At 35.9% G+C, this 115,343-nt stretch carries 117 protein-coding genes, 7 tRNA genes, 2 rRNA genes and 2 riboswitches (2 of these 128 running past the window's edge); of the genes, 116 read left to right on the forward strand and 10 right to left on the reverse strand.

The features are described 5' to 3' along the window. Positions 1-122: the 3' portion of a phage holin family protein gene (locus QBE53_06175; GenBank protein WZL82697.1), read on the forward strand. 304 nt of this gene lie to the left of the window's left edge; the window shows 122 of its 426 coding nt (coding positions 305-426); the start codon falls outside the window, past its left edge; it ends in the stop codon at positions 120-122. A gap of 4 nt (positions 123-126) precedes the next feature. Then, positions 127-861, forward strand: coding sequence for a hypothetical protein (locus QBE53_06180; protein WZL82698.1), 735 nt, complete (start codon positions 127-129; stop codon positions 859-861). 29 nt (positions 862-890) lie between these two features. Here QBE53_06180 and QBE53_06185 read toward each other — a convergent pair whose 3' ends face one another. Further along, the gene (locus tag QBE53_06185) at positions 891-1,067 is read right to left on the reverse strand and encodes a helix-turn-helix transcriptional regulator (protein WZL82699.1); all 177 of its coding nucleotides are present in this window, start codon (positions 1,065-1,067) and stop codon (positions 891-893) included. Positions 1,068-1,586: 519 nt separating this feature from the next. Between QBE53_06185 and QBE53_06190 the strand changes: the two genes are divergently transcribed. The 5 genes from QBE53_06190 to QBE53_06210 all read left to right on the forward strand — a co-directional run bounded on the left by QBE53_06190 (position 1,587) and on the right by QBE53_06210 (position 4,762). Continuing rightward, positions 1,587-1,829, forward strand: a complete 243-nt coding sequence (locus QBE53_06190; GenBank protein WZL82700.1) for a hypothetical protein — start codon at positions 1,587-1,589, stop codon at positions 1,827-1,829. A 91-nt stretch (positions 1,830-1,920) separates the two neighbouring features. Continuing rightward, a complete protein-coding gene (locus tag QBE53_06195; protein WZL82701.1) occupies positions 1,921-2,442 on the forward strand; it encodes a hypothetical protein in 522 nt (173 codons plus the stop codon). A 211-nt stretch (positions 2,443-2,653) separates the two neighbouring features. Then, positions 2,654-3,811 carry a hypothetical protein gene (locus QBE53_06200; GenBank protein WZL82702.1) on the forward strand — a complete coding sequence of 386 codons (1,158 nt, stop codon included), beginning with the start codon at positions 2,654-2,656 and terminating at the stop codon, positions 3,809-3,811. After that, positions 3,741-4,133: a hypothetical protein gene (locus QBE53_06205; GenBank protein WZL82703.1), complete on the forward strand. Its 393-nt coding sequence runs from the start codon at positions 3,741-3,743 to the stop codon at positions 4,131-4,133. Before QBE53_06200 ends, QBE53_06205 begins: the two co-directional genes overlap by 71 nt. Before the next feature lie 71 nt (positions 4,134-4,204). Further along, a complete protein-coding gene (locus tag QBE53_06210) occupies positions 4,205-4,762 on the forward strand; it encodes a restriction endonuclease (GenBank protein WZL83270.1) in 558 nt (185 codons plus the stop codon). Between the two features lie 230 nt (positions 4,763-4,992). Here QBE53_06210 and QBE53_06215 read toward each other — a convergent pair. Beyond that, positions 4,993-5,076 (reverse strand) — tRNA-Leu (locus tag QBE53_06215). A 208-nt stretch (positions 5,077-5,284) separates the two neighbouring features. On the opposite strand from QBE53_06215, the gene QBE53_06220 reads away from it, so the two are divergent. From QBE53_06220 to QBE53_06275, 12 genes are all read left to right on the forward strand, one after another. After that, entirely contained in the window at positions 5,285-5,893 is a 609-nt protein-coding gene (locus QBE53_06220) for a sigma factor (protein WZL82704.1), read from the forward strand. An 11-nt stretch (positions 5,894-5,904) separates the two neighbouring features. Beyond that, complete coding sequence (locus QBE53_06225; protein WZL82705.1) at positions 5,905-7,329, forward strand: hypothetical protein; 1,425 nt, start codon at positions 5,905-5,907, stop codon at positions 7,327-7,329. Positions 7,330-7,434: 105 nt separating this feature from the next. Then, positions 7,435-9,114, forward strand: a complete 1,680-nt coding sequence (locus tag QBE53_06230; GenBank protein WZL82706.1) for a GspE/PulE family protein — start codon at positions 7,435-7,437, stop codon at positions 9,112-9,114. A gap of 26 nt (positions 9,115-9,140) precedes the next feature. Next, entirely contained in the window at positions 9,141-10,187 is a 1,047-nt protein-coding gene (locus tag QBE53_06235) for a type IV pilus twitching motility protein PilT (protein ID WZL83271.1), read from the forward strand. 12 nt (positions 10,188-10,199) lie between these two features. Further along, positions 10,200-11,405: a type II secretion system F family protein gene (locus QBE53_06240; protein ID WZL82707.1), complete on the forward strand. Its 1,206-nt coding sequence runs from the start codon at positions 10,200-10,202 to the stop codon at positions 11,403-11,405. Between the two features lie 43 nt (positions 11,406-11,448). Beyond that, positions 11,449-11,883, forward strand: a complete 435-nt coding sequence (locus QBE53_06245) for a prepilin-type N-terminal cleavage/methylation domain-containing protein (GenBank protein WZL82708.1) — start codon at positions 11,449-11,451, stop codon at positions 11,881-11,883. Positions 11,884-11,972: 89 nt separating this feature from the next. Beyond that, positions 11,973-13,058: a pilus assembly protein PilM gene (pilM, locus tag QBE53_06250; GenBank protein ID WZL82709.1), complete on the forward strand. Its 1,086-nt coding sequence runs from the start codon at positions 11,973-11,975 to the stop codon at positions 13,056-13,058. Between the two features lie 8 nt (positions 13,059-13,066). After that, positions 13,067-13,624 (forward strand): PilN domain-containing protein, encoded by a 558-nt coding sequence (locus QBE53_06255; protein ID WZL82710.1) that lies wholly within the window; start codon positions 13,067-13,069, stop codon positions 13,622-13,624. Then, complete coding sequence (locus QBE53_06260) at positions 13,621-14,808, forward strand: S-layer homology domain-containing protein (GenBank protein WZL82711.1); 1,188 nt, start codon at positions 13,621-13,623, stop codon at positions 14,806-14,808. Before QBE53_06255 ends, QBE53_06260 begins: the two co-directional genes overlap by 4 nt. A 31-nt stretch (positions 14,809-14,839) precedes the next feature. Then, on the forward strand, positions 14,840-16,198 hold the full coding sequence (locus QBE53_06265; GenBank protein WZL82712.1) for a hypothetical protein: 1,359 nt from the start codon (positions 14,840-14,842) through the stop codon (positions 16,196-16,198). Positions 16,199-16,215: 17 nt separating this feature from the next. Next, positions 16,216-16,632, forward strand: a complete 417-nt coding sequence (locus QBE53_06270; protein ID WZL82713.1) for a prepilin-type N-terminal cleavage/methylation domain-containing protein — start codon at positions 16,216-16,218, stop codon at positions 16,630-16,632. Positions 16,633-16,651: 19 nt separating this feature from the next. Beyond that, positions 16,652-17,119: a hypothetical protein gene (locus QBE53_06275; protein ID WZL82714.1), complete on the forward strand. Its 468-nt coding sequence runs from the start codon at positions 16,652-16,654 to the stop codon at positions 17,117-17,119. On the opposite strand, the gene QBE53_06280 is transcribed toward QBE53_06275, so the two are convergent. After that, the gene (locus tag QBE53_06280) at positions 17,094-18,116 is read right to left on the reverse strand and encodes a glycoside hydrolase family 3 N-terminal domain-containing protein (GenBank protein WZL82715.1); all 1,023 of its coding nucleotides are present in this window, start codon (positions 18,114-18,116) and stop codon (positions 17,094-17,096) included. The genes QBE53_06275 and QBE53_06280 overlap by 26 nt on opposite strands. A 386-nt stretch (positions 18,117-18,502) precedes the next feature. Here QBE53_06280 and QBE53_06285 point away from each other — a divergent pair. Beyond that, positions 18,503-18,574 (forward strand) — tRNA-Gly (locus QBE53_06285). Between the two features lie 166 nt (positions 18,575-18,740). Here QBE53_06285 and QBE53_06290 read toward each other — a convergent pair. Beyond that, positions 18,741-19,262 (reverse strand): CDP-alcohol phosphatidyltransferase family protein, encoded by a 522-nt coding sequence (locus QBE53_06290; protein WZL82716.1) that lies wholly within the window; start codon positions 19,260-19,262, stop codon positions 18,741-18,743. Between the two features lie 114 nt (positions 19,263-19,376). Between QBE53_06290 and QBE53_06295 the strand changes: the two genes are divergently transcribed. The 51 genes from QBE53_06295 to QBE53_06545 all read left to right on the forward strand — a co-directional run bounded on the left by QBE53_06295 (position 19,377) and on the right by QBE53_06545 (position 59,798). Continuing rightward, positions 19,377-20,036 (forward strand): CDGSH iron-sulfur domain-containing protein, encoded by a 660-nt coding sequence (locus QBE53_06295; protein WZL82717.1) that lies wholly within the window; start codon positions 19,377-19,379, stop codon positions 20,034-20,036. A gap of 24 nt (positions 20,037-20,060) precedes the next feature. Next, positions 20,061-20,471 carry a DUF3788 domain-containing protein gene (locus QBE53_06300; protein ID WZL82718.1) on the forward strand — a complete coding sequence of 137 codons (411 nt, stop codon included), beginning with the start codon at positions 20,061-20,063 and terminating at the stop codon, positions 20,469-20,471. Between the two features lie 88 nt (positions 20,472-20,559). After that, a complete protein-coding gene (locus QBE53_06305) occupies positions 20,560-21,018 on the forward strand; it encodes a hypothetical protein (GenBank protein WZL82719.1) in 459 nt (152 codons plus the stop codon). Positions 21,019-21,092: 74 nt separating this feature from the next. After that, the gene (locus QBE53_06310) at positions 21,093-21,968 is read left to right on the forward strand and encodes a tyrosine-type recombinase/integrase (protein WZL82720.1); all 876 of its coding nucleotides are present in this window, start codon (positions 21,093-21,095) and stop codon (positions 21,966-21,968) included. Between the two features lie 112 nt (positions 21,969-22,080). After that, positions 22,081-23,124, forward strand: a complete 1,044-nt coding sequence (locus tag QBE53_06315; GenBank protein WZL82721.1) for a hypothetical protein — start codon at positions 22,081-22,083, stop codon at positions 23,122-23,124. 217 nt (positions 23,125-23,341) lie between these two features. Continuing rightward, positions 23,342-24,130 carry a hypothetical protein gene (locus QBE53_06320; GenBank protein WZL82722.1) on the forward strand — a complete coding sequence of 263 codons (789 nt, stop codon included), beginning with the start codon at positions 23,342-23,344 and terminating at the stop codon, positions 24,128-24,130. 400 nt (positions 24,131-24,530) lie between these two features. After that, on the forward strand, positions 24,531-25,037 hold the full coding sequence (locus QBE53_06325; protein WZL82723.1) for a hypothetical protein: 507 nt from the start codon (positions 24,531-24,533) through the stop codon (positions 25,035-25,037). Between the two features lie 229 nt (positions 25,038-25,266). Further along, positions 25,267-26,040 carry a nucleotidyltransferase domain-containing protein gene (locus tag QBE53_06330; protein WZL82724.1) on the forward strand — a complete coding sequence of 258 codons (774 nt, stop codon included), beginning with the start codon at positions 25,267-25,269 and terminating at the stop codon, positions 26,038-26,040. 654 nt (positions 26,041-26,694) lie between these two features. After that, the gene (locus tag QBE53_06335; protein ID WZL82725.1) at positions 26,695-27,342 is read left to right on the forward strand and encodes a hypothetical protein; all 648 of its coding nucleotides are present in this window, start codon (positions 26,695-26,697) and stop codon (positions 27,340-27,342) included. A gap of 186 nt (positions 27,343-27,528) precedes the next feature. Continuing rightward, positions 27,529-28,047: a DUF4365 domain-containing protein gene (locus tag QBE53_06340; protein ID WZL82726.1), complete on the forward strand. Its 519-nt coding sequence runs from the start codon at positions 27,529-27,531 to the stop codon at positions 28,045-28,047. Continuing rightward, on the forward strand, positions 28,040-29,155 hold the full coding sequence (locus QBE53_06345) for a hypothetical protein (protein ID WZL82727.1): 1,116 nt from the start codon (positions 28,040-28,042) through the stop codon (positions 29,153-29,155). Before QBE53_06340 ends, QBE53_06345 begins: the two co-directional genes overlap by 8 nt. Before the next feature lie 202 nt (positions 29,156-29,357). Then, positions 29,358-29,849, forward strand: a complete 492-nt coding sequence (locus QBE53_06350) for a hypothetical protein (protein ID WZL82728.1) — start codon at positions 29,358-29,360, stop codon at positions 29,847-29,849. A 169-nt stretch (positions 29,850-30,018) separates the two neighbouring features. After that, positions 30,019-30,489, forward strand: a complete 471-nt coding sequence (locus tag QBE53_06355) for a hypothetical protein (GenBank protein WZL82729.1) — start codon at positions 30,019-30,021, stop codon at positions 30,487-30,489. A 269-nt stretch (positions 30,490-30,758) separates the two neighbouring features. Continuing rightward, complete coding sequence (locus QBE53_06360) at positions 30,759-31,487, forward strand: hypothetical protein (protein ID WZL82730.1); 729 nt, start codon at positions 30,759-30,761, stop codon at positions 31,485-31,487. Positions 31,488-32,277: 790 nt separating this feature from the next. Further along, the gene (locus tag QBE53_06365; protein ID WZL82731.1) at positions 32,278-32,862 is read left to right on the forward strand and encodes a GNAT family N-acetyltransferase; all 585 of its coding nucleotides are present in this window, start codon (positions 32,278-32,280) and stop codon (positions 32,860-32,862) included. Positions 32,863-33,048: 186 nt separating this feature from the next. Continuing rightward, positions 33,049-33,489: a hypothetical protein gene (locus QBE53_06370; protein ID WZL82732.1), complete on the forward strand. Its 441-nt coding sequence runs from the start codon at positions 33,049-33,051 to the stop codon at positions 33,487-33,489. A 130-nt stretch (positions 33,490-33,619) separates the two neighbouring features. After that, complete coding sequence (locus QBE53_06375; protein ID WZL82733.1) at positions 33,620-34,309, forward strand: hypothetical protein; 690 nt, start codon at positions 33,620-33,622, stop codon at positions 34,307-34,309. Between the two features lie 60 nt (positions 34,310-34,369). Then, a protein-coding gene (locus QBE53_06380) for an IS3 family transposase (protein ID WZL82734.1) occupies positions 34,370-35,511 on the forward strand; the annotation gives its coding sequence in 2 pieces (ribosomal slippage) (positions 34,370-34,625 and positions 34,625-35,511; 1,143 coding nt in all). 183 nt (positions 35,512-35,694) lie between these two features. Then, positions 35,695-35,961: a hypothetical protein gene (locus QBE53_06385; GenBank protein ID WZL82735.1), complete on the forward strand. Its 267-nt coding sequence runs from the start codon at positions 35,695-35,697 to the stop codon at positions 35,959-35,961. A 20-nt stretch (positions 35,962-35,981) separates the two neighbouring features. Next, the gene (locus QBE53_06390) at positions 35,982-36,173 is read left to right on the forward strand and encodes a hypothetical protein (protein WZL82736.1); all 192 of its coding nucleotides are present in this window, start codon (positions 35,982-35,984) and stop codon (positions 36,171-36,173) included. A gap of 17 nt (positions 36,174-36,190) precedes the next feature. After that, positions 36,191-36,532: a hypothetical protein gene (locus QBE53_06395; protein ID WZL82737.1), complete on the forward strand. Its 342-nt coding sequence runs from the start codon at positions 36,191-36,193 to the stop codon at positions 36,530-36,532. A gap of 64 nt (positions 36,533-36,596) precedes the next feature. Beyond that, a complete protein-coding gene (locus tag QBE53_06400) occupies positions 36,597-37,316 on the forward strand; it encodes a hypothetical protein (protein WZL82738.1) in 720 nt (239 codons plus the stop codon). A gap of 112 nt (positions 37,317-37,428) precedes the next feature. Continuing rightward, entirely contained in the window at positions 37,429-38,508 is a 1,080-nt protein-coding gene (locus QBE53_06405) for a saccharopine dehydrogenase NADP-binding domain-containing protein (protein WZL82739.1), read from the forward strand. 51 nt (positions 38,509-38,559) lie between these two features. Next, positions 38,560-39,084, forward strand: coding sequence for a GNAT family protein (locus tag QBE53_06410; GenBank protein WZL82740.1), 525 nt, complete (start codon positions 38,560-38,562; stop codon positions 39,082-39,084). A 164-nt stretch (positions 39,085-39,248) separates the two neighbouring features. Further along, positions 39,249-39,410 (forward strand): hypothetical protein, encoded by a 162-nt coding sequence (locus QBE53_06415; protein ID WZL82741.1) that lies wholly within the window; start codon positions 39,249-39,251, stop codon positions 39,408-39,410. Positions 39,411-39,431: 21 nt separating this feature from the next. Beyond that, the gene (locus QBE53_06420) at positions 39,432-40,493 is read left to right on the forward strand and encodes a hypothetical protein (protein ID WZL82742.1); all 1,062 of its coding nucleotides are present in this window, start codon (positions 39,432-39,434) and stop codon (positions 40,491-40,493) included. A gap of 192 nt (positions 40,494-40,685) precedes the next feature. Then, entirely contained in the window at positions 40,686-41,450 is a 765-nt protein-coding gene (locus QBE53_06425; protein WZL82743.1) for a hypothetical protein, read from the forward strand. 183 nt (positions 41,451-41,633) lie between these two features. Further along, positions 41,634-42,224, forward strand: a complete 591-nt coding sequence (locus QBE53_06430) for a hypothetical protein (GenBank protein WZL82744.1) — start codon at positions 41,634-41,636, stop codon at positions 42,222-42,224. Between the two features lie 248 nt (positions 42,225-42,472). Beyond that, positions 42,473-43,225, forward strand: a complete 753-nt coding sequence (locus QBE53_06435; GenBank protein ID WZL82745.1) for a hypothetical protein — start codon at positions 42,473-42,475, stop codon at positions 43,223-43,225. Positions 43,226-43,287: 62 nt separating this feature from the next. Continuing rightward, on the forward strand, positions 43,288-44,130 hold the full coding sequence (locus tag QBE53_06440) for a hypothetical protein (GenBank protein ID WZL82746.1): 843 nt from the start codon (positions 43,288-43,290) through the stop codon (positions 44,128-44,130). 56 nt (positions 44,131-44,186) lie between these two features. Beyond that, positions 44,187-45,053 carry an NAD-dependent epimerase/dehydratase family protein gene (locus QBE53_06445; GenBank protein WZL82747.1) on the forward strand — a complete coding sequence of 289 codons (867 nt, stop codon included), beginning with the start codon at positions 44,187-44,189 and terminating at the stop codon, positions 45,051-45,053. A gap of 519 nt (positions 45,054-45,572) precedes the next feature. Further along, positions 45,573-46,247 carry a methyltransferase domain-containing protein gene (locus QBE53_06450; GenBank protein WZL82748.1) on the forward strand — a complete coding sequence of 225 codons (675 nt, stop codon included), beginning with the start codon at positions 45,573-45,575 and terminating at the stop codon, positions 46,245-46,247. 47 nt (positions 46,248-46,294) lie between these two features. After that, positions 46,295-47,167, forward strand: coding sequence for an alpha/beta hydrolase (locus tag QBE53_06455; GenBank protein ID WZL82749.1), 873 nt, complete (start codon positions 46,295-46,297; stop codon positions 47,165-47,167). A 139-nt stretch (positions 47,168-47,306) separates the two neighbouring features. Further along, positions 47,307-47,744: an N-acetyltransferase gene (locus tag QBE53_06460; GenBank protein ID WZL82750.1), complete on the forward strand. Its 438-nt coding sequence runs from the start codon at positions 47,307-47,309 to the stop codon at positions 47,742-47,744. A 194-nt stretch (positions 47,745-47,938) separates the two neighbouring features. Then, positions 47,939-48,415, forward strand: a complete 477-nt coding sequence (locus QBE53_06465) for a VanZ family protein (GenBank protein ID WZL82751.1) — start codon at positions 47,939-47,941, stop codon at positions 48,413-48,415. Further along, on the forward strand, positions 48,408-48,932 hold the full coding sequence (locus QBE53_06470; protein ID WZL82752.1) for a dihydrofolate reductase family protein: 525 nt from the start codon (positions 48,408-48,410) through the stop codon (positions 48,930-48,932). The genes QBE53_06465 and QBE53_06470 overlap by 8 nt, the downstream gene beginning before the upstream one ends. A 143-nt stretch (positions 48,933-49,075) precedes the next feature. Next, the gene (locus QBE53_06475; GenBank protein ID WZL82753.1) at positions 49,076-49,732 is read left to right on the forward strand and encodes an HAD family hydrolase; all 657 of its coding nucleotides are present in this window, start codon (positions 49,076-49,078) and stop codon (positions 49,730-49,732) included. A 95-nt stretch (positions 49,733-49,827) separates the two neighbouring features. Next, on the forward strand, positions 49,828-50,424 hold the full coding sequence (locus tag QBE53_06480) for a DUF6273 domain-containing protein (protein ID WZL82754.1): 597 nt from the start codon (positions 49,828-49,830) through the stop codon (positions 50,422-50,424). A 40-nt stretch (positions 50,425-50,464) separates the two neighbouring features. Beyond that, entirely contained in the window at positions 50,465-52,156 is a 1,692-nt protein-coding gene (locus tag QBE53_06485; protein WZL82755.1) for a tetratricopeptide repeat protein, read from the forward strand. Between the two features lie 11 nt (positions 52,157-52,167). Then, positions 52,168-53,082 (forward strand): phosphotransferase, encoded by a 915-nt coding sequence (locus QBE53_06490; GenBank protein WZL82756.1) that lies wholly within the window; start codon positions 52,168-52,170, stop codon positions 53,080-53,082. Between the two features lie 28 nt (positions 53,083-53,110). After that, a complete protein-coding gene (locus QBE53_06495) occupies positions 53,111-53,458 on the forward strand; it encodes a TIGR04076 family protein (protein WZL82757.1) in 348 nt (115 codons plus the stop codon). An 11-nt stretch (positions 53,459-53,469) separates the two neighbouring features. After that, a complete protein-coding gene (locus QBE53_06500) occupies positions 53,470-53,886 on the forward strand; it encodes a VOC family protein (GenBank protein ID WZL82758.1) in 417 nt (138 codons plus the stop codon). A gap of 30 nt (positions 53,887-53,916) precedes the next feature. Then, on the forward strand, positions 53,917-54,486 hold the full coding sequence (locus tag QBE53_06505; GenBank protein ID WZL82759.1) for a GNAT family N-acetyltransferase: 570 nt from the start codon (positions 53,917-53,919) through the stop codon (positions 54,484-54,486). Between the two features lie 17 nt (positions 54,487-54,503). Continuing rightward, a complete protein-coding gene (locus tag QBE53_06510; GenBank protein ID WZL82760.1) occupies positions 54,504-54,947 on the forward strand; it encodes a hypothetical protein in 444 nt (147 codons plus the stop codon). 20 nt (positions 54,948-54,967) lie between these two features. Continuing rightward, positions 54,968-55,357: a VOC family protein gene (locus QBE53_06515; GenBank protein WZL82761.1), complete on the forward strand. Its 390-nt coding sequence runs from the start codon at positions 54,968-54,970 to the stop codon at positions 55,355-55,357. A gap of 32 nt (positions 55,358-55,389) precedes the next feature. Further along, positions 55,390-55,782 (forward strand): hypothetical protein, encoded by a 393-nt coding sequence (locus QBE53_06520; GenBank protein ID WZL82762.1) that lies wholly within the window; start codon positions 55,390-55,392, stop codon positions 55,780-55,782. Between the two features lie 96 nt (positions 55,783-55,878). Next, positions 55,879-56,610, forward strand: coding sequence for an SDR family oxidoreductase (locus tag QBE53_06525; GenBank protein WZL82763.1), 732 nt, complete (start codon positions 55,879-55,881; stop codon positions 56,608-56,610). Between the two features lie 19 nt (positions 56,611-56,629). Beyond that, positions 56,630-57,406: a GNAT family N-acetyltransferase gene (locus QBE53_06530; GenBank protein ID WZL82764.1), complete on the forward strand. Its 777-nt coding sequence runs from the start codon at positions 56,630-56,632 to the stop codon at positions 57,404-57,406. A 25-nt stretch (positions 57,407-57,431) separates the two neighbouring features. Beyond that, complete coding sequence (locus QBE53_06535; GenBank protein ID WZL82765.1) at positions 57,432-58,079, forward strand: hypothetical protein; 648 nt, start codon at positions 57,432-57,434, stop codon at positions 58,077-58,079. A 35-nt stretch (positions 58,080-58,114) separates the two neighbouring features. After that, on the forward strand, positions 58,115-58,933 hold the full coding sequence (locus QBE53_06540; GenBank protein WZL82766.1) for an AAC(3) family N-acetyltransferase: 819 nt from the start codon (positions 58,115-58,117) through the stop codon (positions 58,931-58,933). Positions 58,934-58,946: 13 nt separating this feature from the next. After that, the gene (locus tag QBE53_06545) at positions 58,947-59,798 is read left to right on the forward strand and encodes a VanW family protein (GenBank protein WZL82767.1); all 852 of its coding nucleotides are present in this window, start codon (positions 58,947-58,949) and stop codon (positions 59,796-59,798) included. A gap of 69 nt (positions 59,799-59,867) precedes the next feature. On the opposite strand, the gene QBE53_06550 is transcribed toward QBE53_06545, so the two are convergent. Further along, a complete protein-coding gene (locus tag QBE53_06550) occupies positions 59,868-60,740 on the reverse strand; it encodes an ADP-ribosylglycohydrolase family protein (GenBank protein WZL82768.1) in 873 nt (290 codons plus the stop codon). 150 nt (positions 60,741-60,890) lie between these two features. Here QBE53_06550 and QBE53_06555 point away from each other — a divergent pair, with 150 nt between their 5' ends. Together QBE53_06555 and QBE53_06560 are read left to right on the forward strand one after the other, a co-directional pair. Next, on the forward strand, positions 60,891-61,832 hold the full coding sequence (locus QBE53_06555) for a hypothetical protein (protein ID WZL82769.1): 942 nt from the start codon (positions 60,891-60,893) through the stop codon (positions 61,830-61,832). Between the two features lie 20 nt (positions 61,833-61,852). After that, positions 61,853-62,233, forward strand: a complete 381-nt coding sequence (locus tag QBE53_06560) for a hypothetical protein (GenBank protein ID WZL82770.1) — start codon at positions 61,853-61,855, stop codon at positions 62,231-62,233. A gap of 42 nt (positions 62,234-62,275) precedes the next feature. Here QBE53_06560 and lysA read toward each other — a convergent pair whose 3' ends face one another. Both lysA and QBE53_06570 read right to left on the reverse strand, forming a co-directional pair. Beyond that, a complete protein-coding gene (gene lysA, locus QBE53_06565; GenBank protein ID WZL82771.1) occupies positions 62,276-63,532 on the reverse strand; it encodes a diaminopimelate decarboxylase in 1,257 nt (418 codons plus the stop codon). A gap of 1 nt (position 63,533) precedes the next feature. After that, positions 63,534-64,208 carry a helix-turn-helix domain-containing protein gene (locus QBE53_06570; GenBank protein WZL82772.1) on the reverse strand — a complete coding sequence of 225 codons (675 nt, stop codon included), beginning with the start codon at positions 64,206-64,208 and terminating at the stop codon, positions 63,534-63,536. Positions 64,209-64,398: 190 nt separating this feature from the next. Here QBE53_06570 and QBE53_06575 point away from each other — a divergent pair, with 190 nt between their 5' ends. Further along, positions 64,399-65,733 carry a replication-associated recombination protein A gene (locus tag QBE53_06575; GenBank protein WZL82773.1) on the forward strand — a complete coding sequence of 445 codons (1,335 nt, stop codon included), beginning with the start codon at positions 64,399-64,401 and terminating at the stop codon, positions 65,731-65,733. On the opposite strand, the gene QBE53_06580 is transcribed toward QBE53_06575, so the two are convergent. Further along, complete coding sequence (locus tag QBE53_06580) at positions 65,730-65,945, reverse strand: hypothetical protein (protein WZL82774.1); 216 nt, start codon at positions 65,943-65,945, stop codon at positions 65,730-65,732. The genes QBE53_06575 and QBE53_06580 overlap by 4 nt on opposite strands. 91 nt (positions 65,946-66,036) lie before the next feature. Between QBE53_06580 and QBE53_06585 the strand changes: the two genes are divergently transcribed. The 21 genes from QBE53_06585 (at position 66,037) to galU (ending at position 86,981) form a co-directional block, all read left to right on the forward strand. Next, on the forward strand, positions 66,037-67,215 hold the full coding sequence (locus QBE53_06585) for a tetratricopeptide repeat protein (GenBank protein ID WZL82775.1): 1,179 nt from the start codon (positions 66,037-66,039) through the stop codon (positions 67,213-67,215). Between the two features lie 9 nt (positions 67,216-67,224). Next, positions 67,225-68,484 carry a GTPase HflX gene (hflX, locus tag QBE53_06590; protein WZL82776.1) on the forward strand — a complete coding sequence of 420 codons (1,260 nt, stop codon included), beginning with the start codon at positions 67,225-67,227 and terminating at the stop codon, positions 68,482-68,484. Beyond that, a complete protein-coding gene (locus QBE53_06595) occupies positions 68,474-68,926 on the forward strand; it encodes a DUF2752 domain-containing protein (protein ID WZL82777.1) in 453 nt (150 codons plus the stop codon). Before hflX ends, QBE53_06595 begins: the two co-directional genes overlap by 11 nt. Positions 68,927-69,044: 118 nt before the next feature. Then, the gene (locus tag QBE53_06600; GenBank protein WZL82778.1) at positions 69,045-71,378 is read left to right on the forward strand and encodes a ribonucleoside triphosphate reductase; all 2,334 of its coding nucleotides are present in this window, start codon (positions 69,045-69,047) and stop codon (positions 71,376-71,378) included. A 25-nt stretch (positions 71,379-71,403) separates the two neighbouring features. Further along, complete coding sequence (gene thyA, locus QBE53_06605) at positions 71,404-72,234, forward strand: thymidylate synthase (protein ID WZL82779.1); 831 nt, start codon at positions 71,404-71,406, stop codon at positions 72,232-72,234. A 10-nt stretch (positions 72,235-72,244) separates the two neighbouring features. Beyond that, positions 72,245-72,754, forward strand: coding sequence for a dihydrofolate reductase (locus QBE53_06610; protein WZL82780.1), 510 nt, complete (start codon positions 72,245-72,247; stop codon positions 72,752-72,754). Between the two features lie 156 nt (positions 72,755-72,910). Beyond that, on the forward strand, positions 72,911-75,934 hold the full coding sequence (locus QBE53_06615) for a DUF5702 domain-containing protein (protein ID WZL82781.1): 3,024 nt from the start codon (positions 72,911-72,913) through the stop codon (positions 75,932-75,934). Then, positions 75,912-76,997, forward strand: coding sequence for a pilus assembly protein (locus QBE53_06620; GenBank protein WZL82782.1), 1,086 nt, complete (start codon positions 75,912-75,914; stop codon positions 76,995-76,997). The genes QBE53_06615 and QBE53_06620 overlap by 23 nt, the downstream gene beginning before the upstream one ends. Positions 76,998-77,011: 14 nt before the next feature. Beyond that, positions 77,012-77,365, forward strand: a complete 354-nt coding sequence (locus QBE53_06625) for a hypothetical protein (GenBank protein ID WZL82783.1) — start codon at positions 77,012-77,014, stop codon at positions 77,363-77,365. Between the two features lie 99 nt (positions 77,366-77,464). Continuing rightward, entirely contained in the window at positions 77,465-77,800 is a 336-nt protein-coding gene (locus tag QBE53_06630; protein ID WZL82784.1) for a DUF5668 domain-containing protein, read from the forward strand. Positions 77,801-77,832: 32 nt separating this feature from the next. Beyond that, positions 77,833-78,471 carry a VTT domain-containing protein gene (locus QBE53_06635; protein WZL82785.1) on the forward strand — a complete coding sequence of 213 codons (639 nt, stop codon included), beginning with the start codon at positions 77,833-77,835 and terminating at the stop codon, positions 78,469-78,471. Positions 78,472-78,796: 325 nt separating this feature from the next. Further along, positions 78,797-80,323 (forward strand): 16S ribosomal RNA (locus tag QBE53_06640). A 293-nt stretch (positions 80,324-80,616) separates the two neighbouring features. Further along, positions 80,617-83,514 (forward strand): 23S ribosomal RNA (locus tag QBE53_06645). The 16S and 23S rRNA genes sit together here with 5 tRNA genes alongside, the layout of an rRNA operon. A 66-nt stretch (positions 83,515-83,580) precedes the next feature. Continuing rightward, positions 83,581-83,653: transfer RNA gene (locus QBE53_06650), tRNA-Trp, on the forward strand. Positions 83,654-83,658: 5 nt separating this feature from the next. After that, positions 83,659-83,732 (forward strand) — tRNA-Asp (locus tag QBE53_06655). 18 nt (positions 83,733-83,750) lie between these two features. Beyond that, positions 83,751-83,824, forward strand: a tRNA-Pro gene (locus tag QBE53_06660). A 71-nt stretch (positions 83,825-83,895) separates the two neighbouring features. Further along, positions 83,896-83,968: transfer RNA gene (locus QBE53_06665), tRNA-Val, on the forward strand. Positions 83,969-83,999: 31 nt separating this feature from the next. After that, positions 84,000-84,073 (forward strand) — tRNA-Met (locus tag QBE53_06670). Between the two features lie 130 nt (positions 84,074-84,203). Further along, positions 84,204-85,136, forward strand: coding sequence for a phosphatidylglycerol lysyltransferase domain-containing protein (locus tag QBE53_06675; GenBank protein WZL82786.1), 933 nt, complete (start codon positions 84,204-84,206; stop codon positions 85,134-85,136). A 10-nt stretch (positions 85,137-85,146) separates the two neighbouring features. Continuing rightward, a complete protein-coding gene (locus QBE53_06680; GenBank protein ID WZL82787.1) occupies positions 85,147-86,079 on the forward strand; it encodes a GNAT family N-acetyltransferase in 933 nt (310 codons plus the stop codon). 11 nt (positions 86,080-86,090) lie between these two features. After that, complete coding sequence (galU, locus tag QBE53_06685) at positions 86,091-86,981, forward strand: UTP--glucose-1-phosphate uridylyltransferase GalU (GenBank protein ID WZL82788.1); 891 nt, start codon at positions 86,091-86,093, stop codon at positions 86,979-86,981. A 42-nt stretch (positions 86,982-87,023) separates the two neighbouring features. On the opposite strand, the gene QBE53_06690 is transcribed toward galU, so the two are convergent. Next, positions 87,024-87,689 (reverse strand): cysteine hydrolase, encoded by a 666-nt coding sequence (locus tag QBE53_06690; protein ID WZL82789.1) that lies wholly within the window; start codon positions 87,687-87,689, stop codon positions 87,024-87,026. A 161-nt stretch (positions 87,690-87,850) separates the two neighbouring features. Here QBE53_06690 and QBE53_06695 point away from each other — a divergent pair, with 161 nt between their 5' ends. Continuing rightward, complete coding sequence (locus QBE53_06695) at positions 87,851-88,894, forward strand: sugar phosphate nucleotidyltransferase (GenBank protein WZL82790.1); 1,044 nt, start codon at positions 87,851-87,853, stop codon at positions 88,892-88,894. 7 nt (positions 88,895-88,901) lie between these two features. On the opposite strand, the gene QBE53_06700 is transcribed toward QBE53_06695, so the two are convergent. Continuing rightward, positions 88,902-91,751 carry a clostripain-related cysteine peptidase gene (locus tag QBE53_06700; protein WZL82791.1) on the reverse strand — a complete coding sequence of 950 codons (2,850 nt, stop codon included), beginning with the start codon at positions 91,749-91,751 and terminating at the stop codon, positions 88,902-88,904. Positions 91,752-91,898: 147 nt separating this feature from the next. On the opposite strand from QBE53_06700, the gene rfbC reads away from it, so the two are divergent. The 20 genes from rfbC to pelA (QBE53_06800) all read left to right on the forward strand — a co-directional run. Beyond that, a complete protein-coding gene (gene rfbC / locus QBE53_06705; protein WZL82792.1) occupies positions 91,899-92,438 on the forward strand; it encodes a dTDP-4-dehydrorhamnose 3,5-epimerase in 540 nt (179 codons plus the stop codon). Between the two features lie 111 nt (positions 92,439-92,549). Continuing rightward, the gene (locus QBE53_06710) at positions 92,550-93,308 is read left to right on the forward strand and encodes a hypothetical protein (GenBank protein ID WZL82793.1); all 759 of its coding nucleotides are present in this window, start codon (positions 92,550-92,552) and stop codon (positions 93,306-93,308) included. 33 nt (positions 93,309-93,341) lie between these two features. Continuing rightward, positions 93,342-94,625, forward strand: coding sequence for a hypothetical protein (locus QBE53_06715; protein WZL82794.1), 1,284 nt, complete (start codon positions 93,342-93,344; stop codon positions 94,623-94,625). Between the two features lie 39 nt (positions 94,626-94,664). Further along, positions 94,665-95,684, forward strand: coding sequence for a dTDP-glucose 4,6-dehydratase (rfbB, locus tag QBE53_06720; protein WZL82795.1), 1,020 nt, complete (start codon positions 94,665-94,667; stop codon positions 95,682-95,684). Positions 95,685-95,700: 16 nt separating this feature from the next. Next, positions 95,701-96,570 (forward strand): glucose-1-phosphate thymidylyltransferase RfbA, encoded by an 870-nt coding sequence (gene rfbA / locus QBE53_06725; GenBank protein ID WZL82796.1) that lies wholly within the window; start codon positions 95,701-95,703, stop codon positions 96,568-96,570. A gap of 19 nt (positions 96,571-96,589) precedes the next feature. Continuing rightward, positions 96,590-97,273, forward strand: a complete 684-nt coding sequence (locus QBE53_06730) for a Wzz/FepE/Etk N-terminal domain-containing protein (GenBank protein WZL82797.1) — start codon at positions 96,590-96,592, stop codon at positions 97,271-97,273. 5 nt (positions 97,274-97,278) lie between these two features. Then, a complete protein-coding gene (locus QBE53_06735) occupies positions 97,279-97,944 on the forward strand; it encodes a CpsD/CapB family tyrosine-protein kinase (GenBank protein WZL82798.1) in 666 nt (221 codons plus the stop codon). An 11-nt stretch (positions 97,945-97,955) separates the two neighbouring features. Continuing rightward, a complete protein-coding gene (locus QBE53_06740) occupies positions 97,956-99,224 on the forward strand; it encodes a polysaccharide biosynthesis C-terminal domain-containing protein (protein WZL82799.1) in 1,269 nt (422 codons plus the stop codon). Next, a complete protein-coding gene (locus tag QBE53_06745) occupies positions 99,221-100,333 on the forward strand; it encodes a polysaccharide pyruvyl transferase family protein (GenBank protein WZL82800.1) in 1,113 nt (370 codons plus the stop codon). Before QBE53_06740 ends, QBE53_06745 begins: the two co-directional genes overlap by 4 nt. Beyond that, positions 100,333-101,778, forward strand: a complete 1,446-nt coding sequence (locus QBE53_06750; protein WZL82801.1) for an O-antigen ligase family protein — start codon at positions 100,333-100,335, stop codon at positions 101,776-101,778. Before QBE53_06745 ends, QBE53_06750 begins: the two co-directional genes overlap by 1 nt. After that, entirely contained in the window at positions 101,762-102,889 is a 1,128-nt protein-coding gene (locus QBE53_06755) for a glycosyltransferase family 4 protein (protein ID WZL82802.1), read from the forward strand. Before QBE53_06750 ends, QBE53_06755 begins: the two co-directional genes overlap by 17 nt. After that, on the forward strand, positions 102,886-104,037 hold the full coding sequence (locus QBE53_06760) for a glycosyltransferase (protein WZL82803.1): 1,152 nt from the start codon (positions 102,886-102,888) through the stop codon (positions 104,035-104,037). Before QBE53_06755 ends, QBE53_06760 begins: the two co-directional genes overlap by 4 nt. Before the next feature lies 1 nt (position 104,038). Further along, positions 104,039-105,916 carry an alginate lyase family protein gene (locus QBE53_06765; protein WZL82804.1) on the forward strand — a complete coding sequence of 626 codons (1,878 nt, stop codon included), beginning with the start codon at positions 104,039-104,041 and terminating at the stop codon, positions 105,914-105,916. A 21-nt stretch (positions 105,917-105,937) separates the two neighbouring features. Then, positions 105,938-107,263 carry a UDP-glucose/GDP-mannose dehydrogenase family protein gene (locus tag QBE53_06770; GenBank protein ID WZL82805.1) on the forward strand — a complete coding sequence of 442 codons (1,326 nt, stop codon included), beginning with the start codon at positions 105,938-105,940 and terminating at the stop codon, positions 107,261-107,263. Continuing rightward, positions 107,253-108,257, forward strand: coding sequence for a glycosyltransferase (locus QBE53_06775; GenBank protein ID WZL82806.1), 1,005 nt, complete (start codon positions 107,253-107,255; stop codon positions 108,255-108,257). Before QBE53_06770 ends, QBE53_06775 begins: the two co-directional genes overlap by 11 nt. A 21-nt stretch (positions 108,258-108,278) precedes the next feature. After that, positions 108,279-109,472 (forward strand): glycosyltransferase family 4 protein, encoded by a 1,194-nt coding sequence (locus QBE53_06780; protein WZL82807.1) that lies wholly within the window; start codon positions 108,279-108,281, stop codon positions 109,470-109,472. Between the two features lie 4 nt (positions 109,473-109,476). Next, a complete protein-coding gene (locus QBE53_06785; protein ID WZL82808.1) occupies positions 109,477-110,502 on the forward strand; it encodes a glycosyltransferase family 4 protein in 1,026 nt (341 codons plus the stop codon). Between the two features lie 31 nt (positions 110,503-110,533). Beyond that, positions 110,534-111,622: a pectate lyase gene (pelA, locus tag QBE53_06790; GenBank protein ID WZL82809.1), complete on the forward strand. Its 1,089-nt coding sequence runs from the start codon at positions 110,534-110,536 to the stop codon at positions 111,620-111,622. 5 nt (positions 111,623-111,627) lie between these two features. Next, the gene (pelA, locus tag QBE53_06795; protein ID WZL82810.1) at positions 111,628-112,788 is read left to right on the forward strand and encodes a pectate lyase; all 1,161 of its coding nucleotides are present in this window, start codon (positions 111,628-111,630) and stop codon (positions 112,786-112,788) included. Positions 112,789-112,932: 144 nt separating this feature from the next. After that, positions 112,933-113,012: riboswitch (cyclic di-GMP riboswitch) on the forward strand. A 90-nt stretch (positions 113,013-113,102) separates the two neighbouring features. Further along, positions 113,103-113,182: riboswitch (cyclic di-GMP riboswitch) on the forward strand. A gap of 47 nt (positions 113,183-113,229) precedes the next feature. Beyond that, on the forward strand, positions 113,230-115,343 hold the 5' portion of the coding sequence (gene pelA / locus QBE53_06800; protein WZL82811.1) for a pectate lyase. 739 nt of this gene lie beyond the right edge of the window; 2,114 of the gene's 2,853 nt are visible here — the first part of the coding sequence; the start codon lies at positions 113,230-113,232; its stop codon lies off the right edge, out of view.

The following is a 115,343-nucleotide window of genomic DNA, read 5'->3' on the forward strand; positions in this document are numbered from 1 at the left end:
GGGTAATTATAGCCTATATCGTCAACGAAGCTATATCCATTACAGAAAATGCAGGTGTAATGGGGGTTCCAATACCGGACGTAATCAAAAAAGGAATAGAAGCCCTACAACAGAAGGAGTGATATTATGTCAATTCGAATAGTAATAAAGGAAGGTAAAGGAAGTTACAAAGGTATTGCGCAGGACAAGTCTTTTCACCCGAAAGGACGCATGGGGGCAAAGGTAGAAGCCTACCTAAATGACCAACTAGTATACGTGACAAAGAATGCATCCACATTGCCGGATAGCATATCAATTGAGTACGCAAGAAAATATAATGGTGGCTCACCGGTTCCGATCATATGCGAAGGAACGTACGATATATATTCCCACATGCATAAGGGGAAGGAAAATGCTATTGAGATTGGCAAAGGATTAGAAGCTACACCGGTTATTCGTGGAAATAGCCTCAGTGAATCATCATACATCAACATTCATTCAAGGAGTTTAAATGATGTCTCCAACTTTGCATGGTCCACAGGATGTATTACAATTCTAAAAGAAGATATTCAAGAAATGTTTCAAGTGCTCGAAATTAAAACTTTTAATGGCCAGCACTTAGGAAAAGTAGTTATTGATCGGACGGAAATCGACAATGAGTTAATGCAGCATTACAATTCCATACTAGGCGAGATGACTAGATATTTTAATAAAGATTGGTACTGGAGAAACATTTTATTAAAAGCAGCAGATTCAAACGTAAGATGGGAAAAAGGAATTGATGCAGTAATTAATCTTGCAAAACAACAATCATATATGGGAGATTTGGAGATCATGGAATTTCTTCCAGAGCTTCTAATCAAAATAAAAGACCTACCTTAAACGGTAGGCCTTTTTTATTACAATAAAATTCAACGAAAATCATCTAGTTTAACTTGAAGTGCATCGGCTAGCATACATGCAATTGAAAACTTACAGTCTTCTCTTTTTTCAATGTCTTGAATAGTGCGTCTTGGAACGTTTGATAATTCGACTAACTGAGGAACGGAAAGTCCTTTTTCAAGTCTTATTTTTTGAAGGTTTTTCATTTAATCTTCCTCCAATCAATGTAAGTAATAATGAAACGAATGATTAGCAGTAAGAAATAAATAGCAAACATCACATAAATAATTACATCTAAAGTACTTGATGAATCACGCATAAGCGTAAGAATAAATAATATTATTACAGGAATATCACGTAAATAATTTTTTGATTTCATATGATAATGGTGATATAATAAGAAGAGAAAGGGGAATTGCACTTCCCCTTTAGGTATTTACTTTTTTCGTTTATGTAGCCATTTTGATATTTCAATCATATTGACTATATATGTTGTTAGCAGAACGAAAATGGTAAGTACCTTTTCAATTTTACCATTCACCGACTCACTCCTTTCCTTTAATATAAATACATTATAGCACGTAACAACGTGCTAGTCAATAATTTTACTCAAGAAAATATATAAAAAATACTATATATTGTATATAAATAAAATCACACCTACATATAGTGATTGACAAAGATGATATAATTTATGTATAGTTATGGTATGAGGAGGAGACAAAATGAATGGATTATTAATGGAATTAATTAAAGCTGTGCCTTATGGTGTATTAGCATATTTATTTACAAAAACAGCATATAAGGATATCGATAAAACAAGAAATTCATTACTTGAGTTGCATAAGACAACAGTTAGTGATTTAAAGGATCTTGCTACTAATTCGCACGTTGATATTGGTGGAGAAATATCGAAGCAGCTATCTCATAGAGAAATAGTTAAATGTCCTATAGCGATAAGGGAGTGATTGTGTGAGTTATTTAATTAGTTTGCTAATATATACCATAGTAATGTTTCTGATGTTCTCACTTTTTAAGATGATAAATAGGTATAAGTCAGTGAAAACAAAACGTAAAATAAAATTAGATTCAGATCAGATAAGTATCTTGTTGAGATATGAAAAGGCTAATGCCGATGGCGAGTTCGCAGAGCTTCAGAATATAAAAAAATATTTAAACATGAGTCCTTTTATACGTAAAGGAAAATATATTGATATACAAATGATGAGCATAAGAGTTTTGGATAAACAAAACAATAAACTTAATGAATTAATAAAAGCTTTACCAGTTGAATATGAAAAAGCATCTCAGAATGTAAAAAGCATAATGGATGATTATGGATTTTACATAAGTAATTTATTAATATATAAACATTTTTGGGCGTATACATATATTCGTATTTTTAGAAATTTTCGATTTATGATTGCTTTTTTATATGAAGTAATTTGTATAATCGAATCTGGTTTAAATATAGTTAATAAAAGATTAGCGGATACGGTTAAAGAAGTAAATGAAATACAAGATAAACCACAGAGAAAATTTAGTTTTGATGATGATATAGAATATTTAGTTCGTGGATAGGTCTAGGCGAATAAGAATTAGTTGGACAGTGAAAACATAAGATCACACGAAGAAAGATAATAAAATCGTTTGTTTATAAATAATACATTTTATGTGTGTTTGATATTTTTTTATATGAAAAGACCTACCTTAATCGGTAGGCCTTTTTTGTTGCAGAAGAATATGTATATGTGGTACAATCAAATCATATTATTTTAACGAGGTGGGTATAATGGAAAGCATTAAAAATTTCAAACAACGTAGCTTGCAGTTGCTATTAAATCAACATGGAAAAGCAATAACTGGAACAAAACAAGAGCTATCAGAGAAAATACTTGAGTTGGTTGAAGCTGGGGCTATAAAGAGTGACACTTTTAATGAGTGGATTGAAAATCAAAACATTCAAGGAAATAAGCACTTATATATTTATAGTATAAACAAAGAAATTGTTGATACAATTGAAGAAAAAAAATTATCTTTAAAAGTTAAAGAAATGAGAGAAAGCGATAGGATGTTTGATCCGACATCAGTTGAGGTGACTGAAACACATGCTTTAATAACAGTAAAAGAATCTAGATATAGGCGTAGAGAAACAGAGACAGAAGAAAAATACGAAGAAATTGATTTTTTTGTTTTGATTGATATTGATAAGCGCTTATCGGTAGCCAATATTTCGTTTGATCCACCAACTGAAATATACACTAGTAATAAAGACGGACATAACATCACAACAGCTAATTTAAGGGATAGATATAAAAAAATTGTTGAAACCTTATTTGAGTGCGATTTATCAAATGAATATTTGCTAAATAGTAAAGTGCTTAAATATATGTGGAATTTAGTTAATGACAGTATAAATACTAATTTGACGCCATACACGGATAAAATCAGTGATCAAATAGATTTATTTGCCAATATGATGAATACAGTCTTAGATCTGGAGTTAGATTCGACAATAATAGAAAATATTTGTAGAGATTTAAAATTTTACACTCAAGGAGTCATTATAACTTATTCAAATGACGAATTTACATTTGAAAATCAATATGGTAAAATAATAACTGAATCTTTTAGTGGGAAATCGGGACAAAGCGTGGTTTTTGGAAATGAAACAGGTGTAGAAAATACACCGGTTCATTATTCATTAAAAGGTCCCGTATCGGACGACAGTAATTATCAGTGTAAACATCTAAAATTCGCTTGGGATACATCCCATATTTCTGGTATGAAAAGAAGTGAAGTAATAACAATTATTGACAGTAGCCGGAATTATTTTAGGGTTAAATTTGTTACATATGCGACAAGGGAGGAGATGGGGTATGTACTTTCAAAAATTGCAGAAATTAAAGGAAGAATACAGGATTCCGAACGACACTATTCAGAATCTTGATACATGGCTTGCCTCATTAAGAAGGTTTGAAAGAAAAAGATTTTACAGTGATTTCTTCGCATATGAATATGACATTAATCCAGAGTTTGCACTGGAGGTATTTATCAAAGCATCTGAGGTTGGAATATTGAAAATTAATTATGAATTGCATTGTCCGGAATGTGATGAATTCATAGAAAAAATTGAACCTGATTCAATTTTTGAGGAATCTAAAGCATTTTGTGAGAATGGCCATTCATTTAATAGAGTTGAAGGAATTGTTATGTCTTTCGAGTTGATTGAAACACCAAAAAAAAAAGAACAAATAGTATTATTGAATTAAAGACTAGTAAACTAGGATTTACTTCTTTATTAGATGGTTCAAAGAAAAATGTATACATAGCACATTACTTAATAAATCACAATTTATTTTTTCCGAATTATGATAGTTTAAATAGAGAATTAGAAAATCTTGAAGAGTTAACAAAATCTAAAGATAAAAAAAATAACAGGAAAAAGGGAAAGGCCTTAGAAAAATTTGCTTCTTTAATTTTTTCTTTTTGTGTTAATTATGAAGGATATGAAGATGTTAATACTAAGACTAATCAAATTGATATAAAGATTAATCTTAAACCAATCCCTTTCCCAGAACCATTCATAACGCACTTGGGATATACTATTATTGTTGAATGTAAAAATGAAAATCATTCTGTATCAAGTAGAGAAGTGGATAATTTATCGACATTATTAACTGATTATGATTCTAAACTTGGGATCTTTCTATCAAGAAAAGATATCTCTGGTAATTCAAATGAAGACGGAAAGAGAAGAGCAATTAATCAATATTATGCGCATAAGCATACAATTATTTGTATTACTTTTGATGAAATTAAAAAAAGAGTAATAGAAAATAAGGAAAGTTTTATTTGTTTGATAGAAGAAAAATATAATGAATTTCATGACAGTAAATAATATACTTGAAAAAATTAAAGCATATTGATAAAATATAGTAGATGGTTGTCATATCATATCTATTCCAGATGCAGCCATTACCCTTATTAATTATTTATACTCCCCTCATCAAAGCCCTGGTCTTTACTGGGGTTTTATTTTTGAAACCAATGGCCCATTCATGTCCCAAAGCAATAAAAAGAGAACATCCTATATTCTAAAGATGTTCTCAAAGTATTGTTTTTACTGTATGCAGTTGGGGGGACTCGAACCCCCACGGGCCTAAGCCCACAAGATCCTTAGTCTTGCGCGTATACCAATTCCGCCACAACTGCATAATAAATTGCGTATATCACGTGACGCAAGAACAATAATAGCATACCTATATAGAGAATGTCAATAAAAAAAATGAAAAAGGTACCTAAAAAACCGTGGTTATACGAATTCTATAGTGAAAAAGTCAAAGTGTATTGCTTTTGGAAGGATTATGGTATAATAGAATTAATACGATAATCATAGTAGTCTGCCGAAAGTGGTGAACATATGACTGAGAGAGAGCGTAATCAAACAATACAGGAGAACTTTCCATTTATTGTTAAAACCGTGTCAACAATTACTAAAAAATATGTAGAAGTTGGTAATAGTGATGAGCTCAATATTGCCTTGGAAGCATTTAATGATTGTCTTGATCATTATGATGCGGATAAGGGCAAGTTTTATAGTTATGCAAAAACGGTGATTCATAATAAGATAGTAGACTACTATCGCCATATATCCAATCATCAAGAAACGCAAATCACAGAAACAGATATCGTCTCAGATAATATTGAAGAATTAATTATTATGCGTGATGAACTTTTAGTATATAAAGAACATCTCCATGTATTTGGGCTAAACTATGAAGTGCTTATCAGTGAGCATCCAAAACATGATGAGACACGTAGACATATTATCGAATTGGCTAAAAAGCTACAGTCGAATTCGGATATTATGCATGCCTTAATCGAGAAAAAAAGACTTCCTGTAACCTTAATTAGCCGCGAATATGATCAATCCCTTAAATTTGTAAAAAGCCATAAAAAAACGATTTCAGCAATTTTAATAGCGTATCATTATGAAATACAATGTGTCATTGATTTTTTAGGTCAATGAGAGGTGATTATATGAAAAAAGCAGTTGTACTTGAGGTAAAAAGAAAATATGCGTTAGCAATGACAGAGGATAAAAAAATTGTCCGGTTAATAAGAAAGTCCAATATGGTGGAAAATCAGATAATTTATTATTTTACTGAGGACTTTTACGTTGGCGGGAGGCAAAAGTCACGGGAGAAAAAATATTTTTTTCGATTAGCAATCGCTTCTTTTGTGGTGCTATTTTTTTTGATGGTTTCCATGGAGAGGTTAAGTGGACCGATGTATCAGCCCTATGCTATACTTACCTTTGATGTGAATCCAAGTCTTGAACTCTACATAAATAATAAACAACAAATAGATTATATCGAACCGTTGAATGAAGAAGGGCAAAAGATTGTAGAAGGATATAATGAAAAGAGCCGGTCGTTAAGTGAAGTGCTTGAATACTTGACTACATCTTCAGTAAAACTTGGGTATCTCGTTGATCAAGGTACGGTTCTTGTCTCCTATGGTTTATTGGGTGAGGCTGAAGATACCTATTCTGATAAGATAGATACAACAATCGATAGTTATAGAAAACGTTATGAAGAAAAGTATACATTTGCATATGTAGATGCATCCAGAGAAGAGATTAATCAAGCCAAAGAGCAAAAAATATCCGTAGGTAAATATGTATTGATGAAGCAGGCGCAACAGGCGACAGATTATGAGCAAGAGCATGTTCAAGACATGGAAATCTCGGATTTAGTTGATACACTACAAAAAGAGCAGAATAACAATCAACCAAAAGAGCATCCGATTCGTATATATCCGGCAGCAGAAATAGAAAGTGTAGAAGAATCTTTAAATCAGCCGGAGCAACCGAACAAACCGGACCAGTCCGAGCACCCGGATAAACCGGAGCAGCAGGATAACCCGAACCAGCCGGAACAGCCCGAGCAACCGAACAAACCGGATCAGCCTGAGCACCCGGACAAACCGGACCAGTCCGAGCACCCGGATAAACCGGAGCACCCGGACCAGCCGGATAAGCCCGAGCAACCGGACAAACCGGATCAGTCCGAGCAACCGGACAAACCGGATCAGTCCGAGCAACCGGACAAACCGGAGCAACCAGACAAACCGGATAAACCGGAACAACCGGATAAACCGGAACAACCGGATAAACCGGAACAACCGGATAAACCGGATAAACCGGATAAACCGGATAAACCGGAGCAACCGGACAAACCGGATCAGTCCGAGCACCCGGACAAACCGGAGCAACCAGACAAACCCGACCAGCCGGATAAGCCTGAACATCCTGACAAACCAGATAAACCCGAGCAATCGAATAATGTGGAGCAATCAAACAAACCGGATTCAACGGATGTAGCGCCCAATGCAATAGATGAAAAGAAAAAAGAAAAATCAGAGGCTTCTAGTCAGCTGGAAAAAGATAAGAAAAAAGAATAAAATCAAGAAAACAGAAAAAAGTTTATACTTTTTTCTGTTTTTTTTATAAAAAGGTACCCAAAATAATCTATACCCTCGAATTATATAGTAAAAGAAGGTGATAAGATGGTTGAACGCGTAAAACGTCTAGGAGAGATTCTGGTTGATAGTGAAATAATAACAGATGAACAATTATTAGAGGCATTACGTTTGCAGGGGGAACGCAAAGAGGTATTAGGTAAGATACTCATTGATGAAAGGTATGTAACCGAAAAGCAGATTATCGAAGTGCTGGAAGTTCAATATCAAATTCCTCGTGTTCAATTAAATACCTATGATGTGAATGAACGAGCGACAGCACTCATTAGTTCCAAGATGGCGCGAAGATATATGCTCATACCTATAAATGTAGATAATAAAAATTTGGAAGTAGCAATGGCAGATCCACTGAATTTATTTGCGATTGATGATTTGAAACTTGCTACCGGATTAAATATAAAGCCATATTTGGCAACAGAAAAAGAGATTCTCTTAGCCATAGAGCAATATTATAAAAAACGCTCGGCTGAGGCAGCTGTAAGTGAATTTAGTCATAAATTCACAGGGAATATGGATGAAGAGCAATTGGATTTAGAATCTATATCGGATGTAAATAATGCTCCGGTTGTTAAACTCATTGATTCTATTATTTTACAAGCAGCTGAAAGCAATGTCAGTGATATCCATATTGAACCGGATGATCAAGCGGTACGTATTCGTTTTCGTGTAGACGGTGACTTGTATGAACATATGCAGCTTAATAAAAAATCCCATTCATCATTGATTACACGTATTAAAATCATGGGATATATGGATATAGCAGAAAACAGAGTGCCACAAGATGGTCGCGTGGAAGTGGAATATAACGGACGTTCGATTGATTTACGAATCTCCGTGATGCCAACAATTTATGGAGAAAAAGCTGTCATACGTCTACTTGATCGCAGTGCCAAGCTCTTAACAATTAAAGAGCTGGGCATGACAGAGTTTAAATCCAATCGATATGAACATATGATTCATGTTCCTAACGGTATCATCCTAGTAACTGGACCGACGGGTAGTGGAAAATCGACAACCCTCTATGCAACCTTGATGGAGATAAATAATATCAAGCAAAACATCATAACAGTAGAAGATCCGGTAGAGTATAGGATTAAAGGTATCAATCAGACACAAGTCAATGTCAAGGCAGGATTAACATTTGCAAATAGTCTACGCGCCATATTACGCCAAGATCCAGATGTTATTATGATCGGTGAAATCCGTGATGGGGAAACAGCAGAGATTGCTGTTCGAGCAGCAATCACCGGACACCTTGTCTTATCGACTTTGCATACCAATGACACAGCATCTTCAATCCCACGACTGGTCAACATGGGAGTAGAACCCTATCTATTATCCAGTTCCATTAAAGGGATTGTGGCGCAGCGTTTGGTTAAGCGCATATGTACTAACTGTAAGCAACCTTATGAAGCTAGTGCACATGAGCTAAAAGTTATAAAAAATCAAACAAACACCCTATACCGTGGTGAAGGATGTAATTTGTGTAACCATACAGGATATAAAGGGCGTATTGCCGTCTATGAAATTATGCCAATAACCTATGGAATTCGTACCCTCATTGATGAGAATAAGAGTGCGGATATCTTGAAGAAAAAAGCGATGGAAGAAGGAATGACAACCCTTTACAGTAGTTGCTTAGACTTAGTTCTACAGGGAATAACCACAGTCGAAGAGTTGGTCAAGTTATCTAGCGGAACAGAATAAGGAGAGGAGGAGATCTCTTGGATATAATGGAGATACTACAAAAAGGTAAAGAAACGAAAGCATCAGATATTCATCTAAAAGCCGGAACAAAACCTATTTTGCGTATTGATGGGATTCTACATTCAATAGGGGATGAGCCTATATCCAATGAAGAAATCTATCAACTGTTAAAGACCATGTTATCTGTAGAACAGCTGGAAATGTTAGAAAAACAAGGTGAGTTTGACTTTTCCTATTCGGTTCCAGGAACGGGAAGATACCGTGTCAATGGTTATAGACAACGCAACACTTATTGTTTAGCGATGCGGATGGTGAACTTTGAGATTCCAACATTAGCTCAATTAAATATTCCGGACAGTTTGTTACGGCTAACAAGTTTAAAAAATGGTTTGGTTTTGGTGACCGGACCGACAGGAAGCGGAAAATCAACGACACTGGCATCTTTAATTGAAGAAATCAACAAAACGCGACAGTGTCATATTATTACGTTAGAAGATCCGATTGAATACCTATTTTCTGACAAAAAAAGTGTCGTAGGTCAACGGGAGATAGGGACAGATTCCCAATCCTTTAACAAAGCGTTACGTGCAGCCTTACGACAAGACCCAGACGTTATTCTTGTCGGAGAGATGCGAGACTTAGAAACTATCGAGATTGCACTTACTGCAGCAGAGACGGGGCATCTTGTTTTTAGTACATTACATACGATTGGAAGTGCAAAAACCATTGACCGTATTATTGATGCCTTTCCAGAACATAGCAAATCGCAAATACGTATGCAGGTAGCATCTGTACTCCAAGGGGTTATTTCTCAACAGTTGCTTCCAACAAAAGAATTAAAAGGACGCGTTCCTGCTGTGGAGATACTGCTTCCGACGATGGCGGTGCGAAACTTAATACGTGAACAAAAAACCCATCAAATCCTTAATGAAATCCAGACCGGAAAAAACAGCGGGATGATTACAATGGATCAATACTTGGAGTCGCTATATAAAAAAGGAAAAATTACAAGTGAGGTAGCCGTTGAATATGCATTTGACCGAGAAGAGTTGTTAAAAGAAATCTCTTACTAGAGAAGGTGAATTATGGAATATCAATATAAAGCAATGAAGGCTAATGGAGAAATCGTTGAAGGTATTTTTGTAGCAGATCAACGCCGTGATGTTATCGAAATGCTCAAAAACAATAACAACTATCCTATCGATATTCAAGAAAAGCAACAGGTAGGAACTAAAGAGGTGGCTTTTTGGGCAGGAGTCAAAGCCAAAGATTTATCCTTTTTTTGCCGCCAGCTTCATGCCATGTTAAAGGCAGGAAGTACGATTTCCAAAAGTTTGGATATTATGAAGCGACAAATAAAAAAACGTAGGTTTCAAGAGGTGGTCAGTGACCTGCATCGCGACGTACAAAAAGGCACGGTGCTTTCGCTAAGCATGAAGAACCATCCGAAAGTTTTTCCGGAGCTCATGATATATATGGTTGAGTCGGGAGAGATGAGTGGAAATTTGGACACAATTTTCCTACGCTTAGCAGATTATTTTGAAAAAGAGAACAAGCTAAAAAGTAAAATCAAATCGGCAATGGTCTATCCAATCATTCTCATGATTATGTCAATACTTGTCGTTGCATTTTTGGTAACTTTTATACTTCCTACATTTGTATCCATGTTTGAAAAAAGCGATGTAGAATTACCTATGATGACACAGATGCTTCTAGGATTTAGCACCTTCGTTCGCACGCATAGTGTACTTATACTTATTGGCATTCTTACCGTGGTGATTGTTGTGCATCAATACATTCATTCAAAAATCGGTCGTCACCATATAGACTGGTTAAAGATTAAGATACCTGTTGTTAAAGATGTGAATACAAAAATCATCACTGCACGATTCACAAGAAATCTATCCACCATGCTTTCAAGTGGCGTACCTATGTTGACCGCATTAAAAAATCTGGCAGATGTGATTAGTAACCAAATATTTGCAGAAGCAATTCTATCCTTCCGTGAGGATATTCAAAAGGGGAATGACTTGCACGAAGTGGTTCGTGAGAGCCATTTGTTCCCGCCGATGGTTGACGGAATGATGGAAATCGGAAAGGAGTCGGGAACACTAGACGAGATCTTGGATAAGACAGCAGATTTTTTTGATGAAGAAGTTGAGACGGCATTAGCAAGATTGGTCACCATGTTTGAGCCAATGATGATTTTAGTGATGGCATTTATTGTTGGATTTATTGTTATTGCTATGGCACTACCCATGTTTGATATGTTTCAAACAATATCAAAGTAACTGGATAATATTTTTAGAAAAGAACATTGAGGAGGAATGAAGAATGAAAAAACTAACAAAACACATGAAAAAAAATGAAGGATTTACACTCATGGAGATTATTATCGTTATTGTTATCTTAGGTATATTGGCACTTATTGCTGTACCGCGTCTCATTGGATTTACCACCCAAGCTGAGATTGCAGCAGATAAAGAATATGCAGCTGTTGTAGCCAGAGCCGCAGAACTTTACTGGGCTGCAAATGAACAACCAGCAGCTGTGAATATAACAGATATTGATACATCTAATGGAGCAGGATTAGTTGAGGATCCTGGGGCGGTGCTTCAAGATTATACGGCAGCAACAGTGACTATGGGAACAGGCACTTATGAAGGCGTTGCGTCAGTACAGCTTAGTGGTAGCGAAAGTGATGCAGATCCTATTTTTTATAATAGCATTGATGGCTATACTGCAGCCGCATTTGGGCAAGAAGAATAGTTTTGCTTTAATATTTATACACCCATGCGCTGCCGGCCAGCGCATGATCCCTTTTTAAAGTGGCAAATGGCATGAAGGAGTTGAGCGGAATGCAAGCACAAAAAGATAAATTGAAAAAAATCAATAAAAATATTATCGCTTTAGAGATGGGTGGGCATTCCATGAAGATTGTCTATGGCGATGTTCATAAAAATCAACTCGTCATCAAAGATGTTATTACCCAATCCATACCGAGTGGTCTCTATAGTGATGGAGAAATAAAAGACATTGAATGGTTAAGTAAAAATCTAAAAAACACATTACGTCAGCATCATATTCACAGCCATCGATGCTTTTGCACAACAGATAGCGGGCAGATGATTATGCGTGATGTAAAAGTGCCAAGTATTAATAAAGAAAATTTACAAGAGATTGCAAAATTTGAAGTAGAACAGTTTTTGCCGGTAGATATGGAAAATTATAGTGTTCAATCTATTCTTATTGAAGAAATGCAGACGGGTAATAGTCCTTTTGCTGAGATGTTAGTTACAGCGGTGCCTAAGCGCATGATTAAGCAATATAAGACCTTTATTGATAAAGCCGGGTTAACTCCTATGGTTTTAGATACACAGGCTAATGCATTGGGAAAACTTATTGAAAACCAAGAACGTATTAATCGAAGCTCAGACTTTAAGCACATGACAGTGGCTTTTATTGACCTGGGATACGAAAAAGTACGTGTGAATATTTTTAAACATGGAAAGTTTCGCTTTCAACGGTTGCTAAACTTTGGAGCTAAAGATATCGATCAGGCCATTGTGGAATTTACAGAACTTTCTTTGGATGAAGCCAAAGTACGTAAGCAAGAGATACATGACATCAGCCAATATAGCATTGATGAATCTGTGGAAAGCGGTGTCGCACGAGCGATACAATTTGTCTTAGATCAATGGATGGATGAGATTACAAAAGTGTTTAGATATTATGTATCGCGCAGCAACAATGAAGAACAAATTGAGCATATCTATCTATATGGTGGCATATCCAAAATCAATGGGATTGAAGCATATATTGAAAATAGATATAATCTACCCGTTGAAAGAGTGCGAGAAATCAGTTCTGTGACCTTAAGCCAGAATGGACAATATGAACTTTCAGAAGTACTTAACGCACTTGGCGTTATGTATCGAAGGTAGGTGGAGAGATGTTTGATTATAATTTCTTTCAAGAAAATGAAGCGAAAAAACCGAAAAAACCGAGTATGATTATTGCGTCAATCATATGTGTAACACTGATACTTGGAATGGTTGGAATTGTTGCATGGACATATACGCAAAAGTCAGCACTCCAGATGAACCTAAACATAACCAAAGATCGTATTCGAGAGATTCAGTCCAACGATGATATTACTCGTATTATGGAAAAAGAAGAGCTTCTTGTCCAATTGGAAAATATTCAGCAAAATATTGATGCGGCCAATCGAGTGATTCTATCGGAAAATCAAGTATCAGAAAATATATTGGCACTACTTAGTGACAATATACCGATGGATGCTAATTTGGAAAAGCTTGAAATCATTGAAGGGCAAATGTTTATCGTCGGCCGAGCTGACAATCGACCTGCCATTGCTGAATTTGCACATAATTTACGCTTGACGGATACCATTGGAGACGTGTTTATTTCGAGTATTGAACAAGATGAAACCGAAATCCATGATTATCAATTCTCCATGCAAGCAGTGATTGGAGGTGACACTCAATGAGGATATCAACGCGTGAACATATTTTGCTAATTAGTTTAATTACCTTTATCATCCTGTGGGTAGCATTTGTATATATTTTAGAGCCGCAATGGATTGAAATGGAAGCTATGCGCCAAGAACTTCGGGTTGAGACGGTAGAACTTGAACGTTTGGAAACGATGATAAAAAATGAAGAGATGCTCGATCAAAAGATAGAGACAAACTATGTTGCCATTGAACAAAAAGCGGCACAATATTTTAATACAACGCCTCAAGAAGAGTTAATACTTTTATTTAATGACTTTTTGAATATCCCATTCCTTGAAGGAACTTTGTTAAGTTTTAGAACACCTGAACAGGTGGAGATTGAAGGGATAACTTTTCAAAAAGACGTTATTGAAATCACAAGCGAAGGTCAATATGGCTCTGTTGTGAATGTATTTAAAAACATGTGGCAGTTTCAAAAACATGTCAATATGACATATGCCAATCTTAGCAAAAAATCGATTGATGAAGTTGTAGGTCAGATGGAGTTAGCCGTATATACACTTGTAGCCGATGTAAACATAAAAGATCAACTTTATGAATGGTATATTGATGATCTGTTTTATAAGGAAGATCCGTTTGCCCCTTATCAACCAAATCCAGAAGCTGTACGCTATATTTATACACAAGAAGATCAAGGACTATTTAATTATGATTTGAATTACGCATTTACAGATATTGAAGGACATTATATGGAAGCTGAGATTAACGAGTTTTTACAAGCGGGATATTTGTTTTTAGACCCTTATATGACATTTAAACCGGATACACCTATAACCCGTGGTGAATTTATCGTTATGATGGATAAAGTCTACGGATGGGAAAGTGTCAATGAAGAAGATACCATGGACTTAACATCCTTTGATGATTACGATGAGCTAGGAAGTCTTGAAAATGCCTTTGCAAAAGCTATATATCGCGGATATATCAGTGGAATCATTGAAGGATATACAGATAATACATTGCGCCCGAGAAATCCTATCACTTATGGTGAGATTGAATATATTATGAATAACATCAAAGGAACTCAAGATTATTCTTTTGCCAATATTGGTAATGCTTTAGTTGCAGATAAAGGTGTACCTGCCAAAAATTGGTCAAACCTTAATGGGCAATTGACAAAAGCAGAAGCTGTCTACTTATTATACTATCATAAATAAGCTTGTGATTCGTGAAGAGTAGGTGAAGAAAATGAATGTGAAAATACGTGGGGAAAAAGGATCAACATTTGCATATATTCTCGTCGTGATGGTTGTCTCCTTTTTGTTAGTAGCAGGTCTTATTCAAATAACAACCAGTGAAAACAATCAGGTGCGCTATCAGACGAACGAGATGAAAGCGTATTATATCGCTCGTGCAGGTGCGGAATCTGTTGCAATGGAATTAGAACGAATGGATAATGCATATTATCAATACTTTTATAGCGGACAACAGATTACCCAGGCAAATAATATGCTAGATGGTGTAGGAGATGCCGTTGTTAGTGTTGAGCGTGTTGACGAAGATGGATTCTACCGTATCATCTCCACAGGAACATATCAAGAGGCGCAAGCGACGGTTAAAATCATGATGGAATACCGTGAACGCTCGAATCTGGATTTTGGAGTCTATGCAAAAGAAACAATGGATGATGTGAGTATCAAGGACTTTGATGGCGACTTGGGCTCAGGTGGAGATATAGAATTTAAGCCCGCAGGAGATGAAGATGGAGTTACTGGGACAGTGACACGAAATACTGCAAATAATATTACTATTGCAGTACCTGAGATTTCAGATATCTATGATGCCTTGGATCAGTCAGGGACATTTATTGATCCAAGTCAGGCAGGTATAAAACTTGTTAAACAAACAGGTGGTGGACTTACGCCGGCAGAGATGATGATGTTTGGCGAATATGATATAGATGTGGATATTCGAGAATCAATGATTATCAGCCGATGGGATGATGATTATACTGGAAGCATAGCTGTTAATACGGATTTTGCAAAGTATTATATGCAGCCCTATGAAGATCATGAAGATACGTTTGAGTTGTCAACATCCAATCCCGGCGGCGCAGAAAAATGGCTTATCCTTTATCTTGAAGGTGAGGCGAATTTTGGAAAAGATGCGACGTTGGACATATATGGGAACCATAACGTAATGGTTATCGTAGAAGATGGGATTGAAATTTCAGGAACTATTAATGTGCATAACGATAATCGGATATGGTTTTATATAATGGATATACCAGAAGATAATCAAGTAGATTTGACCATTGTCAAAAATACGCTTATCGGTGTTGCTGGACATCCGGAATTATTGACCTTTTATTTAAACCCGCTTACTTCGCGTCCGATTGTGGCAGAGATAGATAGTAATCCGGATTTTTACGGATTTATCATTGGTCCAGAGGCAATTGTAAACTTAAAGAACGGGGCGACAACAGTTTATGGAGGAATCTATGCCAAAGAAGTTAATATTGAGGCTTCATCATCCTTTCATCAGTTGAATCCGTCCGATCCAAATGTGATTTTATATAAAGAAATGGGAATTGCATATTGGGAATGAGAAGAGGTGGAAATGCTATGTCAATAAAAAGAAAAATCATGCATCAAGCTGGATTTACGCTACTTGAATTGATTTTATCCATTGCATTATTATCGATTATTATGATTGCAGCTTTTAGTGGATTGCACTTTGCATATAACACGCTATTTGCTTCAAAAGAGTTGTCAAAGCAGGCGTATACTATACAAAAAGAATATGAAGGGGAACTGGCTAAAGTGCGACAATTGCCCACGGATACAACCGGGGCGACATATTTGGCTTTAGATGCATCGCGCGTAATTGATGATCAGCCGATTGTATTTGATTGGAGCAGTGGTACATTGGTTGACTTTAACGCTCAAGGCTTAACGATTATAAAAGAAGGTAAAGGTGGCGATTATCTTGAAGAGAGTATATATATGTTTATTCCGTTATATACAGAAGAAAGTCCATGACGAGGTTGGATTTACATTAATGGAAATTGTGACAGTCATTGCTATTATGGGTATTGTTATAACCATGATTTTTGGTTTTTTGGTCTTTAATGTAGATGGAATCAACTATGGTTCCGGACAAACCCAAGAACAGGCAAATCTAAGGATGGCAGCACTTCGTATTACGCAAGAGGTACGTAATAGTGTGGACATCGAGTTATCGGATACGTCTATGCTACCTGGCATGGACTATGAAATCTATGTAGACAATAATGTCGTTATGCTCGACGATGGAAGTTCGACGATTTCTTTATCGGCAGATGGAATGCAAAGCGTTGCGTTTGAACTGAAAGAGGATAATTCCAGGTACCTTCTGATTATTACCTTAGACACAAAAGGGAGTACATTAGAAACAGAAGTACTGTTAAATAATATATCAACTATTGATGCAGCAGCCACAACACTTGGTGAACGTGTAGGATTTACCCTTCCTCCGGTTGCACCATAAGAGTATTTTTTAAAGTCAATATTCGCCTTAGTGAAAGGTCGATCCTCTCCTCTCTCATTCGACCGGAAGCTAGGGCGTTTATTATGCCTTCATAAGCCTCATAAAAATCATCAGGTAAGAGGATGAGATCACTGCCGGATTCAATGACAAGGACACCAACCTCAGAAGCGGGATAAGTATCGCTTATAGCTTTCATACGAAGGGAATCGGTGACAACGACACCATCAAATCCCAGTTCGTTGCGTAGATAATCCGTGGTCATAACTTTCGAAAGAGAAGCCGGAAGGTTATCATCACTTACGTTGGGTGTATGGATATGCCCAGTCATTAGTACGGGAATACCATCGTTAATTGCTTGTTGAAATGGAAGCCATTCGACACTGCGTAGACGGTCAAGAGAATGATCAATAGAGGTCACTTCAAGATGGGTATCTGTCTGTGTATCACCATGTCCCGGAAAATGCTTGCCGACAGGAAGCACATAGGATTCCATAAGCCCTTCCATAAACGCAGTTCCATAGTCTCCTACAATGCTAGGGTCTGAACTAAAAGCACGTGTACCAATGACGGGATTGTCTGGATTGGTATTCACATCAAGAACTGGAGCAAAGTTCATATTAATGCCAATAGAAGCCAATTGCTGCCCTAACGTTTTAGCTAAGGCATGGACTTCGCCAATGCTATAGTTTGATGCTAGCTTAGCAGCGGTGGGAAGGTGAGTCACGCCGATATCTTTGGAGCCCATACGTGATACAAGTCCACCTTCTTCATCAACACTCATGAACAAAGGAATATCCGCAGTTGATTGCAAGTCAGTAATTAATTGTTGGGTTTGTGTAGCGGTACTAATATTTTCTCCAAAGAGAATAATACCTCCGACCGGATAAGCGGATAAAAAATCTTCAATCTCAGTAGAAGTCGATAAAAGTCCGGGCGTATTATTCACTGTATACAGATCAATCATAAAAAGTTGCGCAACTTTGTCCTCAATTGTCATGGTAGCTAACTTCTTATCTATCCAAGACATGGTGTTAGAAGGTAAGTCGAGAGAAGTCGCTGTGGATTCATGGCTTAGATTTGTGGATAGACGCCAAGGAAATCTCGGTGAAGGCGCAAAACTTTTTGATGGACAAAACCAAAAGATAAATAAAGCAAAGGCTCCTACCAGTAAAAATAAAATAATTATAAGGGATATATTTTTTTTAGTCTTTAACATAATGAATCTCCTAAGATATAGTGTTCCACAATTATAACAAGTTTTTTGCAAAAGGTCTATTGACAATATTTTTTTCCTATGCTATAATTCATCAAGTCGGTAGCGATAGAGCACAAGCCAATAGCTTGAATTATCTATCAAGTCTACATAAACATGATTTACTATATGCGTGAGTGGCTCAGTGGTAGAGCATCGCCTTGCCAAGGCGAGGGTCGCGGGTTCGAATCCCGTCTCGCGCTCTCAGAAGTTCTAAGATTCTAGATAACTAGGGTTTTGGGGCTTTTTTTGTGCGTAAAAAAAGACATGCATCAACATTGAAAAAAATCATATCTTCTGCTACCATAAACATAGGTATACATCAGAAGATACAAGATCTATTAAGTGTTGAGCATGGCTTGTTTTTATCTAGGCTTTTGCTTTATAGACTTTGACATAGGTCAAGAGAGCAATTAGCTTTAAAGCAAATGCGACAATAAGCCCACCGACAAGTATAGAATTGTGTGGATAGATAATCAATAAGATGACCATTAACATAGAGAGTGCTGTGGCAGCTTTTCCCGGAAGGCTAGAAGCAATGACCATCCTTTCCTTACGGTACCACAAGATAGCTCCTGCCAAAATCATAAAAATCTCTTTGGCTAAGAAGAGGTAAAAGATTACAAAAGGAATGGCATAATCAATAGCTAAAGATCCTAATGCAGTTAAAAGCATCAGCTTGTCAGCTAAAGGATCTAATACAGTACCTATTTTACTGATGCTTTGGTATTTTCTTGCTAGATACCCATCTAGAAAATCAGTGAAGCTGGCAACGAGAAAGATTATTAGTGCAATCAAGTGCCCGCGGGAAGCACTGGAAAAATATACAATGGCAAACAATGGGACGAGTAACAGGCGGATGACGGTTAAAATGTTTGGAACGTATTTCATAAGCAACCCTCGCATTCGTCAGTTGATTTTAATTAATGTATGTTTCTATTATAGCGGAATTGTTATATAAGGACAAACAATAATCGCTACAAATACTAAAAAGGATGTGAAAGGATGTCAGAAAACCCCCAAGAAAGAGTTATTCAAATTCAAAAAAATGGTCCGATTAAGGTAATAAACCCTCCACGCCTTAAGATAAAAAAAGGTGTGGAAAAATTTAGCGACCCGTCAAAGATGATTCCCAAGGAAATCAACCTTTGCCGTTGTGGATACTCAAAAGACAAGCCTTTTTGTGATGGAAGCCACTTTGTTGAAGAGTTTGATGAGGATAAAGGCAGTCAGTGGGAACCTGGAAAACGAAAGGATTATATAGGGGAGCGGACTCAGATTACCATAACAGATAATCGACGTATTTGCGCTCATGTGGGATATTGTCTTAGCGATTTACCATTGGTTTTTGATAAATATCGCCACCCATGGATTATAACAGATAATGGGTCAGTAGAAGATATCATTCGTGCTATAAGGCGTTGTCCTTCAGGCGCATTGGCGTATCGACTAAACGGGATAGAGTATCAAGCATACCATGCAGAACCAGAGATTATCGTGATAAAAAACGGTCCTTATATTGTGCAAGGTGGCATTCGCTTGGAAGGTGAAAAAAAACCGGAAACGCAAGATCACTATACCCTATGTCGATGCGGACATTCAAAGAATAAGCCGTTTTGCGATGGTGAACATATTGATCAAAGTTTTAACGATGAAGGGGAATAGCTATTATATAAGGGAGGGCTACCTATGCTAAAAAATCCAGATAAAGAAATGATGATTACTTTACTTGGAAAGGAACTATATGATGTATGGGATGAAGTATGTACATCTATTGAAAACCTTTATGCAATGGATTGTCTGTGGAATAATGGTGGGAAAACCTGGACATATGAATATAAATATCGAAGAGGTGGCAAGACACTCTGTGCATTATATGCTAGAGATAGCCAAATTGGATTTATGATTATCTTTGGGAAAAATGAACGGACCAAGTTCGAACAAGAACGAGATAAGTATTCAATAAAAGTACAGTTTATCTATGATGAAGCCAAAACATATCATGATGGAAAGTGGATGATGTTTGACCTTAAAAATAAAGAAGACATACCTGAGTTGATAAAATTATTGGCAATTAAGCGAAAACCGAATAAAAAATAACACAAGTCTAATTTGCTGTTTAATATTATTAAAAATATGGTATAATTTTAATAATATTATATCTTCGGTCAACAGAAGGGAGTATATCGTGAAATCAAAAAATGAAAAGTGGATACAACATTTTCTTATTATCGCATTAATTCTTATGGTAGTCTTTTTAGGTCAATCAGCGTTAGGTAAACTAACTGAAGCATACAAACGTGCATATGATACCAGTATTATGCAGATGTCGCTATTGTCGTTCCTGATTTTTGGAGGAATCGGTGTACTATTAGGTGTGGAACATCTTATTAGTGAATATAATAAAGTTGGAAAGTGGACGATAAGCCATTCTAAGCTTGTCTTTATGGGGATACCTTCGCTGTATTTTTCTTTGGCAATACCCTTAAGTTTTTTACCTATATTACATGATACCTTTTTGTTATACCCAATCAGCATTTTGATGCGTTATGACGGGGAAGGTTTTTTAACGATTTTTAAAGTCATCTTTGGATACACAATCATCACAAGTTTTTATAAAAGAGAATTTAGAGTATTAAATAGATAACGTAGTGCATAGAGGTGAAAAAGTGTGCTATAATTGAACAGATGAGAACTTAACATATTTATTAGGGAGGATAAATGATGTTATTGGTAAGGGAACAAGTGGCTCGCTACAAGGGAAATACGTCAAAAATCAACTCAATACAGCAAATGAAAAATTACATGATAAAAAAAGGTTATAGTCCAAAGACTATCAAGTCGTATGTTAATCACATCAAGCATCTTGACCATGCTTTAAATGGTAAGATGTCACCTGAGAGTATAGAAGATTATCTGTTGACCCTACTTAATGAGCGACAGCTAAGTCATGCATATGTCAATCAGATGATTAACGCAGTAAAAATATATTCACAGTTTCGCTTTAAGTTAAATAGTGAACGATTACATGGATATATACGCCCAAAATCTGTTCATAAGCTACCCAAGGTTATGAGTAAAGATGATGTCAAAAGATTGTTTGAAGTTACTGAAAATTTAAAGCATAAGACAGAACTGATGTTAGCCTACTCATGTGGTCTACGCGTCAGTGAAGTGGCAAATCTAAAAGTAACAGATATAGATAGCAAACGTATGGTGGTTGTCATTCATCAAGGAAAAGGACGAAAAGATCGAATTACGGGCCTTTCAATAAAAATGCTTGAACAACTTCGAGAATACTATAAGCAATATAAGCCTGGTGAGTGGCTCTTTGAGAACGCCACTAAATCAGGTCCTATTAGTGTGCGCTCATTACAGAATGTCTTTCATCAAAACCGGGAAAAAGCAGGCATCAAGAAAATCTACTCTTTCCATGCCTTGCGTCATTCCTACGCAACACACTTACTCGAAAGTGGCGTCAGCCTGCGACACATACAGCAACTACTGGGACATAAAAGTTCACGGACAACAGAACGCTACACCCACGTATCCACACAAGAGATCCAGAAGATTATCAACCCCCTGGACCTAATGTGATTTATTGTCGCAATGCGTAAAGCCTACACATATATGTTGTATTGCCGCAATGCTACAATATAAAAGTTAGAGGAAATACTATACTGTTTAAGTAATTCAGAGGAGGAAAATTGTGAATAGAGTATTATATTATCCTGGATTTGAAGTAGAGGATGAAAATTGGCTTAAATTTGCATTATTATATATTGGAGAACTCAGACCTATTATACCTTTATCTGGTGATTCGACTCTATCAGATTTAACCTTGAAAGTTCGAGAAGAGACAGATTTATTTAATTTTTATAGACCAAGTTACGCTGATGCAGAGTGGGCATCCCATATAGCGCTCGATGTTATCCAACGTATTTTAAAGAATCCAGAAATATATAGACATATATTTCATAAAACAGATGTGATGAGGCATTTAAGTGATCCTAACACACATAAGTTTCTTGTTTACGATGAAAAGACAATTTATGAATTTAGGGAATTTTGTATAAGAAATGGATTTGCAACAAATTCAAATGTAGGTACTTTGTTTAACCCGGAAATTGGGAATACGTATATGACTATTTTGTCTAATGTAATTGCTGAAAGACATAACTTGCAATGTATCACAGACAAGCCACTAATGAGTAGATACAATCTTTTGTCAAGGGATTCAATGAGGATAAATGCGGATAATAATAAAAATAAAGAACAGATTGTGAAAAGATACCGAGTAGCTAAATCTATAATTGAGTTATACCTACCAAAGGGGATTTCTAAAATAGATCTTAATACGATTATAGAATTTAGAGCTGAGAATGATTACAGAGAAGCCTTAAATGCTTTTCAGAGACAAATCGATAGTTATTTATTGAAATTAGAAACAGGTGAAGCTATGGGAGATTTTGAAGAGGAGCTTAATTATACTGTTAGAGAACTTAGAAGACAATTTTTACTATTAGCTCCGTTAACTGCATCAACGGCTTTTCAGGTTTGGAGCATTATTAATGGCAATACATCATTAGAGACAATAACTTCAGCAGCAGTAGGTGCGACTTCTGCAATTCATACAATCAAGAGGACTTTAGATATATACACTGCAGGTGAAGAATCAAGATTTACTAGAAAGTACTTATCAATGCTTCAGACGATTGATAGAAGGCGAATGAAATGGGGAACGTCCGTATAGTACTTCCTCTAACACACTGTTCCCAACATGCACAGGAAATCGGAGGATGCACACGTCGGGAACAGCCGGAACGTTAGATGAAACCCTACAATGATGTTTCCGCACTACGTCCATGTAGTGCTGGTATTTGGTGATAGAAATTGAATGGAACGGTCAAGTGACAAATTTTGATTTAGTGGGATGAATTATGTTAATTACATAGGTGAGGATAAATGCAATGGATAAATTATTAATAGCAGTTATATGTTTAGCCCTTTTAACAGGATGCTCAAATAATAAAGCAATTATAAAAGAATATGAAGATAAGATAACAAATCTTGAAGATGAATTAGAGATTTCGAATAATATGTATTTAGATGAGAGAGTTATTAATGATTCTCTTCAGTTATCGTTTGAACAGTTATCAGAAGAAAACATCAAACTTTCAAGCTTAATTGATGAAAGGGTAGATACTAATGTGCAGTCTGATGAAGAAGCGAAAGAGATAGCTAGTGTTGTAAGTGATTTAAATTATGATACAAACAGATTTAGCAATTCAGGTTATTTATATGATTATGAGAAATTTGCTCAATATAAGATAACTAATTTTGACGATGTTGATTTGTATGAAATGGCTTCTTTATTGCAACCCAAAGGGTTACAATTATTAACAGTCGAAATGAACGAAAGCAATTTGAAGATAACATATGAGTTAGACCTAAGATATGAGAATCAACGTTACTACTTTTATTATAATAGGGAAATACAAGATTCAATAATAATTCTTGCAATATTTGATGAGATAAAAAGTGTGGAGTTTGATTACGTAATCCCTGATAAGTATTCTGTTTCTGCCTTACCATATACAAGAAATATAATAAATGCAGAAACGAGTATAGATTTGCAGTCATATGACGTTACTGAAGAATTCATAAGTAATGAGTTACCGAATATTTTAAATGGATTTTACTATAATCCAGAAATAATGAGATTTGCTACATATGAACATGCAATGGGATTAGATTAATCATCATAAAAGAGGAATATCTGTGTATCATGGTTAGCAATATGTGTATCACGAATTGAAATTTGAGATATAAGTGTAATTGATTAACATTAATAAGATTAAGTAATTGTAATTAGTCGTCACTACGCCGTCCGTGGCTTCGTTCCTCGGATAGGTAGGGCACCATCTAACACGCCAATTCCCGACATGCGCAGGAAATCGGAGGATGCACACGTCGGGAACTGTGGGAACGTTAGGTGAAACTCTAATTATTTGCTTCCGCACTACTTCCATGTAGTGCTAAATCTGCTAAGAGAAATAGTTCGTAGCAGTAAGGGGGAATTCTGATTTATATAAATTAAAATTATTAAATGAGAATATACTATGGATATTTAATGAAAGGTAAGTATAGAAAAGAATAATGAAAAAAATAATATTAATTATCTTGGCATGTTGTCTTATTTCATCTGCTTGTGTAAAATCGGATGATCGAAATGAAAAAATTATATATAAGTTAGCTGAAGAAAAAACCAATTTATTAGATATTGAAGTAAACTGGAAAACAGAAATTGAAGTTATTAAGAGTGATAATAATGTAATAAGCATAGAATCCAGAGATACATATTTTTTTGACGAATTGAATAAAGATAAAATTGTTCAGTATGTAAAAGAAATGGAAGAAATCATCTCTCCACCATTTAATGATGAACCAACTTTCACGATGGGGGTAACACAGACTGAAGATGCAATCATTCTTTATATGAGAGTAAATTATAAAGAAATTAATCCAGATGCTATATCTCAAAGTTATTATGAATATTGCTTTCCGAATGAATTTATTGATAGTGATGGTGAATTTAGATGGGATGAATATTTGGAGTATCTAGAGTCGTTACAAGATGATTATCTTGATATGGGGAAACAGTAATCAAAATTAAGAACTAGTGGGAATTTGCGGACAAATAAATATCGCCATCAAGAGTCGTCACTACGCCGTCCGTGGCTTCGTTTCTCATAATTATAGAGCATCACCTAACAGCGTATGGCCAACATGGACAGGGAATCGGAGGATGTCCACGTCGTCCATACGCGGAACGTTATCGGGCATTCATAACTGGTTTTGAATCAAGATTTTATACTGATTGAGAGGGATAGCAATGAAAGAAGCAATATTGAACGAATTAAATAGAATTGAAAACGAACATAGCGTTAAGATTTTATATGCGGTTGAATCTGGAAGCCGAGGCTGGGGATTTGAATCGACTGATAGCGATTACGATGTGAGATTTATTTATATAAGCAAATTGAACTGGTATTTGTCGATGAAAGAGAAAAGGGACGTAATCGAAGTGCCTATTGATGAGGTATTAGATGTCAATGGTTGGGATATTCAAAAGGCATTGATGTTATATAAGAGATCAAATCCTACATTATTAGAATGGTTAAGTTCGCCGATTGTTTATATGCAGGACACATCTTTTGCGGACAATTTGAGAGAATTAATGAATGACTATTTTATCAGCAAATCATGCATTTATCATTATCTTAGTATGGCGAAAGGAAATTACCGCGAGTATCTGAAGAAAGATTATGTGAAGATTAAGAAATATTTTTATGTAATTCGACCGTTAATGGCATGTATGTGGATAGAAGAACATGGAAGTCAGCCACCGATGCTATTTGAAGAATTGATGACTTCACTAGAGATACCGAGTGATGTGATAGATGAAATCAAGAATCTGCTTGAAAGAAAGAAAATCAGTTCAGAATTGAAAGAAGAGGCAAGAATACCTTTATTGAATCAGTTTATCGAAGAGAAGATAGAGTATTTTGAAGAATTAGCCAAGTCGCTGGAATATATTAAGAATAACGATGTTAGCCAGTTAGATGATTTGTTTTTAAATACTTTAGACGAAGCTTGGAATAATTGAAAGCTTCCGTTATGAACGCCCGATAACACACCGATTGCCGCAACGCGCAAGAACAAGGTGGATGCACGCTGCGGCAATCGTGGGAACGTTATACGCAACTGATCCCATGGATTCTTGCGGAGGATGAACCGAATATATATTTTAGTATATCGACGTAAGAAGTGCTTGAAGAAGTAAGCTTTATCCGCAAGAATCAACGTACGCCTTATGAGGATTGCTGGAACTGACAGTTTGTCGGAACATAAAGAAGTCGTTGATGAACAAGATAAAGCTTGTCGCGATGACGTACATCAAAGTTATAGCACCGTTCTTAACGAAGCACTGTAGTTTTAAGACTTATAATATAGCCGTTAAGAACTCAACGAAACGAAGGTGACGACTTATTCATCAACTCGATTCCGTGAGCGTCCAAACCGATGATAGTTATTGGATGTTGACGCAATCGAGCTGAAGGATGAGATATGGACCGCCTGAAGAGAATAGGATAAGCGGCGTATAACACCCAGTTTACGCCAAGCAGATTGCAAACCGAGTCGGAATCGCATAGGGCGTTCGCAAGCTCACAGCCATAAGCTCATCCTGTAAGCGCCCTGTCGTCGCAAACTGGCGGTCCGTTAGACAAAACATGAGACTTGGTTTCGAAAGGAGAGCACAATGAAGTACAAAATGAAGCGGTATGTCGAACGCATTAGGGAACTGATTGATGAAGCGGATGATGTTCTAGATTCAACAGTTCAGGATACATATGGTGATTATATAGGTGAGAAAGTGACCCTAAATGCATGGCTTACCAAAGTTAAGAATATAGTGCAAGTCGTTTTTGGAACTCATAGTATTCATAAGCGTGAGTTGAACAAGTTAACTGGGCAAGTTTCCAAAACTTCGCACGTCAAGGCTATAAAAGGCTTACTAATTGGAGCGCTTGATGATGTTGAGAACGGTTTTATAGAAGGTCAGGAGTTTGTAATAGCCGGCGAGATATTTGATAGTGTGCTTGAAGAAGCAAAGCACTTGTTGAAAGCACAACATAAAGATCCTGCTGCTGTTTTGGGACGTGTTGTAGTTGAAGATACTTTGAAACGAATTGCAAGGCGTGAAGATATAACTGAAAATCTTAAAGCCGCGCGTCTTAATGATGAGTTGAAGAAACAAGGAGTATATTCTACTCCACAGTGGAGATTGATACAATCATGGCTTGATGTAGGTAACTCAGCAGCACATGGAAAGTTTGATGATTATGATTTTAATGATGTTGTGAATATGCTTAATGGAATTGAGCAGTTTATGGCAAATACATTTTAAACTTGGCGTCTCATAATTCGTCTAACACCCGTTTTACGCTATAGGGCTCGCTAACCGAGTCGGAATCGCATAAGGCGTTCGCAGGCTCACAGCCATAAGCTCATCCTGTAAGCTCCCGTACAGCGTAAACCGGCGGTCCGTTAGCCAAAATCAGATGATTCGATATATGTAGAAGGGAGTAGTTATATGATTACAGAAGAGCATATGAAAGAAGGGTTAAGTAGAGCGTATGCTCTAGCAGTTGGTCATAATGCAGGGATGAATTGTAGCTTGGGATTTGAATTCGATTATAAGCTTGATGGTTGTTTTCGTGAAGTTGAAACTTTACCAGATGGAAGTAGATCAGATTCAGGTTTCCAAATTGACTTTCAATTAAAGGCATCAAAAAACGTCGAAGTAAGAGAAACAGAAATAGTATATGATCTGGATGTAAGGAATTATAATCACTTGGCAAAGACTAAGGTTGGTATACCAAGAATACTAATCCTATTAAAGTTACCAGCTAATTCTAATGAATGGCTCCATGTTTGTGAAGAGGAGACTGTATTAAGAAATTGTGCATGGTGGTGTGATTTAAAAGGAATGGATTCTTCTAGTAACAGTGAAACTAGAAGAATTCATATTCCAAGGCATCAGATATTAACTCCTGACACGTTGATTCAGCTAATGAACAAAGTTACGGAAGGAGATGATTTGGGTGCTTGATTTTGTTGAAAGAATTTTACCGGAAAATCTAGAAATATATTTGAAAGTAAATGGTTGGTCCAAGTTATTACATAAGAATCCTAATTTATATGTCTATGAGAAGCTATTTGAAGAGTATTCAAAGTCATATAAGATAGTTTTTCCTTCAAGCATCGAATTTGATGACTATACAGATAAGGTTAGAAATGTTGTTAGAACTCTAAGTGTCTTGCAAAATGATACTCAACCGTCAATTATAAGGAATATTTTAAATACAAGTAAGGATGTATTGAGTTTAAGGCTTATTTCTTCAAGTGCTAGCAACGGAAGTATACCTTTGGAACTTGCTTCAAGGCTTGTTTCAGGAATAAAAGAACTCATTATATATTCAGTGTGTAATGAAACAAGACCTATCCCTGTAGTGCCTAGAATGACAAAAGACAGCATGAAATATGCAAATGAGTTTAGATTTGCGCAGACTCAAAAAGGTAGCTTTATTGTCAATATTGAAACACACGATATCTTTGAGGATGGGATTCAATTAGGTGTAGATGGTATGCACGATTACCCTATGACAAGGAAAGCTATAGAAAGAATTCAAAAAGGATTTGAGCTAATTTCTACTGTTAATGATGAGGAAGATTTACAAGATATTTCTTATCGTATTGGATTAAACGCGAATATGTGCGATGCAATTTTAGATATTACAAGTTATCAAGGTGATATTGAGATTGAGTCAAGAGTAAGTTGGGCTAATTATATGCCACAATCTAAAGAGATTCCTGTTAGAGTACCTTTGCGAACAGATGATTTTGCAGTTATGAAAAGACTTTCCGATTTTTATCGTAATGAAGAGAATTATATTGAGGTCGATATAGTTGGATACGTGAGCACTTTACATAAGAAGTGGGTAGATTATAAAGAGAATAGAGCTAAAGATAGAGTAATAACTATTGTTTGGAATGTAGAAGGAAGCACCCACTATGTAAAGACTCAGTTGAATGAAGAAGAATATACACTTGCCTGTGATGCACACAGAGATTCAAGACCTGTTGAAATTTCAGGCACGCTAGACAAGAGTAGAAATAGGTGGTTTTTAGAAAATCCGCATGGATTCAATGTACAATAGGTTGTCATCATCTGACTTCGGCTAACAGACTGTTCCCAACATGCGCAGGAAATCGGAGGATGCACACGTCGGGAACAGCCGGAACGTTAGGTGAAAGAATCAATTAGTACATTTAATTGATAAGATCGATGGTGACCAAAAAATATTAAGTGCATATATGAATAATGACTATATAACGTTATACGAAAGGGAAGGTGAGGGTATGAAAAAATATTTACTGATTTTTGCTGTGGGAATATTTACGTATTTTATTGTTAACGCATATACTGGTTTTTTTTCGCAGAATAACATATCAGAGGTTCAGAATTTGGAAGGTTATATCTATATCGAAGATAATGAACTTTATGTTGATTCTGTTGAAATACTAACCTTAAATGATATAGATAGAATTAAAGAATTAAATTTGACAGCAACCAATGATTATCCAAATGGATATTATATTTATAATCCGGAAAAAGATGTCACAACCTATGAATTAACTGATAAGACTAAGTATATTTTCACGGACTCCAAGTTATTGTTTGTTGAAGAAGCTGATAGTGACAGGATTTATGAAACAAGTGAACAACAAGAATTTTTAGAAGGATCATCTTATCAAAATATTTCCCTTGATAAACAAAGAATACCTTATTTTATTGTTATACAAGATAATCAGGTCATTAGTATTCGAGAAGAATTAATTTATACTCAATGATTAAAAGTTGAATAGAAAGGTACCGGTTGCTTCCATTGATTCCATCGCCTAACACACTGTTCCCAACATGCGCAGGAATAAAGAGGATGCACACGTCGGGAACAGTGGGAACGTTAGTCAACATTATTAACCTCGTCTTGTATCAGGTAAACAAAAGTGGAGTGGCATAATGAATAGAGATGAAAGAATGATAGATTATATATTAAGGTCTACTGAAGATGAATCGGATTTATCGATTAAATTAATTGAAGTTGAGGCGAGACGTTATCCTAGTGCAAGGTTATCAATAATCATAAAAGATAGTAGGTACGGAATACAAGAAGTCGATATTTGGATTGATGTAGATGAATTGAAACATATTTCGAATTCATTAGAATGTATACTGGATTCAACTAAATCTACTTTACAGACAACATCAATGAGTCCGAGAGAATTTCAATTGAGAATAACGAAGATAAATAACAGAGGTTATTTTGAGATAAGATATGAAATTAATAGACATAGATATGTTGAAAATCATCTTGTTGAAGATGGGTTTTATTCGGGATTTATTACCGAATACCAACAGATAGTAAGATTGAAGAATAAAGTAGAGAAGCTTATAGATTATATAATTAAGTCGGATAATAACGTCGACTAACACGCCAATTCCCGACATGTACAGGCTGGGAGTTATGTACACGTCGGGAATTGCGGGAACGTTATACGAAATCAATACCTATTTTGAATTAAAGGAGAAATATGAGAACATCATTTATGATTTTTTTGACTGGTTTTATAATGATTTTTATTGTCACAATAATTACTTCTTATACCTTATTAAGTAATACATCAAATATTGTATTGTATGAAGAAATTAATTACAGATTATTGGAATGTTTGATAAATGATTATAAGGAGGATCATGACTTGGAAGATTCAACGTATTATAATCAAAATAAAATAGCTAACATAAATTTATTGAAAAAAAAAGGGATAGAATATCGAACAATTTCTTCAGAATTAATTGATGAATTTAATAGTCTTTATCAAAATGAAGAATTTGATGTGTTAATATTCAATGATGGAAAAATGACAGATTTATATAAAAGTAGTGAAGATAACCTACAAGGAATCTCATATATTTTAGTGTCAATAATAGAAGAGCAGAATAGTATGCATAATGACATTAAAATCATGAGTATGGAAAGTATAATGAAAGACTTTAGTAGTGAAGTAAGAAATTTTGTTGTCATAAATATTATTAGTATATATTTACTCATTTTCCTTTATTATTGCCAGCGATTAATATTTTGTCATAAGAAAATAAGTACCAATTTTTTTGATGTTTTTATGTATGTACTTTTATCAACTTTTATAATAGTTTCTTCACTCAGATTCTTTAGTAATAGTTTTGATATTATTAATATAGAGAAATTTTATACCAGTATATTTTCTGTTGATATAATTAGTAAAGATGGAATTAGTGCAATTATTGAAGTAGGAAAGTTTATGTATTTATTTCTGAGTGATTATATTTATGAATATGCAACTTGTACAATATTGGGTATTACGTTAGGGGAATTTATTCTTGGAAAGGCTGAATATAGAGATAAAGAGACACAAGCGGCTTGCTATTTTTTAGAGATGATTTCTTAGAACTATCAATATCCGGTATTGACTTCGTATAACACACTGTTCCCAACATGCGCAGGAAATCGGAAGATGCACACGTCGGGAACAGCGGGAACGTTATACGCAACTGATCCCATGGATTCTTGCGGAGGATGAAGGAAATATATGTTTTAGTCTAACGAAGTAAGAAGTGCTTGAAGAAGTAAGCTTTATCCGCAAGAATCAACGTACGCCTTATGAGGATTGCTGGAACTGACAGTTTTTCGGAACATAAAGAAGTCGTTGATGAATAAGATAAAGCTTGTCGCGATGACGTACATCAAAGTTATACCACCGTTCTTAACGAAGCACTGTAGTTTTAAGACTTACAATATAGCCGTTAAGAACTCAACGAAACTAAGGTGACGACTTATTCATCAACTCGATTCCGTGAGCGTCCAAACCGATGATAGTTATTGGAAGTTAACGCAATCGAGCTGAAGGATGAGATATGGACCGCCTGAAGAGAATAGGATAAGCGGCGTATAACACCCAGTTTACGCCAAGCAGATTGCAAACCGAGTCGGAATCGCATAGGGCGTTCGCAAGCTCACAGCCATAAGCTCATCCTGTAAGCGCCCTGTCGTCGTAAACTGGCGGTCCGTTAGATGCAATATCCACATTCGGTAATATAGATAGCATATTTTTGCTATTACAATGCTTATACATTTTAATATAGATGATTTTGAAGGAGGTGGTTACACATGATTGTTGACATTAGCGACATTTATGACATAACGATACTAACAGACAATTTTGAATGGAGGATTTACCTATGTGTAATCACGATGTTAGAACTGAGATGTACCAAGAGAAGTATGAGTTGAAAGATGGCAAGCAGCTAGTTATTAGGATGCCAGAATTAAGAGATGCACAGGCTCTTATCGATTATATGAAGGAAGTTGATTGTGAGACAAAATTCTTAGCACGAGAACCAGGAGAGTTTGGGTTTACGCTGGAGCAAGAAGAGAATTTTATCAGTGGACTTACAACAGATGACAGCAAACAGTTTCTGATAGCAGAAGTTGAGGGTCAGATTGTAGCAAATTGTTCCGTAGGCTTTTTATCGAGTAATCGACGATATTTACATCGTGCCGGGTTGGGAATATCGGTGAAGCAAGATAAATGGGGGCTAGGCATTGGACGAATAATGATGAAGGAATCTATATCATGGTGTAAGGAGAAGGGTGTTGAGCAACTTGAGTTAGAAGTTGTCACAAATAATGAACGTGCCGTTGGCCTATATAAGAGTTTGGGATTTGACACATATGGTACTAAGAAACATGCTTTAAGATATAGTGATGGTACATATGCTGATGAATATTTTATGATTTTATTTCTTGGAACAATGAAGGAATAATCTAAAAGTAGTTCGATTTGAAGCTAAAGTATTTCGTAAGGGGTCATGTGAATACTGCATCTAACACGCCAATTCCCGATATACACAGGCTGGGAGTGATGTGCACATCGGGAATTGCGGGAACGTTATGTGTCATAAGGACTATTGTATAGTCTATCTTCAGTGTTTTGAAAGTTAGAGGATATTATGAAGAAAAAGAAGATTAATTCACATTGCATAGCGAAACTAACTATGAGTGAAGAAGAAATTATGGAAAGAAAAAAGGAACACTTGAGGATCGTTGAATCAGCAAAATTGATTGCTAAGAATAATGGTAAGTCTATAGTTAAATTGGAAGAGATTATCAAATCAAAATTTGGTGGTAGATTAGTTATTGCGGAGGAATTTGAGCTAAGAAATATTAAGATGAATATTGCATTAAATAGTGATTTAAATATTCCTAAGATGAATGAAATCTCAGAAATGGAAGAGTTCTGGGAGATGAGAAGAAAGAAAGCAGAAATAGCAATTGAGAATGATATTTTAATTGAGTATGGTGTTTTTCAGAAAGATATTGAAGAAGAAACACCTAGATTTATATCGTATGCCCTTGCATTAGATGCAAAGAAAATTGTTGAGGATAACTAGGGCTTCCGCCCATACGACACATAACAGCGAATTGACGACATGGACAGTAACAAGGACAGATGACCACGTCGCCAATTCACGGAACGTTAGCCGAAATGATAAATTAGTTTTTGAGAGGAGTAAAACGAACATGTATACAAATACAATGAATAACTATCTTGCGAATATTGAATCTCTTAGAGCATATGTAAAGTGTGTAGAGCCTACGTTGATGAAGGAATTTGACACAGTGTTTGAAGGCAATAAGGAACTCTTGGTAGAAATGGTGGCAATATTTTCTGATAAAGCTGAAGGCCTAAGCGAAGAGCAAAGGAGAATAAGTAAAGAGATAGTTCGTGATATGGAACGGACGCAGGGTGAAGAGGATGCTGTATCATACATAACAAGTCTAACACCATTACAGTTCAAGAAAATTATTGATAGTATTGTATTAGTATCTATGCAGCATAGACTTTTGTTTGACAGTACACTTATCTCTTTGATAATACAGTTTGAACTGCTTGTATCAAATATTATAAGAGATAATTTACAGAAGAATCCTGAAATTCTAAAAGGTAGAAACCTTTCCCTAGAAGACTTACAAAAAATAGGCGATGTAGATGATGCAAAGAAATATCTGTTAGATAAAGAAGTTGAATCTATTCTTAGAGGAAGCTACTTAAGCTGGAAGAAGTACTTGAAAGAAACTCTGAAGTTGTCAGTCAAGTGTATAGATGAGCATGCAGATACAATTGTAGAAATTTTTCAACGGCGTAATCTTGTTGTTCATAATGAAGGAATTGTAAATTCTGTGTATTTAAAGAATGTTCTGATACAATAAAGTTGTAACACCAAGAGCGAGTTTGATGATATAATTCAAACTTGAAAAGGAGTTACGATTATGGCAAATAACAAATATGATAAGGTCCTCCAGGACAAAATTATCCGTCTTCATCTTGAAGAAGGAAGAACCATCAAAAGTTTAAGCGACGAATACAACTTAGGTAATGGCACACTCAGATATTGGCTGAATAAGCACCGTGAAGAATGCAAGAACAACCCACAGTTACAAAGCGAAACAAATCAAATGCTTGAAATTCAACGCTTGAAGAAGGAACTTGCCGAGACCAAGAAAGAGAATGATTTCTTAAAAAAGGCAGCAGCATTCTTCGCGAAGGAAATCGACTAAAGAAGTACGAGTTTATTCGTGAGTATCATCTAGAGTTTGGCGTAAACTGGTTGCTAAATAAACTTAGCCTTTACCCAAATGACTACTACAATTACCTAAAAGACCGCAAAGCAGCCTATCGTCAGCAAAAAGAAACATTGAAGCAACAGATCAAAGATGTGTATCACGAACTTAACGGAGCCATTGGTTACCGAATGATCTGCGATTTACTGAACCGTAAAGGGATTCAGTGCTCTTATGGTACCGTTTATTCATACATGCGTGAAATAGGCATTAAAGCCATTGTACGTCGCAAGAAGAATCCGTATATCAAAGGTTATCAGCATCACATTTTTGATAACCTGTTAGGACAAAACTTTACTGCTGCAAAGCCTAATCAGGTTTGGTGTACCGATTTTACATACCTTAGTCTGAAGAATGGTTCTAAACGCTACAATTGTAGCATTATCGACCTATATGACCGCAGTATTATAGCTAGTCTCAACAGTAAATGGATTGATTCTAACCTTGCCATAGAGACCTTGGAGGTTGCACTAGAGGCAAATCCTGTAAGGGATGAATTGATTCTCCACAGCGACCAGGGGTCGCAATACGCCTCAAGGGATTTCATTGCCTACTGTGCTAATAATGAGATTACTCAAAGTATGAGCAGAGCCGGCAATCCGTATGACAACGCTCCGATGGAACGTTTCTATAATACATTGAAAACAGAGTTCGTATATCAGTACTCTTTTGAGACCGATGAAGATCTTAACCAAGGCATCTATGAATACATCTTCGATTGGTATAACCATCGTAGACCACACTCATATAACGGTGGTAAGACGCCATTTGAAATGAGACATTCAAACTAGCCACTGGTATGACAATTTTGCTTGACTAGAACATGGAGGTATTGTAAGAGGAGATATTTAATAATTATAACTATAATTTTTTTACTAAGTGGTTGTTCTAGTTTAAAGGAAGACAATGAAAGTCTAGTTGAAACGAATCGTGTTATTGAGGAATTAGCAAATGAAAGAGATGGCATTGCTGATGTGGTAGAAGATAAAGAAATCATTGACTTTGATCCAGAGTTATCTGACGAAGAACTAATTGAGTGGAATAATCGATTAGCAAATATTATGTATTTTATACCAGACTTTATTGAGCCGGGATCAATAGATAAGACTGAACTACTTGAAGGAATTTTTTTATATGGTGCTTATGAAGAGATGGTGAATATATCGCACCAGGCTTTTCGTATGATGAAACAAGAATCAGCTATGTTAATAAAGTTATTTCTATTGGTAGTGATGATTTAGTAATTCTTCAGCAATTCTCAATGGGGGAATCAGAATGGTCTGATAATAATTTTACTGATATAAGTGGTATTATAGATTCAATACGTAGTGAAATATTTAAACCGCAATATTTAGGTGAATATATTGTTGTTTTAGATAGTAGTAATAGCGATGAAATTCAATTAATGAAGATTCAGGAAAAGCTAAGATTGAATCAAGCTTTAATGAACTAATAATGGATGTATCTAATGTGAAAGTATTGTTGAATGTTTCAAGGTATGGTAAAGGTATTGCAGAAAGTGAATCAAATGAGATGTTAGAACTTATGGATTTTCATGAATTCTTAAGCCAAGAACTTTTTGCAATGAGTTTTCAATTTAGTGACAATGGAACATTAACCGCAGATCAACATAATGATTTAACGGACTTAGAGCATTGTTCTTTGATATTCGTAGTAATTTATATGACAATGAAGGTAAGACAGATGAATTCAATGTTTGGTATACAACTATTATGGATTATAAAGGTGAATTTTCGGATACTGGACTTATTAGTAATTACTATGAATGATATAAAAGAATATTGTTATTGATAGTATTGAACTTAAGTATACTTGAAGGTATATTAAGATATGGATTACCGTTTTGGAGGATAATATGATAAAAAAAATAAAATCGTTAATAATATTCAGTGTATTTTTGTCAATTGCTTTTCCATTAGTCGTATCTGCTAATTCGGCGGAACCACCCGGAATTGTAGTTATTCTAGAAGGAGGTCAACGAGCGACAGATGCATGGATGATGTATGATGACAAGAAAATACCCGGGCGAAGGATAGATTATCCCTTTGAAGCACAGTTTTGGTTCAAGGCGTATTTTTCTGAAGAGAAACCGGAAACATTTACGTTAAATGTAGTATCAGAGAATGGACAGATTTATAACTATAATCTTGATATTAAAGGGCATTATCACAATACGTATACTGTCAATATGAAGAATATGGAAATTACTTCTGGAAAATCTTTGAGCCGATCTATATTGCTAATCTTTTCAAGGGTTATACTGACATTATTGCTTGAAGGGTTTATTTTCTACTTGTTTAGCTTTAGACAGAAGAAGTCATGGGCAATTTTTGTAGTAGTCAATTTAATGACACAGATTGGGTTGAACATATATATCAATTCAGTCGATGTAGCTGCCAGTTACCCAATTATCATATATTTCTTTGGAGAATTTTGGGTGTTTTTTGCAGAAATTATTGCCGTTTCTGTTTTGGTAAAAGAAAAGAAAGTGTCAAGGCGGATTGCATATACTTTTATTGCCAATGTGGTGAGTCTCATTGCCGGAGGGTATATACTGACTTGGCTACCATTATAAAAGTTGCGACAACGCAATTTGAGCTTTGGCCTTTGACGCAGTACTACAAAATAGGAATTCAAGTGGAAATGCCAACTGGGTAATAAATTTGTCGGAAAGGTGATTAAATAGTATGAAAGATAAAATATTGGTTATTGGTGGATATGGGAATGTAGGGAAAATTATTTGTAGAGATTTAGGAGAAAAATTTCCGGGAAAAGTTATTGCTGCCGGTAGAAGTTTTGAAAAAGCAAAAAAATTTACACAAACAACGAATGGAAATGTACTGCCATTGAAATTCGATTTATTCAATACTCAGGATAATAAAAATCTATTAGAGGATGTATCAACTGTAGTAATGTGCTTAGACCAAACGGATACAAAATTTATTGAAGAGTGCATCAAAATGGGGGTAAATTATATTGATATTACAGCTTCATATGATTTTTTCTCAAAAATTCAGACGTTACATACGCGAGCTAAAAAATCAGATTCTACAATTGTTATGAGTGTTGGTTTATCTCCTGGTCTTACTAATTTAATGGTTAAATATAGTAAATCCCATTTGGACATCTTGGACAATGCAGATATAAATCTAATGCTTGGCCTTGGAGATGGGCATGGGAAGGCTGCAATTGAATGGATGGTTGATAATATGAATACAAAATTTAATATTATTGAAAAAGGAAAAACAATTCAGGTTAAAAGTCTAGAAGATGGAAAGAGTACTAAATTTCCTAAACCTTTCGGAGATAGGTATACTTATCGGTTTGATTTTGCAGAACAACATGGTTTGCCTGAAACTCTAAATATCAAGAGCGTATCGAATCGTATTTGTTTCGATTCGCGTTTTGTCACACATTTTTTGGTTTTATTAAAAAAAATAGGTTTACTTAAAACCTTGAAATTAGACTTTTTTAGGAAGGGGTTTATAAATTTATTAAAGAAATCTAATATGGGTTCGGATATTTTTATAGCTAAAGTAGATGCTTTAGGAAAAAAGAATGGAGTTAGAAGGGGTTTTGAATGTTTTGTTAGGGGAAAGAGAGAAGGGGAAATTACTGGTAAGGTTGCTGCAATTGTAGCTGAGTATATTTATAGGGAAAAATATCCTTCGGGTACGTATCATATTGAAGAAATCTTTAGTTTGGAAGAAATAATAGAACAAATAGATGACTATATAGATTTTCATAGTAATTACACAAGAATATAAATGTTATCGGTTGGTACTTCCTATGACGGATTAATTGAAAGTTGGGAAAATATGAAGATAAAAATTGAAGCTATGAGCCAAGAAAATATAAAAGAAATCTATGACTTTGAGTTAGAGAATAGACATTATTTTGAGAGAACCTTACCACCAAGACCAGCAAAATATTTTAATTATGAATCATTTAAAGACCTAATGAATGAAATACTATTGGAGCAATTGAATGGTGAATGCTATATGTGTATAGTGCGTGACAAGTCAGGAAAAATGGTTGGTAGAGTCAACCTAAGTTCCATTAGAGGTCATAACAGTAAAAGAGCTGAACTAGGATATAGGATAAGCGAAAATGAACAAGGGAAGGGATATGCATCTGAGGCGATAAGGTTAATTCTTGGAGAAGGCGCAGAAAAATTAGGCTTAAAAATTATAGAAGCTGGAACATCAACAACGAATATAGGATCGCAGAAGGTCTTATTCAAAAATGGATTTGAGCAAGTTGGCAGAGAGAAAAAGGTAATGATGATAAATGGAGATTGGGTAGATGGTCTACTATTTGAAAGATGTATTGCGAACGGCTGATAAAGCAATAGAATTTATTTAAGGAATGTGAGGATTATTTTTATTTAGTGGAAGGTAGGGAAGCTGAATAAAGAAATAAAAGATAAAAATCTTTATGGAGTATTTGATGAAATCATTAAGAATCAGTAGATCATCTTTATATTAATGAGAAAGGAGGGAAAATAATGCATTGGTTATTTGGTGGATTTCAGATTATTAATTTAATAATAATGATAGGGTTAATAGGTCTTTGGATTTATGTGTCAATCCTATTAATCAAATTTCTACAGACAGGAACAAGAGCTTTTCAGAAGTACTTAGAAAAAAATGATGATAGACGTGATTGATTCCAGAAGGGAGGAAAGTACATGAGAAAAACACTTCAGGAGGTAGCGAGCTATTTGAGCGAGATTTTAGTGCCCGAAACGCAGGAAGCATATACGATTAAATCTGAATATACAAAGTTGGCAGATGAAGATAGTATACGTGAGGGGATTCGAGCATTTAGAGCATTTTTGACCCGGCTGTACAACCGTGTATACACAAAAGGGGAAGCTTATGATAAGAGTAAAAAAGTTGCTCATGAATATGAGAATCGAACGACACTTTCAGTGTATTATCCGTTCCTGCACAATATAGGCACAATGCTCATGAACATAGGTTATCACAGTAAGTTTGACAAGAGCTCCCAATCGCTTGCCTGCAAGAATACCGTGTTCAATAAAAAGCTATCCGTCACAAAAAATCTTGAATGTCTTCGGTTTTTGGAAGCGTGCGGTATCCATATTGAAGGCATAGATATGCATAACAATAGACAAAATCTACTGGATATCAAAACCATATACTTCACTTATCCAGAAAACCCCTCTATGCTGATAGGTCTCAAAGTGATGGCAATTGCCGAAAAAGATTACGGCACCCTTGTCAACCAGGATGTTTTCTTGCGTTGTGATTACAGAGTATTGAAAAAAGAGGAAACGGATGTGCTGGCCGTTGTCCAAGACACGATAAAGCCTTTATCTAAAGAGGTGCGGGAATTCATTGTCCACTTGCATCAGCGCTATGTAGCCAAAGGGCTTAACAGTATAGTCGAAATCAAAGGCTTTCATATCTATGTGAAGTATCGCTATAAGCGCAAGGATGTATGGGGGATGAATGCTTCTCTAAACAATGGATACCATATTAATGTAAAATCAACAAAGACCGACGAATATACAGACACCATTAGAACTCTTCCACCAATCTTACAGGAGCTAATTACCAAAGGATATGGGTGTGGCAGAAAAAGAGAAGTCGGTCATTGTGATGGTGGTTGCCGAGGAATTCCCATATTAGTGGATGATTCCCTCTTAGACATAGGCGATGACATTAAAAGATGGTTTGATCAAGAAGTATCATGTTTGCAAAAAAATGATGGACGAAGCATTTGAAATATCAGCATCTTTAATGGATTTTTAGTGGCTTTATACCGACAGGGCAGATGGTTATAGTATATATGTCTTGTATAACTACAAAAAAGAAATGGTTTATAGAGTTTATACTTGGAAAATAGTCAGCTATTGTAGCACTTAATGAGTGATTTTCAACATACACATGAGTAAAGATAATGAAGGGGGACACTTATGCCGTTATTAAGAACAATTAGTGATAATATTGGAGTATTTCTAAATATATTCACCGTTATTTGTATGGTTATGGCAGTTATCTATTTTTTTTCAAAAAGACTCGGAAAAAAGAAGTTAGAGATGTTAAGTGCTGTGAAGGAAAGGATTAAAACATTAAAAGATAAGAAAATTGATGATTTTAATTTCACCTCACTTGAAGTTACTAGACTTATTGATATTAGTCAAGGAGTAGCAAAAAAAAGAGGAGTTTTTTGTAGCAATAATTCATGTGTATCTATTGACGCAACATCTTTTAATGGTGTGCTCAAATTAAACTATAAATATCTATTTAATGATCCAAATAACTGGGGAAGCTTTGTGGTAACAGGTATAGAAGAGTTGGAAGATTATTATGAACAAGGGTATTATTTGATATTTAAATGCAAGTCTAATGATGTCAAAACTTTAATACTTGAAGGTAACCAGTTTTGGGGAAAAGATAAAGCAGTAGATGTGGTAATTAAAGAAAATTCAGAAATATATTACTTTTGTAAGCTTAAAGAGTTGTTTTCATCTCCAAACGATTTGAAGGAAATATGTTTTGTAATAAGACCTTATAAAGGGAATAAGTTGAAAGGCAAAGTAGAAATATCTGATTTTAAAGTCGTCAAGAATATTAGGTGTAAAAAGAAAAAAACGTGTAATAATTATAAAAACATGAAAGGGGGAGCTAAATTGAAAGAGTGTTCATGTGGAAATAAATATATGGATTTAATGGGTTAAGCTAATTGGGCTAAAGAGCAATTAGATACAAAATTATGTCACTTAACAATATACTACCTTTCGCTACGCATATCTCTTCACTGGGTGAGGACTTTTTAAGTCCGGTGCTGAGCCTTCAAAAAAACGGAGCGGTTAAGATATGATTTGTAAAGTGTTTAGAGATATTTTATAGGAGAAAAAGATATGGAGTATATAATAAAAACAAGGGAAAGAATTATTGCATATTTGGTCATTAGCGTGTATTTTGGTTTAACTTATTTTTACATAATAAATAAACGAACGTACAGTATCAATGAGGATTTGACAGCCTTACAAAGGCAATTTCTTTTGTTATTATATGGATTGGTGATTTTAATATATTTGATATTTATTATAAGAGGAGTTTTGTTTAAGAAAAGAGTTGATCTTAAGAATGTAAGCGTGATATATTCTCCAAAGATTAGGACTTATTACATAAAATTAGTGCTACTAATTTTAATGCACTTAATGTATTGGGCGTTGTTATCGATAGGGGAATATAGAGCATTCTTATTAATATTAATAGGGATGAGTATTTTATTAATACCAACCCCAACATTCAGTTCAGTTTTTGAAAGTGAAGATTATATAATATATATGGGTAATAAGTATTGCTTTAAGGATATATCCAATGTAAGAAAAGACTTTGGATGCAGACTTACGTTGGAGATAAAGCATAAAGAAAAAACAATACAGGTTTTTAATATAAAAAAATATACAATATTATGGGAAAAGTTGTGTGAGCATCGTTCTTAGACATGTGCGTAATTTCCATAGATAACGACATATATAACGCCAATTGCAATCATGTACAGGAAACATGTAAAAATACATCATTTTAATAATATAAAATAAAATTTAATAACCCTTTAATTGTAAATTGAAGATCGTTATGTTAAGCTTTTCACGATACATAAAATTGCTGGAGCCAGAAGCTGACGTCACATAATGTAAGTCCCTAGGATGATTGGGCTAAATATAGAAAAAATAGAGGAAGAGAGCTTATGCCTAAGACGAGAGAGTTATTATATTTATCATTTTTAGAAGAAGAAAATAAAGTACTATCATATGGAATTGAATTCAACGAATTTATGAATTGTATAGAAGACAGACCGAAAAATATACTTATTTTGGAAGGAGATTATTGGGGAAGTGCGTTTGATTTTACTACAAGATGCCACATTTGTGTAGAAGATGATATTGAAGAGTTTATTGCAGAAGAAGTTTATAATTATGGCGATTTTTGCTGGATTGATTTTTCGGATGTTAAAGGACTTAGGTCAATGACGCGCCTTGAAGCGGCTGAACTAATCTATCTTGGAAAGCTGCAACAACCAGTACAATCCCCGTTTTTTGAAAAATTAAATAACCGTTTTGTATATCTTGCCCATGATGATGGTTGGAACAATATAATTTATTATCGTGACATACAAGAGTATCGAGATGTATTGAATAGACTTATATGTAATAAAATTAAGAAAGTGCATGGAAAGGTCGTTAATCTATTAGGGGATGACCTTATAGTAGAGTTGGTTGAACTTAGTAAGTCGGGATTAGCGATTGATTTTGATCGCTTATTAGAAGATGAGGAGGAGGGGAGTTTTGAAGTTTCAATGTATGGATTAGGAACGATGACTGATATGGATGCCATGTATGAGGATTATGAGAAATATAAAGCCAAGGCATACCATAATAAGAGCTTAGAGTATATAGATAATACATGGTTTTTAAGAGATTGGACAAATGATACGCAATAAGATTCGATTTAATTAATAATCTATAAAGAATAATAAAACAATAAAGAGAGAGAGAGGCATTTATGAAAAAATTAATTATCGCATTAACTTTAGGGATCGTATTGACTGGTTGTGAGGCAAAAGAATTGGAGGTTCAAACAGAGGTGGATAATGGTGGAGAGGCCACTATTCAAACAGAATCTATACAAATCAATGAGCAAGAAAATGAGGTGGATGATATTCAAGTAGCAAATGAAGAGATGCAAGAGCTAGAAGAAGTAGAAGAGGAAGTTACACTAGCTTCAAATCTTGTTTTTCAATATATTGATACCAACCAAGATGAGCGGGTTGAAAAAGTTGTAAATCAGGCGTATAAAAAATTTATCGATGACTTTGAAGTATCCTTTGATGAAGAGATTACTTTTATTGTATATAAAGACCAGCCAGCCTTTTGGGAAGGGGCGTTTGGTGGTGAGAACAATGGGAATACAACAGGATTTGCAGATCATGAAGAACGTGTAGTACATCTAACATCTCCGTCGGATACAAGTATTAAAACAGAAGAAGAGATGCTAAAAATACCTGTTCATGAGCTTGTTCATATTATCTTGCCACATGGGTATATAGATATTAGAGAAGGAATTGCGTGTTATCTGGCTGGACAATCAATGGAATTTACTTTGGAAGACATACCATCTAATTTATCATCTATCGTAACCTATCAAGGTGGAGGAGATACTATTCGGATGCAGTATAATTTGGCCGGATATAAAGCTAAGTTTATGATTGAAGAATGCTTTGATATGGACTTTGTAAAGTATAAGGAATATATGAATAGCCCAGATGATTATTCAATTGCAGGGTATGCGAGTGAAGAAGAGTTTTTAAATGATTTTCGGATATATCTCCAAGAAAAAGCAATCTAAAACGCTAGCGCTATGATAGATATCCTCGATATCTAAACCTTAAGGAGGAGTTATATTTGGATATTTTAGTTTTAGGCGGAACAAGGTTTTTTGGAATTCATCTGGTTCGCACTTTATTGGACACAGGTTATCATGTAACAATTGCTACGAGAGGTAGAGCAAAAGATGAATTTAGTGATAGGGTCAGAAGAATTATCGTTGAACGTTCTGACATAGATAGTCTTAAGAATGTGTTTAAAGATAAATATTATGATGTGGTATTTGATAATTTGGCATACTGTTCAAATGACGTAAAGATCATATTGGATAGTGTGCAGTGTAAACGCTATATAATGGCTTCATCAGCGGCAGTTTATAATAATCAAACGGGGACAACTGAGTTAGAGTTTAATCCAATGAGAAAAAGTTTAAAATGGTGCTCAAGAGGAGATTTTCCATATGATGAAACAAAAAGGCAAGCGGAGTGTGCGTTGTTTCAAAAATATGCGTCGCAACATGCTGTGGCAGTTCGATATCCATTTGTTATTGGAGAGGATGATTATACAAAACGGCTTTATTTTTATGTTGAACATGTCGTCAAAGGTATTCCGATGTTTGTAGATAATATAGAAGAGCAACTTACCTTTATCCAATCCGATGAAGCAGGTAAATTTCTTGCATATCTTGCGGAACACGATTTTCATGGTCCTATTAATGGAAGCAGCTATGGCACAGTATCACTTAATGAGATTATAACTTATGTAGAAGAGAAAACAGGTAGAAAAGCAATTTATTCACATGTGGGAGAAGCAGGACCATATAATGGTGAAAAAGAGCTGAGTATAAATACAGAATTAGCTGCAAGTATAGGGTTTGAATTTTCAATATTAAAGGATTGGATATATGCTTTGTTGGATAAGTATATTAAGATGGTTGACTGTTAATGTCGACCAAAACAAAGCCACATTGTATAAGCATGACCATGATAAATATAGCCCTATAATACAAGCGCTGTACAGTGAAGAATGAGGAAAGAATATGTATCAACTATCCGTGGGAAATAAGAAAGTTGTACTTTTGTTACATGAAATTTATGGAATAAATGCTAATATAAAGCAAAAGTGCAACGATTTACATGAGCTAGGATTCGATGTTTATCTTTTTTGCGTCAAACGAAAAGTTTAATGTTGAAGCACTTGTGAAGGAAATAGAAGAAAAAAAGAATATCGAAGTTTTGGAAATGTATAAGGGATATCATGGCTTTGCAGACCCATATTGTCACCAATTCAATTATAGACTATATTTTAAAACTAAAAAAATCATGCTTAGAATGTTAAAAGAAAATAGTGATTAGATGATTACCTCCTACGACGATGTAACTACTACTAGCCAAGGACAATCTAGGATTGATAAAATCATTTGGAAAAGATTGAAATTGTGATGTGACACAAGAAGGAGAAATAATGGATAATAAACAAAAATTTGATGATTTAGCAGTCGAATATGATTTCATAAGTGAGATTTTTAATAATAACGATTATTTTTTGGCAAATCTGTCTATAGGAAAAAAAAGAGCGTTAGATATTGGTTGCGGAAGTGGAGTATTAATGAATGCTTTGTCTAAACATTTTGATGAAGTGATTGGAATAGATATCTCTGAAAATATGCTTGAAATTGGGAGAAGCAAAAGAAATTCAAGCAATATAAAATTTATAAATATGAACGCAACGAATATAACATTGACAGAAAAGTTTGATTTTATTGTGAGTAGAACAACTTTGCATCACATAAAGGATAAAGACGTAGTTATTGAAAGATTTAAATCGATGCTCGTTGATAATGGGAAAATTGTAATGGTAGATAATGTTTCGGAAAAACCTACACCCAAAAGAAGTTTAAATATAGCTGGGGCATATATAGACTTTCTTCCAAACATATTAAAATACGGATATTCAAAGAGTATTAGAATTTTAAGACATTCTACATCAAAAGAGTGGCTAGATCATTTAGCAAGCGATGTTTATCTATCTGAAAGAGAAACTAGAAATTTATATAAAAAAACTCTTCCAGGGAGCTCTGTCAGAAGATTTGGATGTTTTATGGGAGTGGTTTGGGAGAAAAGTACTCAACAGATATAATTCGTGTGGAATAGAAATTGTCAATAATTAATTATAGAGGAGAACTAATGGCTAAGTGGATATGGATAAAAAACACAATAGGTGAGAGTTTTTTTTCGTTATTTGCACTCATCAAGATGAAAAAAGCGAATAATAAGGAATATGAGCACATACAAGTAAACAAAATAAAATACGGGAAGCATGAGAATCAACATATGCTTGTATTTGAACCAATAAAAGACAGCGCAAAGCAAAAATTTATTTTCTTTATCCATGGGGGAGGCTGGACATCAAATAATCCGACTATGTTTAAATTTGTAGGTGGTTTTTTTGCACAAATGGGATATATGACCGTATCTGTGGGCTATAGATTGGCTCCGGATTATACTTATCCAACACAAATTGAAGATGTGTTTTCAGGATTTAAAAAAGCTTTTGATATAGTAGACGAAAAATATGTGGATAAAAAACAGGCAATAATAATAGGAAGTTCTTCAGGGGCGCACTTGGGAAGTATACTAGCCTATGATCAAAAAAGGCAAGCTGAATATAAAATAGAGTCAGACAGGATAAGTGGATTGGTATCAAATGCAGGGCCTTTGAACTTTAAGGTGTGTCAAAATCCTATAATAACAAAATTAATTGGTGATTTTATGGGAGGGTCTAAAGAACTAGAGCATGCAAGTCCGATGGAGATAATTAAAGACTATAAAGCCTTGTCAAAAATACCTACATTATGTATTCATGGAGAAAAAGACCCAGTAATTGAAATTGAAAACTCACAAACATTTGTTGATTATATCAATAATAAAAATAAGGGACAAATAGCTGAGGTATTTAAAGCAAAAGGAAGTTATCATTCTGACTTATGTGTGTATTTATTCTCAAAAGAGATAGAGGCTAAAAAAAAGCTTGTACAATGGTTACGAGATAGAGAATAAAATATGTTTAGAGTGGTTTTAAGATTTAACAATCTCTAATGAGCATTATATAGTTAAAGCTTCGGACACAAGTTACTACTAGCAATTTATAGGCAGATATAAATTCGTATCTGTCGTTATTAATGAAAGTGGAAGACATATGATTAGAAAAATAAAAAAAGACAATAGAGAATTAGAGACGATAATGGATATATGGCTACAAGCTACAATTATAGCACATCCATTTATTGAAGAAGAATACTGGAGAAAAAATTATATTCAAGTTAAAGAGAATTATTTACCAAACAGCGACACGTATCTTTATATTGAAGAGAGTAAAGTTATTGGCTTTATCAGTATCATTAACGAAGAATTTATTGGAGCCTTATTTGTATCACCAAAACAACAAAGATGTGGTGTAGGGGAAAAATTAATTAATTTTGCCAAGCAAAAATATAGTAAGTTAACCTTAGCCGTCTACTCAGAAAACAAAAATGCAGTATTATTTTATAAAAAGATGGGGTTTGAAATTCTTCAAAAGCAATTAAATGAAGATTCGCATGTGGAAGAGTTCGTTATGTATATGAAGAATGCATAATGCATACAAGGTATTCATAAAGATTTGCTAAGTGAGTTTGAAAAGAGGACGGCGTTCTTATCGGTCTAATTTTATAAAATACTTGATATTTAGTTTAGCTATAGAGGATTATATTTGTTGGGGAAAACCTGGTTTTTCCCTCTGTGAAGGAAAGGACATAGAATACGTGCGTTACACAGGGAGGTAGTTTGCAAGTGAAGAAAAAACGGAAATATTTGCAGACAGGGATGAGGTTATTAGCTTTATTATATATTTGCTTCATAAGTTATTTTGCCTTTATTTCTAAGCTAGCCGGAAGAACAAAGGGACATGTGAATCAATATAATTTGAAACCCTTTACAACAATACAAGGATATTTGGTTTTAGATAGTTTTAGTCAGATGCTGCAATTTACTATCAATATCCTTGGGAATATAATTGTATTCATGCCGGTGGGTATCTTTACATTAGTTTTTTTAAATATACGTAAAAAAAAGAATGGGTTTATAGTAGGTGCAATTGTCGGACTAGTTTTTTGCATGTGTGTCGAAGTGACACAGTATATATTATCCGTGGGCATATTTGATGTGGATGATTTGATACTCAATACACTAGGTGCGATTGTTGGAGTGTTTTTTTACTATAAAGTGTTAAAGATTATAGAAAAAAGAGGAGGAAGATATAATGTCTAGAAAAGTAATGGTTTATATAGCTACCAGCTTAGATGGGTATATCGCAACAGATAAGGACTCGCTAGAGTGGCTGTTTAAAGTAGAAGGCGAAGGCGATAATGGATATAGTGAATTCTACGATACGATAGATACGGTGGTTCTTGGAAGAAGAACATATGATTGGATTAGGAATTTTGAAGAAGAAAACTTTCCCTATGCAAATAAAAAATGTTATGTGTTCACTAGATCACCACATGTAACAGATGAAAATGTGGAGTTTATTCATGGAGATGTTTCTAAATTCATTAGTTCATTAAAAATGGAAGCGGGGAAAAATATCTGGATTGTTGGTGGAGGAGAGATTATATCTCAGTGCGTTAAAGAAAACCTTGTGGATGAGTTCATACTTTTTGTGGCACCAACACTCATTGGCAAAGGTATTTCTTTATTCAATCAACAAAATATCGAAGTAGAATTGGAATTAAAAAGTGTTCGACAATTTAAGCAATTTGCGCAATTGCACTATGTAAAAAAATAAAGTGTAAGGCATGAATTAATAGGCGCCTTGTAGATGAAGTAATCCCGTTATATTTATCTGTGATTTATCCGCGCCTATAATTTTGTTAAAGACTGGATTTTGAAGAACATAGATAACTGCAGACAATAAGAATGGAGAACAATATGAAATATACATACATTTTATTTGACCTCGATGGAACGTTAACGGATCCTAGAGAAGGCATAACTAAATCAGTCGCATATGCCTTAAACAAAATGGGACAAAAGAGTGTCAATTTAGATGAATTAACAAAATTTATCGGACCACCATTAAAAGATTCGTTTATGGATTATTATAATTTTACAGAGGATGAAGCAAATAAGGCGATAGAACTTTACAGGGAGTACTTTAAAGACATAGGGATTTTTGAGAACCATGTCTATCAAGGCATCCCAGAGCTTCTTAAAGCCTTGATTGAGCAAGAAAAAATATTGATTGTTGCCACATCAAAACCTACAGTTTTTGCAGAAAGAATTATTAGACACTTTGATTTGGAAAAGTATTTTAAGGTTATTATAGGAAGTAATCTTGATGGAACACGAACAAATAAGGCAGAGGTTATTGAGACAGCATTACTAGAAGCTGGTATTGAACAAAAAGATGATGTAGTGATGATTGGTGATAGAAAACATGATGTTATTGGCGCCAATGTAGTAGGAATTGATTCAATAGGCGTTGAATATGGATATGGTTCCTATGAAGAGCTGACAAAAGCAGGAGCTACGTATATTGTTAAAAGTACATTAGAATTGGGTAGTTTGCTTGAAAATATCGAATAAAAAAGCTACAATCATGAAAAACCAGTAAGAAAGTGATAAGGCTATTCATCTTATTTGAAATCCTAAAGAGGATAATAAACTAAAGGGGGATTACAATGCAGATAGGAGATAAGATAGATTTTGGCAAGTATACATGGAGAGTTCTTGATATTCAAGAAGATAAGATGTTGATTATAACAGAAAAAATAATTGATCAACGTCCGTATCATGAAGTATATGAGGATATTACGTGGGCAGAGTGCTCGCTGAGGCACTACCTTAATCATACGTTTTATGACAGTTTTGAAGAAAAAGATAGAGCAAGAATCCTAACCACAACGAATGAAAATGCTGATAATGAATGGTATGGGACAAAAGGTGGAGAAAAGACGCAAGATAGAATATTTTTACTAAGTATGGAAGAGGCGGTATGTAAATATTTTGGTGATAGTAGTTCAAAACTTTATAATCCAGGTAAAAATCAGCGGTATTGGTTCGAAAGAAAAGATATGAATAATAGCAAACGAACGGCATATTATAAAGAAGGGATATGGTGGTGGTGGCTTCGTTCACCTGGACGTGTAAGCGTAAAGGCAGTCTATATTCATGGAGATGGTAATATAGGTATTCAAGGCAATAATATCTTTAAAGGTAACATTAGCGAAGGTAAGTGTCGCGGTGGGCTAAGACCTGCTTTATGGCTACAACTATAAGACAGAAAAAAATATCATAGATAAAACAAAGGGGAACAACATGAAAACGACATTTAAAAAAGCACAAATTATAACAGTTGTATTAATGAGCCTTATACTTAGTGCTTGCTCAGTTTTAGAAACACCACAGATGTATATTGAAAGACTCTATTCTGAAAATCAATATCAGGAGATACTTGAACATTATAATCAAAATGAGCTGAGTATAGAAAAAGATTTTGAAACATTTTATCAAGTTGCCAATGCATATCACTTGACAGGCGAACATGAAGAGGCGTTAGAAGTTGTGGATACGCTACTTGACTATAGTGATATGATGAAGTATAGAATTTTAAAATATAACATTTTGGAGTCTTTAGGTGCATTTGATGTACAAGAAGAACTTGTTAAGGAGACTTTAGAGCAATATAAAGAAGAATATACTTTATTAAATGATGAAGAAAAATCCAACTATTGTTATTGGCTTATTCTAAATTATGAGAATGAGGAAGCTATAGAAAAATATGAACAGCTGCTGATAGATGTGTCTAATGATTCTATGAAAGATGCAATATATAATAATCTTTCATGGGCGTGTTTAAATATTTTTGATTATGAGAAGGCGAAAGAATATAGCTTAGAGTCATTAAAGCTGAACCCTCAAGATTCAATTACATTAACCAATCTAGGAAATAGTCATTATGGACTAGGTGAATATGAAAATGCAAGAGAAGTCTTTGAAGAAGCGATGCGTTCAAATCCAAACAATTCATATGCTATCTATGGTTTAGCGACGACGCTTGATGCACTAGAGGATGAAGAGGCCATTGCGTATTGGGAAAAATATATCGAACTTCAGCCATACGATATTGATGGATGGTATTCGATATATACGTATTATTTAGACTTAGAGGTTATGGATGAAGCAAAAAAAGCATTAGAAGAGATGGTTTCCATTGATCCAACAAAAAGCTATTACGTAAAAGAACTGCTTACATTATATAGTCAATCACAGGAGAGTGAAAAAATTGAAAACGTACTCGAACAATTTCGTCTCAATAATGAACCATTACAATATGATCTTTTATTAGCTGAATATACTTACACCTATGTAGATGAAGAGGAAGGATATGCGCTATATACGGATATGCTAAGCAATTATTCCTTAGAATATTATGATTTGTATTTAATACTAGAAAATATTTACCTCATGGGTACTGAACAAACAAGGGAGGATTTTTTAGAAAAAATAGAATTAACATATGGACGAACCTATCGACTAGACCTAGAGACAGAGTTTTACTATGATTATGATGAATACGAAAAACTTATTATTTCAGCTAAAGAGCTTATTGATATTGATAGTAGCAATACATATGCATATGAGTTGATGGCAGATGGATTATATTTTTTAGGGGACTATGAGAATGCATATAATGGGTACCGACAAGCACTTACTTTGGGGGAACCATCGTTCTATTTGAAGAGTTCACTTGCTGATTGCGCAATATATTTAGAAAAATTAGATGAAGCACAAGAGTTATTATATGAGTTATGGAGTGAAGATGAAGAAGCAGGAATTATTTATGTCTATAAAGCACGAATAGATATGCTTAGAGGCGATCAAGCGTCAGCAAAAGAGATGATGGACAAAGCATTAAGCATTTCACCATATTTAGAGTATGCTTTTGATGAATATGAAGAGCTACAGATTTTAAAAAAGGATTATGATTTAATAGCCTTGATACACTAGGAGGGTGAGATATGCATGAAGTTGTATCGAATGTAATTCAAAGATACTATGAGGTAGAGCCAATTGATATTCATCCGTTAGGAGGAGGCTTTTATGGAAAAGTCTTCTTGGCAACACTTGATAAAGCACCGTTTAAAGTTGTGGTGAAAATATATTTAAAGCTTGGATTGGCTCAAAATGAAGGGCTACAGATAGTAACGTTAAATAAGTATGGTCATATACCTATGCCAAAAGTATATCAGGTGCATCAAGCAGATCAAGCGCTTGGCTATGATGTACTCATGATGGAATATCTAGAAGGAGTCAATGCCGGAATACAACCTTCGGTTAATGAAGAGGCTTTGGATAATATTGCAGAAAAAATTATTGATAATCTGATAGCGTATCATTCAGTCTCCAATACCCAAGGATTTGGAGAATTAAACGCAACAGAATTTGTAAAGGATTGGCGTCAATATTACAAACCGATTGTTGATCGAATATTTAGTGCGGTACAAAGCTTTTATTCAAAAAAAATCTTATCCAAAGAAAATTTTCAAATTATAGAGCAAGCATACAATAACTTTGAGCATATTTTTTATTTACCGGTGACGACATCAAGTTTGATTCACGGGGATTATAATACATGGAATATTATGCTCAACGAAGAGTTGACAGATGTAAGAGCTGTAATTGACCCATTTGGATGCTGCTGGGGAGATGCAGAATATGATTTGTATCAACTCAATAATGCAAATGGAAGATACTTCTCTTTGTTGGAACGATATAAGAAGAAATGTTCTGTTAGCGAGAATTTTGAAATTAAGTTATGTTTTTATGAACTATTTACTGAACTTATGCATTATCATGATGCAGGAGTAAAATTGAGAGACGCTGATATTGCTGTCACGGCGTTAAAATTAAAAGAGCAAATGAACAATATATAATTTTTACGGGTAGAAGTGGAGGGTTAACATGAAAAAATGGTATAATGAAGAATATGAATGGAATATCGAGGTAACAGGTTTTTTACGTGGAGAAAAAACGGAAAGATATTGCCGAAATGGAGAAGAAATCGGGGATAAGTACAGTTGTACCTACGGCTGTCCGGTTAATGAACAAGGACAGGGGATTTGTTCAAAGACAATGATGATGATGTTTCCAATTATGGAAGCGGTTCGAAGTGGTGGTAATCTAGAAAATATTGGTGGTTCAGGCAAATATACAAAAGAACTTGTATGTCCTGATGGATGTGTTATCTTTAAAATGACAGCAACGAAACTAGGCAATGAAAATTTTCACAAAGGAAACTTCTATGAGTAAAGGAGAAATATATGAAACAAGCCATCGTTCATATAGCACTAGTAGTTGAAGATTATGATGATGCATTAGATTTTTACACAAAGACATTGGATTTTGAACTCATTGAAGATACCTATCAAGCAGAACAAGATAAGCGTTGGGTTGTTGTTGCACCGCCAGGATCAAGAGAGACAACAATTTTACTAGCAAAACCATCTAAACCAGGACAAGAGGCTTTTATTGGCAATCAAACAGGCGGCAGAGTGTTTTTATTTCTGAACACCGATAATTTTTGGAGAGACTATAACAAAATGATTGAAAAAGGTGTGGAGTTTGTGCGAGAGCCTAAATCAGCTGAATATGGTATGGTAGCGGTATTTAAAGATTTATATGGTAATTTATGGGACTTGGTTGAATTAAACCCCAATCATCCAATTATGAATCGATAATTGGCAATATAAATTAAAGGAGAAAAGACGATGATATCGATTAGACATGCTCGCGTTGATGAAAAACATAAAACGTATACCTGGCTATGTTTATCTGACACGGCGTCAATGCATATGGGCGCACCGGATTATCCAGAAGCACCAATTCCCACTTGGGATGAGTTTAATGAAGATTTTGATGAATTTTATTATCAAGAAGAAGCAAGAGATAAAGGGTCTGTTATGATTATTGAGCAAGATGGAGAGGAGATAGGGTGCGTTTGTTATGCATGCTTTCATCTAAAGCCACAAAAGGCGGAACTGGATATATGGCTTAAAGAACAAAAATATTGTGGATATGGTAATGGGACACAGGCACTAGAACAAATGTGTGAATATCTGCAACTACAGTATAATATAAATGCATATATTATTCGTCCGTCTATTAAGAACTTAAGGGCTGTTCGAGCTTATGAAAAAGTTGGTTTTAAGAAAGTGGAAGCTCAAAATAAAGCTAAAATAGTCAAAGAGTTTATACGTTCAGAGTACTTGGAAGAATTTGGAACCGGAGATTATGGATTTGATGGGACCCAAGTACTTATAAAAAAAATTAAGGAATAATAGGAAGGATCGCAAGGATGTCAGAGTTTATATATAAATTTATCCCGATGGAGGTTAATCATAGATTTAATGTTCATAAGAAAGAGGTGATAGATTTTTTAGATAAGCACATAGAGCGCTATGATAAAGTAGAATTACATCAATATGAACAGATTGAATTTATTGATTGCGGACAGAGGTTTGAATCAGTGGTATGTAACCATTGTCACCACAGTTTATTAAAAACATGGGGACAATTGATGAACGTAAGTGCACAAGGAAATTTCAAAGAACGATCCTTTATTACACCATGCTGTGGAAAAAAGACACAGCTTGATGCGTTAATTTATTATGGAGATTCAGGGTTTGCAAGGAGTTCTTTGGAAGTACTTAATCCATCAATAGATATTGAAGATATTGAAATTCATGTATTTGAAAAAGTCTTTGGGTGTCAATATAAGTGTGTTATTAGTCAGATATAGTTAAAAAAGGAGATGAGAAAATGCGAATTGATCATATTGCATTATGGACAAAACAGTTAGAAGCATTAAGAGAGTTTTATGTAACCTATTTTGAGGCAACGGCAAATACAAAATATGTAAATGAAAAAACCAGATTTCAATCTTATTTCGTATCTTTTTCTGAAGGAGGTCGAATAGAAATCATGCAAAGACCAACGGTTTCAGTAAGAGAACAACAAGAAGCAGAGTATCCAACGGGAATAGCACACTTTGCGATGTCTGTTGGAAGTCAACAAAGAGTCATTGATCTTACACGCCGGTTAAAAGAAGATGGATATGTTATTTTAAGTGAGCCTAGAACAACAGGGGATGGATACTTTGAGAGTGTTGTCCAAGATCCTGATGGCAATAGTATTGAAGTTACAATTTAATAATCGCTTTAAACGTCTTGAGGGGGATGCGTGTGAAAAGAAATTTAAAAATAGTAACATTTTTGGTTAATTTTCTATTTGGAATTTTGGGAATAATCATTGGGATAATGATGTTAAGAGAGTATGGGGTTTTTGCAGAATTTCCGGTAGAATGGGTAAGGGTACTGCGTGTTGAACGTTGGACACTGATTGGCATTTATATTATGAGTGTATTTGGCCTAGGCAATATTGTAGCTTCTGTTGCTTTTTTGAAGGGGAAAACCGTATATGTCCTGATGATGAGCATCGTATTATTTTTTAGTGCCTCACTTCAAATGATTATTCTAAATGAGGTGCTTTTGATTAGCGTCCAAGCAATTTTTATTAGTATTATTCAATTATTTTTATATTTATCTACTCACTTTGTGGAAAAAAAAGGTGGATGAATCAGTTGTTTGAGCAAAAGTTATATATAACAAAGCATGCGTTATGAACCATAGGCTAACAAGATATAATGAAAATGATATGAATGGAGGAGACATATGAGAGTATTGGTTCTTGGAGCAAGTGGAGCAACAGGTCAAAAAGTAGTTATGCAACTCGTTGATAAGGGCATACCGACACGCATTTTTATACGACATCATGCGACGCTTCAAAAAGAAATCAGTACTAGCTCACTGGTCGAAATAAAAACAGGCAATATACATGATTTTTCAAATGCTCAATTACAGTCGTTAATCGAAGGATGTGATGTGGTCATCTCATGCCTTGGACATAATCTTACAATGAGAGGAATCTTTGGACAACCGCGCTATCTAGTAAGTGATAGCATACGTCATATTTGTGAAGTGGCTGCATTGAATAATGACAAAAAGTTAAAGATTATCCTCATGAATACAACCGCATATACAAATAAGTTACTTGAGGAAAAACGCTCATTTTTGGAACGGGGTATTGATACACTGCTACGATTATGCTTGCCGCCACACCGTGATAACATGAAGGCAGCGGACTATTTATTACTGGAGCTTGGAAGACAAAAAGCATCTATCGAATGGGTTTCTGTACGGCCAGATACTTTAGTCGACCATAATATTGTAACACCATATAGAGTTGAGGCATCACCAACTCAAAGCCCTATATTTCAGCCTGGAAAAACCAGTCGCATTAACGTAGCCCATTTTATGGTAACGCTTGTTACAGATGCACCAACGTGGGAAAAGTGGAAATACCAAACACCAGTATTATATAATCAAGAACAAGAAAAAGAGTAAATTATTTAAAGGTGAAATTATGATGAAATTGGAAAAAAAAGACATGCAAGGGATTGCCCCCTTATTTAAACACTTAACAGATACGGTAATCTTATCATGTCTACAAGGATATATGGGACAAGCGTGGGCAGATCAGCGGGACCAACCCACTTGTGCACAGATAATTGTAGGTGACTTTTGCTTTTTTGCAGGGGATAGCTCATGTTCACAGGCGCGGGTTTTAGTTGAGAATATACCAAAAGAATGTGGAGATTCACTCTATATGATTTCGGGAGATGAAGGATGGGAAAACCTTGTTGAACAGACCTATGGTAATCGTTGTAGACGTTTTGAACGCTACGGGTTTTACAAAGGTAATGAAAAATTTGATGTGCAGCAACTTCAAGGATATATAGATCGATTATCTCCAATGTACGAGATAGTACCTATAGATTCAAAGATTTATGCGTTAGTAAAAGAAAATGTGTGGTCAAAAGATTTTTGTGCCCAGTTTTCATCCTATGAAGAGTTTAAACAGCTGGGACTGGGATTTTGCGTGCTACATAATAATGTTGTGGTTTGCGGTGCATCGTCATATTCAGTGTATGATGAGGGTATTGAAATCGAGATAGCCACAAAGGAAGGGTATCGACAGCAGGGACTAGCAACTGCATGTGCAGCACAGCTGATTTTGACATGCTTAAGTCAAGGCAAATACCCAAGCTGGGATGCAGCAAATAAAACATCTGTAGCTTTGGCTACAAAATTAGGGTATCGTTTTGATAAAGCCTATACCACGTATGAAGTATATAGATAATCTTGTGAAGGATAGAGGAAAAATTATGGAAGTCAATGAAAAAATCACGAAAATATATATGAGTGCCATTTTTTTATATCTTATTATATTAGTTACTGCAATGACAACACTTTGGTTGGGAACATCAAAAATTTTACCTGTAGTGGTAGTTCTTTGGGTGATTTTAGTCATTCCTTTATATTATGCACTTAAAACGATACAAGCAACAGGGATATATTTGTTGATTAATGGAATTATCAGCGGGATAACCGTAGCGATTTTTCATGTGCACTTTGATATTGAAGGAATGATTCATCCATTAGTTGCGGTTGGTTTTATCGGGCTCATTCTTGTTAATAGTCTGAGCATTCGCCACGGTGATACTAAACGAAAAATAGCGGCAATATATATTGGACTGGGCGTAGTAGGTCTGATTATAGGAGGCTATCTAACATTTATGGAAAGAGCGCAGGGAAGTTGGGTTTTGTTTTCAGCAGTTATTGTTCTGTGTATTAACATATCCATGTACTATTGGCTAAAGCAAGGACGTGTTCAACAGCTAGAGCGAATAATACGTCATTATAATATGTTAATATTTGGCGGTATTCTTTTTGTTATCCTCACATCGGTGACAGAAGGCGAAAACCTTGATTTTTTTGGAAGCTATTCGCAAGATACTCAAAAAAAGAATTAAATGCAATATAGATAAGTAATGAAAGTAGAGAAATTATGGATGAAAAAACATTGATTCAAAAGACGCAACAACCAATAACAATAAAACATATAGTTTCAGGTTTAAAAAACATGGGTATTACACCACGAGACAGACTGATTGTACATACATCTTTGTCAAGTCTGGGCTGGGTATGTGGAGGCGCTCAGGCGGTAATTATGGCGTTGATGGAAGTGCTTAATGAGGAAGGGACATTAGTTATGCCAGCCCATAGTGGCGACTGGAGCAATCCGGAAGAATGGGAACATCCTCCGGTACCCAAAGAATGGATATCGATTATTCATGAAAATATGCCGGCATTTGACCCTGCTATTACTCCAACTCGCGGTATGGGACGTGTAGCAGAGCTGTTTCGAACGCTTCCAGGAACACTGCGTTCCAATCATCCACAGGTTTCATTTGCCGCTAATGGGAAAGATGCACACGAGATTACTAAAGAACATCCACTAACACCACAGCTTGGTATAAAGTCGCCTCTTGGAAAACTCTATGAACTGGATGCAAAAGTGTTATTACTGGGTGTAGGATATGACTCATGCACAAGTTTTCATCTTGGAGAAGCATTAATCCAGGAGATGCCAGTAGAGCAATTAGGTACTTCGGTTTTTGAAGAAGGAAAACGGGTTTGGAAATGGTTCGAAGATGTTGTCTATGATTCAGAGGACTTCATAAAAATAGGAGAAGCTTTTGAAAAAGAACATGTGGTCCAAAGTGGCTATATCGGTATGGCGCCGTGTAAATATTTTTCGATGCGTGAGGGCGTGGATTTTTCTGTTCAATGGCTAAAAAAGAACAGGGAACTAAGGAGAGTATGAGAAAGGAGCTGTTATGGCAAGAAAGCTGTTTTGTGAACTCCATCCGCTAGCGTATAAGCTTGCTGTAATAAAAGGGATTCTGTGTCGAAAAATTACATGGATTAAAAATAGTAGTCAATATGCAAAAACTTTTTCGGAAGATAAATTACCACAAAAAATATACACACATTCCTCGTTGATACGAAGAAAATTAGGGGATGTAGATATGCGCCTTCAAAACAACAAAGCTATTAATTTGAGCCTAGCAGCGCCTAAAATTAATGGAGTGTTGATTCAGCCAGGTGAAACCTTTTCGTTTTGGCGACTTGTGGGAAATTGTAGTGAAAAAAAGGGCTATAAAGAAGGACTAGTTATAAAATCAGGAAAAATTAGTCAAGGAATCGGAGGTGGGATGTGTCAGCTAAGCAATTTAGTCCATTGGATGATTTTACATAGTCCATTGACCATTGTAGAGCATCACCATCATAATCAAATTGATATGTTTCCGGATTTTGGACGCCAAGTTCCTTTTGGGAGCGGAACGTCTATAATGTATAACTATTTAGACTATCAGGTGAAAAATGAGACGGATCAGACGTTTCAATTAATTGTATATACGACAGATACCCATCTTTGCGGGGAGCTAAGAAGTGAACGTGAACTTAGCCATTCATATCATGTATATGAAGAGAACAGCTGGTTTGTTAAGGAGCCAGATGGATATTATCGTACTAATGAGATTTATGTCAAAATAGTCAATAAGACGACAGGTGATGTAATAGCTAGACATAGGATTATTAAAAATTATTCTAAGGTAGTGTATGATGCAGAATTTATTCCCCTCGATAGAATAAAAGAGAAAAATTATAATGTAAGTGAAGCATAAAGGGAAGTATTCTATAAAAAAACCACATGATAAAGGCAAAGCATTTTATCATGTGGTTTTTTGTGAGACTTATATGAGTACTTGATTTAAAGATTCTTCAAGCGTTTTAAAAGAGTTAAGTCCGTGGACCCAATCCTTGGGTAGTTCATGATAGCCGTCCCTAGCTCCATATAACATGCCAAGGACCATACCTCTAGCTGCACTATCACCGCCGGCATAGGTGTTTTGAATAAGCGCTGATTCAAGAGTCTCTTCATTTAGCGCAATCGTTAAAACAGCAGGTAATGCAAAAGGCGAATGGCAATTTTGACCGATGGCTTTAATGCGCTCAACTATATTATCTGGACGAACACGTGCCTCATTATAGGATTGTGCAATAAATGGATCAATATCTTTATGGGATAGTAAACTTGTCTCAATAGAAGTTCCATGAAGAACATCTTTTAATACGCGGATAAGATAGCGAGCAATTGTTAATAATTGTGGGTCCGTATGTGTTAGGCGTATTTGATCAAGTATGTCTTCTTCTTGAATATCTTCAAGAGCAAACAGTGGTGCACTTCGAGCAAATCCACCTAATTCATCGCTATCTGAGCCGCGATTGCTATCTTGCAGGCGCTTTAACGATTCTTTGGAGGCCGCGTCAACATATATATCGCTGTTTGTCATTAAGGTTATCCACTCTTTTTTAAACGCATCGATATGGAAATCTTTATGTTTTGCGATGGATTTAAGCAAAAGTAAAGCCTGGTCTCCATAATGGGTAAAATCTCCTGCGGATTTATTCGGATGAAAATTAGTATGTCGAGGATCGGTATAACTGGAAATTGGTGCAAAATGTTGCTGTATTTTTGAAGTGTCATATATCCAGTGAGGGCCTAGCGCTATGGCATCGCCGATAAAGGCGCCGTAGATTAAGCCTTTAATAGTATTTTTATTCATGAAAATACCTCCTTTTAATCAATAATGGTTATCATTAGTATAACATAAAAAGATTGAGAGTTTCTATGGAATATGATAAACTTTCCTATATTGCAAAATACATTAAAGATATAAGATATAGAATTAAGATAAAGAAAGTAGTGAAATTGAATGAAATACATAAAATGGCTATTGCTAATCGTTGCTTTAATTTCGATACTCTACATAGGCAAAGAATTTTTTGCAAGAAATATGATGGTGAAAATTGATGACAATTTATCGATAGAATATATTCGACCAAAAAATGGTATGACTTTAACCTTTGGATCCGGTGGGATAAATCAAATTACAAGTATTGAATCCTTTGAGAATTATGAAAATATATTCCTGCAAGTTCTTAAACGTCCAAATAGACGATTTATTACAACAACGGATTGGATAGGACCCATTATTTTTAGTACACTCGATAATGTCGGTAAGCAAAGACAAGAAGCCTTTACCGGAGGATGGCATGGATTAAAAGAAGGAGAGGACCAAGTTCCTACGGCGACAGAAACGGGGAGGCGTATTTTTGTTGATGAACAATTGATAACAAAAAAAGGGAATTTTGTAGGACAAAAAGTAACACTCGAGGTGACAAATCAGATTAATGCATATAATAGCCAGAATCGCTTTTCACTAGAGGAAACGGTAACATATACTATACACCCGAATAAAGAAATACAGGTTCGTGTCAGTTTAAAGGCTTTAGAAGCAATAAGAGTTAGCCGATATTATGGTATGCAAGTCATTTTACCACCAGGTTATGAGCATATTTCATATATTCGAAAAGGCAATGTTATCGGAGAGTTCAATCAATTAGAAGAGACATATAATGCAGCATATACACCTGTAGATTCAATTGTAATTAGTGATAAGATAGAGGGAAACAATATATATGCCTCAATAAATTTAGAAAGTGACATCAATAATTTTCTATATAAGAAAGATGAAGAACCTTATGCATTTACGACAAATGACCGAAAGTCCTACTTTAATATCATTAACGGGATACCTTTATACTTAAATCAAGGGGAAGTGTTTGAGTGGGAGGGTATGTATCGTTTTGATTAATGGACAAGGAAGGAGACACAATGATACGCGCATTTTCCGGGAAGTATATTCTATTTGAAGATGAGAAGAATAAAAGAAAAGACCACTTTATTGTAATAGAAATCCTTAATAGAAAAATGGATACGATACAAGTAATTGTTTGTAATGAGACGGATTTAGTTTTGGCAATGGTTGTCGACAACATAACAGAAATCCGAGGATATCATCATTATCAACCAAAGGCAGATACGGTAGCTGCTTTTGGCATTGGAGGATTGAGTAAGTTAAGAACAGACCATAAGGAAGGGATGCTAGAAGGCCTAGCGGCGCAAAGACATATAGAGTATAATCAGTTTGCTGTTAACTTTGGAAAAGGGTTACTACAAGCGGATGAAATGTATGTTCAGTTTGTAGATAAATAAACCCACCATGACGTTTGAAGCCACGGTGGGAAATAAAAAGCATTAGAGATTAAAATTGCGTACAAGATCTTCGTAAGTATCACGACGTCGAATAAGATGATCGTTGCCATCACAGTCAATCAAAACTTCGGCAGGACGTAAACGATTGTTATAGTTGGAAGCCATGCAATATCCATATGCACCAGCATCTAAGACACCGAGAATATCTTTTTCCATTATTTGTGGTAGAAGACGGTCTTGTGCTAAGATGTCTCCACTTTCACAGATGTTTCCTACGAGTGTAACAGGATGGGAATTTTTTGAAGGAATATTTTCTTTTCGATATACTTCAATGTCATGATGGCTGTCATACATTACCGGACGTTTTAGAACATTAAAACCAATATCAGTGCCTACATAGGTAATGCCGAAGTTTTCTTTGATTGCATGGACTTCGCCGAGTAATACGCCGGCTTCAGCAACGACATAGCGACCGGGTTCGATTTTAAAAGTGACATCTTTTCCATAGTCCTTTGCAAAATCATGTAAAACTTTGTCAAGGCGTTCACCAAGATGCTTAAGGTTAAGACGAGGTTCAGATGATAATTTTTTGTAAGGAATACCAAAGCCACCGCCCATATCAATAAAATCAAGAGCCTCAAAGTTTTTAGCGATATCAAGGATGGACTGGGCACCCTCGATATATTTATCTCCATCCATAAACAATGAACCAATATGCTGATTAATACCGACGAGCTTAAGCGTGTAAGTTTCAAGAATTTTTTTAACAACAGGAATATCGTCGATTGCCACGCCAAACTTTGTTTTTTTACCGCCGGTAACGACTTTTTCATGATGTCCTGCACCAACCCCTGGGTTGAATCGTATGCAAATTTTACCGCCGGGATTTAACTTTCCATACATTTCAAGTTGAGATAATGAATCCACACTGATAGTGATGTCTCGTTCAATGGCAAACTGCATTTCATCGGCAGATACATTATTACTAATATATAGGATATCCTCGGGCTTAAAGCCAGCCAGTTCTTCAACATAGATTTCACCTGGACTCATAGCATCAGCATTTAAGCCTTCTTCTTTGGCGATTTTGAGCAAACTGAGATTTCCATTAGCTTTTACAGAAAAATTAACGGAAAAATTTTTATAGGTAACAAGATTTTTGAGTTCGCGACAGCGCTCACGAAAAATTGATTCATTGTAGACATAGAGCGGGGAACCATATTTTTCAACTAGTTCGATGGGAGAAGTGTTTCCATAAAAGTTATTGGCTTGTGTAACAGCATTATTTAATCCTAACATGCTAGTGTCTCCTTTCGGTGATAAGGGTTATTTCATCAATAATTGATTCGCGAATAATATGTACTAATGTTTCATTTTTTGAATATAAACATTGATGCAAAGTACCTGCAAGAATTTCTTCGGTATCCGCGATGACTTTAATTGAAGCAAGTCGATCGGAATGATAGTAGGTGTGTTCGCCACAAGAAATATCTCTTGAAGATAAAATGACAACTTTGAGTTTTTTCTCACAAGCAATAATCAGCTCTTCTTCAATTTGATCTAGAATGTGATGATCAATAGACAAATATATTCGTGACTTTGCTTGAAGAACCATATTTTTGAGACGATCCAATATCGCATTCTCGCCAGAAACCGTTAAATAGGGTTCACTTGTTAATGGCTGTGTTGATAGACGCTCTTCAATTGAGGTGAGCACCTTGGAAAAGTCGCGTTTGGCATTAGCGATAAGATCTTCTTTGGAAATAGCAACATAGTGAACCGGATTACCATCAATAGTATATGCAAAGCCTTTGTCCACCAGATTAGACAGCGACGCGTATGCATTTGAACGCGAGATGCCACTGATCTTTGCCGCTTCATATCCTGTCATGCTTTGTGATTGACAGAGATTAATATACAAAATAGCCTCTTGTTGTGTTAAGCCTAATTTTTTCAAGGCTTCTTGTAGGTTCATATTGAAACCTCACTTTCGAGATATAGTGTTACTTCTTGGTACCACTATACAGATAAAGAAAGGTTTTGTCAATACCAAAATTATGCTATAATACAGGACAAAGCGACAATGTAGTCTTCTGTGCTTAGCGTACTCGCAATCCCTAAGTTCTTAGGAGCAAGGACTATAGAATGACAATGAAGGAGTAATCATGGATATTTTTGATATGATACAAAACAAGACATTAGAAAAAGATGCGCCCTTGGCAGCGCGTATTCGTCCTAAGACATTGGATGAAGTTGTTGGTCAAGAGCATATATTAGGAAAAGATAAATTATTGTATCGTGCAATAAAAGCAGATAAATTAGGTTCGTTGATACTTTATGGTCCGCCAGGAACGGGAAAGACGACGTTGGCAAAAGTCATTGCCAATACTACAAAGTCACACTTTATTCAGCTTAATGCAACGATTGCAGGCAAAAAAGATATTCAGCAGGTTGTTGAAGAAGCCAAAGATAATCTTTCATTAACAATGAAAAAAACGATTTTATTTATTGATGAGATTCATCGCTTCAATAAGGCGCAACAAGATGCATTGTTGCCCCATGTCGAAGATGGGACCGTAACCCTTATCGGTGCAACGACAGAAAACCCTTACTTTGAAGTGAACAGTGCATTGGTTTCACGATCGAGAATTTTTGAATTAAAGCCATTGACTTCTGAAAATATCAAGGCATTGATATATCGAAGTATCCAAGAAGATATCCGATTAAAAGAACAAAAAATCGACATAGAAGAGGCGGCAGTTACATTTCTTGCAGATATCTCAGGAGGAGATGCAAGAGCAGCGCTTAATGCAATTGAGCTGGCTAGTTTGACGACAGATCCTGATGAAGCAGGCGTAATACATTTGACTTTGCCTGTGGTGGAAGAGTGCATCCAAAAACGAGCGATTGGCTATGATAAAAAAGGTGATAATCATTATGATACGATTTCAGCGTTTATTAAAAGTATGCGAGGTTCGGATCCGGATGCTGCAATCTATTATCTTGCGCGTATGCTGTATGCAGGAGAGGACCCAAAGTTCATTGCAAGGCGCATTGTGATTTGTGCAGCTGAAGATGTGGGAAATGCAGATCCTCAAGCCTTAGTTCTTGCCAACGCAGCAGCTTCAGCAATTAATTTTATAGGAATGCCAGAGGGCCAAATCATCCTTTGTCAAGCTGCAGCCTATGTCGCAACAGCGCCAAAGTCTAATGCGGCAGTTAATGCAATTTTTGCCGCATTAGCGGATGTCAAAGAGCAGTCCATAAAAACTATTCCACCACATCTACAAGATGCGCATTATCGCGGAGCAGGTGATTTGGGGCATGGAATAGGATATAAATATGCTCATGATTATAAAAACCACTATGTTGAGCAGCAGTTTTTACCAGATGAACTTGTAGGTACAACATATTATGCACCTGCTAATCATGGATATGAAAAAAAGATTCAAGAGTGGATGGCGTTTATTCAAGATGAAGCTAAAGATAAAAAAAATTAGTCTTTATCTTGTTCATCGTCCCAAAAGCCCATTCGACGTTGTAAGATAATGAGGAAATATGTTATAATGCTGAAAAACGTTGTATATGCAAATAGATGCAAAGCACGTTCAAACTGACCAAAAATAAATGCGCCAAAGGTTATTACGTAGAGAATGACTAGAAAAGCTAATAGCAGATAAATAAATCCTTTGCGTAGTTTTTGTTTGTTCATAAAAACCTCCGTTAATAATAAGTATTCTATGATATTAACGTATTTTTAATGAATATACAAGCCAAAATCAACAGAACCATTGGAGGAAATTATGAAAAAAATATTGAGCTTAGTGGGAATACTTTGGCTAAGTAGCATGCTGATGATTGGATGCTCTCAAAAAGTTTCCAAAGAATATTATGCAATACTTGAAGAAAGTCAAATGCTGATTGACCAAAGTTCGAATTATACAGAGGCAGAAGAATTGATTGATAAAGCCATACAAATGTATCCTGAGGCACCTGAAGCTTATGTTCAGGCAGGATATATACATTTGGTTCGTGGAGAATACAATCAAGCCAATGATATGTTTGATAAAAGTATTAAATATGAAGAAAATTTTCAAGATAAGGAAAGTAAATATTTTGCATACTTAAATATCGGCAATTTAAAATATCAACAACATCAATCAAAACGTGGTTTGGAATATTTACAAAAAGCCTTAGCTATTAATGATGATGATCCGGCAGTATATAATGCATTAGGATTGGTATATGTGGACTTACAAGAATGGGATAAGGCTATCGAACATTATGATAAAGCCTTAGAGATTGATACAGGATATTTTTATACATATGCAAATATTGCTTCACTCTATCAAAAGCGTGGTGATTATGAACGGGCAATGAATGAAATCAATACGGCAATAGCTATTAATGATCAGATTCCACATTTTTTCATCATCAAAGGTGACATTGAGATGGCGATGAATGAGCTAGAGACAAGTATTGAAACTTTTAGTGAAGCGATTATGCGCTGGAGCAGCTATCCTGATGCATATTATAAGCGAGGTGAAGCCTATTTACTTCAATCGGAATATCTAAAAGCCATCAATGACTTTGCATTTGCACGAGATTCAGGAATTAAAGAAGCTATACTTGGCATGGGATATTCGTATCAAGGACTAGAGCAATATAGTGATGCCATTGATTCGTTTAAGCTATATATAGAATCAATCGACACGATTGACCTACGAGCAATCTATGAAATGGGTGTTAGTTATTATCAGCTGGAGCAGTATGAACAAGCGATCACGGCCTTTGATCAATTATTGGAGTATGCACCAGAAGATACAGAGGCCATGCTAATTAAAGCATATGCTTATGAGAAAAACAACGACTATGAAACAGCATATATAATTTTGGAAGAAATCCTTGCACTTGATCCAGAGCATCAAGCAGCTTTAGAAGAGATTGCTTTTATTGAAAAAAATAATTTATTGAAAGAATAGGTGAGAAAAATGACAGATCAAGCCTTAACGACAGAGCAAGAAATAGAAAAAGTCATCCTTGTTGCGGTATGCGACAAAGGAAGTGTTGAACGTGCAGAAGAATCATTAGAAGAGTTGGCGGAACTTGCAAAAACTGCAGGGGCGCTTACGGTAGATAAGGTGATTCAAAGTCGCGACAAAGTTCATCCGGCAACATATGTAGGAAAGGGAAAGATTGAAGAAATTGCAGATCTTCTTTTCATGCATAAAGCGACAGGGATTATCACGGATGATGAATTATCACCGGCTCAGATAAAAAATCTTGAAAAAGAACTAGATACAAAAGTGATGGATCGTTCGTTGCTTATCTTAGATATTTTTGCGCGACATGCCCATACAAGAGAAGGAATCCTTCAGGTGGAATTGGCTCAGTTAAATTATCGTGTATCCAGATTAATTGGGTTGGGGCAAAGCCTATCAAGATTAGGGGGAGGTATTGGAACCAGAGGACCAGGAGAAAAGAAGTTAGAAACGGATCGACGCCATATTCGACGTCGCGTAGCCCAATTGCGCTCGGAATTAGATGAAGTAAAAAAACATCAGCAACTGCTTCGGGATAATAGAAAAAAACAAAACAAACCCATTGTTGCTATCGCAGGCTATACCAATGCTGGTAAATCCACATTGATGAATAAATTGACGGATGCACAGGTTTTGGAAGAAGATCAGCTTTTTGCAACACTGGATCCGACAACTCGCCAACTAGAACTGCCGGAAGGAAAAGAAATTCTCCTAACAGATACCGTTGGGTTTATTCATAAGTTACCGCATCATTTAATAGAAGCTTTTCATTCAACGTTGGAGGAAGTTGCATTTGCAGATGTCATTGTTCACGTAGTTGACGGAGCAAACCCATCGTTTGAAAAGCATATGCAAGTGGTTTATGATACATTAAAGCGTTTGGATGCATTAACAATTCCTGTTATTACAGTATTTAACAAAATGGATAAAACCATATGGAATAAAGAACAGCTCCAAGACAAACGGGCAGATAGCGTATTTTATATTTCGGCAAAAACTGGCCAAGGTGTTGATGAAGTCATCCATTATTTAGAAGAAAAATTACGTGATGGATTACAGCATATTAAAGTCAAGATTCCTTACGACCAAGCACAACTGGTACAGAATATCCGTACATACGGACAATTGATTGAAGAAAGATTTGATGCAGATGGAATATATATTGAAGCCTATTTAGAAGAAGCTTTAGTGAACAAATATGAATTATAAGTTTAGGAAAAACTTTTTACAGCGCATTAAGAACTTATTTATTCCTATAGTACTTGTAGGAGGTGTGCTACTTATCTTTAGTGCATGGACCAAATATCAGGGATATCCTACAATCTGTCCAATAAAATTGACAACCGGATTGCCTTGTCCAGGATGTGGTATGACACGAGCGCATATTGCACTCTTAAACTTAGATTTATCACAGGCACTTTATTATCATCCATTATTTTTCGTTCCTGCAGGGGTATTTGCCATCTTTTTGTTTCAAGATATTCGATGGGTTTATCGATTGCATCATTCAAAATGGTTTTATCCGTTACTAGTGATGGTGGTTATAGGTGTATATATTTATCGTATGTTGCTGCGCTTTCCTTTTGAAGAGCCTCTAGAATATTCAGAAAAGAATTTTTTAAAACAAATATGGGATAATATACCTAGATAATCAACACTATATGTAGTGGTTAGTTCAAAAATTAAACACTGCATGTAGTGTTTTTGTGTTGACGTATAATATGTGGAATGGTATGATTATCTGTATAGAAAGTGAAAGGAGATTGAATATGTTTGAGGTGTTAAAGCGAGATCAAAGTCTTGTGCCTTTTGAGATGGAAAAAATTAAAGAGGCGATTAAAAAGGCATTTGAAGCAACAGAAAAATTATATACAGAGGATATACTTGATATACTCGTTTTGAGAGTTACGGCAGATTTTCAAAAAAAGATAAAGACTAATAAAATTGCTATTGAAGATGTCCAGGATAGTGTTGAGAGTGTTTTAGAGCAAACTGGATATACAGATGTTGCCAAAGCATATATTCTTTATCGAAAGCAAAGAGAAAAAATGCGTAACATGAAATCAACCATCTTAGATTACAAAGAAATTGTTAACAGCTATGTAAATGAAGAAGATTGGCGAGTAAAAGAAAACTCGACAGTCACATATTCAGTTGGGGGATTGATTCTTCATAACTCAGGAGCAGTTACAGCAAATTATTGGTTAAGCGAAGTCTATGATGAAGAAATAGCAAAAGCACATAAAAACTGTGATTTACATATTCATGACTTATCGATGCTGACAGGTTATTGTGCCGGTTGGTCCTTAAAACAATTAATTGAAGAAGGACTTGGAGGCATTCCCGGAAAGATAACATCTGCCCCAGCATCACATCTATCTACATTATGTAATCAAATGGTTAACTTTTTAGGGATTATGCAAAATGAATGGGCAGGAGCGCAAGCCTTTAGTTCATTTGATACGTACTTGGCACCTTTTGTAAAGAGTGATGATTTATCCTATAAAGAAGTTAAGCAATGCATTCAAAGCTTTGTATTTGGTGTTAATACCCCGAGCAGATGGGGGACTCAGTCGCCTTTTTCAAATATTACTTTGGATTGGAAAGTTCCGAGCGATTTGGCAAATTTACCTGCATTAGTTGGAGGGAAAGAACAAGATTTTTATTATCGTGACTGTCAAAAAGAAATGGATATGATTAATAAAGCATTTATAGAGATTATGATTGAAGGCGATGCAAATGGACGCGGATTCCAATATCCAATTCCTACATATTCCATTACCAGCGAATTTGACTGGGAAGAGACAGAGAATAATCAGCTTCTTTTTGAAATGACGGCCAAATATGGAACCCCCTATTTTTCTAATTATGTCAATAGTGATATGGAGCCTAGCGATATTCGAAGTATGTGTTGCCGCTTGCGACTGGATCTTCGCGAACTTCGTAAAAAACAAGGTGGATTCTTTGGTTCAGGTGAAAGCACGGGATCGGTGGGGGTTGTGACAATCAATCTTCCATCAATTGCGTATCAAGCACAAAATGAAGCAGACTTTTTTAGCCGTTTAGGTCGAATGATGGATATCGCTGCCCGTTCTTTGCATATAAAACGTACGGTTATATCAAAATTATTGGACGAAGGATTGTATCCATATACAAAACGTTATTTAGGAAAGTTTGATAATCATTTTTCAACAATTGGGCTATTAGGTATGAATGAGGCGGGATTGAACGCTTCGTGGTTGAAAAAAGATCTTACACATCAAGACGTTCAAGCATTTGCAGTAGATGTCCTTGATTTTATGCGACATCGCCTGTCGGATTATCAAGAAAAGTATGGAGATTTATTTAATTTAGAAGCGACGCCGGCTGAATCGACAAGTTATCGACTCGCAAAGCATGATAGAAAACGCTTTGAGGGTATTATTGCCTCTGGTGATAATGCGACACCTTACTATACCAATAGTACGAATTTGCCAGTAGGGTATACGACAGACATTTTTGATGCATTAGAGATTCAAGATGAATTACAGACGAAGTATACATCGGGAACAGTATTTCATACATTTTTAGGTGAAAAACTTCCGGATTGGAAAGCAGCGGCAAAGTTGGTAAAAACAATTGCCACGAATTATCGTTTGCCATATTATACGATTTCTCCAACATATTCCATCTGTAAAGAACATGGATATCTACATGGAGAGCAATATATGTGCCCACAATGTGGAAAAACAACAGAAGTATATTCAAGAATTACAGGATACTATCGTCCGGTACAACATTGGAATGAAGGAAAAAGTCAAGAATTTAAAGAACGCACGCCCTACGAGCCAATCAAAGACAAATCAAGAACAGAGATGGCAACAGCAACAGCGCATCCAAAAGTTCTTTTGTTTACAACAAAAACCTGCCCAAATTGTCATGTAGCTAAAGAGTATCTAAAAGAGCATGCATATGCAGTTATTGATGCAGAAGAAGAAAGTCACTTAGCCACACAATACAATATTCGTTCAGCCCCAACATTGGTTGTTCACGGTGAAGCGGATATGGATCAAGTTAAATATTACACAGGCCTATCGGAGATACGCAACTATATATGTGAGTAATGTAGGCTTGATTAAGGAGATTATAATGAGTTATGCAGATAATATTTTTATAAAGATGTGTCAAGAAATTATTGAGGATGGATTTTCCTCAGAAGGATCTGTTGTTCGCCCGGTGTGGGATGATGGTGCTATGGCACATACGATTAAACGTTTTGGTGTAGTCAATCGCTACGACTTGAGTCAGGAGTTTCCAATTATGACGCTTCGACCGACAGCGTTTAAGAGTTGTATTGATGAAATTCTATGGATTTGGCAAAAAAAATCCAATAGTATTCATGAGTTAAATAGTAAAATCTGGAATGCTTGGGCAGATGATACAGGAAGTATCGGAAAAGCCTATGGATATCAATTAGGTGTGAAGCATCAATATGCAGAGGGAATGTTTGATCAGGTAGACCGGGTCTTATATGACCTAAAGAATAACCCATACAGTCGACGTATTATGACCAACATATATGTTCATCAAGACTTGCATGCGATGAATTTATATCCTTGTGCTTATAGCATGACGTTTAATGTAACAGGCAATAAGTTGAACGCAATCTTAAACCAACGCTCTAACGATATATTGGTTGCAAACAATTGGAATGTTGTTCAATATGCAGTCTTGGTACATATGATGGCTATGGTAAGTAATCTAGAAGTCGGTGAATTGGTTCACGTTATTGCAGATGCACACATATATGATCGACATATTCCAATTGTCCAAGAAATGATTCAACGTCCGACGTATCCTGCACCGCAGTTTAGAATCAAGAGACAAGTGGATGATTTTTACGACTTTAAAGTAGAGGATTTTGAATTAATCAATTATCAAAAAAATCCTCAAATAAAAAATATACCTGTTGCAACATAAGGAGAAACAGATGAAGTTAATTGTAGCATGTGACAAAGAATATAGCATTGGCAAAGATGGGGAGCTGCTTACATATTTGCCTAAGGACCTAAAGCGCTTTAAAAGTATTACTATGGGAAATATTATGATCATGGGGAGAAAAACCATTGATTCCCTTCCGGGAGGGCGGCTGTTGCCTCAGCGTGAAACATGGATATTAACCCGAGATACAAGCTATGTCAAAGAAGGGGCTCGAATCTTTCATTCAATAGAGAGCATACGAAGTTATACAAAGGAAAATCAGATAGATACATCTTCGATTTTTATTTGTGGCGGTAGTGAAATTTACCAATTGTTTTTGCCGTATTGTACGGAAGCTTATATTACCCAGATAGAACATGTCTTTGACGCAGATGTTAAGATTCCAAATATTGGAAGTCTGCCAGGATGGTACTTGACATTTCGCTCAGATGCGCAGTGGCATCATGAGTTGGAATACTATTATCTAAATTATGAAAATAAAAGTTATACACAATTTTAAAAATGGATGCACATAAATAATTAGGTCTTTTCTTTTTTACAAACTCCTCTATAATAGTTGATAACGCAAGCATGAAGGGAGGAGTTTGTAATTAAAGGAAGTGTTACGGTTTTTTTTAGTATAACGATTCTATGCATTATTACCTGTCTGGCAACAATGCTGGAATTAACCAAGGCGCGTATTATTGAGGTCGAGCTAAGCTCAAGCACCAATAATGCGGCACACAGTGTATTAAGTCAATTTGATCCGGTGCTATTTCACGAGTATGGTCTTCTAGCAGGGGAGGAAGGCAATCATATTGATGAAATCATTCAATCAAGTCTTGATATAAGTTTCTTTCCATCACAATATCCCAAAAATGAATATGTAGTAGACTATCTTCTCTTTAATAAAAATCGAGAGAAGGCATCAACGTTTATGGAACCAAAGGCATTTTCTTATGATATAGAATATGCACCTTTCTTGGAGGCAGATTATGCTTATGCCAAGGAACAGATTCTTGAATATATGGGACCGCGTCAATTCTATCTCCTTGCAGAACCTTTTTTAGAAAAACTAAATCTATTAAGTGAAACATCTAAATCATCTGAGATTATTGAAGAAAAATCTGACCTGGTTTCTGAACTTGAGATGTTTAATTCGTATACAGAAAGATTGATGTTATATTTTGATGGAGTTGCGATTGGATCAGGAGGAAAATCATATATAAAGTATGACGAACCTTATATACGCAAGCTAAGTGTGGATACGATATCCTATGATTTTTTCCCAAAAAGCTATCACGAAAAATATCGTCAAAATACTATATTTGTTGAAGATGTTCTTGAAAATGCAATCACAGGCATTGAAAAGTCAGATACTCTTTTGAAAAAAATCGTTAAGAAAGACATTAAAGCTGAAGATATTAAGCGAGGCTATATGGGGGAGATAATAAAGGATAAAAAGTTATTGGATTTAGTCGATCGTTTGGCAGAAATCGAAGAACAATATTTAGAGCCCTCACATGAAGCATTAGAAGAAATACAAGCGATTAAGCAAACCCACGAAAAATCTTTGGCCATTATTCGTATGTACAGTTCAATGAGTCAAGCAACGCTGGGCAAAATTGAACGGTTTCAAAATCGTATCGACAGTGAAGAACAAGTTATTTCAGGGCTTGTTAAAAGCATTAACCAAGAGTTAGATGATCTAAAGACAGAAGTGGATGTACATAGTGTGAATTTAGAAGAAGTCAATAATTTAAAGCTCTTTGAAGAGAGGCTAACTAAAAATCTAGAAATACTCTCATCATGCGAACAAGACATTGAGCGTCTGATTGACTATACAGATGACTATGCTGCACGTAAGTACAATCAATTAAAAAAAGAAAAGCAATTATCCTCGACAACTGAAGATTACCTTGATATGCATATGTATACTGAATTTTACAAGAATCGCTCAACGCTAGCTACTATGCAAATTGATGGAGTTGCGCGTAATGTATTAGAAAATATACAAGGCTATACAACAGACTTATTTTTTGATTATCAAAATATGGATATACAAGCAGACCGTGAACAAGAGAAAAAATATAAAGACAAAGTAGAGGCCCTATCGGCCATAGATTTATTTGAAACAGTCAGCATACAAGGTGTAGAAGCGATTAATCCATACCTTACGATTGATCAGACACTACTTCCATCCAATGCTATTGAATCAGAGACAGATCAAAATGGAACATTTGATGCGAAAGAAATATTTAAGACATTGAGTGATCCATTGCTATTAGCAAAAAATACGCATGAAAAAATTTTGCTCAACGAATATATTGTTGGAATGTTTTCTTCCGTAGTTAGTCAAGTGGATCCAAATGCAAAAAGTCTAAGTGGATTTGCGCTAGATGATCATTTGCTTGAATATGAAGTTGAATATATTCTGGGTGGTCATTTTAATGAACGAAAAAATCTTGAATTTGTTTTGGCGATACTGTTTGGCGTTCGTGTGTTATGCAATACAGTTCACCTTGCAATTGATAGTGCTAAACGTGAGACGATTTTAAGTATTGCAAATGCCATTGCAGGATGGTGGACTGGAGGCGTTGGAGGTGCAATACTAGCAGTTGTCATTGGATTGTGCTGGGCAATGGTTGAGGCTATTGTTGATGTGTTTATGTTGACCTCAGGAGAAAAAGTGCCTTTTATCAAAACCGCTTCAACGTGGTATAGTTCTCTCGATGGAAATTGGGAAGAGCTTTTTGATGCATCGGTTCGTTATGTTCAAAATAAAGCGTTGATGTATATTAAAGATACGGGAGAGTTGACCAAAGGGGCTGTTAGTGCGGTGAAAAATATACTTGATGATGCAGTAGAGCAAAATGTAGGAGGAAATGGATTTGATCGACGTCGTGTTGAAGAAACCATGGAAAGTGTGTTTACCTCAGTAGCAGAAGAGATGAATATTCAAATAGACGTGGCAAATCGGGCTATTGATAATGAAATTGAAGAGCAGTTGGATAGTTATTTGATTCAAGCAACTCAAGAGACTGAGGGGAATGAAGATAATCAAAACCAAGAAGAGCTGGATCCAGATGTACTCAGCCTTATTGGTGCAATGAAGTCAACGGTTGATTCACATGAGTTAGATAGTTCATCAAGTTTGTCAGAAAAAGTGGCGGTTCGAGAGACCATTTTAAATACATATGCAGGACAAATACAACAATTAAAAGAGGCTACAGCTCAAAAGCAAAAAGAAATATATGAAAATGCCTCAAACTATGCCGCGGAAGAATTAAAAGACTACATTGATGATAATATAAAGGAAGGCTGCGACATCACGACCGACCTATTGACCAAAAAAGCGGATGAAATAAAAAAAGATATGAAGAAAAACATTACAGAAGAAAGCAAAAAGAAATTTGGTGTAGAAAACCTTATTCCGTCACTAGACTATACCGACTATTTACGTTTGTTTTTATTTTGTAGTCTACAAGAAGAGGAAGTAAAAATGGCACGAGTGATGGATCTTATACAAATGAACATACAAAAAAAATATAATGATTATGATAGATCCTTTGAAAATTATTTTAATGGAATTAACATTACAACAACACTCAAAGTGCCGGTAACTCAGCAGATGCCTGTTCATGAGCGAATAAAAAATAAATTATGGGAGTATCAGATTGAAGAGAGTGCAAGATATTGAAGGAAGTGTGAGTGTTGAATCGGCATTAATTATTCCTGTTATCATGGCCGTGTTTATATTTTTTATGAGTATGATGCAAATTATGTATACACATGGGAAAGTGCAAATTGCTCTAAATGAAGTCTGCAAAGATTTGACATATGATAGCTATTTTTTTCAGGAGTTAGGAATTATTGAAGTTAACCAGGCGCTATATTCTAAAGGGCTTGAGCAATCAATAACAGTAGAAGACTTGCGAGTACTTAAACAAGAGCTAACAGAAGTTATCCCAGAAGTAGCAAGCGATTTAAACAATTTGAAGTTTTCCAATATATCGGAAGAAATTTCTGTGGAAAATATTGATACCATTTTACAGGAAAAATCAGATGTCACGTCAGTTCTTGTTAAATTATATGAAAGTATGAGTAAACTATCTCAGAGCGCTGGAACTGAAGGGGGATACTTCATCAACACAATGCTATTACGTGTGTATATAAAGGAAAAACTAAAATTGTACACCCAAGAGATTGATGCGGATTATACACTTGTGCATGCATCAGGATTTCTAGAAGACAATAGTGGGCAAATCATACTCAGCACAGAGTATCAAGTACCGATTTTATTTAAGCGTCACACAATTCGACTAAAAAACGGCGGTTATTTCCATGCGTTTATCGGTGCGGGGAAATTTAGCGCATCCTACAATCAAGTCATTAAAAAAAGTCAATATGGAAAAACGGTAGAAGGAGATGATGATACAGAGGATGAAGATCAAGACGGATTTGCAAAGACGGTATATGTAACTGAATATGGAGCAAAGTATCATAAGAATCAAAAGTGTTTTCATATCAAGGTCAATGTAAATCGGATGCGATTAAAACAAGTAACAGGGAAAAGTCCATGCGAACATTGTGGTGACGGTGGCCTAGATTTAGAAGATAGCGCTATTGTGTATACAACGAAAAACAGTCGAGTTTTTCATCTCGATAAAAAGTGCCACTCAATATATCATCATATATCAAAATACTCTGAGAAGGAAGCGATTAATAGTGGGTATGGTCCTTGTAAATCATGTTCAAAATAAATAAGGAGATGGATATGCTCAAGAATACAGAGGGAAGTGTACTAATCGAAGCGGCAATTATTATGCCACTATGCATTATATGTATCTTAACGCTTATAGGAATGACGATAAGATACCACTATACAATAACTTATGACTTGTATTCAGATATCAACGAATATTATGGCGGGGCAGACTTGTCTGCAACAAAAGAAGTTGAAAATTTTTACAAGCAAGAGATTACAAGCCATTCAAAGGAGAAAAATCGTATAAAAATTATCAAACAAATAAAATTTATTGATGATGTTTCAGATCAAATTCAAATATCAAGTACAATAAAAGAAAAGTATGATAAGAACATAAAAAAAATACAACTTATATTAGAATAGTATTAGAAAGAGATAAAACTTTGATATTATCCTTTACGCTCGAATTGAGACATCGTATAATTAGGGTATACAAGACAAAAGCGTAAAGGAGCGTATCATATGGGTAAAATAAAAATAGAAGGACAATCAATTTTTGGATTTATCGTTTTGTTGGTTGGAATTGTCATGTTGCTTAATGGATTAGATATAATTCCAGCGGATATAAGTGTGGCTAAATACTGGCCGATAATTTTAATTGTATTAGGGATTGTTAAAATAATTAACTACGATGAATCATCATTTTGGGGTGGCATTATATTAATCATAGGAATATATTTTTTGCTTTCAAATTTTGATGTGGCTTTTGTAAAACACATTCGTTTCGGATCTATTTTCTGGCCCTTTGTTGTTATACTTATTGGACTATCACTAGTCTTTCCTAAAAAACATAACTAAAGTGTTGATGCCAAAATAAAAGGGGTGAGACGATGAAAGAACTAATCATACGTATATTGGAGCCAGAATTTTATGAACCCATTGTAGAGTTTTTAGGACCATTTGGTTTTTTGGCTGGGATTTTCTTAGCGATGATGGAGTCTTTTATCCCGCCTTTACCTTTGGCAGCCTTTGTCACAATCAATGTAATCATTTTCGGCTATTTATTAGGATATGTACTTTCTTATGTAGGTACGGTCACAGGATCCTATCTCGTTTTTATATTGCTTCAAAGATATGGTGGCAAATACATGCATAAATACATTGAGAAACATCCAAAAGCTCAGTCGCTATTTACATGGATTCATGAAAAAGGCGTTTTTCCATTATTTTTACTCCTTACTTTTCCTTTTACCCCTTCAATTATTGTAGGTGGATTAGCGGCTTTTGCAGATATTCGACCAAAAGATTATTTGCTGGCATTGGTTCCGGGGAAATTTTTCATGGTGATGTCATTGACCATTATTGGGGTTAATATACAATCTTTTTTTGAAAAGCCAGTTCGATCGATAGCTTTTATTGTACTTGTATTATCCGTATCTCTAATTGCCAAACAACTCTTGGCTTTTTATGAACGAAAAGTGTTAAGATATCGAATAAAACACCACTATATGAATAAAAATAAAGATTAAGAAAACTTTTTGTAAAAAACTATTGACTTTTATAAAGAAGAGGTGCTATAATACATTTCGTTGCTTAAGCGAGACGCACAGACAAAAGGCGTCAGATACGGCGACAAAGGAACATTTAAAAAAGAAATTAAAAAAAGTTATTGACACAGACGAAGAGATATGATATTATAATCTTCGCTGACAAAAACAGCGAAAAAGTAAAAAATACCAAATGAACATTTGATAATTGAATAGTGAAGTAAACCAAGTTATACCAAACAATTCTTGAGAGATCAAGTAACAGTAATAGCGAACAGCTAGTGTTTAAGCGAGGATAAAAAACTTTTAATTTGAGAGTTTGATCCTGGCTCAGGATGAACGCTGGCGGCGTGCCTAACACATGCAAGTCGAGCGAGAAGGCTTTGACGGAATCTTCGGATGACGGATGAGCTGGAGAGCGGCGGACGGGTGAGTAACGCGTGGGTAACCTGCCCTATGGAGGGGGATAACTAAGAGAAATCTTAGCTAATACCGCATAAGCGCACAGTATCGCATGATACAGTGTGAAAAACTCCGGTGCCATAGGATGGACCCGCGTCAGATTAGCTAGTTGGTGAGATAAAAGCTCACCAAGGCGACGATCTGTAGCCGACCTGAGAGGGTGATCGGCCACATTGGGACTGAGACACGGCCCAAACTCCTACGGGAGGCAGCAGTGGGGGATATTGCACAATGGGCGAAAGCCTGATGCAGCAACGCCGCGTGAAGGAAGACGGTTTTCGGATTGTAAACTTCTATCAGCAGGGAAGAAAATGACGGTACCTGACTAAGAAGCCCCGGCTAACTACGTGCCAGCAGCCGCGGTAATACGTAGGGGGCAAGCGTTATCCGGAATTACTGGGTGTAAAGGGTACGTAGGCGGCCCATTAAGTCAGATGTGAAAGCCCGGAGCTCAACTCCGGGATTGCATTTGAAACTGGTGGGCTAGAGTACAGGAGAGGAAAGTGGAATTCCTAGTGTAGCGGTGAAATGCGTAGATATTAGGAAGAACACCAGTGGCGAAGGCGGCTTTCTGGACTGTAACTGACGCTGAGGTACGAAAGCGTGGGGAGCGAACAGGATTAGATACCCTGGTAGTCCACGCCGTAAACGATGAATGCTAGGTGTCGGGAGTCGAATCTCGGTGCCGCAGTTAACGCAATAAGCATTCCACCTGGGGAGTACGGTCGCAAGACTGAAACTCAAAGGAATTGACGGGGGCCCGCACAAGCGGTGGAGCATGTGGTTTAATTCGAAGCAACGCGAAGAACCTTACCAAATCTTGACATCCTTCTGACCGTCTTTTAATCGAGACTTTCCTTCGGGACAGAAGTGACAGGTGGTGCATGGTTGTCGTCAGCTCGTGTCGTGAGATGTTGGGTTAAGTCCCGCAACGAGCGCAACCCTTATCTTTAGTAGCCAGCATTTCGGATGGGAACTCTAGAGAGACTGCCGGGGATAACTCGGAGGAAGGTGGGGATGACGTCAAATCATCATGCCCCTTATGATTTGGGCTACACACGTGCTACAATGGCGGATACAAAGAGAAGCGACAGGGTGACCTTAAGCAAACCTCATAAAGTCCGTCCCAGTTCGGATTGTAGTCTGCAACTCGACTACATGAAGTTGGAATCGCTAGTAATCGCAGATCAGAATGCTGCGGTGAATACGTTCCCGGGCCTTGTACACACCGCCCGTCACACCATGGAAGTTGGAAGCGCCCAACGCCAGTGACCCAACCGTAAGGAGGGAGCTGTCTAAGGCGAAATCAATGACTAGGGTGAAGTCGTAACAAGGTAGCCGTATCGGAAGGTGCGGCTGGATCACCTCCTTTCTAAGGAAGAACTTAGACCTGAGGGTTTAAGATGAGCAGCAGAGACTGCCGTCGTGGTAACGACGTCAAAAAACATACAACAAGCCGAAAGGCAACTCGCAAACACGGTAGAGCGAGATTTACTTCACTATTGAGTTATTAAAGTGACTCATGAACATTGAAAACTACATATCGAAAAGTCAAAATAAACAAACCTATTTATTTAATAACGAAGGTTTATACGTAAACCGAAATTAAGAATAGAAAAGAACCAAAGAGCATACACAATTGTATTAAACTCTTAAGCAAGCTACGTTCAAGCTAATAAGAGCATAGGGTGGATGCCTTGGCACTAGGAGCCGAAGAAGGTCGTGATAAGCTGCGAAAAGCTTTGGGGAGGCGCAAATAGCCATTGATCCAGAGATTACCGAATGGGGAAACCTGGCTGGGAAGATCCCAGTTACTACTGAGTGAATACATAGCTTAGTAGGGGGAACCCGGGGAACTGAAACATCTAAGTACCCGGAGGAAGAGAAAGAAACATCGATTTCCTAAGTAGCGGCGAGCGAAAGGGAAAGAGGCCAAACCTGTGAACCTAGTTCATAGGGGTTCGGACTGCAGACGGTATTAACAAAGATTAGTCGAAATGTTTTGGAAGAGCATGTCAAAGAGGGTGAGAACCCCGTAGACGAAAGTTTGAGTTAGCCAGCAGGATCCAGAGTAGCGCGAGACACGAGAAACCTTGCGTGAATGAGCGGGGACCACCCCGTAAGCCTAAATACTACCTAGTGACCGATAGCGCATAGTACTGTGAAGGAAAGGTGAAAAGAACCCCGGGAGGGGAGTGAAAGAGAACCTGAAACCCTATGTTTACAAGCAGTCGAAGCACGTTAAAGTGCGACGGCGTACTTTTTGTAGAACGGTCCGGCGAGTTACGATTGCAGGCAAGGTTAAGCATTAAAGATGTGGAGCCGAAGGGAAACCAAGTCTTAATAGGGCGTCAAGTCAGTAGTCGTAGACCCGAAACCGGGTGACCTATCCATGTGCAGGTTGAAGTTACCGTAAAAGGTAATGGAGGACCGAACTCACATCTGTTGAAAAAGGTGGAGATGACGTGTGGATAGCGGAGAAATTCCAATCGAACCCGGAGATAGCTGGTTCTCCTCGAAATAGCTTTAGGGCTAGCCTTGATTTAGTCTAATGGAGGTAGAGCACTGAATTGCCTAGGGGGCTTCACAGCTTACCGAAGCATATCAAACTCCGAATGCCATATAGATGATGATCAGGAGTCAGACTATCGGAGATAAGTTCGATAGTCAAAAGGGAAAGAGCCCAGACCACCAGCTAAGGTCCCAAAGTGCGTGTTAAGTGGAAAAGGATGTGAGATTTCGAAGACAACTAGGATGTTGGCTTAGAAGCAGCCATGCATTCAAAGAGTGCGTAATAGCTCACTAGTCGAGAGGTCTTGCGCCGAAAATGTCCGGGGCTAAAACACGCCACCGAAGCTGTGGATTGGTACGTAAGTATCAGTGGTAGAGGAGCATTCTTAGATTGGAGAAGCTGTACCGTAAGGAGCAGTGGAGAGCTAAGAAGAGAGAATGCCGGAATGAGTAGCGAGAGAGAAGTGAGAATCTTCTCGGCCGAATATCTAAGGTTTCCAGAGTAAAGCTGATCTTCTCTGGGTAAGTCGGGACCTAAGGTGAGGGCGAAAGCCGTAGCCGATGGACAACTAGTTGAAATTCTAGTACCGCATATAAACAGAACTGTGGGGACGCAGGAGGATAACAAGAGCCAGGAAAGGAAAAACTGGTGCAAGCACAAAGGCCGTTGGATAGGCAAATCCGTCCAACTTAAGGTTGAAGTGTGACGCGGATCGAATTAAAGTAGAGAAGCTTGTGAATCCATACTGCCAAGAAAAGCCGCTATTGTTTTATATGTGCCCGTACCGCAAACCGACACAGGTAGATGAGGAGAGAATCCTAAGGCCGACGGGAGAAGCGTTGTTAAGGAACTCGGCAAAATGACCCCGTAACTTCGGGAGAAGGGGTGCCATCTTCGGATGGCCGCAGAGAATAGGCCCAAGCGACTGTTTAGCAAAAACACAGGTCTCTGCAAAACCGAAAGGTGAAGTATAGGGGCTGACGCCTGCCCGGTGCTGGAAGGTTAAGGGGAAGGATTAGCGTAAGCGAAGTCTAGAACTTAAGCCCCAGTAAACGGCGGCCGTAACTATAACGGTCCTAAGGTAGCGAAATTCCTTGTCGGGTAAGTTCCGACCCGCACGAAAGGCGTAACGATTTGGGCACTGTCTCGACAACGCGCCCGGTGAAGTTGTAGTACCGGTGAAGATGCCGGTTACCCGCGACAGGACGGAAAGACCCCATGGAGCTTTACTCTAGCTTGATATTGGGATTCGATGTTACATGTACAGGATAGGAGGGAGGCTTTGAAGCGAGGACGCCAGTCTTCGTGGAGCCACTGTTGGGATACCTCTCTTGTAATATTGGATTTCTAACCTAGCACCCTAAACGGGTGTGGGGACACTGTCAGGTGGGGAGTTTGACTGGGGCGGTCGCCTCCGAAAGTGTATCGGAGGCGCTCAAAGGTCTTCTCAGAATGGTTGGAAATCATTCGCAGAGTGCAAAGGCATAAGAAGGCTTGACTGTGACACCGACGGGTGGAGCAGGTAGGAAACTAGGACTTAGTGATCCGGTGGTATGAAAGTGGGATTGCCATCGCTCAACGGATAAAAGCTACCCTGGGGATAACAGGCTTATCACTCCCAAGAGTTCACATCGACGGAGTGGTTTGGCACCTCGATGTCGGCTCATCGCATCCTGGGGCTGTATTCGGTCCCAAGGGTTGGGCTGTTCGCCCATTAAAGCGGTACGCGAGCTGGGTTCAGAACGTCGTGAGACAGTTCGGTCCCTATCCGTCGTGGGCGCAAGATATTTGAGAGGAGCTGTCCTTAGTACGAGAGGACCGGGATGGACTGACCGCTGGTGTATCTGTTGTCTTACCAAAGGCATAGCAGAGTAGCCAAGTCGGGAAGGGATAAACGCTGAAGGCATCTAAGCGTGAAGCCCCCCTCAAGATAAGATATCTCATCCTTAATGGAGTAAGATCCCTGGAAGACGACCAGGTTGATAGGCTAGGTGTGTAAGCATGGTAACATGTTCAGCTGACTAGTACTAATAGATCGAGGGCTTGAACCAAAGCGAGCTTAAGAGTTTTAATAGAGTTGTGTATGAAGTGAAGTTTGACTTTAGAATGTAGAATGAAGGGGTATAGTTCAGTTGGTAGAACGTCGGTCTCCAAAACCGGATGTCGTGGGTTCAAGTCCTACTGCCCCTGTTAGTGGCCCAGTGGCTCAGTTGGTTAGAGCGCCGGCCTGTCACGCCGGAGGTCGAGGGTTCGAGTCCCTTCTGGGTCGTCATTACGTAATTATTAGCTGGGTGTGGCTCAGTTTGGTAGAGCGCTAGACTGGGGGTCTAGAGGTCGCAGGTTCAAGTCCTGTCATCCAGATGATCATACTCAAAAGTTTGTAAAAAACTATTGACAAATGTAGAAAAATGTAATAAAATAGTCAAGTCCCAGGGCGCATAGCTCAGCTGGGAGAGCACCTGCCTTACAAGCAGGGGGTCACAGGTTCGAGCCCTGTTGCGCCCACTCGAGAGAATATCTCGAAAAAATTTAATATGGCGAAGTAGCTCAGATGGCTAGAGCATACGGTTCATACCCGTAGTGTCGGCGGTTCGATTCCGTCCTTCGCTATTAAAAACACCAAATAAGGTGTTTTTTTTATTATACATTTATAGGAGGACAGTTTGCAGTCTCAGTTGCAATAATTAAAAACTTTGATATAATAGTATAGTGGATTAATAAAATAGAGAAAGAGGTTTATATGCAAACAGATAGTGCACTTGATATAGATACATGTAGAGATTTTGAAGAATTATCATTGGAGAATATAGAAAAATATAATCAGTATTTAACGATACGAAGGATTGAAAGTTGTGAATTTGGACTTACAACCTTATTTTTATGGAAAAATCGCAACCACCAACATGTCTATGTTGATACAAATTTTATGTTGGTTTTCGGACATTTTAATGAACACTGTTTTTCACAGATGCCATTATGTAAAGAAGAGTATTTTAAAGAAGCCTTTGAAAAAACAATCGCGTATTTTAAACAGTTTGATGAAAGTTTTGTTATGTACTCTGTAGATAAAAAATTTGCGGACTTTGTAAGCGAAGAGTATGCAGATACATATGAAGTCGTCTACGACCGAAATTATTCGGATTATATATATGATGCTAATAGGATGCGAGAGCTTCCAGGGAAAAAGTTAAGAAAAAAACGTAATCACATCAATGCATTTTTAAGAGATTATGAAAACAAATATTCATATCGTTTATTATCCCATGAGGATCGAGATGAGATCAATGAATTTTTAGAAAAATGGACAGACAATCATGATCATATGACAAAACAAGTTGATCATGAGATTGAAGGTATTGATTACATTATTGACCATTTGGATATACTAGGAGCAAAGGCACTAGGTATATATATTGAAGGGCAATTAGAAGCGATGTCAATTGCTTCGACCATTAATGATGGAGAAGAAGTTATTGTTCATGTCGAAAAGGCAAATACAGAGATTCGAGGTTTGTACCCATTTTTATCTCAAGTATTTCTTCAGGAATTTTATCCTGAGGCAAAGCTTGTCAATCGTGAAGAAGATTTAGGGATTGAAGGATTGAGAAAGTCAAAATTGTCGTATGAACCTATTCGATTGGAAGATAAATATACAATACGTCAAAAAAAGTGAGAGATAGCAGATGAACGTTCGAATGAGTCAAAACAATGATCAATTAAAAATCCGTAAATTGTGGGAAGAAGTGTTTCCAGAAGATTCAAAAGAATATTTAGATTTTTATTTTGATATTGTGATGCAAGAAAATAGTGTCATTGTTGTAGAATCAGAATTAACAGACGATACGGAAGTTGTAGCTATGCTTCATCTAAATCCGTATACAGTTTTACATGGAACTCAACAGGTTAAGATATATTATGTTGTGGCGGTTGCGACAAAAAAAGCATATCGTAGACAGGGGCTCATGCGAAAAATGCTTGAATATGCCCAAGAGCTATCCAAAAAGGACAATATTGACTTTCTTATTTTGCTGCCGGAAGATGAACGTTATTATCGACCATTTGAGTATGAGTTTGTCTCCAAGCAGTATAATACAACGATTCAATCGAGTAAGTATGCCTATGCGCAGATAGAGACTTTAGAAAGCAAAAAAAACCTTAGCCCTTTAACATTTCATGAATTCATGGAAAAGTTTACTACTCAGTCATATGAAAATGAAAATAATTTTGTACCTTTACGAACATCGAAAACAGCGTATCGCATATATCAGGAGATATCTTCTGAAAATGGACAAATATTTTCTGTGGATGGTAATTTGATATTTGTTTACCAATATGAAGAGGGCGGCATAGCAAAAATTGAAGTACGTAAAGTATATTACAAAAAGGTGGAAACCAAAAAAGAGGCATTTGATAATTATGATGTGGTCAAGAATTTTTTAGTCATGCTTGCAAAGGGACGTTTACTGATTGTTCATGAAGTCCAGGAAAGAAAAGTATCCAAATGCTTTTCGTATAATCGACAAAATATCTATGATTGCAGACCATACATGATGATAAAAAAAATATCACAAACTAAAGTGGTATTAGAAAATATATATTTTGATGAAACCGTATAGGAGGAGAGCACATGAAAATAAGAAAAGCAATAATACCTGCGGCTGGCTTAGGGACACGATTTTTGCCTGCAACTAAAGCGCAGCCTAAGGAGATGCTACCCATTGTGGATAAGCCCACGATACAGTACATTGTAGAAGAAGCTGTAAATTCAGGAATTGAAGACATTATTATTGTTACAGGACGTTCAAAAAGATCCATTGAAGATCATTTTGATAAATCCTATGAATTAGAAAAGACATTGGAAGAAAAAGAAAACTATGATTTGCTTAAAATTGCTCAAGATGTATCGGATATAGCTAATATTCATTATATTCGTCAAAAGGAACCAAAAGGATTAGGACATGCGGTATTAGTTGCTAAAAGCTTTATTGGTAATGAACCTTTTGCTGTAATGTTGGGAGATGATGTAGTCGCATCCCAGACACCTTGCTTAAAGCAATTGATGGACTGTTATGAAGAATATCATGCATCTGTGTTGGGCGTTCAAAAAGTTGATTGGAATGATGTAAGTAAATATGGTATTGTCGATGGACAAAAAGTTGGTGAGCGTATATATCAAGTTAAAGATATGGTGGAAAAGCCAAAGCAAGATGTTGCCCCGTCAAACATTGCTATACTAGGTCGATATATAATTACGCCACGTATTTTCCATTATCTTGAGAATCAAACACCCGGTGCAGGCGGAGAGATTCAATTGACAGATGCTTTGGAAAGATTAGCTAAAGAAGAAGCAATGTATGCTTATGACTTTAAAGGAAAACGCTATGATGTTGGAAATAAAATGGGATTCTTATCTGCAACGGTTGAATTTGCACTGCGCAGAGATGACTTGAAAGATGATATGAATGCTTATTTAGAGCATTTAATGCAAAATATGAAAGATGTTCTTCACTATGACTAGTGAAGAGCATCTTTTTATTTTCACATCTTATATGTGTGTATCTTATATACGTGCTAATTGAACACCGGAGGACTTCATATGGTATAATGCCAGCAGATGCTCAGTTTGACGATCATGGACATTTTCTATATCAAAGGTATCGACGAGGTTTTCAATGACTGTGACGTTGGCACAATGATTAATTTCTTGAAGATATTTTGCCATAGTTGTGGAAAAATCGCGGATACAAATATCTGTTACACAGCCCATAACAAGAATGTGCTTTAATTGTTTGGCATTAATTAAGGAAAGTTCAAGTGGGTTTTGTGCCAAAAACCCGTTAGTAGAATTTTTGGTAATATCAATTAATTCGGGACGTTGCAATTCGTCTACAAGGCTCGATTCTTCAGAGTCTTCAACACAGTGTATTGGAAAATAGTCAAATTCACCAGCATCATCTGGATGTGAATCTCGATAGGAAACTACCGGAATATTTTTTTTGATTACAGTGTCAAGAAATTGGCTCATCTTAGGAAGCATTTGATTGACATAATCGCTATGCAACGGACCTAGCTTACAAAAACCATTTATCATATCTATCATTACAACCATAGTGTTTTCAGAAGTATATTGGTTCATATCCAGCTTGTTTAGACCATTAACGGTGTCAATAAATTCGGAAAAGGTGGATTGTAGTGTGTTAAGAACATGTTCTTTATTATAATTCATAGGTTCCTCCTATCTAGATTGTAAAGTTATCTTGTTCATATTTTAGCATAGAAGTGCAGGGATTTAAATGCCAATTTTATTGACAGTCCAATTATTGAATGCTACTATTTATTTAACAATCAATATAAATAGGTATGAGGAAAGGTAAAGGAGGAGTATATATGTTATGTGCTCTAATAATGGCGGGCGGAACAGGAAAACGCTTTTGGCCGTTAAGTACAGATCAACACCCAAAACAGTTGTTAAAATTATTTTCGGATAAGTCGATGCTTCGAGAAACTGTTGAGCGTGTAATGCCACTTATCCCCATTGAAAATATTTTTATTGCGACAAACATTGTTCAAGCCGATGCGATTGAACAAGAATTACCCATGCTACCCAAAGAAAACCTAATTATTGAACCTGCATTTAAAGATACAGCTGCAGCGATTGGTTTTGGAAGCTTGTATATTCAAAGACGCCGAAGCGAAGCGACTTTAGTGGTATTGGCAAGTGATCATCTTGTCTTACAGCCGGATGAATTTATCGAAACGTTAAAGATAGGGGCAGCTGAGGCACAATTAAACCAAGACATAATCACACTAGGTATTCAACCGACACGTCCAGAGATTGGATATGGATATATAAAAGTTGCGCATGCAATTGAACTAAAAAAAATTTTTGCAGTAGAAAAATTTTTGGAGAAACCAAAATTAGAACAAGCCAAAGAATATGTTGAAGCAAAAACATATCTTTGGAACAGTGGAATGTTTATTTTTAGCATTAAAACAATTATGCGTGAAATAGAAAAGCATATGCCAAAACATTTTCGCGTATTAAAAAATATACAGTTTTATATTGATCAAAACTTGTCTGGGGTGGCTTTAGCTGAAAAGACGCGCCCTTTGTTTGATGACTTTGAACGCATTTCGATTGATTATGGAGTTATGGAAAAATCACAACATGTTAAAGTTATCCCATCAGAATTTGGATGGAATGATGTAGGGTCTTTTACAGCCTATGAGGATGTTTATGATAAAGACGAAGAAGATAATATTGTGATGCACTCGGATTTTAAAGGAGTGGACTCTCATGGGAATATTATACTGTCAGATAATTTAGAGATAAAAGCTGTCGGATTAAAAGACATGATTGTCGTTCAATCCGCAGACAAGCTTTTAATTTGTAACAAATATGAAATTGATAAGATGAAAAAAATTCTATAAACACGTTTTATTCATGAACAAAACGAATCATATCTGTATAACTTAAGGTTCCATTTAAATCTTTTATAATAAAGGACAAACCATATTCCTTATTAAATTCAAAGGGTTTATTGGTTAAAATCAACTCAGAAGCACGATCATAGGTTATTGAAGTAGCAATTTCTTCAATCCATTGATCTGTGCTTTTGTTATAATAGGAATAAAGAATATCAATTTGATCACCGTCTTTAAATTCAATGGTATTGCGATCGGCTAGCCCATCTGTATCAATAAGCGGACGACCACCAAAGACAACGTAGCGTTCTTCATCATATAGCCATGCGCTAATTAACATAATAGGTTCGTTGTTAAGCAATACCGGAGTCTCATACTCAATATAGTCATTACCGTTATAGACAACAGAAATTGGTAAATACGTATTATTAATTGCTGGCCAGTAGCCAAAGGATTCTTCATAAAGTCCAGATTCAAAACCTTCATAAATCCAAGCATCATAACCTAGATTTAATCGATATTCTTCATTATTGCGAGTCTCAAAGGCTGAGACTCCTAAATATATATCGCTGACTAGATGATCAAATCCTTCTGTGACCTGGAGACGATAAGGACGGCTTTCTTTATAGAGGGTGTATGGAATCATTGTACTTGATACGGAGCTGCTTAATCGATAGGTAACAAATTGGTCGACAAAGGAAAAGTATGATTCAGAAAAAGCAACAGGAGAATACAAATCGGTTAAATCTTGATTTTGTTCCAAATCATAAAAAGGAAGATAAAAGGAAAGTCCGCCTGCATCGGTAGTAAGATAACCATTAGCTTTATAAATAACCGCATCATCAATAGCAGCAAGAAGTCGATTAGATTCGGAAGGCAAAAACTCAAGGCTACGTTTGGCGAAATTCTCAATATCATAGTGATCTGTATATCCAGTCAATTCTGTGTTTCCTCCAAAAGCTTTAACCTGAGGAATCGTCTTAGATAACAGATTAAACTGATTGGTTTCAACGACGGCCTCAAAAAGCTTATTCATACGCTGAATAACTGTAGGAATGAATTTTAGATCAATAACAGAAAGCGTTAATAAACCGTCACGATTTTCTTCGACAGAAGCGTCAAAAAATCCGGAAACAACAAGTTCCCCAAATTTTTGACCATTATATGCTTCGCCGTCATCTAGTTGGCTTAAGATACGTTCATAATCCCAGCCAGAATCAGGTTCTGTCTCTTCCGAGGCGATAAGATAGTTAGCATAAGGCTCTAAAATGGCAGCAGTCTCTAAAGTCGCCATTAGACAAGCATCAAACCCGACAACTTCAAAAAGCATATTTTGTTCATGAGTAACCCGCTCAAGGACATTATCAAGTTCATCTAAGGTCAGGCTGTCATCAGGAAAATATTCATCCAAACCAAAACCATAGAGTGAGCCACCACCATGATTCCATAAGATTAGAGCGTAGTTATCGGAAGGATATGTATCTACAGCCCAACTTGTAAAATCGTATAAAGTTTCTTGATCGGACATATTTTTTCGGCCGAGAGTTTCAATAAGCTCCATTTGTTCATTGTTTATATTCCAACGTTGATTAACTCCGGGTTCGATGTCATCCAGTTTCCAACTTTTTGTTCCGCCAGTTTCAACAACAACATGAATGTTTTCATTAGTATGACCTTGCATCATTTCTTCAAGGTCAGTACTTGCACTGCCTAATAAACTGTTATTATAAAAATCATAGCTACTTTCTAAGTCAGAGCCGATCATATAGACCATAATCGTCCATGAGGTTTGGTCAAAATACAAATGAACATGCGTAAGGTTTAAAGAACTCCTTACGATGTGATATTGCTTAAGCATTTGTGTATCGTAGGTGTCAATAATGGTTTGAATGGATTCTAGGAACAGTTTGTCCGTAATCAAAACTTCGTTTTCAGAAACGGTTTTAATATGATCAAGTTTCAATTCAAGCATACCATCGTCCACAACATCTAAAATAAAAACTAAGTTTAAATCAAAAATAATTTGGTTCTCATCCGATGTGATGCGTAAGATAAGGTCTTCACTAGTGTTTGTCAATAATTTGGCTTCTAATCCTTGAGATTTAAGCTGAGATAATAAAGGTGAAGATATTAGATTATCTCTTATAAGCTGAACTTGAGATAATTGAATATATTCTTCGTCACCAATTTGATGAACTGGGTACTCGGATGTATACAGTTCACTTGAGATTGGGTAGAGCTGGTAATCATAGATTGGTCTTTCGGGGAAAATGTAGCTAAATCCGGTTTTTGTTTTAGTAAGAGGTAGATTCTGACCAGATATCAGTGTGTTCAAATAGTCATCTAATATACTCTTTGATGTAGACTGAAATGGAATGTGTATGGATGCAAACCCATATTGTGTTCTAAAAACAGCTTCGCTAATAAAGTGGGTACCTGTGCCTAATTGAATTTTTTCGATATCAAAAATTAAGCGGCTATTATCTATAGATAGTTGGAATGAAGCCGAAAAATTGACCTTCAGCTTATTTGGCTGAGTGATTGTGCCAATAAGTTGCTGTGATTGGGGATCAATATAAAGGTCATTAATGGAAAGCTTTGTATTTGATGTTTCAATGCTTAAGTCAGGCGTTTGAAAAAAAGTGTTTAATTGTTCATAGGGCAAATTTAACGCTAGTTCTTGTTGTTCCTTTTTATAGTGGATATGTTCATAAATATTCAAAGAAGTACTTGAAGATATGATATCATCAGGTATTTTAATTGAACGATGAATGAAAACAAATTGAAGCATTACATAAAGTAAGATTATAATTAAAAAGCTTAAGAGAATAATATTTTTTTTGTTTTTCAATAGATTCTTCATATAGCTGGCACCACCTAGTCTCGTAATATTATCACTTAATAGTAGCATAAATCAGTATAGGAAGAAAGGTCTCTTGAGGTATTTTTTTGTGTGTGATAAACTAAAATATATGCATACTTTTTTGAATACAGGGATGGAGGCGGACACATGGGGAATTTTACATTTATACAAACACCAATTGAAGATTTATATGTAATAGAACCGCAGGTATATGGAGATCATCGAGGTTTTTTTATGGAAACGTATACAAAAAAAGCTTTTGATGGTGAGGGGATAGAAGCTTCATTTGTTCAGGACAATCATTCAAAGTCAGATAAGAATGTTTTGCGAGGATTGCATTTTCAGATTAACCGACCTCAAGCCAAACTTTTACGGGTTATCCGTGGAAAAATTTATGATGTGGCAGTTGATTTGCGACCAAATAGTTCTAGCTATGGAAAATGGTATGGCATTGAACTCTCAGCTGATAATAAACGTCAGTTTTATGTTCCAAAAGGATTTGCCCATGGTTTTTTGACTTTGGAAGACCAAACGGAAGTATTATATAAAACAACAGATTATTATTATCCAGAAGATGAAGGTGGAATTATATATAATGATCCAACATTGGCGATTCCATGGCCAGTTGAAGAGGCAAAAATCATATTATCTGAAAAAGACAGAAAACTATCGCGATTTGACAGATGACATATATACATGTAAGATTATAATTGTTAAATGAGAATGATTGTCGGGGGAATAATATTGTTTGACAACAAGAGAGAATAGTACGTATAATAAGAATAAAGGGATGATACAATGATGATTGACACACATATACACCTAGTTCCTAATGTTGATGATGGTGCAAAAGACTTAGAGGCGGCACTTGAAATGGCAAGAATGGCGGTTGAAGATGGGATAGATACTATTGTTACTACACCGCACTATAACATTCCTGATTATGACAATTCACGAGTACTTGATAATTTCCAAAAACTATTACATAAAATTAAAACTGAAAATTTAAACTTGAAGGTATACTTAGGCAATGAAATTCACCTCAATGAAGAAGGGGTGGAAGCAATTTTTTCACACGAAGCATATAGTTTGGCAAATTCAAAATATTATTTGATCGAATTGCCCTTTCATCAATATTACCCTGCACATGAGGAACTGATTTTTCAGATTGTTGCAAAGGGATATTTTGTCATACTTGCACATATTGAACGCTACATTGCTTTTCAAAAAACACCTGAGAAACTTCAAGAGTTAATGCGTCGAGGCTGTTTTGGGCAATTAACATCAAGTTATATTGTTAATCCAAGGACTTCAAAACGTGCATTAGAGCTTATTGAATCGGGAGTGGTGCATATAGTGGCGTCGGATGCACATAATATACATAAAAGAAAACCACAGTTGTCAGCAGGATATCAATGTGTTTGTGATCGATTTGGAGAGGCGGTTGCAAACCGGCTATTTATTGAAAATCCTAAAAAGATTATAGATAATCTTTTACTTGATGATGTGTTTATACATTTAGATAATAAAAAGAAAAAATGGTATAACTTTTTTTAATGGTTTTGGAGGAATGCTAGGAGGAGGATGAGTATGTATAGTCAAATATACAAAAAGTTAAATACGCTAGAACAAGAAGGACAACCAATAAAAGTTGCAGCAGTTGGTACTGGATTTATCGGAAGAGGTATGATTATCCAGGCATCATTTATGAAAGGTGTACGTATTTCGTTAATTTATGCCAGGGACTTAGATAAAGTGTATCATATTCTTCGCCAATGCCATGGCGAAATTGCATATATGGAATGCCAAACGACAGGGGAGTTAAAAGTAGCGGAAAAGATGAATAAAGTTGCTTTGGTTTGTGACCCTAAACTTATCTATGAATGTAATGCAGATATTGTTATTGATACGACCGGAGCGCCTGAATTTGGTGCTAGAATTGCATATAATAGCATCTTGGCAGGTAAGCATATCGTTACAAATCCTGAGATGGATATTTGCATAGGCCCTCAGTTGAAGGAATTAGCCGCCCAACATCAAGTTGTTTATTCTGGACAAGATGGGGACGAACCAGGGGTCGTCAAACAGCTCTTTGACTATGTGTCAATACTAGGATTTGACATTACAGCGGTCGGAAAATTCAAAAACTTTACAGATATTCACGCAACACCCACGTCTGTAAAGCCTTGGTCAGATGCTTACAAGCAAAATCCATACAAAATATCTTCATTTGCTGATGGAACCAAGATGAACATAGAGATGGGGATTGTAAGTAATGCAACGGGATATTTGCCGGATGTTCGAGGGATGCATGGGCAAAAAATGACATTAGAAGAGATTGTTAATTATATCAAACCGATAGAAGAAGGGGGAATTCTTCATAAGAATAAAGTCATTGAAATTATTCCGGGCGCAGAACCTTCAGGTGGAGTATTTGTTATAGGATATTCAAAACATCCGCAAGTCATGAATGATATGCAGTATTATAAAATGGGGGCCGGACCCTATTATTTGTTTTATCGACCCTATCATCTTTGCTCTGTCGAGATTCTTGTTGGTGCTGTAAACATGGTCATTAATCGAGAGTCGACGATTGAGCCTATGAAAAATGAGGCGTTTGTTGATGTGGCGGCGTTTGCAAAACGGGATTTGAAAAAAGGAGAGCGATTAGACTGCATCGGAGGGTATGATTATTATGGATTAGTTGATAAATATACAACATATCGACAAGAAAATGCGTTGTCGGTCTCGCTGGCGGAAAATGCAATAGTAACGCGTGATATCGCTCAAGATGAGATATTGACGCTTAAGGACATAGAAATAGAAAAAGATAACTTTCTATGGGAGCTTGCAAAAAAACGATACGATTTATAGTAGGCAATAGGCGATAGACGTGTCCATAAGGAGGTAACTATGAAGACTTATTTGATTACTGGTGGAGCCGGCTTTATCGGTTCAAACTATATACATTATCTTTTTGAAAAATATCCTCATGATACGATACAAATTATAAATTATGATTTGTTGACTTATGCTGGAAATCTTGACAATCTTAAAGCTTTTCAACATCACCCTTCGTATGTTTTTATTCAAGGCGATGTGTGTGACCGTAAAAAAATAAATACTATATTTGAAACCTACGACATAGACTATGTCGTTAATTTTGCTGCAGAAAGTCATGTGGACCGAAGTATCGATAATCCATCGATATTTATTCAAACGAATGTATTAGGAACACAAACCCTCTTAGATGTGGCAAAAAAACATTGGGAAGGGGAAGATACATTTATTCGAGGGAAAAAGTTTTTGCAAATTTCTACAGATGAAGTCTATGGCTCGTTAGGTGCCCATGGATATTTTACAGAAAAAACCCCGATTAATCCACATAGCCCATATTCAGCATCAAAGGCATCAGCAGATTTGATTGTTATGGCATATTATGATACGTTCGGATTTCCAATAAACATTACACGATGTTCTAACAATTATGGTCCGTATCAGTATCCGGAAAAGTTGATTCCTTTAATGATTTTAAATGCACTTAATAATAGAGCTCTTCCGATTTATGGTGACGGTAAGAATGTTAGAGATTGGCTTTATGTAAAAGATCACTGTCGTGGTATTGAAACAGTACTGCAAAAAGCCCAGGTAGGAGAAATCTATAATATTGGCGGGCATAATGAAATGGAAAACAAGGATATCGTGGATCAGATTATTCGATATCTACAAGAAAGGTTAAAAGGTCAAGAAGCATTTGATCATATTACACCGGATTTAATTACCTATATAGAAGATCGAAAAGGACATGACCGACGTTATGCAATCGATGCATCAAAAATTGAAAAGGACTTAGGTTGGCGTCCCCAGACAACATTTGAGTTAGGTTTAAAATCAACGATAGAATGGTATGTGACACATTACACCCAGCCATAAAAAAGGAGGGTTTACAATGAAAGGAATTATACTTGCAGGAGGGTCAGGAACACGATTGTATCCTGTCACAAAAGCTGTATCAAAACAATTGCTTCCCATTTATGATAAACCAATGATTTATTATCCTTTGTCCGTATTGATGCTTGCAGATATTCGAGATATTTTGGTTATAACAACACCCGAAGATCAGCATGCTTTTCAAATGCTATTAGGCACAGGAAGTGACTTAGGCTTAAAAATTTCATATGCCATACAAGAGGAACCCAAAGGTTTAGCCGATGCATTTATTATTGCAGAAAAGTTTATTGGGAAAGAGGATGTATGCTTAGTATTAGGCGACAATATTTTTTATGGATCCCGATTTGTCGGTGAGTTACAGGAAGCGCGATATGAAAATGAGGGGGCAACTATTTTTGGATATTATGTAAAAAATCCTGAACGCTACGGTGTTATTGATTTTGATGAACATGGAAAAGCGAAGCGCATTATTGAAAAGCCAAAGGAACTTGTTTCCTACTATGCGGTTCCGGGACTTTACTTTTTTGATCATCGTGTCGTGGATATTGCAAAACAAATTCAACCCTCTGAACGCGGTGAATTAGAGATAACAGAGCTACATAATAAATATATTGAAATGAATGCGTTAAAAGTGAAGCTGTTTGGACGTGGTATGGCATGGTTTGACACAGGAACGCACTCATCACTAATACGGGCATCCAACTTTGTGGAGACTATTCAATCAAGGCAGGGCTTTTATATAGCTTGTCTAGAAGAAATTGCATATATCAAAGGCTATATTGATAAGGAACAACTGCTTGCGTTGGCCGAACCTTTGAAAAAGACGGATTATGGACGATATTTGGTGGAACTCGTTGATGTATTATAGATAATCTAGAGGTGAGCATATGAACAGTGAATTACAGGAAATCAGCTTTAAAAAACTTATACAAAGCATCTTGCAGATGTGGTGGCTAATTCTTATTTTTGTCATTGTAGGATGTTCAACAACATTTATACTCACAAATTTATATATTCCGGATACATATCTAGCAAGCACAACGCTTTTTATTGGAAAGGATACGGACATTGCATCTTCCATTAGCATGTCTGACTTGCAGTTGGATTCTAAGCTGGTCTTGGATTATCGGGAATTACTGCGAACAAAATTAGTGACAAGAGAAGTTATTGGTGAATTAGGGTTGAATATGGACTATCGTACAATGGTCGATCGTTTGGACGTTGAAACCCTTTCAGAGTCACGTTTTGTTAAGATAACATATATTGATGTTGACCCAGAGCGGGCGGCACAGATTGTAAATAAGTTGTCTGAAACACTGGTTATTCGTGCACAAGACATTGTTGGAGTAGATAATATTCAGATTGTAGACTATGCAGAGGTTCCACGATACAAAGAAGGACCGAATATGTTTGTTAACTTAGCCTTAGCAGGTATTGTTGCTGTACTTACAGCACTGATTGTTATTTTTATAATTCACAAACTCGATAATCGTATACGAACGAAAGAAGACATCGAAAAACTCATAGGGCTATCCGTTTTATCGGAAATACCTAAATTTAAAGGGAGGTAACGTTTATGAATGTAAATTTAGTTACATTTCACCAGCCAACGGAGCACGAAGCTGAGGCATTTCGCGTATTAAGAACAAATCTACGATTCACAAACGTTGATTCACCAAAAAAAGTCATTTTGTTGACAAGTGCTAAACAGGGAGCGGGAAAGTCGACGACAATTTCTAATTTGGCGATTACCATGGCAAAGTATTCTTTAAAGACATTGCTCATTGATGGAGATCTTAGAAGACCAACGATTCATAAGATGTTTGACCTTAGAAAAAACAACGGGTTAACAAATTATTTGGTTGGGACGCAACCTTTTTCTGAATTTATTAAATCAGTACCAGATTATCCGACGTTAGATATTTTGACTTCAGGTATTGAACCACCGGAACCATCTGAATTACTGTTTTCCCAAAAGTTAAAAGAGCTGATTGGAAAAGCAAGGCAAGAATATGACATCGTTCTAATCGATGCACCGCCAGTTCTTGGTATGTCGGATTCATCAATTTGGGCAACGCTTGCAGATGGAATCGTGCTTGTTATTGCGTCGAATCAGTCAAAGATTGAAGATGTCAAAGAAGCAAAAAATCAACTCGAACGTACAAATGTCAAAATTCTTGGAACAGTACTGACAAAGGTAAAAGACAATAACTATGTTGATTACTATACAAAAGACAGATAAGAGGTAGTTCATTGAAAGTAATAACGCAAATGCGAAAGAATCCTTATATTCATACAATCGGAACAAAAGTAATTTTGGTTCTTTTAGGACTAGCCAATTCAATACTTATTAACAGATATTTAGGAGCAACGTTAAAGGGGCATTATAGTTATGTCATGAATATAGTTATTATGACAGCTATTTTCATGAATTTAGGAGTATACCAAGGATATTCAAGTTTTAAGAAGGAAAAAATACCACATGTTCGAGAAAAATTTATTCAATTTTTCAAATGGCAGATGGTATTTAATTATATAGTGACTCTTGGAGTGTTTTTTACATTTTCGATAGACTATAAATATTTTTTACTTTTAATACCACTTCATGTGACGGCAAGACAAATGGACTTTTTGTGTTTAATTGAAAACATTCATATTCGTAATGTATCAAAAATCATTACGACGATTGTACATACCGTGGCGCTCTTTATTATTTATTTCTTTTTACCTGAAGCCAATTTATTATTTATATTTTTTATGTTGTTATTACAGCAATTGGTCGATATCGGTGTCAAATTAAATATGCTGGAGATTCATGTGTTTAACCTAGGGATTAAGTTTGATGTAGCGCTATTTAAAAAAGCTGTACAAGTGGGAATATTGCCGTTACTGTCCCTTTTATTGATTACTTCAAATTACAATATTGACATCTTCATTCTAAAAGAGCTGGCAAAGTTCGAAGATGTGGGGATTTATTCTTTGGCTGTAAATTTAGGGGGGCAGTTGTGGCTGATTCCAGATGCGTTTAAAGATGTACTCTTTGGAAAAAATGCCAAAAAAAATGACATTAAATCCATTGTTGAGGCAATTAAGTTTAATTTTGTCTTTTCCCTTTTCATGGTGTTGTTTTTCGTCATTTTTGGACGAATGCTTATTGGATTTTTATATGATGATGAGTTCATCCGAGCATATGTACCGCTTGTTATTATTATTAGTGGAAATGTGTTTATGATTTTCTACAAATTCATATATACGTTGTTCATAGCAGATGGAAAACGGAAACTTTCTGTAGTGATCTTTAGCGTGTCAGTACTAATCAATGTGGGGTTAAATTTTTTGCTTATTCCAAGGATGAACATTAATGGAGCAGCGTTAGCTTCGTTAGCATCCTATTCCTTTTGTGGAGTGGCTTTTTTAGCGGTCTTCATGAAAAAGTATAAAGTTGAACTTTCATCATTAATTTTGAAAAAAACAGATATACAATTTTATTACAATGCATTTAAGAGGGCGGTGAAGCGATGAAAAAAATAGGGGTACTTACGTTCCATCGGGCAAATAACTATGGCGCAATTCTTCAAGCCTATAGTTTGTATAAAAAGATAGCACTGATGGACTCAAATTATGAGGTTGAAATAATTAATATTAATTATAAAGAACGTGAAATTCATGATTTTAAAAAATATAATTTAGGGCGTTTTCATATTCGCTTTAAAAGTTTACTAAACTATTATCGAATGAAAAGATTTTTGAAAAAGAACATACACCTTTCGCCGTTTAAGCTTATTAACAGCTTAGAAGAAGGGATAGAATATATTAATCATCAAAATTATGATCTGGTTATAACGGGAAGTGATGAAGTTTGGAAAACAAATCAACAATTGCCGCTTCCAAATATTTATTGGCTTCCAAGTGGCTTAAACTGCAAAAAGCTTAGTTATGCTGCTTCAGCCAATCGAACGCCCTATGCGCTTTATCCAGATGAAGTGAAAAAGACATTAAGCGAATATTTGATGCAGTATACGGGAATTAGCGTTCGAGATGAGCATACCAAAACACTGGTATCAACTATGACCGAACAAGAGATACACATTGTCAGTGACCCTACCTTTTTAATTGAATTTCCGGCGATAGATTTGCGTGAAAAAATCCAAAGGGCAGGTATTGATCTTGATAAACCCGTTATTGCATTTATGGGGACCAATAAGGAACTTGTAGAAACCTATAGAACCAATTTTGGACCACATTATGAGTATGTATCTTTTTATCAACACCTTAACGGAACGAAATTTATAGGAAATCTCAATCCATTTGAGTTTGTACAAGTATTTAGATATTGTTCTTTGATTGTTACTTCTTTTTTTCATGGGACAGTGTTTTCTATATTAAACAAAAAGCCCTTTATTTCTTTTGAGATGAAACAGTATAAAAATATGGAGAGTAAAATTCATTATCTTCTCAAAGATGCCAAGATTACAGACAGATATTTTGTAAATGATGTTGTGCTTGATGTTGATGCATTGTTAAATAAATCAGCACAGCTGCTTGAAAAGGATGGGTTTAACTATGATGAATTTATTCAAAAACAAAGACACTATTTTGAACCGATTGAGCAGATACTAAGGAGCTTATAATGAACCTAAAAAAACTATGGGATAGTTATTACAAAGGAATAATCATCGTCATGGGGTTCTTATTTGTTCTCTTCTCGGCGATGAGCTTGGAGTTGGCATTAGTGGTTTGTCTAGGCATTATTGCAGCAATTATTTTATATCACAATATAAAATATTCGGTTGCAATTATGCTTATGGTGACTCCCTATGTCAATACAAAGATTTTACAGACACAAATTATTCCGGGAATACCAGTAAAGTTATATGTTATTTTGTTTTTTGCCTTGTTGGGTTTGATGCTGATTCGATATAGGATTCATCTTAAAACCGTTTTTGATATGAAATATATTGGAATTTTGAGCCTATATATTCTTGTGTTTATTATCGCCGTCATAAAATCTGTAGATTATATTGAATATATTAGTATTGCATGGTCGGATAATCTTTCCGTGTTACGTTTAATGAGTAATTTTTTAATTACTCCCTTAGTCAATATATTTCCAGTCCTTATGATCTTGCTGTTTTATAACTATGAAGACAAGCATTTAATTATTGATGGATTTATTATGGCTTTGTTGGTTTTGTCACTAGCGATTATTTTTGTATATATTTTTATGGTTCCTTCAAAAATGAATTTTAGTATGATTCGAGGTCAAATTGGCGTGGTACTTGGATTACATGGAAATGATTTGGCTAATTTTTATATTATGGGATTCCCATTGATTTTGGCCATGTATATAAATTCTAAAAACCGATTTGTTCAATTGACATTTTATCTTTCTTTGTTTGCCATTGCGATTTTATTTTCCAGGACAGCCTATGTGTGCGTGATTCTTACCTTTTTGTCCTATGGAGTGTTGCGTGGGAAGATTGATATAAAGTATTTTTTGACAATTATCGCAGTTGGTATTATGCTGCTTTTTCTACCAGAACAGGTATACGCACGTTTTTTAACCTTGGTTGCCGGGACCGATATTCAGACATTATCTGCCGGACGATCCGGAGATATTTGGCTACCGCTATGGTGGGAATGGATTCGACATCCTTTAAGTATTAAATTATTTGGGATTGGAAGATATTCTATTGTGGAGTCTTTTGCCTACCGCAATGGATTGATTCTAAATGTAGAGCATCCACATAATATGTATTTTGAAGTGTTGATGGACAGTGGAATTATTGGACTCATTACGTATGCTTTTGTGTTTGCATATATAAACTTAAACATTTTCTTTTCATTTATCAAGAATCGACTTCCTTTTGACCGAGATATATTACTAGCAGTTCTCATTTCTTTTGTGATGTATTTATTAGCAGGAATGAGTGGACGGACTTTTTTTCCATCAACAATTACGATACATGAGTGGACTTTACTTGGACTTGGAATTTTAATTATTCGCTATCAACGTTTTACTGATAATTATGCACATCTAAAAATCGAGGTGTCAAAAAATGAAAAAACAAATTAAGGTAGGGATATATCTGCCTTCGGCAACTATATTATTTTATCCTAATGAAGGAGCAGAAGTTGCAGGAGGTGCTGAAATTAATTGTTATAACTTAGCGCTGGAAATGGCAAAGAGTCCAAATTACAACGTATCCTTTTATGTTATGGATGAAGGTCAAAAAGATAAAGTCTTCGCAGGTGTTGCAATTAAAAAAATAAGGTTTCTAAATAAACGACAGGGGAAATTAAATAAACTTATTCGCCAATTGGCTTTGATTTTTCAGATATTACTTTTTAAAGAAGATGTTGTTATTACCACAACGGCAAGTGATCATCTTGGCCTCTTAGTACTGATTCATCAAAAGCTTAAGCGAAAAAAAATAATTTTTCGATTGGCCCATGACTACAATTATGATGTTGAACATTATCGCTTTAAAGGATCGCGGTTTTATTGGTTGTATAAGTATGGGTTATTTCATGCAACCGCCTTAGTTGCTCAAACCAATGATCAAAAAGAAGCGCTAAATCAACTCGGACGACCAAGCACAATTATAAAAAATGGATTTGAAGTACCTAAAAACATAAAGACTGAAAAAAGTCTTGACCAAGGATATATTTTATGGGTTGCAAGAGCCCAACCAATGAAGCGGCCAGAGCTTTTTGTGGAGCTGGCAAAAAAAAATCCACAATGGTCATTTTTAATGATTATGCCAACCAATAACCAACAGGAAAGTATTCGTCTAAAAGATCATATAGTAGAGCAAATATCCGAGCTTTCGAACATAGAATATATTCCCTATGTTGAAGCATCAAAAATTCAATCTTTTTTTAATCAGGCACTACTTTTTGTTAATACGTCATCAGCAGAAGGATTTCCAAATACATTTATACAGTCTGGATTAGGACATACACCTATATTATCTCTTGGCATCAATCCGGATCGTATGTTTGACAACTACAGTTTAGGGCAATATTGCCATAATGACCTGTCAGTGGCTAACCAATTTATTCAGGCTTTTGACCAAGAAAAGATGATTAGAATGGGCCAAGCAAGTTATCGCTATGTTGAAGAAAATCATAGTATTTCTCATGTGTGCCATCAATATAAAGCGATTGTGGAGGCGATTATATGAAAAAAATAGCATTAATCATAAGTTCGTTGACAGGCGGAGGCGCAGAACGAGTGGCCATTAATTTGTGCGAGTATTTTAATGAACAGTATGAGGATAAACTCCAGTGTGACCTTATCGTTTTAAATAATACAGGGGACTATATCTATCATGGTCCAAAACACATAATTAATAAGAACTATAATGACAAGAATCTTGTGAAAAAAATCTTTTATCATTGGATAGGCTATCGCTGGAAATTAGCCCGGCTAAAGAAAAAACAGGACTATGATCAAGTCATTAGTTTTGCATCACTTGCCAATACACTCAATCTTCAAACATATGGCAAAGAGGACACAATTGTATCGGTGCGTAATTACTTATCTTTAAATTTAAATGCGCGGCAAAAAGAACAGATTAAACGGCATTATCAAAAAGCCGATAAGATTATTGCTGTATCAAAAGCATGTAAACAAGATTTAGTGGATAATTTTTATTTGGATGAGAAAAAGATAGAGGTGATTTATAATCCATATCAAATCCATAAAATTCAACAGGCACAAGCGGCATCTATAGGTGGGGACAGTTTATATTATAAAAAGAAGAAAACAATTATTGCGGTCGGACGTATCTCGCGGCAAAAAGCTTTTTGGCGAATTATTAAAGCCATAGCTTATCTAAAAGAAGATGATCCTGAGATTCGACTTCTGATTTTGGGTAAAGAACTAAATGGTCAGGAAATAACACATAAATTGGAGGCATTAATTGATGCCTATCATCTTCATGAACAGGTGCATTTGTTAGGATTTAAGTCCAACCCATATGCTTATGTATCAAGAGCTGATCTTTATGTCATGTCCTCTTTATACGAAGGATTTCCAAATGGAATGACTGAAGCTATGATTTTGGGTAAGCCTATTATAAGTGTGGATTGTTTATCAGGTCCTTCAGAAATACTTCATCAAGGGGAATATGGTATATTGATCCCCCAATATGCACAAGATGAACATACCCAGGAGATAACTGAAGGTGATATAAAAATAGCCCAATCCATTCAAAAATTATTACAAGAACCTGAATTGTTGGCACACTATGAACAAAAATCAAAACAACGGGGCAATGACTTTCTAATTGACACCATTGCATTACAATGGCTGAATCTGGAGGTATAAAATGGGAAAAATACGTTGGTATCTTCACCGCTTAAAGGCAATGACATATAAAGAAGTTCTTTGGAGGATACAGCTTTTATTTTTGGAGTATGTTGATGGATTTACACGGCAAAATAAGTCAATACTTGATTCAAAACTTTACAAAAGAAATGGTGACTGCGTTCAACCATGGAAAATCAATCACGAGTTTGTAGATGCTCAATGTGGCGTGACACATCAGATTTTTCAAACACTCTCAACTAAAAATCAGTCGAGCCATGCCACATTTTATAATAATCAAGAGTGGCCGTTGGTTGCTTCTAGAAAATTACAATATAAAGGAAATAAAGAATTAGGAGATGCCCGAATTAATTGGGAATATAATCGTCATCACTATTTCCCAATTCTTGTAAAAAATTATTGGATTACAAAAGACAAAGATTATATTAACACGCTATCCACAGCTTTTTACGCGTGGGTTGAGGCGAACCCTTTTTTGATGGGGATAAGTTACACAAGTGAGATGGAATTGGCAATTCGAGCTTTTTCATGGTATATAACGTTAGAATTATTGCCAAAAGAAAGAAAATATCATAAATTAAGGCGCGATTTGTCTCAAGGAATTATGAATCTACTTAACCATGTGTCCATGTATCACTCAAGATATTCATCGGCAAATAATCACCTTATTGTTGAGATGGTGGTTCTTGGAATCGTAGGCGTTTCATTTAACCAAGAAGACTGGGTTGAACGAAGTGTGGAGAGAATAAGCGAGGCATTAGACATTCAAAATCATGCAGATGGTGTGAACAAAGAACAATCCATTCACTATCAGTTTTTTATTATGGAGGCTATTGCACTTTTTATACTTCGACTGGAGGCGCAGGGGATGAACTATCCTAAGCAATGGGAAGATCAGCTATATAGGATGTGTGAATATAGTGCAAGGTTGATGGATCGTCATGGGAAAGTACAGCATTTAGGAGATCATGATGAAGGAAAACTGTTGGATTTATATGGAAGTGACTTTAATTATGAAGACTACGTACTACAGTTATGCAGTTATATTATCCATAAAAAGTACAATGTCTCAACACAGCCCTATGATCAATTAAAATGCTTGTTATCTAAGCGACAACTGCAGCAAAATTTTGATCATTTTCATCGTAAAAATTCAGTAACATATTCACAAGGTGGACATAGCATTTTAAAGGGGTTGGTTGAAGAAAAAGAAGTGACAATAACCTTTGATCATGCGGAACTTGGATTTAATACAATTGCAGCGCATGGACACGCGGATGCATTACATATTACCCTGATGATTGATGGCGAAAAGATATTTATTGATCCTGGAACGTATTGCTATCATAGCGATATAACATGGCGTAACTATTTTCGAAAAACAAAGAATCATAATACAGTAACAATTAATCAAGAAAATCAATCTGAAATGAAAGGGGCTTTTTTGTGGGGGCGACGCGCAAATACATTGTTACATGAATCCAAGCTCGACATAGATTGCGATATTGTTGTTGCACAACACGATGGTTATGCTCCCTTAATACATCAAAGATCACTGAGATATGAAAAACCTCGACAAATCACCATTGAAGATACAATTTATCCGATGCCAGAAAGTACGATTGACGCCTATGCATATGAGGCGACTTATGTTTTAGGAAAACAGTGTGAAGTGATTCAAAAAGAAAAAAACCAAATCATTATTCAAGCTGAAAAGACACAGTTAAGGTTATTTACAGGGAATCATACGATTGAGGTTGAACCGATATATTTTTCAGAAAAATATGGCGTTCTGGAAAAAACATTGTGTATAAAACTACGAGGTAAAGAAGAACAAAATAAAGCACATATTGTAACTGTTATAGAAATTTGCGAATGAGGTAGAGAGGTTGTGACAAATATGAAAATAAGTATTTTTGGATTAGGATATGTAGGGTGTGTTAGTGCAGGGTGTCTGGCGGGAATGGGACATACGGTTATTGGCGTGGACCCCAATCCGATTAAAATACGCCAAATTAATGAAGGGAAACCCACAATCATCGAAAAAGATATTGAACAATTAATTAAGCAGGCACATGATCATCAGCAGTTATTTGCAACAATTGATGTTGAACAAGCTGTATTGGATACTGAGATAAGCATTATTTCCGTCGGCACACCAAGTACCAAAAATGGACATTTAAACTTAGAGTATATTTATAATGTGGCGAGAGAAATCGGTCAAGCCATTAAGAAAAAAGAAGGGTTTCATGTAGTCACGATTCGAAGTACAGTATTACCTGGAACGAACCAAAAGGTAGGCGAAATTATTGAACAAGAATCTGGAAAGCAGCGAAATAAAGCGTTTACAGTGGTATCAAATCCGGAATTTTTAAGGGAAGGGACTGCAGTTCATGATTATTACAACCCTCCATTAACACTTGTTGGAACCGATCATGAACTAGGCAAGAAAAAAATGGAAGAATTGTATAAAAAAATCCCGGGTGAAAAAGTATTTACGGATATTGAAGTTGCAGAATTAATGAAGTATGTGAACAATACCTATCATGCGCTCAAAATTGTCTTTGGTAATGAGGTTGGAAATATATGTAAAGCGTTAAATATTGATAGCCATAAAGTCATGGAAATCTTTTGTATGGATAAACAATTAAATATTTCGCCGTACTACTTTAAGCCTGGATTTGCCTATGGAGGTTCATGCCTTCCAAAGGATTCCAAAGCATTAAAAACTCTAGCTTCAGAACTTTTTGTCAATACACCGGTGATTAATAATATTCACCAAAGTAATGAAATTCAAAAAGAGAATGCGTTAGAGATTATTATGAGTAAGAAAAAACATAAAATCGGTATTTTAGGTTTGAGCTTTAAGGCTGGAACGGATGATTTGAGAAATAGTCCAATTGTAGATGTGGTGGAACGGTTGCTTGGAAAAGGATATGCCCTTGCCATTTATGATAAGCATGTAAAGCTATCCGAACTTACAGGGACAAATAAAGAATATATTGAATCGAAGATACCGCACTTACAACGATTTATAACCAACGACCTTGATCAAGTCATGCAAGAATCAGAAGTTATTGTTGTCACGAATAAGGAACGAGAGTTTGAACAACTGCTTGATAATTATCCGAATAAAATCATTATCGATTTAGTTAGGATGTGGAAGACAGTGGATTATGAAGGAGACTATGAAGGCCTATGTTGGGGGAATGTGAATGAAAAATAAAAGTATCGTCGTCTCGCGCTCAGATGCCGATTGGATTAAGCACTTTAAAATGACAGGAGACATCGACTATGTTCAAGTCCACAGAGATAAGCAGCAATCATCTCTTGTAGGTAAAATGGAGAATTTTTTAGGTGCCTACCATTTTATCAAATACTTGATTAGTCATCGGAAGATGATTAATCAATATCAAAGTTTGATTGTGACCGGAAATAATGTTGCGTTAGCAGCACTTCTCTTAAGAAAACTAGGGATATTAAAAAATCCTAAAGTTGTATGGTGGGGATTCTTTTTGCATAGTCGTGCCTCAATTAATTTATATAGAACTTTACGTGTTTTCTTTGAGTCAAAGCATGTCGTGTATATTTTATTTTCTTACTTTGAAGAAAGCTTGTATAAGAATGTGTTTGGAAAAAATACGACTACATTTATTTTACCCTATGGTATTTGGAATGAAACAATAAGCATATCTATGGAAGAACAAGCCTATTATTTTTCGGGAGGCTATAGTAACAGAGATTATCTTCCTTTGATTGAAGCGTTTCGAGGAACAACTTTTGAATTGGTCATCATTGCTTCAAAACTAAATGTTGAGTTAGATACCATTGAGATTCCTAATAATGTCAAGATACTTAAGGATGTTGACAAAGATACATTTCACAACTATATGGATAAGGCGGCAGGGGTCATTATTCCTCTAAAAAATGACCTAGGCTCGTCAGGGCAGATGGTTACATTAAATGCTATGGCAAGAGGTAAGCTCATTATCATTAATGACAATTCAATAATGAAAGAGTATATTATTCACAATGAGAGCGGGTTTGTCGTTCAACATATAGAAAGCGATTTGATCCCACTACTAAAAAAAATAAATAAAAATCCAATAGATAAAAAGAGAATTCAAGAGAATGTTCGCCAACGATACATAGATCTGTATTCCAAAAAACCATGTATTGAGAATACAGCGACAATATTAAAGGCTATAAACAAAACTTGATGGTATGAGGAGGCAGAGTGGATGAATAAAAAAATATTAATTATTGTAGAGAACTTACCAGTACCCTTTGATACACGGGTTTGGCAGGAAGCGACCACATTAGTCAAAGAAGGGTATGAAGTCAGTGTAATATGCCCTACAGGTAAAGGATTTATGGATTTGTATGAACAAAAAGAAGGTGTACACATATATCGACACCATTTACCGGAAGAGGGAAATGGGTTTTGGGGGTACCTTAAAGAATATTATATAGCGCTTCGAGAAGAGACAAAACTTGCAAAACGCATCTATAAAGAAAGAGGATTCGACGTTATTCATGGCTGTAACCCACCGGACAACATTTTTCTTATTGCAAGAAAGTTTAAAAAATATGGAGTACAATATATTTTTGATCATCATGACATTTGTCCGGAGCTATATATTGCAAAGTTTGGGAAAAAGGGACTGCTGTATTGGTCACAAATCTTTTTTGAACGTATGACCTATAAGTATTCAGCTATGGCATTTGTAACCAATGAGTCTTATAAGAAGATTGCTATTGAGCGTAATCATATGCAGCCTAAAGATGTTTTTGTTCTGCGTAGCGGACCTAAGACGGAACGTTTAACGCTTAGACCGTCAAAAGTAGAGATAAAGCATGGAAAAAAATATATGGTTGGATATGTAGGTGTTATTGGAAAACAAGAAGGCATGGATTATTTAGTTGACGCAGTCATGTATATTGTAAATACATGTCAACGCAAGGACATTTTTTTTGGAATTTGTGGTGGGGGACCTTATCTAGAAACAATAAAAAATCGGGTGCAAGACCTTGGATTATCGGAATATATTGAATTTACAGGGCGTGTATCGGATGACAAATTATTAGATTATCTAAATACCGCGGATTTATGTGTTAATCCTGATGAATATAATGAAATGAATGATCGATCAACCATGAATAAGGTTTTAGAATACATGGCGCTAGCAAAGCCAATTGTCCAGTTTGATTTGACAGAAGGCAGATACTCAGCAAAAGATGCTTCATTATATGCCAAACCAAATGATGCAATAGATTTAGGAGATAAAATTCTTGAGCTACTTGAAGATGAAGGACGAAGAAAAGCGATGGGGGAAAGTGGATATCAACGTGTCCAAAATGAACTGAGTTGGAATCACACAAGTAAAGCGTTAATTGCAGGATATGAATATTATTTTGAGCAAAAGGCTAGGTGATTATATGAAAATTCTCATGTTTGGACCAGGTAGAAAAGTTAAAGGTGGAATCTCAACAGTTGTTAATCTATATTATAGTATGTGGGATTTTGATAGATTTACACTTAAATATATATCTACGATGGAAGATGGTTCAACTATAAAAAAACTTGGTGTTTTTATCAAGGCTATTTTACAGGCAATAATATATATGCCATCGTATGATCTTATTCATTTGCACATGGCATCAAATAATAGTTTTAATCGAAAGCGTTATCTATATAAAATCGCAAAAATATTTAAGAAAAAAGTAATTATTCATCTTCATGGAGCTGAATTTATGCAGTTTTATCATCTCGCAAAGCCGATCAAACAAGAACAGATTCGCAATGTTTTTGATGGAGCGGATGGAATTATAGCTCTTTCAGATCAATGGAAAACTAACATTAAAACATTTACGTCAACTCCGATTGAAGTAATATATAACGCTGTTCCCATCCCACAAGATATTCAACCAAAAACTAACAAGAATATATGTTTTTTGGGACGTATAGGTGAACGAAAAGGCATCTTTGATTTATTGGATGTTATTCAACGGTTAAATAAAGAAGTAAAAGACTTTCAAGTGTATATCGGCGGCGATGGTGAGATTGAACGCTTACGTACATACATTCAAAACAATAAGCTTTCTAACGTACATTATGTTGGATGGATTGGTGGCAAGGATAAGGAAAAGCTTTTAAGAGAGTGTGCTCTATTTGCACTGCCTTCAAGTAATGAAGGACTTCCGATGGCTTTACTTGAAGCCATGTCCTATGGTTGTATTCCAATTTCTACTTATGTAGGTGGCATTCCTGAAGTCATAGAAGATGGAAAAAATGGTTTTCTTATGGAACCTAAAGACCAAGAAAAATTATACGCTATTTTAAAGGATATTATGAATAATCAATATGATTTGCCAATGATGCGTAAAGAGGTTAGACTATGTATAGAGGCAAAATATAGTTTAGAGCAGTCAATAAAAAAACTATATGATTTTTACCAGCAATGATGTTAAGAGTGATTTAGGAGTCGAATAAGAAATGAAAGTAATAATCGCAAGTGCACTTGCCATAATGATGATGTTTAATTTTAATATATCAAAGAGAATTGATCAATGGAGAAACATATTTGAAGAGGCAATATCTTTAGCTAATTCGGATAATCCAAGCGAAACATATATACAAGGGAAAACGCAAGAACAGATATGTACGTTGGCGGATAATATTATGTCCTGGCAGCTTGAAAATGGAGGATGGTCTAAAGACATGCCGCAAATTTTTGAACGTCAATGGAATAAAAAGGAAAATAAGTCCAAGTATTATCAAATGGATGGAAAAACACCGTTAGGAACCATTGATAATGACGCCACCGTTAAGCAACTATATATTTTGGCGGAGTGTTATCAAGTAACAAAAGATGATGACGTTAAGCAAGCCATCAATAAAGGCCTTAATTTTTTAGTCGAGATGCAATATGATTTAGGCGGGTTTCCACAAGTTTACCCTGTTCAAGATTCAACTCATTCATTATATGAGAACATGGCCACCTTTAATGATGATGCTACGATTCGAGTACTGACGCTTTTTCAAAACATTTCCTATCATTTGGCTCCATTTGATGATGATGTTATCGATCAAGATCTTAGGCATCAAGTCTATAATGCCTATGCTAAAGGTATCCAGTTTATCTTGAAGTCTCAAATTCGTGTTGACGGAAAATTGACGGGATGGTGTGCTCAACATGATCCCTACACATACGCTCCGGTGGCGGGGCGCCCATTTGAACCCAAGTCAATCTCTGGGCAAGAATCGGTGACGATTGCTAAGTTCTTACAAACGGTATGGCCGCGAACAGCAGAAGTTCAGATGGCTATTGATGGATTTGTCGAATGGCTTGAAACGGTTGCAGTGGAAGATGTGAAGTATTATCGTTATCCTGTGGATGGAAGCCATTTTGTTGAAACACCAGGCAAGTTGATGTGGTATAGATTTTATGAAATAGGAACGAATAAAGCTTTATTTGGAGATTCAGATGGAAGTATTTATTATACAATTGAAAAAATTAGCTTAGAACGCCGTAAAAATTATGGTTATGCAGGTGATTGGGGAAAAACTTTAGTCAGTAGGTGATGGCGATGAAGCGTTATAAGATAAAGAACATGACTTACATAGGTTGCATAATTTTGATTATTCTATTGATGTTAACGGTTAATAATATCAATGGGTCTCAACAAATGCGCCAAACAGCAGAGAATATTATGTCTTGGCAACTTGAAAATGGAGGCTGGACAAAAGATAATCCGGATATTTTTACGCGAACTTGGGATGGAAAAGAAAAAAAAGCCAAGTACTATCAGCAGGATGGAATTACGCCACTTGGGACAATTGATAATGGTGCGACAGTAACGGAACTAGATGCGTTGGCAAAAGCCTATCACCAATTAAAAGATCCAATGATTCAAGAAAGTTTTCGACGAGGGATAGAGTTTCTTCTATTGATGCAGTATGCATCTGGGGGTTTTCCACAAGTTTACCCAAAGCAAGATGCAAAAGTATCCCTATATGAGAACATGGTGACGTATAATGATGATGCAATGATTAATGTGATGTATCTATTTCAAGAGATTATCTATGAAAAAAACTATTATGGTAATGGATTAGTGGAGGATACATTACGCCAAGAAGTGGAAAAAGCTTATAATAAAGGCGTTGAATATATGGTGGCTTCTCAAGTTCATGTTAATGATCAGTTAACAGCATGGGGAGGGCAACATGATCCAAATACCTACGAAACGGTACAAGGAAGAATTTTTGAGCCTAAATCTTTGATGAGTAAGGAATCTATTGATATTATATATTTTTTGGAAACGGTTCGACCTCAGACAGCCGCAATACGACAAAGTGTATTTTATGCTAAAAGCTGGGTTAAGGCAACTGCACTTGAGAATGTTCGCTATGAGCGATATGGGATAGATGGTGAGTACTTTATCGATAACCCGGGACATTTGACATGGTATAGATTCTATGAAATAGGAACAAATGAACCACTTTTTGCCGATTTTGATGGGACGGTGTCTCATAGTATTTTGGATATTAGCATAGAGAGAAGACATGGTTATGGTTGGGCTGGTTCATGGGGAAAAGAAATCTATAATGAGCAGCAGGAAGCTTTATTGGAGACAACAGAAGATGAACGACACATATTATTCATAAATACATTGATTGGACTTATAAGTATACTTCTTATTTTGTTAATCATTAGGACTAAGGTCCTAATAAAAAAGAAAAGAAAATAGGACTTGAGGGTAAAAAAATATTGACCAATAAAGCCTTTGAACAAAGCGTGAACAAAGGGTTAAAAGAATAGCTGACCTATTTACGCATAGGTATCGGCGTGGTATAATATATTTGTAGTCAAGTACTTCGTATTTTACAACTTCAACTGATAAAGGCAAACTTACTGAAAAGTAAGGACGCAAAACTATAGGGCCTTCCAATAGGATGGTAGCCAGTCGCCAAATGGAGTTTTTTTGTTGTCAAATACACGTATTAATTTTTATAAACAAAACAACACTCTTTCATAAAGGATCAAGAGAGTTCGACGAACTTCAACTGATAAAGGCAAACTTACTGAAAAGTAAGGACGCAAAACTATAGGGCCTTCCAATAGGATGGCAGCCAGTTTCCAAAGAGAATGTTTTGTTTTCGATTATTCGATTGGACTTAGGAGGTCTTTTATGAAGCGGTTTTTAGTAGCGATTTTAGTTTTATTTATGTCAATGAATATTGTGAGCTTACCAGTAGAAGCAGGCACCGACGTGAACTTACAAGTTGCAGAATATATTATGTCCTGGCAGTTAGATAATGGTGGTTGGTCAAAAGATAATCCAGATATGTTTACTCGATACTGGGATGGAACAGAAAAAAAAGCAAAATACTATCAACGTGATGGAGTTACTCCACTTGGAACGATTGATAATGATGCAACAGTTACACAAATCGAATATTTAGCAGCAGTATACAATACAACACGTAATGAAAAAGTGAAGGCATCAATCCTTAAAGGATTTGACTTTTTACTAAAAATGCAATACCCAACAGGTGGTTTTCCACAAGTTTATCCAGAACAACAAGCTTCTGTATCCTTATATGAAAATGATGCAACATTCAATGATGATGCAACAGTAAATGTTCTTAATTTATATAAAAAGGTTTTAGATAAAAATAGTGAGTACAACAACGGATTGATCAGCACGACATTGTATAATCAAATTAAGAATTCTTTTGATCGTGGTGTTGACTTTATATTAAAAGCGCAAGTTGAAGTCAATGGAGTTAAAACTGTATGGGGTGGACAACATGATCCTTATACATACAAAACAACTCAAGGTCGTTCGTTTGAACCATTGTCTTTGATTAGTCAAGAATCTGCAAAAATCGTAGAATTTTTAGAATCACTAAACAGTTCAGACCCTGAAATCAAACGAAGTATTTTATCAGCAAAGATTTGGTTCCATGAAACTGTTTTAGAAGATGTAAAATATGTACGTGATGGTGTTAATGGAGAGTATTTCATTGATTCTCCGGGAACAAGAACATGGTATCGTTTTTATGAAATAGGAACAAATAAAGGATTATTTGGTGATAGAGACGGCTCAGTAGCATACAGTATTTATGATATTAGTACTGAAAGAGCACTCGGCTATGGATGGGCAGGAACTTGGGGCAAAACAATCTACTATGCGGCATCAGCTGACGATTATATGAGAGAGTTAGTTGCATTAAGCCCAGGTGTTGAAGAACCGAAAGAAGAGGTTAATGACGATCGTTTTTTTAGCCAAGGTGAGTGGATAGCAAGAGGTAACAGTTATATTGATGAAAATGGTTTTCACTTTATAGAGAGTGGTGAAGACACTATTCAGTCACCAGTACTTACATCAGTTAACCAAGGTGATAAAATCACCATAGAGATGGAAATAACACAAACAAATAGAGAATCTAGTATTTTAGTTATGAACAATGAAGGATTACGTTCTCAAAATTCAGAATGGCAAATTGGTTATGCAACGAAAACACGTATAATGAATTTTGATGTAAACGCAGATTTTGCCGAGGCGGATAAATTTGTAGCATTTAAAATTGACGGTGGAGTGAATGGAGAATCGATTGATGTTGGACATATTGATATCTATGTCAATGGTGAAAAACAACTTTTTACTACTGAAGAACCAGTCATCGAAGAACCAGTAGTTGAAGAACCGGTAATTGAAGAACCGGTAATTGAAGAACCAGTCATCGAAGAACCAGTCATCGAAGAACCAGTGATTGAAGAACCGATCATCGAACAACCTTCATATCCGGTAAGTGCCATTGTATTTACACAAGGCACGAATAATACATATGTTTATGATAACTTTGATGCAGTGAATATTGGCGATACAGTTATTATTGATTTGGATATTATTGAAGCAAATACTGCCGATGGAAAGCTTGTATTAAATAATAAAGGTTTACGAAGTGATAAATCAGAATGGGTCATTGGAAATGGAGTAAAATCACGACATATTGAATTTACAGTAACAAAAGAATTTAATAGTAGTGAACAATTTTTGGAGCTAGCTTTTATTGGTGGACAAACAGAGGACACACTTGTTATTGATAATCTTAACGTGACTTTTGATCGAGTGGTGGTTGAAGAGCCAGTAGTCGAAGAGCCAGTGATTGAAGAACCAGTGATTGAAGAGCCAGTGGTCGAAGAGCCAGTGATTGAAGAACCAGTGGTCGAAGAGCCAGTGATTGAAGAACCAGTGATTGAAGAGCCAGTGATTGAAGAACCAGTCATCGAAGAACC

The organism is Vallitaleaceae bacterium 9-2 (genome assembly GCA_038396585.1).
GTDB lineage: Bacteria > Bacillota > Clostridia > Lachnospirales > Vallitaleaceae > UBA1351.

Excerpts from the sequence above, each read along its gene's own strand:
- QBE53_06750 (WZL82801.1), top strand. The coding sequence starts at position 100,333 with ATGAACCTAAAAAAACTATGGGATAGTTATTACAAAGGAATAATCATC.
- QBE53_06185 (WZL82699.1), bottom strand. The coding sequence starts at position 1,067 with ATGAAAAACCTTCAAAAAATAAGACTTGAAAAAGGACTTTCCGTTCCT.
- QBE53_06680 (WZL82787.1), top strand. The coding sequence starts at position 85,147 with ATGAACGTTCGAATGAGTCAAAACAATGATCAATTAAAAATCCGTAAA.
- galU (WZL82788.1), top strand. The coding sequence starts at position 86,091 with ATGAAAATAAGAAAAGCAATAATACCTGCGGCTGGCTTAGGGACACGA.
- QBE53_06545 (WZL82767.1), top strand. The coding sequence starts at position 58,947 with ATGGCAAGAAAGCTGTTTTGTGAACTCCATCCGCTAGCGTATAAGCTT.
- QBE53_06505 (WZL82759.1), top strand. The coding sequence starts at position 53,917 with ATGATATCGATTAGACATGCTCGCGTTGATGAAAAACATAAAACGTAT.
- QBE53_06745 (WZL82800.1), top strand. The coding sequence starts at position 99,221 with ATGAAAAAAATAGGGGTACTTACGTTCCATCGGGCAAATAACTATGGC.
- QBE53_06220 (WZL82704.1), top strand. The coding sequence starts at position 5,285 with ATGACTGAGAGAGAGCGTAATCAAACAATACAGGAGAACTTTCCATTT.
- pelA (WZL82809.1), top strand. The coding sequence starts at position 110,534 with ATGAAAGTAATAATCGCAAGTGCACTTGCCATAATGATGATGTTTAAT.
- lysA (WZL82771.1), bottom strand. The coding sequence starts at position 63,532 with ATGTTAGGATTAAATAATGCTGTTACACAAGCCAATAACTTTTATGGA.
- QBE53_06265 (WZL82712.1), top strand. The coding sequence starts at position 14,840 with ATGAATGTGAAAATACGTGGGGAAAAAGGATCAACATTTGCATATATT.
- pilM (WZL82709.1), top strand. The coding sequence starts at position 11,973 with ATGCAAGCACAAAAAGATAAATTGAAAAAAATCAATAAAAATATTATC.
- QBE53_06460 (WZL82750.1), top strand. The coding sequence starts at position 47,307 with ATGATTAGAAAAATAAAAAAAGACAATAGAGAATTAGAGACGATAATG.
- QBE53_06760 (WZL82803.1), top strand. The coding sequence starts at position 102,886 with ATGAAAAAAATAGCATTAATCATAAGTTCGTTGACAGGCGGAGGCGCA.
- QBE53_06575 (WZL82773.1), top strand. The coding sequence starts at position 64,399 with ATGGATATTTTTGATATGATACAAAACAAGACATTAGAAAAAGATGCG.
- QBE53_06240 (WZL82707.1), top strand. The coding sequence starts at position 10,200 with ATGGAATATCAATATAAAGCAATGAAGGCTAATGGAGAAATCGTTGAA.
- QBE53_06510 (WZL82760.1), top strand. The coding sequence starts at position 54,504 with ATGTCAGAGTTTATATATAAATTTATCCCGATGGAGGTTAATCATAGA.
- QBE53_06610 (WZL82780.1), top strand. The coding sequence starts at position 72,245 with ATGAAGTTAATTGTAGCATGTGACAAAGAATATAGCATTGGCAAAGAT.
- QBE53_06765 (WZL82804.1), top strand. The coding sequence starts at position 104,039 with ATGGGAAAAATACGTTGGTATCTTCACCGCTTAAAGGCAATGACATAT.
- rfbC (WZL82792.1), top strand. The coding sequence starts at position 91,899 with ATGGGGAATTTTACATTTATACAAACACCAATTGAAGATTTATATGTA.
- QBE53_06560 (WZL82770.1), top strand. The coding sequence starts at position 61,853 with ATGATACGCGCATTTTCCGGGAAGTATATTCTATTTGAAGATGAGAAG.
- QBE53_06230 (WZL82706.1), top strand. The coding sequence starts at position 7,435 with ATGGTTGAACGCGTAAAACGTCTAGGAGAGATTCTGGTTGATAGTGAA.
- QBE53_06555 (WZL82769.1), top strand. The coding sequence starts at position 60,891 with ATGAAATACATAAAATGGCTATTGCTAATCGTTGCTTTAATTTCGATA.
- QBE53_06600 (WZL82778.1), top strand. The coding sequence starts at position 69,045 with ATGTTTGAGGTGTTAAAGCGAGATCAAAGTCTTGTGCCTTTTGAGATG.
- rfbB (WZL82795.1), top strand. The coding sequence starts at position 94,665 with ATGAAGACTTATTTGATTACTGGTGGAGCCGGCTTTATCGGTTCAAAC.
- QBE53_06440 (WZL82746.1), top strand. The coding sequence starts at position 43,288 with ATGAAAAAATTAATTATCGCATTAACTTTAGGGATCGTATTGACTGGT.
- QBE53_06415 (WZL82741.1), top strand. The coding sequence starts at position 39,249 with ATGCATTGGTTATTTGGTGGATTTCAGATTATTAATTTAATAATAATG.
- QBE53_06540 (WZL82766.1), top strand. The coding sequence starts at position 58,115 with ATGGATGAAAAAACATTGATTCAAAAGACGCAACAACCAATAACAATA.
- thyA (WZL82779.1), top strand. The coding sequence starts at position 71,404 with ATGAGTTATGCAGATAATATTTTTATAAAGATGTGTCAAGAAATTATT.
- QBE53_06490 (WZL82756.1), top strand. The coding sequence starts at position 52,168 with ATGCATGAAGTTGTATCGAATGTAATTCAAAGATACTATGAGGTAGAG.
- hflX (WZL82776.1), top strand. The coding sequence starts at position 67,225 with ATGACAGATCAAGCCTTAACGACAGAGCAAGAAATAGAAAAAGTCATC.
- QBE53_06495 (WZL82757.1), top strand. The coding sequence starts at position 53,111 with ATGAAAAAATGGTATAATGAAGAATATGAATGGAATATCGAGGTAACA.
- QBE53_06370 (WZL82732.1), top strand. The coding sequence starts at position 33,049 with ATGAAGAAAAAGAAGATTAATTCACATTGCATAGCGAAACTAACTATG.
- QBE53_06585 (WZL82775.1), top strand. The coding sequence starts at position 66,037 with ATGAAAAAAATATTGAGCTTAGTGGGAATACTTTGGCTAAGTAGCATG.
- QBE53_06400 (WZL82738.1), top strand. The coding sequence starts at position 36,597 with ATGATAAAAAAAATAAAATCGTTAATAATATTCAGTGTATTTTTGTCA.
- QBE53_06365 (WZL82731.1), top strand. The coding sequence starts at position 32,278 with ATGTGTAATCACGATGTTAGAACTGAGATGTACCAAGAGAAGTATGAG.
- pelA (WZL82810.1), top strand. The coding sequence starts at position 111,628 with ATGAAGCGTTATAAGATAAAGAACATGACTTACATAGGTTGCATAATT.
- QBE53_06485 (WZL82755.1), top strand. The coding sequence starts at position 50,465 with ATGAAAACGACATTTAAAAAAGCACAAATTATAACAGTTGTATTAATG.
- QBE53_06525 (WZL82763.1), top strand. The coding sequence starts at position 55,879 with ATGAGAGTATTGGTTCTTGGAGCAAGTGGAGCAACAGGTCAAAAAGTA.
- QBE53_06355 (WZL82729.1), top strand. The coding sequence starts at position 30,019 with ATGAATAGAGATGAAAGAATGATAGATTATATATTAAGGTCTACTGAA.
- QBE53_06770 (WZL82805.1), top strand. The coding sequence starts at position 105,938 with ATGAAAATAAGTATTTTTGGATTAGGATATGTAGGGTGTGTTAGTGCA.
- QBE53_06200 (WZL82702.1), top strand. The coding sequence starts at position 2,654 with ATGGAAAGCATTAAAAATTTCAAACAACGTAGCTTGCAGTTGCTATTA.
- QBE53_06690 (WZL82789.1), bottom strand. The coding sequence starts at position 87,689 with ATGAATTATAATAAAGAACATGTTCTTAACACACTACAATCCACCTTT.
- QBE53_06780 (WZL82807.1), top strand. The coding sequence starts at position 108,279 with ATGAATAAAAAAATATTAATTATTGTAGAGAACTTACCAGTACCCTTT.
- QBE53_06310 (WZL82720.1), top strand. The coding sequence starts at position 21,093 with ATGATGTTATTGGTAAGGGAACAAGTGGCTCGCTACAAGGGAAATACG.
- QBE53_06530 (WZL82764.1), top strand. The coding sequence starts at position 56,630 with ATGATGAAATTGGAAAAAAAAGACATGCAAGGGATTGCCCCCTTATTT.
- QBE53_06475 (WZL82753.1), top strand. The coding sequence starts at position 49,076 with ATGAAATATACATACATTTTATTTGACCTCGATGGAACGTTAACGGAT.
- QBE53_06275 (WZL82714.1), top strand. The coding sequence starts at position 16,652 with ATGGAAATTGTGACAGTCATTGCTATTATGGGTATTGTTATAACCATG.
- QBE53_06535 (WZL82765.1), top strand. The coding sequence starts at position 57,432 with ATGGAAGTCAATGAAAAAATCACGAAAATATATATGAGTGCCATTTTT.
- QBE53_06695 (WZL82790.1), top strand. The coding sequence starts at position 87,851 with ATGTTATGTGCTCTAATAATGGCGGGCGGAACAGGAAAACGCTTTTGG.
- QBE53_06480 (WZL82754.1), top strand. The coding sequence starts at position 49,828 with ATGCAGATAGGAGATAAGATAGATTTTGGCAAGTATACATGGAGAGTT.
- QBE53_06225 (WZL82705.1), top strand. The coding sequence starts at position 5,905 with ATGAAAAAAGCAGTTGTACTTGAGGTAAAAAGAAAATATGCGTTAGCA.
- QBE53_06190 (WZL82700.1), top strand. The coding sequence starts at position 1,587 with ATGAATGGATTATTAATGGAATTAATTAAAGCTGTGCCTTATGGTGTA.
- QBE53_06570 (WZL82772.1), bottom strand. The coding sequence starts at position 64,208 with ATGAACCTACAAGAAGCCTTGAAAAAATTAGGCTTAACACAACAAGAG.
- QBE53_06300 (WZL82718.1), top strand. The coding sequence starts at position 20,061 with ATGCTAAAAAATCCAGATAAAGAAATGATGATTACTTTACTTGGAAAG.
- QBE53_06635 (WZL82785.1), top strand. The coding sequence starts at position 77,833 with ATGAAAGAACTAATCATACGTATATTGGAGCCAGAATTTTATGAACCC.
- QBE53_06180 (WZL82698.1), top strand. The coding sequence starts at position 127 with ATGTCAATTCGAATAGTAATAAAGGAAGGTAAAGGAAGTTACAAAGGT.
- QBE53_06245 (WZL82708.1), top strand. The coding sequence starts at position 11,449 with ATGAAAAAACTAACAAAACACATGAAAAAAAATGAAGGATTTACACTC.
- QBE53_06335 (WZL82725.1), top strand. The coding sequence starts at position 26,695 with ATGAAGTACAAAATGAAGCGGTATGTCGAACGCATTAGGGAACTGATT.
- QBE53_06235 (WZL83271.1), top strand. The coding sequence starts at position 9,141 with ATGGAGATACTACAAAAAGGTAAAGAAACGAAAGCATCAGATATTCAT.
- QBE53_06700 (WZL82791.1), bottom strand. The coding sequence starts at position 91,751 with ATGAAGAATCTATTGAAAAACAAAAAAAATATTATTCTCTTAAGCTTT.
- QBE53_06730 (WZL82797.1), top strand. The coding sequence starts at position 96,590 with ATGAACAGTGAATTACAGGAAATCAGCTTTAAAAAACTTATACAAAGC.
- QBE53_06410 (WZL82740.1), top strand. The coding sequence starts at position 38,560 with ATGAAGATAAAAATTGAAGCTATGAGCCAAGAAAATATAAAAGAAATC.
- QBE53_06425 (WZL82743.1), top strand. The coding sequence starts at position 40,686 with ATGCCGTTATTAAGAACAATTAGTGATAATATTGGAGTATTTCTAAAT.
- QBE53_06255 (WZL82710.1), top strand. The coding sequence starts at position 13,067 with ATGTTTGATTATAATTTCTTTCAAGAAAATGAAGCGAAAAAACCGAAA.
- QBE53_06550 (WZL82768.1), bottom strand. The coding sequence starts at position 60,740 with ATGAATAAAAATACTATTAAAGGCTTAATCTACGGCGCCTTTATCGGC.
- QBE53_06785 (WZL82808.1), top strand. The coding sequence starts at position 109,477 with ATGAAAATTCTCATGTTTGGACCAGGTAGAAAAGTTAAAGGTGGAATC.
- QBE53_06580 (WZL82774.1), bottom strand. The coding sequence starts at position 65,945 with ATGAACAAACAAAAACTACGCAAAGGATTTATTTATCTGCTATTAGCT.
- QBE53_06260 (WZL82711.1), top strand. The coding sequence starts at position 13,621 with ATGAGGATATCAACGCGTGAACATATTTTGCTAATTAGTTTAATTACC.
- QBE53_06330 (WZL82724.1), top strand. The coding sequence starts at position 25,267 with ATGAAAGAAGCAATATTGAACGAATTAAATAGAATTGAAAACGAACAT.
- QBE53_06280 (WZL82715.1), bottom strand. The coding sequence starts at position 18,116 with ATGACAATTGAGGACAAAGTTGCGCAACTTTTTATGATTGATCTGTAT.
- QBE53_06735 (WZL82798.1), top strand. The coding sequence starts at position 97,279 with ATGAATGTAAATTTAGTTACATTTCACCAGCCAACGGAGCACGAAGCT.
- QBE53_06455 (WZL82749.1), top strand. The coding sequence starts at position 46,295 with ATGGCTAAGTGGATATGGATAAAAAACACAATAGGTGAGAGTTTTTTT.
- QBE53_06675 (WZL82786.1), top strand. The coding sequence starts at position 84,204 with ATGCAAACAGATAGTGCACTTGATATAGATACATGTAGAGATTTTGAA.
- QBE53_06715 (WZL82794.1), top strand. The coding sequence starts at position 93,342 with ATGTATAGTCAAATATACAAAAAGTTAAATACGCTAGAACAAGAAGGA.
- QBE53_06290 (WZL82716.1), bottom strand. The coding sequence starts at position 19,262 with ATGAAATACGTTCCAAACATTTTAACCGTCATCCGCCTGTTACTCGTC.
- QBE53_06325 (WZL82723.1), top strand. The coding sequence starts at position 24,531 with ATGAAAAAAATAATATTAATTATCTTGGCATGTTGTCTTATTTCATCT.
- QBE53_06615 (WZL82781.1), top strand. The coding sequence starts at position 72,911 with ATGCTGGAATTAACCAAGGCGCGTATTATTGAGGTCGAGCTAAGCTCA.
- QBE53_06295 (WZL82717.1), top strand. The coding sequence starts at position 19,377 with ATGTCAGAAAACCCCCAAGAAAGAGTTATTCAAATTCAAAAAAATGGT.
- QBE53_06435 (WZL82745.1), top strand. The coding sequence starts at position 42,473 with ATGCCTAAGACGAGAGAGTTATTATATTTATCATTTTTAGAAGAAGAA.
- QBE53_06625 (WZL82783.1), top strand. The coding sequence starts at position 77,012 with ATGCTCAAGAATACAGAGGGAAGTGTACTAATCGAAGCGGCAATTATT.
- QBE53_06205 (WZL82703.1), top strand. The coding sequence starts at position 3,741 with ATGTACTTTCAAAAATTGCAGAAATTAAAGGAAGAATACAGGATTCCG.
- QBE53_06340 (WZL82726.1), top strand. The coding sequence starts at position 27,529 with ATGATTACAGAAGAGCATATGAAAGAAGGGTTAAGTAGAGCGTATGCT.
- QBE53_06710 (WZL82793.1), top strand. The coding sequence starts at position 92,550 with ATGATGATTGACACACATATACACCTAGTTCCTAATGTTGATGATGGT.
- QBE53_06630 (WZL82784.1), top strand. The coding sequence starts at position 77,465 with ATGGGTAAAATAAAAATAGAAGGACAATCAATTTTTGGATTTATCGTT.
- QBE53_06595 (WZL82777.1), top strand. The coding sequence starts at position 68,474 with ATGAATTATAAGTTTAGGAAAAACTTTTTACAGCGCATTAAGAACTTA.
- QBE53_06775 (WZL82806.1), top strand. The coding sequence starts at position 107,253 with ATGAAAAATAAAAGTATCGTCGTCTCGCGCTCAGATGCCGATTGGATT.
- QBE53_06755 (WZL82802.1), top strand. The coding sequence starts at position 101,762 with ATGAAAAAACAAATTAAGGTAGGGATATATCTGCCTTCGGCAACTATA.
- QBE53_06450 (WZL82748.1), top strand. The coding sequence starts at position 45,573 with ATGGATAATAAACAAAAATTTGATGATTTAGCAGTCGAATATGATTTC.
- QBE53_06405 (WZL82739.1), top strand. The coding sequence starts at position 37,429 with ATGAAAGATAAAATATTGGTTATTGGTGGATATGGGAATGTAGGGAAA.
- QBE53_06515 (WZL82761.1), top strand. The coding sequence starts at position 54,968 with ATGCGAATTGATCATATTGCATTATGGACAAAACAGTTAGAAGCATTA.
- QBE53_06375 (WZL82733.1), top strand. The coding sequence starts at position 33,620 with ATGTATACAAATACAATGAATAACTATCTTGCGAATATTGAATCTCTT.
- QBE53_06420 (WZL82742.1), top strand. The coding sequence starts at position 39,432 with ATGAGAAAAACACTTCAGGAGGTAGCGAGCTATTTGAGCGAGATTTTA.
- rfbA (WZL82796.1), top strand. The coding sequence starts at position 95,701 with ATGAAAGGAATTATACTTGCAGGAGGGTCAGGAACACGATTGTATCCT.
- QBE53_06500 (WZL82758.1), top strand. The coding sequence starts at position 53,470 with ATGAAACAAGCCATCGTTCATATAGCACTAGTAGTTGAAGATTATGAT.
- QBE53_06320 (WZL82722.1), top strand. The coding sequence starts at position 23,342 with ATGGATAAATTATTAATAGCAGTTATATGTTTAGCCCTTTTAACAGGA.
- QBE53_06390 (WZL82736.1), top strand. The coding sequence starts at position 35,982 with ATGGGGGAATCAGAATGGTCTGATAATAATTTTACTGATATAAGTGGT.
- QBE53_06470 (WZL82752.1), top strand. The coding sequence starts at position 48,408 with ATGTCTAGAAAAGTAATGGTTTATATAGCTACCAGCTTAGATGGGTAT.
- QBE53_06430 (WZL82744.1), top strand. The coding sequence starts at position 41,634 with ATGGAGTATATAATAAAAACAAGGGAAAGAATTATTGCATATTTGGTC.
- QBE53_06350 (WZL82728.1), top strand. The coding sequence starts at position 29,358 with ATGAAAAAATATTTACTGATTTTTGCTGTGGGAATATTTACGTATTTT.
- QBE53_06270 (WZL82713.1), top strand. The coding sequence starts at position 16,216 with ATGTCAATAAAAAGAAAAATCATGCATCAAGCTGGATTTACGCTACTT.